The 115,343-nt window shown below is 43.6% G+C and carries 114 protein-coding genes, 1 tRNA gene and 1 pseudogene (2 of these 116 only partly in view); 86 read left to right on the plus strand and 30 right to left on the minus strand.

Annotated features, from left to right (window positions below; all coding sequences use genetic code 11):
* The 6 genes from NYE58_RS14365 to NYE58_RS14390 all read left to right on the plus strand — a co-directional run.
* On the plus strand, positions 1-110 hold the end of the coding sequence (locus NYE58_RS14365) for a phosphotransferase enzyme family protein (RefSeq protein ID WP_341002171.1). 853 nt of this gene lie to the left of the window's left edge; the window shows 110 of its 963 coding nt (coding positions 854-963); the start codon falls outside the window, past its left edge; the stop codon is at positions 108-110.
* Between the two features lie 60 nt (positions 111-170).
* Entirely contained in the window at positions 171-656 is a 486-nt protein-coding gene (locus tag NYE58_RS14370; protein ID WP_341002173.1) for a DUF3888 domain-containing protein, read from the plus strand.
* 856 nt (positions 657-1,512) lie between these two features.
* The gene (locus NYE58_RS14375; RefSeq protein ID WP_341002175.1) at positions 1,513-1,848 is read left to right on the plus strand and encodes a hypothetical protein; all 336 of its coding nucleotides are present in this window, start codon (positions 1,513-1,515) and stop codon (positions 1,846-1,848) included.
* Positions 1,849-2,991, plus strand: coding sequence for a DNA polymerase III subunit beta (dnaN, locus tag NYE58_RS14380; RefSeq protein WP_341002176.1), 1,143 nt, complete (start codon positions 1,849-1,851; stop codon positions 2,989-2,991). It abuts the gene before it with no gap.
* 585 nt (positions 2,992-3,576) lie between these two features.
* Positions 3,577-4,461: an EFR1 family ferrodoxin gene (locus tag NYE58_RS14385; RefSeq protein WP_076278068.1), complete on the plus strand. Its 885-nt coding sequence runs from the start codon at positions 3,577-3,579 to the stop codon at positions 4,459-4,461.
* A 3-nt stretch (positions 4,462-4,464) separates the two neighbouring features.
* The gene (locus NYE58_RS14390) at positions 4,465-5,085 is read left to right on the plus strand and encodes a hypothetical protein (RefSeq protein ID WP_076278067.1); all 621 of its coding nucleotides are present in this window, start codon (positions 4,465-4,467) and stop codon (positions 5,083-5,085) included.
* A 110-nt stretch (positions 5,086-5,195) separates the two neighbouring features.
* Here NYE58_RS14390 and NYE58_RS14395 read toward each other — a convergent pair whose 3' ends face one another.
* Positions 5,196-5,813 (minus strand): nitroreductase family protein, encoded by a 618-nt coding sequence (locus NYE58_RS14395; RefSeq protein ID WP_076278066.1) that lies wholly within the window; start codon positions 5,811-5,813, stop codon positions 5,196-5,198.
* A gap of 221 nt (positions 5,814-6,034) precedes the next feature.
* Between NYE58_RS14395 and NYE58_RS14400 the strand changes: the two genes are divergently transcribed.
* The 18 genes from NYE58_RS14400 (at position 6,035) to NYE58_RS14485 (ending at position 20,683) form a co-directional block, all read left to right on the plus strand.
* Entirely contained in the window at positions 6,035-6,877 is an 843-nt protein-coding gene (locus tag NYE58_RS14400) for a DUF2785 domain-containing protein (RefSeq protein WP_076220389.1), read from the plus strand.
* Between the two features lie 200 nt (positions 6,878-7,077).
* Positions 7,078-7,521, plus strand: coding sequence for a DUF1641 domain-containing protein (locus NYE58_RS14405; protein WP_036685888.1), 444 nt, complete (start codon positions 7,078-7,080; stop codon positions 7,519-7,521).
* A gap of 40 nt (positions 7,522-7,561) precedes the next feature.
* Positions 7,562-8,740, plus strand: coding sequence for an NAD(P)/FAD-dependent oxidoreductase (locus tag NYE58_RS14410; protein WP_036685891.1), 1,179 nt, complete (start codon positions 7,562-7,564; stop codon positions 8,738-8,740).
* A gap of 164 nt (positions 8,741-8,904) precedes the next feature.
* Positions 8,905-9,531, plus strand: coding sequence for an SGNH/GDSL hydrolase family protein (locus NYE58_RS14415; RefSeq protein WP_036685894.1), 627 nt, complete (start codon positions 8,905-8,907; stop codon positions 9,529-9,531).
* Between the two features lie 168 nt (positions 9,532-9,699).
* The gene (locus NYE58_RS14420) at positions 9,700-10,686 is read left to right on the plus strand and encodes a hypothetical protein (protein WP_341002177.1); all 987 of its coding nucleotides are present in this window, start codon (positions 9,700-9,702) and stop codon (positions 10,684-10,686) included.
* A gap of 32 nt (positions 10,687-10,718) precedes the next feature.
* Positions 10,719-11,465, plus strand: a complete 747-nt coding sequence (gene map / locus NYE58_RS14425) for a type I methionyl aminopeptidase (RefSeq protein WP_341002179.1) — start codon at positions 10,719-10,721, stop codon at positions 11,463-11,465.
* A 101-nt stretch (positions 11,466-11,566) separates the two neighbouring features.
* A complete protein-coding gene (locus tag NYE58_RS14430; protein WP_076278063.1) occupies positions 11,567-12,385 on the plus strand; it encodes a hypothetical protein in 819 nt (272 codons plus the stop codon).
* A gap of 469 nt (positions 12,386-12,854) precedes the next feature.
* Complete coding sequence (locus tag NYE58_RS14435; protein WP_076306232.1) at positions 12,855-13,277, plus strand: Rrf2 family transcriptional regulator; 423 nt, start codon at positions 12,855-12,857, stop codon at positions 13,275-13,277.
* Positions 13,278-13,452: 175 nt separating this feature from the next.
* Positions 13,453-13,977 (plus strand): hypothetical protein, encoded by a 525-nt coding sequence (locus tag NYE58_RS14440; protein ID WP_076189801.1) that lies wholly within the window; start codon positions 13,453-13,455, stop codon positions 13,975-13,977.
* Positions 13,978-14,422: 445 nt separating this feature from the next.
* A complete protein-coding gene (locus NYE58_RS14445) occupies positions 14,423-15,157 on the plus strand; it encodes a metallophosphoesterase family protein (RefSeq protein WP_076218947.1) in 735 nt (244 codons plus the stop codon).
* Positions 15,158-15,249: 92 nt separating this feature from the next.
* Positions 15,250-15,852 carry a GNAT family N-acetyltransferase gene (locus tag NYE58_RS14450; RefSeq protein ID WP_051491425.1) on the plus strand — a complete coding sequence of 201 codons (603 nt, stop codon included), beginning with the start codon at positions 15,250-15,252 and terminating at the stop codon, positions 15,850-15,852.
* Positions 15,853-15,857: 5 nt separating this feature from the next.
* Positions 15,858-16,616 (plus strand): Type 1 glutamine amidotransferase-like domain-containing protein, encoded by a 759-nt coding sequence (locus tag NYE58_RS14455; RefSeq protein ID WP_143759908.1) that lies wholly within the window; start codon positions 15,858-15,860, stop codon positions 16,614-16,616.
* Positions 16,613-17,164, plus strand: coding sequence for a GNAT family N-acetyltransferase (locus NYE58_RS14460; RefSeq protein ID WP_076218946.1), 552 nt, complete (start codon positions 16,613-16,615; stop codon positions 17,162-17,164). The genes NYE58_RS14455 and NYE58_RS14460 overlap by 4 nt, the downstream gene beginning before the upstream one ends.
* 36 nt (positions 17,165-17,200) lie before the next feature.
* The gene (locus tag NYE58_RS14465; protein ID WP_076218945.1) at positions 17,201-17,545 is read left to right on the plus strand and encodes a low molecular weight protein tyrosine phosphatase family protein; all 345 of its coding nucleotides are present in this window, start codon (positions 17,201-17,203) and stop codon (positions 17,543-17,545) included.
* A complete protein-coding gene (locus NYE58_RS14470) occupies positions 17,535-18,047 on the plus strand; it encodes a GNAT family N-acetyltransferase (protein WP_076218944.1) in 513 nt (170 codons plus the stop codon). The genes NYE58_RS14465 and NYE58_RS14470 overlap by 11 nt, the downstream gene beginning before the upstream one ends.
* Positions 18,048-18,201: 154 nt before the next feature.
* Positions 18,202-19,068 (plus strand): VOC family protein, encoded by an 867-nt coding sequence (locus NYE58_RS14475; protein WP_076218943.1) that lies wholly within the window; start codon positions 18,202-18,204, stop codon positions 19,066-19,068.
* A 67-nt stretch (positions 19,069-19,135) separates the two neighbouring features.
* Entirely contained in the window at positions 19,136-20,029 is an 894-nt protein-coding gene (locus tag NYE58_RS14480) for a beta-1,6-N-acetylglucosaminyltransferase (protein WP_139329833.1), read from the plus strand.
* Between the two features lie 18 nt (positions 20,030-20,047).
* Complete coding sequence (locus NYE58_RS14485; protein ID WP_076278059.1) at positions 20,048-20,683, plus strand: NAD(P)-dependent oxidoreductase; 636 nt, start codon at positions 20,048-20,050, stop codon at positions 20,681-20,683.
* Positions 20,684-20,760: 77 nt separating this feature from the next.
* Here NYE58_RS14485 and NYE58_RS14490 read toward each other — a convergent pair whose 3' ends face one another.
* Positions 20,761-21,522, minus strand: a complete 762-nt coding sequence (locus NYE58_RS14490) for an MBL fold metallo-hydrolase (protein WP_076278058.1) — start codon at positions 21,520-21,522, stop codon at positions 20,761-20,763.
* A 250-nt stretch (positions 21,523-21,772) separates the two neighbouring features.
* On the opposite strand from NYE58_RS14490, the gene NYE58_RS14495 reads away from it, so the two are divergent.
* The 4 genes from NYE58_RS14495 to NYE58_RS14510 all read left to right on the plus strand — a co-directional run bounded on the left by NYE58_RS14495 (position 21,773) and on the right by NYE58_RS14510 (position 26,195).
* Positions 21,773-23,791, plus strand: coding sequence for a Na+/H+ antiporter (locus NYE58_RS14495; RefSeq protein ID WP_076278057.1), 2,019 nt, complete (start codon positions 21,773-21,775; stop codon positions 23,789-23,791).
* A 2-nt stretch (positions 23,792-23,793) separates the two neighbouring features.
* Complete coding sequence (locus tag NYE58_RS14500) at positions 23,794-24,318, plus strand: GNAT family N-acetyltransferase (RefSeq protein WP_254847619.1); 525 nt, start codon at positions 23,794-23,796, stop codon at positions 24,316-24,318.
* A gap of 2 nt (positions 24,319-24,320) precedes the next feature.
* Positions 24,321-24,782, plus strand: coding sequence for a DIP1984 family protein (locus NYE58_RS14505; RefSeq protein WP_076278056.1), 462 nt, complete (start codon positions 24,321-24,323; stop codon positions 24,780-24,782).
* Between the two features lie 528 nt (positions 24,783-25,310).
* A complete protein-coding gene (locus NYE58_RS14510; protein WP_076129966.1) occupies positions 25,311-26,195 on the plus strand; it encodes a DegV family protein in 885 nt (294 codons plus the stop codon).
* 109 nt (positions 26,196-26,304) lie between these two features.
* Here the strand turns inward: NYE58_RS14510 and NYE58_RS14515 are convergent, their stop codons facing one another.
* From NYE58_RS14515 to NYE58_RS14535, 5 genes are all read right to left on the minus strand, one after another.
* A complete protein-coding gene (locus NYE58_RS14515) occupies positions 26,305-26,733 on the minus strand; it encodes a threonine/serine exporter family protein (protein WP_036685970.1) in 429 nt (142 codons plus the stop codon).
* Between the two features lie 28 nt (positions 26,734-26,761).
* Positions 26,762-27,526 carry a threonine/serine exporter family protein gene (locus NYE58_RS14520; protein WP_076129956.1) on the minus strand — a complete coding sequence of 255 codons (765 nt, stop codon included), beginning with the start codon at positions 27,524-27,526 and terminating at the stop codon, positions 26,762-26,764.
* Positions 27,527-27,683: 157 nt separating this feature from the next.
* On the minus strand, positions 27,684-28,946 hold the full coding sequence (locus NYE58_RS14525) for a DNA polymerase IV (protein WP_076189810.1): 1,263 nt from the start codon (positions 28,944-28,946) through the stop codon (positions 27,684-27,686).
* A gap of 81 nt (positions 28,947-29,027) precedes the next feature.
* Positions 29,028-29,630 (minus strand): YitT family protein, encoded by a 603-nt coding sequence (locus NYE58_RS14530; RefSeq protein ID WP_038570150.1) that lies wholly within the window; start codon positions 29,628-29,630, stop codon positions 29,028-29,030.
* Positions 29,631-31,000: 1,370 nt separating this feature from the next.
* Positions 31,001-31,867 (minus strand): helix-turn-helix transcriptional regulator, encoded by an 867-nt coding sequence (locus NYE58_RS14535; protein ID WP_341002185.1) that lies wholly within the window; start codon positions 31,865-31,867, stop codon positions 31,001-31,003.
* A 162-nt stretch (positions 31,868-32,029) separates the two neighbouring features.
* Between NYE58_RS14535 and NYE58_RS14540 the strand changes: the two genes are divergently transcribed.
* The 4 genes from NYE58_RS14540 to NYE58_RS14555 all read left to right on the plus strand — a co-directional run bounded on the left by NYE58_RS14540 (position 32,030) and on the right by NYE58_RS14555 (position 35,731).
* Positions 32,030-33,997 carry a glycoside hydrolase family 127 protein gene (locus tag NYE58_RS14540; protein WP_445671761.1) on the plus strand — a complete coding sequence of 656 codons (1,968 nt, stop codon included), beginning with the start codon at positions 32,030-32,032 and terminating at the stop codon, positions 33,995-33,997.
* 91 nt (positions 33,998-34,088) lie between these two features.
* The gene (locus tag NYE58_RS14545; RefSeq protein ID WP_341002187.1) at positions 34,089-34,664 is read left to right on the plus strand and encodes an HIT family protein; all 576 of its coding nucleotides are present in this window, start codon (positions 34,089-34,091) and stop codon (positions 34,662-34,664) included.
* A gap of 18 nt (positions 34,665-34,682) precedes the next feature.
* Positions 34,683-35,318, plus strand: a complete 636-nt coding sequence (locus NYE58_RS14550) for a pyridoxamine 5'-phosphate oxidase family protein (protein WP_341002188.1) — start codon at positions 34,683-34,685, stop codon at positions 35,316-35,318.
* A 104-nt stretch (positions 35,319-35,422) separates the two neighbouring features.
* Complete coding sequence (locus NYE58_RS14555; RefSeq protein WP_341002189.1) at positions 35,423-35,731, plus strand: hypothetical protein; 309 nt, start codon at positions 35,423-35,425, stop codon at positions 35,729-35,731.
* Between the two features lie 96 nt (positions 35,732-35,827).
* On the opposite strand, the gene NYE58_RS14560 is transcribed toward NYE58_RS14555, so the two are convergent.
* Positions 35,828-38,263, minus strand: coding sequence for a GH36-type glycosyl hydrolase domain-containing protein (locus tag NYE58_RS14560; RefSeq protein WP_341002190.1), 2,436 nt, complete (start codon positions 38,261-38,263; stop codon positions 35,828-35,830).
* 176 nt (positions 38,264-38,439) lie between these two features.
* Entirely contained in the window at positions 38,440-39,495 is a 1,056-nt protein-coding gene (locus tag NYE58_RS14565; RefSeq protein ID WP_341002193.1) for a LacI family DNA-binding transcriptional regulator, read from the minus strand.
* 288 nt (positions 39,496-39,783) lie between these two features.
* Between NYE58_RS14565 and NYE58_RS14570 the strand changes: the two genes are divergently transcribed.
* Both NYE58_RS14570 and NYE58_RS14575 read left to right on the plus strand, forming a co-directional pair.
* Positions 39,784-40,806 carry an ABC transporter substrate-binding protein gene (locus NYE58_RS14570; protein ID WP_341002195.1) on the plus strand — a complete coding sequence of 341 codons (1,023 nt, stop codon included), beginning with the start codon at positions 39,784-39,786 and terminating at the stop codon, positions 40,804-40,806.
* A gap of 121 nt (positions 40,807-40,927) precedes the next feature.
* On the plus strand, positions 40,928-42,523 hold the full coding sequence (locus NYE58_RS14575; RefSeq protein ID WP_076277986.1) for a helix-turn-helix domain-containing protein: 1,596 nt from the start codon (positions 40,928-40,930) through the stop codon (positions 42,521-42,523).
* 1 nt (position 42,524) lies between these two features.
* Here the strand turns inward: NYE58_RS14575 and NYE58_RS14580 are convergent, their stop codons facing one another.
* Positions 42,525-42,716: a DUF6199 family natural product biosynthesis protein gene (locus NYE58_RS14580; RefSeq protein WP_076130567.1), complete on the minus strand. Its 192-nt coding sequence runs from the start codon at positions 42,714-42,716 to the stop codon at positions 42,525-42,527.
* Between the two features lie 256 nt (positions 42,717-42,972).
* Here NYE58_RS14580 and NYE58_RS14585 point away from each other — a divergent pair, with 256 nt between their 5' ends.
* Together NYE58_RS14585 and NYE58_RS14590 are read left to right on the plus strand one after the other, a co-directional pair.
* Complete coding sequence (locus tag NYE58_RS14585) at positions 42,973-43,869, plus strand: SDR family oxidoreductase (RefSeq protein WP_076277985.1); 897 nt, start codon at positions 42,973-42,975, stop codon at positions 43,867-43,869.
* 259 nt (positions 43,870-44,128) lie between these two features.
* A complete protein-coding gene (locus NYE58_RS14590) occupies positions 44,129-44,446 on the plus strand; it encodes a hypothetical protein (RefSeq protein WP_076277984.1) in 318 nt (105 codons plus the stop codon).
* Here the strand turns inward: NYE58_RS14590 and NYE58_RS14595 are convergent.
* Positions 44,436-45,125, minus strand: coding sequence for a DUF1796 family putative cysteine peptidase (locus NYE58_RS14595; protein ID WP_341002199.1), 690 nt, complete (start codon positions 45,123-45,125; stop codon positions 44,436-44,438). The genes NYE58_RS14590 and NYE58_RS14595 overlap by 11 nt on opposite strands.
* A 197-nt stretch (positions 45,126-45,322) precedes the next feature.
* Here NYE58_RS14595 and NYE58_RS14600 point away from each other — a divergent pair, with 197 nt between their 5' ends.
* The 3 genes from NYE58_RS14600 to NYE58_RS14610 all read left to right on the plus strand — a co-directional run bounded on the left by NYE58_RS14600 (position 45,323) and on the right by NYE58_RS14610 (position 46,693).
* Positions 45,323-45,484 carry a hypothetical protein gene (locus NYE58_RS14600; RefSeq protein ID WP_179088354.1) on the plus strand — a complete coding sequence of 54 codons (162 nt, stop codon included), beginning with the start codon at positions 45,323-45,325 and terminating at the stop codon, positions 45,482-45,484.
* 129 nt (positions 45,485-45,613) lie between these two features.
* Positions 45,614-46,255 (plus strand): uridine kinase family protein, encoded by a 642-nt coding sequence (locus NYE58_RS14605; RefSeq protein ID WP_076279831.1) that lies wholly within the window; start codon positions 45,614-45,616, stop codon positions 46,253-46,255.
* Positions 46,256-46,267: 12 nt separating this feature from the next.
* Positions 46,268-46,693, plus strand: a complete 426-nt coding sequence (locus tag NYE58_RS14610) for a GNAT family N-acetyltransferase (RefSeq protein WP_076219632.1) — start codon at positions 46,268-46,270, stop codon at positions 46,691-46,693.
* A 118-nt stretch (positions 46,694-46,811) separates the two neighbouring features.
* On the opposite strand, the gene NYE58_RS14615 is transcribed toward NYE58_RS14610, so the two are convergent.
* Positions 46,812-49,373 (minus strand): Ig-like domain-containing protein, encoded by a 2,562-nt coding sequence (locus tag NYE58_RS14615; protein WP_341002202.1) that lies wholly within the window; start codon positions 49,371-49,373, stop codon positions 46,812-46,814.
* Positions 49,374-49,639: 266 nt separating this feature from the next.
* On the opposite strand from NYE58_RS14615, the gene NYE58_RS14620 reads away from it, so the two are divergent.
* From NYE58_RS14620 to NYE58_RS14635, 4 genes are all read left to right on the plus strand, one after another.
* On the plus strand, positions 49,640-50,431 hold the full coding sequence (locus NYE58_RS14620) for an AraC family transcriptional regulator (RefSeq protein WP_076141723.1): 792 nt from the start codon (positions 49,640-49,642) through the stop codon (positions 50,429-50,431).
* Positions 50,432-50,436: 5 nt separating this feature from the next.
* Complete coding sequence (locus tag NYE58_RS14625; protein ID WP_341004266.1) at positions 50,437-51,027, plus strand: DJ-1/PfpI family protein; 591 nt, start codon at positions 50,437-50,439, stop codon at positions 51,025-51,027.
* A 79-nt stretch (positions 51,028-51,106) separates the two neighbouring features.
* Entirely contained in the window at positions 51,107-51,382 is a 276-nt protein-coding gene (locus NYE58_RS14630; RefSeq protein WP_076219631.1) for a hypothetical protein, read from the plus strand.
* Positions 51,383-51,435: 53 nt separating this feature from the next.
* Positions 51,436-51,870, plus strand: a complete 435-nt coding sequence (locus NYE58_RS14635; RefSeq protein WP_081387675.1) for a hypothetical protein — start codon at positions 51,436-51,438, stop codon at positions 51,868-51,870.
* 33 nt (positions 51,871-51,903) lie between these two features.
* Here NYE58_RS14635 and NYE58_RS14640 read toward each other — a convergent pair whose 3' ends face one another.
* The gene (locus NYE58_RS14640) at positions 51,904-52,863 is read right to left on the minus strand and encodes a hypothetical protein (RefSeq protein ID WP_081387674.1); all 960 of its coding nucleotides are present in this window, start codon (positions 52,861-52,863) and stop codon (positions 51,904-51,906) included.
* Positions 52,864-52,997: 134 nt separating this feature from the next.
* Between NYE58_RS14640 and NYE58_RS14645 the strand changes: the two genes are divergently transcribed.
* The 4 genes from NYE58_RS14645 (at position 52,998) to NYE58_RS14660 (ending at position 54,492) form a co-directional block, all read left to right on the plus strand.
* Positions 52,998-53,237 (plus strand): hypothetical protein, encoded by a 240-nt coding sequence (locus NYE58_RS14645; RefSeq protein ID WP_076189823.1) that lies wholly within the window; start codon positions 52,998-53,000, stop codon positions 53,235-53,237.
* A gap of 417 nt (positions 53,238-53,654) precedes the next feature.
* On the plus strand, positions 53,655-53,852 hold the full coding sequence (locus tag NYE58_RS14650) for a hypothetical protein (protein WP_305953709.1): 198 nt from the start codon (positions 53,655-53,657) through the stop codon (positions 53,850-53,852).
* A complete protein-coding gene (locus tag NYE58_RS14655) occupies positions 53,815-54,153 on the plus strand; it encodes a hypothetical protein (protein ID WP_341002206.1) in 339 nt (112 codons plus the stop codon). Before NYE58_RS14650 ends, NYE58_RS14655 begins: the two co-directional genes overlap by 38 nt.
* Positions 54,154-54,165: 12 nt before the next feature.
* Complete coding sequence (locus tag NYE58_RS14660; protein WP_076279830.1) at positions 54,166-54,492, plus strand: YolD-like family protein; 327 nt, start codon at positions 54,166-54,168, stop codon at positions 54,490-54,492.
* A 162-nt stretch (positions 54,493-54,654) separates the two neighbouring features.
* Here NYE58_RS14660 and NYE58_RS14665 read toward each other — a convergent pair whose 3' ends face one another.
* The 6 genes from NYE58_RS14665 to NYE58_RS14690 form a co-directional block, all read right to left on the minus strand.
* On the minus strand, positions 54,655-55,482 hold the full coding sequence (locus tag NYE58_RS14665; RefSeq protein WP_076189826.1) for a hypothetical protein: 828 nt from the start codon (positions 55,480-55,482) through the stop codon (positions 54,655-54,657).
* A 1,827-nt stretch (positions 55,483-57,309) separates the two neighbouring features.
* Complete coding sequence (locus NYE58_RS14670) at positions 57,310-57,840, minus strand: GNAT family N-acetyltransferase (RefSeq protein ID WP_076219398.1); 531 nt, start codon at positions 57,838-57,840, stop codon at positions 57,310-57,312.
* 192 nt (positions 57,841-58,032) lie between these two features.
* Positions 58,033-58,284 carry a DUF3951 domain-containing protein gene (locus NYE58_RS14675; protein ID WP_076219399.1) on the minus strand — a complete coding sequence of 84 codons (252 nt, stop codon included), beginning with the start codon at positions 58,282-58,284 and terminating at the stop codon, positions 58,033-58,035.
* A gap of 1,756 nt (positions 58,285-60,040) precedes the next feature.
* Positions 60,041-60,112, minus strand: a tRNA-Val gene (locus NYE58_RS14680).
* A 152-nt stretch (positions 60,113-60,264) separates the two neighbouring features.
* Positions 60,265-60,567 (minus strand): hypothetical protein, encoded by a 303-nt coding sequence (locus NYE58_RS14685; protein WP_036686108.1) that lies wholly within the window; start codon positions 60,565-60,567, stop codon positions 60,265-60,267.
* Between the two features lie 162 nt (positions 60,568-60,729).
* Positions 60,730-61,986 carry a copper amine oxidase N-terminal domain-containing protein gene (locus NYE58_RS14690; protein ID WP_341002207.1) on the minus strand — a complete coding sequence of 419 codons (1,257 nt, stop codon included), beginning with the start codon at positions 61,984-61,986 and terminating at the stop codon, positions 60,730-60,732.
* A 160-nt stretch (positions 61,987-62,146) separates the two neighbouring features.
* On the opposite strand from NYE58_RS14690, the gene NYE58_RS14695 reads away from it, so the two are divergent.
* From NYE58_RS14695 to NYE58_RS14710, 4 genes are all read left to right on the plus strand, one after another.
* Positions 62,147-63,220: a site-2 protease family protein gene (locus tag NYE58_RS14695; protein WP_076277992.1), complete on the plus strand. Its 1,074-nt coding sequence runs from the start codon at positions 62,147-62,149 to the stop codon at positions 63,218-63,220.
* A gap of 99 nt (positions 63,221-63,319) precedes the next feature.
* Entirely contained in the window at positions 63,320-63,532 is a 213-nt protein-coding gene (locus NYE58_RS14700) for a hypothetical protein (RefSeq protein ID WP_076129113.1), read from the plus strand.
* Between the two features lie 107 nt (positions 63,533-63,639).
* A complete protein-coding gene (locus NYE58_RS14705; RefSeq protein ID WP_076136093.1) occupies positions 63,640-64,083 on the plus strand; it encodes a GNAT family N-acetyltransferase in 444 nt (147 codons plus the stop codon).
* Between the two features lie 85 nt (positions 64,084-64,168).
* Positions 64,169-64,408, plus strand: a complete 240-nt coding sequence (locus NYE58_RS14710) for a DUF3892 domain-containing protein (RefSeq protein ID WP_036686113.1) — start codon at positions 64,169-64,171, stop codon at positions 64,406-64,408.
* Between the two features lie 62 nt (positions 64,409-64,470).
* Here NYE58_RS14710 and NYE58_RS14715 read toward each other — a convergent pair whose 3' ends face one another.
* Positions 64,471-65,208: an MBL fold metallo-hydrolase gene (locus NYE58_RS14715; protein WP_341002208.1), complete on the minus strand. Its 738-nt coding sequence runs from the start codon at positions 65,206-65,208 to the stop codon at positions 64,471-64,473.
* Between the two features lie 164 nt (positions 65,209-65,372).
* Here NYE58_RS14715 and NYE58_RS14720 point away from each other — a divergent pair, with 164 nt between their 5' ends.
* Both NYE58_RS14720 and NYE58_RS14725 read left to right on the plus strand, forming a co-directional pair.
* Entirely contained in the window at positions 65,373-65,927 is a 555-nt protein-coding gene (locus tag NYE58_RS14720) for a copper amine oxidase (RefSeq protein ID WP_036686116.1), read from the plus strand.
* A gap of 80 nt (positions 65,928-66,007) precedes the next feature.
* Positions 66,008-66,319, plus strand: coding sequence for a DUF1292 domain-containing protein (locus NYE58_RS14725; protein ID WP_036686118.1), 312 nt, complete (start codon positions 66,008-66,010; stop codon positions 66,317-66,319).
* Between the two features lie 130 nt (positions 66,320-66,449).
* On the opposite strand, the gene NYE58_RS14730 is transcribed toward NYE58_RS14725, so the two are convergent.
* Complete coding sequence (locus NYE58_RS14730) at positions 66,450-67,925, minus strand: aminotransferase class I/II-fold pyridoxal phosphate-dependent enzyme (RefSeq protein ID WP_036686120.1); 1,476 nt, start codon at positions 67,923-67,925, stop codon at positions 66,450-66,452.
* Between the two features lie 97 nt (positions 67,926-68,022).
* On the opposite strand from NYE58_RS14730, the gene NYE58_RS14735 reads away from it, so the two are divergent.
* From NYE58_RS14735 to NYE58_RS14750, 4 genes are all read left to right on the plus strand, one after another.
* On the plus strand, positions 68,023-69,312 hold the full coding sequence (locus tag NYE58_RS14735) for an MFS transporter (protein WP_076183344.1): 1,290 nt from the start codon (positions 68,023-68,025) through the stop codon (positions 69,310-69,312).
* Between the two features lie 380 nt (positions 69,313-69,692).
* Complete coding sequence (locus NYE58_RS14740) at positions 69,693-70,289, plus strand: hypothetical protein (protein WP_036686566.1); 597 nt, start codon at positions 69,693-69,695, stop codon at positions 70,287-70,289.
* Positions 70,290-70,548: 259 nt separating this feature from the next.
* Positions 70,549-71,964 carry an NADP-dependent phosphogluconate dehydrogenase gene (gene gndA, locus NYE58_RS14745; protein WP_038570246.1) on the plus strand — a complete coding sequence of 472 codons (1,416 nt, stop codon included), beginning with the start codon at positions 70,549-70,551 and terminating at the stop codon, positions 71,962-71,964.
* Positions 71,965-72,108: 144 nt separating this feature from the next.
* Positions 72,109-72,657, plus strand: coding sequence for a shikimate kinase (locus NYE58_RS14750; protein WP_235219530.1), 549 nt, complete (start codon positions 72,109-72,111; stop codon positions 72,655-72,657).
* A 4-nt stretch (positions 72,658-72,661) separates the two neighbouring features.
* Here NYE58_RS14750 and NYE58_RS14755 read toward each other — a convergent pair whose 3' ends face one another.
* Positions 72,662-72,967 carry a rhodanese-like domain-containing protein gene (locus NYE58_RS14755; protein ID WP_036686126.1) on the minus strand — a complete coding sequence of 102 codons (306 nt, stop codon included), beginning with the start codon at positions 72,965-72,967 and terminating at the stop codon, positions 72,662-72,664.
* Positions 72,968-73,077: 110 nt separating this feature from the next.
* On the opposite strand from NYE58_RS14755, the gene aroA reads away from it, so the two are divergent.
* The 7 genes from aroA to NYE58_RS14790 all read left to right on the plus strand — a co-directional run bounded on the left by aroA (position 73,078) and on the right by NYE58_RS14790 (position 83,123).
* A complete protein-coding gene (aroA, locus tag NYE58_RS14760) occupies positions 73,078-74,370 on the plus strand; it encodes a 3-phosphoshikimate 1-carboxyvinyltransferase (RefSeq protein WP_076129118.1) in 1,293 nt (430 codons plus the stop codon).
* A gap of 75 nt (positions 74,371-74,445) precedes the next feature.
* The gene (locus NYE58_RS14765) at positions 74,446-74,880 is read left to right on the plus strand and encodes a CoA-binding protein (protein ID WP_076104783.1); all 435 of its coding nucleotides are present in this window, start codon (positions 74,446-74,448) and stop codon (positions 74,878-74,880) included.
* 607 nt (positions 74,881-75,487) lie between these two features.
* Positions 75,488-76,156 carry a hypothetical protein gene (locus NYE58_RS14770; protein ID WP_076277974.1) on the plus strand — a complete coding sequence of 223 codons (669 nt, stop codon included), beginning with the start codon at positions 75,488-75,490 and terminating at the stop codon, positions 76,154-76,156.
* A 1,183-nt stretch (positions 76,157-77,339) separates the two neighbouring features.
* Positions 77,340-79,226: a glucose PTS transporter subunit IIA gene (locus tag NYE58_RS14775; protein WP_036686132.1), complete on the plus strand. Its 1,887-nt coding sequence runs from the start codon at positions 77,340-77,342 to the stop codon at positions 79,224-79,226.
* Positions 79,223-80,992, plus strand: coding sequence for a phosphoenolpyruvate--protein phosphotransferase (gene ptsP, locus NYE58_RS14780; RefSeq protein ID WP_076136100.1), 1,770 nt, complete (start codon positions 79,223-79,225; stop codon positions 80,990-80,992). The genes NYE58_RS14775 and ptsP overlap by 4 nt, the downstream gene beginning before the upstream one ends.
* A 180-nt stretch (positions 80,993-81,172) precedes the next feature.
* Positions 81,173-81,703, plus strand: a complete 531-nt coding sequence (locus NYE58_RS14785) for a sigma-70 family RNA polymerase sigma factor (RefSeq protein ID WP_094902125.1) — start codon at positions 81,173-81,175, stop codon at positions 81,701-81,703.
* Positions 81,696-83,123, plus strand: coding sequence for a DUF4179 domain-containing protein (locus tag NYE58_RS14790; protein WP_076275868.1), 1,428 nt, complete (start codon positions 81,696-81,698; stop codon positions 83,121-83,123). The genes NYE58_RS14785 and NYE58_RS14790 overlap by 8 nt, the downstream gene beginning before the upstream one ends.
* 93 nt (positions 83,124-83,216) lie before the next feature.
* On the opposite strand, the gene NYE58_RS14795 is transcribed toward NYE58_RS14790, so the two are convergent.
* Entirely contained in the window at positions 83,217-83,741 is a 525-nt protein-coding gene (locus NYE58_RS14795; RefSeq protein WP_038570273.1) for a type 1 glutamine amidotransferase domain-containing protein, read from the minus strand.
* A 257-nt stretch (positions 83,742-83,998) separates the two neighbouring features.
* Here NYE58_RS14795 and NYE58_RS14800 point away from each other — a divergent pair, with 257 nt between their 5' ends.
* The 3 genes from NYE58_RS14800 to NYE58_RS14810 all read left to right on the plus strand — a co-directional run bounded on the left by NYE58_RS14800 (position 83,999) and on the right by NYE58_RS14810 (position 86,466).
* A complete protein-coding gene (locus tag NYE58_RS14800) occupies positions 83,999-84,415 on the plus strand; it encodes a hypothetical protein (RefSeq protein ID WP_341002209.1) in 417 nt (138 codons plus the stop codon).
* Between the two features lie 252 nt (positions 84,416-84,667).
* The gene (gene ccpA / locus NYE58_RS14805) at positions 84,668-85,678 is read left to right on the plus strand and encodes a catabolite control protein A (protein WP_036686140.1); all 1,011 of its coding nucleotides are present in this window, start codon (positions 84,668-84,670) and stop codon (positions 85,676-85,678) included.
* A 92-nt stretch (positions 85,679-85,770) separates the two neighbouring features.
* On the plus strand, positions 85,771-86,466 hold the full coding sequence (locus NYE58_RS14810; protein WP_076275866.1) for a 5'-methylthioadenosine/adenosylhomocysteine nucleosidase: 696 nt from the start codon (positions 85,771-85,773) through the stop codon (positions 86,464-86,466).
* Positions 86,467-86,469: 3 nt separating this feature from the next.
* Here NYE58_RS14810 and NYE58_RS14815 read toward each other — a convergent pair whose 3' ends face one another.
* On the minus strand, positions 86,470-87,102 hold the full coding sequence (locus tag NYE58_RS14815; protein WP_076189864.1) for a GNAT family N-acetyltransferase: 633 nt from the start codon (positions 87,100-87,102) through the stop codon (positions 86,470-86,472).
* Between the two features lie 159 nt (positions 87,103-87,261).
* Here NYE58_RS14815 and acsA point away from each other — a divergent pair, with 159 nt between their 5' ends.
* Positions 87,262-88,986 carry an acetate--CoA ligase gene (gene acsA, locus NYE58_RS14820; protein ID WP_076129125.1) on the plus strand — a complete coding sequence of 575 codons (1,725 nt, stop codon included), beginning with the start codon at positions 87,262-87,264 and terminating at the stop codon, positions 88,984-88,986.
* 83 nt (positions 88,987-89,069) lie between these two features.
* Here acsA and NYE58_RS14825 read toward each other — a convergent pair whose 3' ends face one another.
* Positions 89,070-91,985: a transglycosylase domain-containing protein gene (locus NYE58_RS14825; protein WP_076189866.1), complete on the minus strand. Its 2,916-nt coding sequence runs from the start codon at positions 91,983-91,985 to the stop codon at positions 89,070-89,072.
* Positions 91,986-92,229: 244 nt separating this feature from the next.
* A complete protein-coding gene (rpsD, locus tag NYE58_RS14830) occupies positions 92,230-92,829 on the minus strand; it encodes a 30S ribosomal protein S4 (protein WP_036686147.1) in 600 nt (199 codons plus the stop codon).
* A 400-nt stretch (positions 92,830-93,229) separates the two neighbouring features.
* On the opposite strand from rpsD, the gene NYE58_RS14835 reads away from it, so the two are divergent.
* The 6 genes from NYE58_RS14835 to NYE58_RS14860 all read left to right on the plus strand — a co-directional run bounded on the left by NYE58_RS14835 (position 93,230) and on the right by NYE58_RS14860 (position 98,983).
* A complete protein-coding gene (locus NYE58_RS14835) occupies positions 93,230-95,197 on the plus strand; it encodes a sensor domain-containing diguanylate cyclase (protein WP_341002210.1) in 1,968 nt (655 codons plus the stop codon).
* Between the two features lie 639 nt (positions 95,198-95,836).
* Positions 95,837-95,989 carry a hypothetical protein gene (locus NYE58_RS14840; RefSeq protein WP_179086972.1) on the plus strand — a complete coding sequence of 51 codons (153 nt, stop codon included), beginning with the start codon at positions 95,837-95,839 and terminating at the stop codon, positions 95,987-95,989.
* 26 nt (positions 95,990-96,015) lie between these two features.
* The gene (locus NYE58_RS14845) at positions 96,016-96,921 is read left to right on the plus strand and encodes a hypothetical protein (protein ID WP_341002212.1); all 906 of its coding nucleotides are present in this window, start codon (positions 96,016-96,018) and stop codon (positions 96,919-96,921) included.
* Positions 96,922-97,016: 95 nt separating this feature from the next.
* Positions 97,017-98,132, plus strand: coding sequence for an aminopeptidase (locus tag NYE58_RS14850; RefSeq protein WP_036686152.1), 1,116 nt, complete (start codon positions 97,017-97,019; stop codon positions 98,130-98,132).
* A gap of 106 nt (positions 98,133-98,238) precedes the next feature.
* Complete coding sequence (locus NYE58_RS14855) at positions 98,239-98,484, plus strand: HPr family phosphocarrier protein (RefSeq protein WP_036686154.1); 246 nt, start codon at positions 98,239-98,241, stop codon at positions 98,482-98,484.
* Positions 98,485-98,686: 202 nt separating this feature from the next.
* Positions 98,687-98,983 carry a YlaN family protein gene (locus tag NYE58_RS14860; RefSeq protein WP_036686156.1) on the plus strand — a complete coding sequence of 99 codons (297 nt, stop codon included), beginning with the start codon at positions 98,687-98,689 and terminating at the stop codon, positions 98,981-98,983.
* 87 nt (positions 98,984-99,070) lie between these two features.
* Here the strand turns inward: NYE58_RS14860 and cax are convergent, their stop codons facing one another.
* Positions 99,071-100,141, minus strand: a complete 1,071-nt coding sequence (gene cax, locus NYE58_RS14865; protein ID WP_036686157.1) for a calcium/proton exchanger — start codon at positions 100,139-100,141, stop codon at positions 99,071-99,073.
* 153 nt (positions 100,142-100,294) lie between these two features.
* Here cax and NYE58_RS14870 point away from each other — a divergent pair, with 153 nt between their 5' ends.
* Positions 100,295-100,660 carry an Asp23/Gls24 family envelope stress response protein gene (locus tag NYE58_RS14870; protein ID WP_019911482.1) on the plus strand — a complete coding sequence of 122 codons (366 nt, stop codon included), beginning with the start codon at positions 100,295-100,297 and terminating at the stop codon, positions 100,658-100,660.
* 88 nt (positions 100,661-100,748) lie between these two features.
* Here the strand turns inward: NYE58_RS14870 and ftsW are convergent, their stop codons facing one another.
* Together ftsW and NYE58_RS14880 are read right to left on the minus strand one after the other, a co-directional pair.
* The gene (ftsW, locus tag NYE58_RS14875) at positions 100,749-101,990 is read right to left on the minus strand and encodes a putative lipid II flippase FtsW (RefSeq protein ID WP_341002214.1); all 1,242 of its coding nucleotides are present in this window, start codon (positions 101,988-101,990) and stop codon (positions 100,749-100,751) included.
* The gene (locus NYE58_RS14880) at positions 101,987-102,334 is read right to left on the minus strand and encodes a YugN family protein (RefSeq protein ID WP_036686159.1); all 348 of its coding nucleotides are present in this window, start codon (positions 102,332-102,334) and stop codon (positions 101,987-101,989) included. Before NYE58_RS14880 ends, ftsW begins: the two co-directional genes overlap by 4 nt.
* Before the next feature lie 206 nt (positions 102,335-102,540).
* Here NYE58_RS14880 and NYE58_RS14885 point away from each other — a divergent pair, with 206 nt between their 5' ends.
* The 10 genes and pseudogenes from NYE58_RS14885 to NYE58_RS14930 all read left to right on the plus strand — a co-directional run bounded on the left by NYE58_RS14885 (position 102,541) and on the right by NYE58_RS14930 (position 111,864).
* Positions 102,541-103,755: a M20 family metallopeptidase gene (locus NYE58_RS14885; protein ID WP_445671762.1), complete on the plus strand. Its 1,215-nt coding sequence runs from the start codon at positions 102,541-102,543 to the stop codon at positions 103,753-103,755.
* A 63-nt stretch (positions 103,756-103,818) separates the two neighbouring features.
* Positions 103,819-104,250, plus strand: a complete 432-nt coding sequence (locus tag NYE58_RS14890; RefSeq protein WP_076301805.1) for a CBS domain-containing protein — start codon at positions 103,819-103,821, stop codon at positions 104,248-104,250.
* 119 nt (positions 104,251-104,369) lie between these two features.
* Complete coding sequence (locus tag NYE58_RS14895) at positions 104,370-106,082, plus strand: DNA repair helicase XPB (RefSeq protein ID WP_076189871.1); 1,713 nt, start codon at positions 104,370-104,372, stop codon at positions 106,080-106,082.
* Positions 106,079-108,004 (plus strand): helicase-associated domain-containing protein, encoded by a 1,926-nt coding sequence (locus NYE58_RS14900; RefSeq protein ID WP_341002216.1) that lies wholly within the window; start codon positions 106,079-106,081, stop codon positions 108,002-108,004. The genes NYE58_RS14895 and NYE58_RS14900 overlap by 4 nt, the downstream gene beginning before the upstream one ends.
* A gap of 20 nt (positions 108,005-108,024) precedes the next feature.
* Positions 108,025-108,462, plus strand: coding sequence for a YlbF family regulator (locus tag NYE58_RS14905; protein ID WP_076129134.1), 438 nt, complete (start codon positions 108,025-108,027; stop codon positions 108,460-108,462).
* A gap of 40 nt (positions 108,463-108,502) precedes the next feature.
* On the plus strand, positions 108,503-108,766 hold the full coding sequence (locus NYE58_RS14910) for a YlbG family protein (protein ID WP_036686170.1): 264 nt from the start codon (positions 108,503-108,505) through the stop codon (positions 108,764-108,766).
* Between the two features lie 164 nt (positions 108,767-108,930).
* On the plus strand, positions 108,931-109,368 hold the full coding sequence (locus NYE58_RS14915) for a hypothetical protein (RefSeq protein WP_076129159.1): 438 nt from the start codon (positions 108,931-108,933) through the stop codon (positions 109,366-109,368).
* A gap of 160 nt (positions 109,369-109,528) precedes the next feature.
* The gene (locus NYE58_RS14920; protein ID WP_341002217.1) at positions 109,529-110,428 is read left to right on the plus strand and encodes a selenium metabolism-associated LysR family transcriptional regulator; all 900 of its coding nucleotides are present in this window, start codon (positions 109,529-109,531) and stop codon (positions 110,426-110,428) included.
* A 23-nt stretch (positions 110,429-110,451) separates the two neighbouring features.
* Positions 110,452-110,904 (plus strand): annotated as a pseudogene (locus NYE58_RS14925) (GNAT family N-acetyltransferase); the annotation flags it as partial.
* A 72-nt stretch (positions 110,905-110,976) separates the two neighbouring features.
* Positions 110,977-111,864: a PHP domain-containing protein gene (locus NYE58_RS14930; protein WP_076129160.1), complete on the plus strand. Its 888-nt coding sequence runs from the start codon at positions 110,977-110,979 to the stop codon at positions 111,862-111,864.
* Between the two features lie 87 nt (positions 111,865-111,951).
* On the opposite strand, the gene NYE58_RS14935 is transcribed toward NYE58_RS14930, so the two are convergent.
* Positions 111,952-113,841 (minus strand): Rqc2 family fibronectin-binding protein, encoded by a 1,890-nt coding sequence (locus NYE58_RS14935; RefSeq protein ID WP_076275861.1) that lies wholly within the window; start codon positions 113,839-113,841, stop codon positions 111,952-111,954.
* A 291-nt stretch (positions 113,842-114,132) separates the two neighbouring features.
* Between NYE58_RS14935 and NYE58_RS14940 the strand changes: the two genes are divergently transcribed.
* Positions 114,133-115,343, plus strand: partial view of a calcium-translocating P-type ATPase, SERCA-type gene (locus NYE58_RS14940; protein ID WP_076189874.1) — the 5' portion only. Its footprint extends 1,606 nt past the window's final position; the window shows 1,211 of its 2,817 coding nt (coding positions 1-1,211); its start codon is at positions 114,133-114,135; the stop codon falls past the right edge of the window.

Genomic DNA, 115,343 nt, shown 5'->3' on the forward strand with positions numbered 1-115,343 from the left:
CCGATCCGAGGGAAACCGAGGGTCTAAAAGCAGAACAGCCGTATGCGTTAGCGATCTTGAGAAATTATCTTAAGGGAGAACCCTTTCTTTTTAACAGGGTTGAGATTTAACGTATAGAAATAGGGTCTCTTTGGGGAATTTATATAAAGTTCCCTAAGGAGGCTATTGTGATGAAAAAAAGCTGGATTGCTCCCCTTCTTGTCGCAGTGATGCTCGTTCTGACGCCACAACCTTGCTCCGCAAATAGGTTAATTCAACCTCAGTCTGTAACACCTTCCAGGTCTGATTCGGGACTTCAACTGCCAGATCAAGATTCTCTCGAACTTAAGTTTCAAGACATGCTAATGTTATTTCTTTTACCCCATATTGAGAAAAAGATTGCAGATATTTATTCGCCGCTTTTGCGAGAATCGCCAATGGTTTATCCTTACTTTGTGGATGTGACTGAGGTGAAGCGGACCAATGGTTTCCGTGGGTTTGATTTCTTGATTACACTTAACGTATATCCTACAGTTGGTCCACATATTTCAGTTGGAGAAGATACCATGACTTTTAGGATCTCTCCTGGTCCTAAGGTGAAGCTTGAATCGTTCAAGCATCTAAAAGACCCCAAAAAGTCAGACTTCCCACCAAATTATCAGAACATCCTGAGATAGTGTAGTTTCAGTAAGGCGCGTGGGTGGAAGAGTAGATATTAATATGTGCCGAACGTTGAGTTATGAGGCGAGCTATTTTTACATGAGTAGGGAGTTCTGAGGTAATGGTGATGGGAGTTGTAGGGAAAGGAGTCTTTGGGAGAGGGTGTATGAGAGGGGATGAAGGTTGGGTTAGTGGCGTGATGAGGGTGAGTGAGAGGTGAGGAAGGTTGGGCTAGTGGCATGATGAGGTGAGTGAGAGGGTATGAAGGTTGGGTTAGTGGCATGATGAGGGTGAGTGAGAGGGGAGGAAGGTTGGGTTAGTGGCATGATGAGGGAGAGTGAGAGGGGAGGAAGATTTGGCTAGTGGCGGGATGAGGTGAGGGAGAGGGGAGGAAGATTGGGTTAGTGGCATGATGAGGGTGTTTGCGTGTGCGTCTATGCTTGTGTCCGCGAGCGGGCAAACGGGATAGTTGCAGTTTATACACTTATTTGCAGGAGATAAGAAGCTTAGTCACTTTTAGTTGCATTTGGTGCAGTTAAAAGAAGTCTTTTCACACTTATTTGTTAATATCGTTGAATTTAGTTGCAGAGAATACACTTATTTCGCTCGGGCAGCACAATGTATTGTTTATAGTTGTATAAAGTGCAATTAACTCATACATTCCCAAACGATTTTAAGCAAAATAAAAAATCCATGGGTTAACGTTGCAATACCCAACTCATACCCAACTCATGCCCACCGCACCGCACACTCCGATCTTTGGGGTGTTTTTTTGTGTTTAGAATTGTGGTGGATTAATGGCGATTATGGTATTATGAAATTAGTAGATATATTGATTTAAGTTACTAAATTCAAATATGGAGGTGTGAGGGATTGGGTGATCATAAATTCGAGGGCGAACAAAAGGGGAGCAGTATTAGCGGAGTTAAAGATAAAGTCACTAGCGATAGCTCAAGTAACAACGAGGATAAAGTCAAAGTAGGTGTAGCCACTAAAGACGGGCAGTTGGGGTTTCTTTTTACAAGGGGAGGTCTTCGGGAAGGTGCAGGTAGAAAAAGCACTGGTGTAACCAAAAAGGTATCTTTGACATTATCTGAGGACATTTGGCAGGAGATAGAGCAGGCTTGCGCGGATCAGAACGCATCTCGCTCCCAAGTATTTCGGAACATCATTGAGGCGCATTTTGTAAAGGAATCTAAGGAGAGTTAGGTGAAGTCTTTGCTAATCCATGTATCAAAAGATTCATTTACTACCGCATTACAGGCAGCATTAAAAGCCATATCCGCGAATAGTTCCTCACGTGTTCTATCAGGAATACTTATTCAAGCGCAAACTCAGGGTTTGATATTAACAGCCAGCAATATAAGGATGACCATTGAATATAAGCTCCCTGTGAAAATGGATTCGGTGGTTGTGCACAACACAGGTGAGATCGTCGTTCCGGCGCGTTATTTTTATGAGATCATTCGTAAGCTTGATCCTGGACTAATTAGGCTGGAAATCGAAGAGTCATTGATTTTAAATATTCAATCAGGGAGCACTCAATTTCGTTTATGTGGAACGGATGTGGCAGAGTTTCCAAGAATCCAATACATAGACCATCCATACATTCAAAGGATAAGCATGAAGAACACTCTCCTGAAGCAAATATTTAAAAGAGTGGTTTTTGCGGTCTCTTCATCGGAAACCAGACCTGTGCTCACAGGAGTTTTGCTTCAAATAGATAAGCAAAATATTCGTGTAGTCGCCACTGATGGCATCCGCTTCGCCCAGCATGTTGTTGAAAGCGTAGAAGATTACGGAGCAATTCCTTTAGATGTTGTAATCCCGGGCAGCACCCTGGAGGATCTTTTAAAAATATTAAACGATGATGCAGACAGCAGCACCGATTTAGAAATAGGCCCCAAGCAAATCAGATTTATTTCTAATGGATTGAGGGTTCAGTCTGCTCTTTTAGAAGGAACTTATCCCTCTGTCAATAATTTAATCCCAAAAGCGTACCTCTCCGAAGTGATTGTTAAGAAAGACCGTTTGTTACATGTGGTTGAACGTATTTCTATATTGGCTGGCGAGAGTGTTATGCTCAGCGTACTTCCTTCTAACACGTTAAGTTTAGTGTCCAAGACTGCAGAAATTGGGGATGTAAAAGAAGAGATTCCTTTAGAGTATCTGGAAGGTGATCATTTTCGAGTAGCCTTTAACGGAAAATATTTCAGGGACATCCTTCGGGCGATCGATAGTGAGACGCTTAGAATCAGGTTCGCGGGAAAAGAAAGGCCGCTGGTGATCCTGCCTGTGGACGCATCTTCGTCCACACTTTTTTTAATTACTCCTGTGAGGACGCATGATTGAGGATTTGTTAATGTACAGTATTTGAGTAGTTATGGGTGAATAGCTGCCTGAGTCCGAACAGTTGCTGAAAAGAACGCCACCTGCCAAATTTGATCCTAGACGTGCTGCCCATTGCTTAAACTAGCTGTCTTGTGCTCAACCTATCTACTCATTGCGGTATTAGCTATCTATAGCTCAACCTATCTACACCGTGCGGAATTAGCTACCTATGGCTCAACCTATCTACTCCGTGCACGAAATTAGTTACCTATTACTCAACCTAGCCGTCTACGTCCCAAACTTAGCCGCCTACATCTCGAAACCAACTACCTTTTGCTCGATTGAGATCGTAGCGGACCGTATTGCAGCTATTTCAGCATATGGGTTCATTTTGCGAAAGTTTCGGACTGTATAGCTCTTATTGCCCATGATTTGTGCAGAAAAGGAGTGCATCTGAGCGAATAGCTGCAACTGAGTCCGATAGTGTGGCAAAATGAGCGGAATTATGGAAATAAGAGCAACTGAGTCCGAATTAGCCAAAACCCATCTCAACTTCACAGCTTTCCCAGACGGGAATGAGGTATATTTGATCTGGGAGGGGATGGAATGCATAATGCAAAGACGGCCATATTTTATTTCTCAGGTACGGGCAATACGGAGATTATTGCTAAGCAATTTGCTGAAAGGCTGAGAAGTAAAGGGCAAGACGTAGATTTGTTTAGAGTGGAAGATATTTTTAAAGGCACTCGTTCTGTAGAATATGAAGCCTATGATCTTATAGGTATTGGTCATCCGGTTCTAGGCTTTGGCGCCTCCGGCTTTGTTGAACGTTTTGCAGAACAGCTGCCTGATTGTAATGGAACCCCGGCATTTGTATTCAAAACGGCATCCTCTCCACACTATATCAATAACGGTGCTTCGAATACGGTGCTTCGTTCTTTGCGTGGGAAGGGATATAATCCCTTTCACAATTCGATTTTGGCGATGCCATGTAATTTTTATATTAAATATGATGACAGGTTGAATAAGCAGTTGTATCAAGCCGCACAGCGTAAGGTGGAATTGTTTGCAGAGGAAATCGTAAAGCGGACACCGCGAAATCTGCCGATTCACCCTGTGTTGGAGCGGGTTCTGAGAACAGTATATTATTGTGAGGAACACCAAGGGGGAAAATACTTCGCCAAAGGATTGCGTACAACGGACGCTTGCACACTATGCTTAAAATGTGTCAGAAACTGTCCAACATCCAATATTAGTAGCGGCGTAGAAGGAATTGTTTTCAATCAAAATTGTTTATTATGTATGCGTTGTGTTTATTCTTGTCCTCAGAAGGCAATCCAAGCGACACGACTTAAGGCTAGCGTAGTAGATCCCTATACTGGAGGTCCGAAGCTTCATAAACTAATGAAGGATTCTGCGAATGATGGACGGTTTGTTACTCCCAAATCCAAGGGCTACTACAAGCATTTTATTAAGTATTTGGAGGAATGACATATGAATCTGTTTCGGATGGGATCGAAGCCACTGGGGATTGAGCGGATCAGCACATTTTTGGAGGATAATTATGTGAGTATCGGCTATCCCGGAATAGGGGATCTGGAGAATCTAACCACAGAGGAACTTCGTGATCGATTGATTGGCACATACCAATATAGTGAGTTGGAGCTTACGCAACATCTGCAAGCCCTTCAGCTATTTGTACATACGATGCAAGATGGAGATTATGTGCTGGTGGCCGATGGAGATTGGGTACATCTCGGGGACCTCGGAGATTATTTTTACAACGAGTTTACTGATAATGTTGACGAGGGCACATGCCATCGGCGTGGTGTGACGTGGTTGAAAAGTGTGCCGATTTCTGAACTAAACACAGGCGTGCGGGAGTTATTTAACCAAAGTGCACCGGTTGTACAATATAATGGTCCTAAACCAAGTGCTCGCTTGGATCTGTGGATTACAGGTGTTTCTGCTAATGAACAAGAAGTGAATAGTCCGCTGGAATTGGATGAGGAGACACTCTCTAAGGCGCTTAATATTTTGAAAGATGCTTTGATTTGTGATGACTCCGAACGACGGGAAAGAGCAGCTATAGCCATTTTACAATATGCGAAGTAGAGCCCCTCTTGTATATCGGGCACACGGTTCATTATCTTCATGATGAGTTCCAATTAAAAAACGTTCCACCCGCTACTTGCCTCGGATGGAACGTTTTGCTGTATCTATAATCAGATGAATTCAACGAATTCGTTGACTGGCTTACGGTAGCCGCGGGGTCTGATTTTATGTTTTTTGTCTTTGCCGATCGTGATCAGCATAACAGGTACCATATGATCCGGCAGATTCAAGGTGGATTGGATAGCATCAGCATCGAAGCCGATCATCGGGCAGGTATCCCAGCCTTTATCTTTGGCGATCAGCATAAAGTGCATGGCCGAGAGAGAGGCATTACGTATTGCTTCATCTCTTTGAAAAGCATGATTATCAATGTAAGCATTGTTAATCATCTCTATTTGTTCATCATATTCCTCTTGTGACATCGCTCCTAAAGCTTTAAGCCCGCCATAGATTTCTGGAGCCTGCTGATAAGCATGCTTATCTCCCAGCACTACAATAACTGCTGAAGCAGTATGGATTTTATATTGGCCGTAAGCCGCTTCGCGAATTTCTTCTTTTAAACTCTCGTTAGATATCACTTTGTAATTTGTATGCTGTAGATTATAGGCCGATGGTGCCAATCTGGCGTAAGAGAACATTTCCTCTAATTCATTCTGAGGGATGATGACCCCTTCCACAAAATTCATAGCGGATCTGCGTGACTGAATCAAGTCTGTAAAAGCGCTCATAAGTATTCCTCCGTTGTGTATGTATTCGGTTGTAAAATATCAACACCTGATATTTGTAAATGAACTAACTAAATGTTACTAACTCAAAATAACACAGCCTAAAAAATTCGTCAATGATAAAATTTATTGAAGTTAATCTTGAATACCCTGTTGTCAAAAAATAGGACATAAATTAGGATATTAGGATATGTAGAAACACAGTGGATGAAAGGGTGGATAAATTGATTAATAGTAGAGAACAATTGATGATAGATTTGCAAAGAATAGAAGAGAATGACTACGAGCTTAGAAGTGGAGAGGACATAAAGGATTATGTGAAGTTGATGCTTGAGCATATAGGAGATCCCGAGCCTGTACTGCGTGATGAATTGATTTATTCCACATTCTACAAATGGATTAATGAGAAACATTGGTTTAATGACGCGGAGCTTCGTGAACTGCTGTGGATACTTCTTGACGAGCAGCATCTGTTTTATCACATTGGGAATAAAGAAGATCTGACGGTGTATGCAAGAACATTTTCTGTATTGGTTGTTGCTCTTATTCTCCAGCGGCATAGGGAAACGGCTATATTGGATAGCTCTGAATTTATAAAGGTGAAGCAGGGTTTGATTCGTTATTATGAGGAAGAACGGGACTTAAGAGGTTATATGGAAAAAGAAGGCTGGGCACACGCAGCAGCCCATGGCGCAGACGCCTTGGATGAGCTGGTTTTATGCTCGGAGAGTGATGCCGCGGTGCGGGAAGAGGTTCTGGCAGTTATTCAAAAGATGCTTTATAACGATCAATACATATTCAGGGAAGAAGAAGATGAAAGGATTGCTACTATTATAGTTACAATCATCGATCATCATTTACTTCCACAGCAGTCTATAACCGATTGGATTCTCAACTTGGCGCAATGTGGCAGTTGGCCTAGAAGCCACAGCCAGTACGTGACACGAATAAATACAAAGAACTTCCTGCGTTCTCTTTATTTCAGGTTACTTCTAACAGAGAAGAATATGGACATTGTGGAGGTTTTATTGAAAACTGAGAAGAATTTGAATGAATTTGTACATTAATTCACTCAAACGGTTTTAATTAACACTAGTAATTTAAATAATTTATTATAATGTAATAAAAATCACAAATTTTTATGGAAATTCAAAAACTTTGTGACATTTATAACTTGATAAGTGCTATAATAGAAATATGGCGTTAAAAGTTCTTATGTTTTTCATTACTATTAAGCAGCAAAGCTTATTGCAGAGGAGATTTGGATATGTCAGAATCAATCACTCAAACACAACCTGAACAAGAATCACCAAAAGTAGCTGTTAGCAAGGAACAAATGGATGTTCTTGAGCAGCTCTTGAAACCAGAAGTTCAGGAATCATTAACAGTCTTGGTGGAACAGTTGCCAAAATTAACTGAGCTTGTTGGCGTGCTTACAAAGTCCTATGACTTTGTGCAAACTGTCGCAGCGGATGATGTCTTGAAAAGTGATACGGTAAGTGCAATTAAAGAACTTGCTGAACCTGTAGTGCATTCCGCGAAGAATATGGCAGCTACAGTGATCGAAGCAAAAGATCGTGCGAATGAAAGTAACGAAGTTATTGGTCTTTTTGGTCTTATGAAGTTGTTGAAAGATCCGCAAGCGCAAAAGCTTTTCCGTTTCGTAAATGCATACCTTCAAGTTGCTGGAGAACGCAGTAAGCAGAAATAATCATTTTCATATCTTATACGTAAGGGACGGAGGAAACATCATGTCTAAACATATTGTCATTCTAGGAGCAGGTTATGGTGGTCTACTAAGCGCCTTAACCGTACGCAAATATCTCAAAAAAGATGAAGCTAAAATTACTGTAGTTAATCAGTATCCTACCCACCAAATCATTACAGAATTGCATCGTCTTGCAGCAGGTAGTGTTGCAGAGGGTGCTGTAGCTATGCCTCTAACTAAGCTTTTCGCAGGGAAAGATATTGACCTGAAAATCGCGAAGGTCAATTCATTTTCTGTGGAGAACAAACAAATTGTTCTTTCTGATGGTGTGACACTTACTTATGATGCGCTTGTTGTAGGTCTTGGCAGCACTACAGCTTATTTTGGCATTCCAGGGCTTGAACAATACAGTATGGTATTGAAATCAGCTGCAGATGCTAACAAAATTCATCAACATATTGAAGATCGTATTCGTGAATATGCGAAATCGAAAAATGAAGCAGATGCAAACATCCTGATCGGTGGCGGCGGCTTAACAGGTGTTGAGCTTGTTGGTGAAATCGCGGATGTATTGCCTACACTTACTAAAAAATATGGCGTTGATCCTAAAGAAATTAAGCTTATGCTCGTTGAAGCAGGTCCTAAAATCCTTCCAGTATTGCCAGATGCATTAATCGAACGTGCTGTAGCAAGCTTGGAGAAACGTGGTGTTCAATTCCTGACAGGTCTTCCTGTTACGAATGTAGAAGGCAATGCGATTGACTTGAAAGACGGTCAAAAAATTATTGCTAACACATTTGTATGGACTGGTGGCGTACAAGGAAATCCACTCATCGGCGAATCGGGTCTTGAAGTTAACCGAGGTCGTGCAACGGTGAATGAATTCTTGCAATCCACTTCCCACAAAGATGTATTCGTTGCTGGTGACAGCGCGGTGGTCTTTGCAGAAGACGGACGTCCTTACCCTCCAACTGCGCAAATTGCTTGGCAAATGGGTGAATTGATCGGATACAATCTGTATGCCTTCTTGAAAAATAAATCGTTTGAAAGCTTTAGCCCAATCAACTCTGGTACACTTGCTAGCTTAGGCCGTAAAGACGGTGTTGCCATCGTTGGTGCAAGTTCTACTCCGTTAAAAGGATTGCCTGCAACTCTAATGAAGGAAGCAAGTAATATCCGTTACTTGTCCCACATTAAAGGATTGTTCAGCCTAGCTTACTAATATAGTTTAACCCTAAACCCTGCTCAAATCTGAGCGGGGTTTTTGTTATTGTTTTTTTAGTGAAATGTTTGCATTATTGATGTTTCACAGTAGGCTGTATTCATTGTATTTGATATAATAGATTGGGTTATATTAACAGAGGTAGTTAGAGGAGGATTTCATTTATGATATTCCAACAAAACGATGTCATTCTGTTTCAAGGGGACAGCATAACAGACTGGGGGCGTAATCATGAAGACGCTTCATCACTTGGAGTAGGTTATGCAATGATGGTCGCCGCTCGTCTGGGGTATTTATATCCAGAGAAGAATCTTACTTTTATTAACCGTGGTATTGGTGGCAACCGTATTGTTGATTTACAGGGACGGTGGGATAAGGATTGTCTGGATTTGAAGCCGACTTGGGTGTCCATTTATATTGGAATTAATGACACTTGGCGGCGTTTTGATTCTGGTGAAGAAACCACTCCCGAGCAGTTTGAAGCTTCATATCGGGACCTGATCGAACGCACTCGGAAATCTTTGGATGCTAAATTAGTGCTTATAGAGCCTTTTGTTTTGCCTGTACCGGAAGATCGTAGAACTTGGCGTCAGGATCTTGATCCTAAGATTCATATTGTCCGCGAGCTGGCACGTGAATATGGGGCGCCGCTGGTTCCGCTAGATGGACTTTTTGCAGCGGCTTCCGTAAAAGCAGAACCGGCTTACTGGGCATATGATGGAGTACATCCTACTCCTGCAGGTCATGCACTTATTGCGGATGCTTGGCTCAAAACGATGGGAGCAATCTAATCAATTGCCATTTTAAGACTAGAACCACGCTTTAATAAGCAGGTTGTAGTCTTTTTTTAATCGCGTGTTCATAAAGTCGTTTTTATATATTTATAGACACTGTTATAATTGGAATATGCTTATGTATTGGAGGCGATTCGCATTAGGCGGTTAATATGGATAGCACCTTTGTTATTGGTCGTAGTGTTAAGCGGATGTAAAAGTGATTTGGGCTTCATCAATGCCAGATGGATCGAAGGCGTGTCGTTGACACCCGTGGCAACGAGTGATCAGAAACAAGCGGATCGTCCTTTGCACTCAGAGAGCTTAACGCTAAAGGATTCTGTTTTGATCAAGACACTTGCGGAGGCTATGAACAAGAGTAAGAAATTTTCTGATGATCTGGATTGGGGTCCGGAATTTGAAATGAAGCTTGTTTATGGGGACGGCTATTCGGAAGATTATTACATAGCGCTTGGAGATCAACTTGGACATGAAGGGATGTTTACTACAGCAGAGAACAGCAGTCAGGGCTACACAATTCCTGTAAAAAACTCTGACCAGTTAAGAAAGCTCATTTATGGAACAATCGATACGGAGAACATTGAACAGGCAGACCCTGTGGAGACTTCTGTCGAGGTAACAGGTCCAGTAACCCTATCACATAATGAACTGTCTCCGGTCACAGGGAGAGCGGGATTTTTAAATCTGCAACTGCTAGAGGGGACATATAGCGAAGATTGGACTACACCGAGTCCGTTAGCTGGAAGAAACTGGAGTGGCCGATTTAGGCTAGTAGTGACTGACGAGCATGGAAAAACACTGAGTAGCTATCCGTTAAATGATCAATTTGCCCAGACCTTTAATGATTTTTTCCAGCTTCAGTTTGAGGATTATAATGGAGACGGTGATCCCGATTTTACGATCGGACAATATGGAACGAGTAACGGTTATTTCTACAAGCTTTTTACACTCAGAAGAAATAACGTGATAGAAGAACTGCCTATTAAACCTGAAAATCAGCTGTTTATCAGCAGTCCTGAGCGGTATTCTATAAAGCTGGATCAAGTTGATGAGCATAGCTTCAAGAGAAGTTACTACGATAACGCAGCAGGCAAACAAGTGGAAGATACTTTTCAGTGGGTAGGGAGTGCATTTCAGAGGCTGGACAAATGATTAATTCATGAAGTGAGAGGAATGTGTGTTGGATGACAAGTGATACGGTACAAGATTTAGAAGGGTTAAAAGCTATTGGAAAAGTGGTGGGCCACACCATCGCCGAGATGAAAAAGAAAGTAACCCCTGGGATGACGACTGCGGAGTTAGATCTTATTGGAGCTGAGATTCTGGAAAGCTTCGGAGCATCCTCAGCCCCGAAGATAACTTATAATTTCCCGGGCAGCACCTGCATCAGTGTGAACGAAGAGGTTGCTCATGGTATTCCGGGCCCAAGAGTGATTAATGCTGGCGATTTGATCAACATTGATGTCTCTGCTGAGCTGAATGGGTATTATGGGGATGCTGGCATTTCTTTTCAACTGCCGCCCTATAACGATGATATTCTGCGTTTATGCCGGAGTACAGAGGAAACCATGATGAGTGTGATCAATCATCTGCGGGCAGGAATGAAGGTTAATGAGATCGGCAGAATGATGGAACTAGAAGCTCGGAAACGCGGTTATAGAGTGGTGCGTAATCTGTGCAGCCATGGAATTGGCAAATCACTGCATGAGAAGCCTTTTGAAATTCTACCCTTCTATAATCCGAGAGTGACCACGGTGCTGAAGGAAGGACAAGTAATTACAATAGAGCCCTTCCTATCGACTGGAGCGGACTATGTGGAGCAGCAATCGGATGGCTGGACGCTAAGTGTTGTAGATAACGGTCGGGTAGCGCAGTTTGAACATACGATTATCGTGACTAAAGGTGAGCCTATTATTCTGACTAAGGCATAAAGAGTAGTGTGCGAACAGACCTTATTATTTATAGGTTGTGCCCCGCATACGCGATGCAAGGAATCGTTCGAATCTGAAGATAACTATCGGAGGGACCAGAGATGGCTGAGCAAAAGATGATTGAAGTGCCGTTTCAGCAATGGATAAACGATAAGGAGCTGTGGGTACAGCTTAGTGATTTGATGATGCAGGAGAGTAAACTCCCAGGACCACGAGTGAATTTGGAGCTCTCAGACCATTTTGCCAAACAATTCGCTCATCCTAATCTAACAGATACAGGCTGGAAGCTGCTCGTCTCTTGGACTGACATTACTGAAGCTGAAGCTGGGGTGAATGATCCCCGTGAGTTTCTGCCGTTTTGTGCAGTTAGGGCGTTGGGTGCTTATTACAGTTACGCTGGAGAAGAACAGCAAGTAGTGATTCAAAACAGCTTTAAGACAGCTATGAATGATTCGCGATGGAGGGTGCGTGAAGCGTCTGCTATGGCGCTGCAAATTATAGGGGAGGATGATTTCACCCTGCTCAGGCAGCTGATTGACATGTGGGAGAAAGGTGCGAACAGGCTTGAACAGCGGGCTTTTGTAGCAGCATTAGCGCATCCTCCTCTTTTAAAAAAGAAAGAAAATACGCTGTATTGTCTTCAGTTGGCTGCCCGAATCATGGAGAGTATAGATGGTGGGGGAGCGCAACATGAGGACGCTGAGCATTTTCGTGTATTATCTAAGGGACTTGAATACAGCTTGAGTGTATTTGTGGCGAATGAGCCTGAAGAAGGCTTTGTTATGCTGGAGAGATTTGCAAAGAGCCGAGATGCCCGAATCCTTAAGATTGTGAAGAGTAATCTTGGCAAATCGCGTCTGAGTAAAAAATATGCTGCCCAGGTGGCTGAGATCCTAAAGGAATTCGATAAGATAAGATAGGAAAAGACACTTAGGATACGAGTGCCATTTGGCAGTTGTATTTAATCATTTTTTTTGTTTTTACTTATATTAGAATTAACAATTAAAGAAACAAAGAGAATTAATATAATCAAAGAAAACCACTCTATGGATTGTTCGAATATTAAACTGTACATTATATTAATAAATTCAAAGACAGCTATTATTATTATAAATATGTCCCAACGATCTTTTTTCATTAAAATGCACCAACCTATCTATATTTAATCATTTCAAAATTATTACTCTATTTACTGTAAAAGTAAATGTAGTTCTTGAATTCTTGATGTAGGATTCAATGATATGTGTCATATTGAGGAATAATCTATATGGAGGATATTGATAGATTATAAGTTGTTCATATCCTCAAAAGTTTGACAAATGCATGAAATGTAACTATTATAGTTGCATCTGAAGGATGTTTTGCAGCAAGGCAGAAGGAGAGATTTCCATGAATATTAGCACCCGATTTGCGGTAGCCATTCATATATTAACGTTGATTGACAGCAATAAAGAAGGCAAAAGCACGTCGGAGTGGATAGCTGGTAGCGTAAACACAAACCCTGTAGTTATCCGTCGGCTTACGAGTATGCTGCAAAAATCAGGACTAGTAAATGCACGCCCCGGAGTCGCAGGCGCTTCGCTTACACGTAGCGCATCCGAGATTACGCTGCTGCAGATTTATAAGGCAGTTAATGCGGTGGAAGAGGACTCGTTGTTTTCTGTACATGAGCACCCTAATCCAGATTGTCCTGTTGGCAAGAATATAGCCAGTGCAATTGTACCTGTGTTCTCACTCGCCCAAAAAGCAATGGAGAATGTTCTCCAGGAGGTTACATTGGAACAGATTGTGAATGAAATGCCAGAACTATGATTCCTCCATATCACAGCTTAGAAGTAAGGCCAGAACATGTGAAAACGTGATTCTGGTCTTTTTTGGCTTAATTAGGTTTATGGTCAAAGAAGGGAAGTAAGAGAGAATATAGAATCTGTATTTAGAAGCCGGATTAAAGATAATATACATACATACATTGAGGGAGAGCTAAAGAATGTTAAAGAAATTACTGCCTATACTACTAATTATAGTAATGATTACCGGATGTAATGAATCAAAGGATACCACTAAATACGAGGATACTAATTTTGGAATCACCTTTAACTATCCGGATGATTGGGTTGTAACTGAGAAGTATGGAGCGCCATTATGGTTGATAGTCTCTACGACTGATTATAAACCTGCTGAGGGACTTAAAGGTCCGGGAGTAATGCTCTTTGGATTTAAGCCTAAGGACATGGAGCTTGTCAACAAATGGCTCGAGGATGCCCAAACGAATTACAACAACGGGGCGGAGCTGACAAAAAGTAAAGCTAGTTTAGGCGGGTTAGAGTCCGTAAAGTACGAAACTGAAGTATTCGAAGAGGAAGGGAGTAAAGGAAAAGCTATCTATTACGTTATTGAGGCACCGGAAATGTCATTTATGGTGCAGTTCCCTTATAGTGTGGATGAAGTACATAAAGAAGATATGAAGAGGATAGAGGATATTTTACAATCCATAAAGTTTACAAAAGATTAAGTGTGACTAGAACGAGGTAGCTGGAATGGTGGAATGTACGGTATAAATGCCGTTGAAATGTGCTGAAGTGGCTGAAATGATGAAATGTACGGTATAAATACCGTTGGAATGGGCTGAAGTAGCTGGAATGGTGAAATGTACGGTATAAACGCCGTTGAAATGTGCTGAAGTGGCTGGAATGATGAAATGTACGGTATAAATGCCATTGAAATGGGCTGAAGTAGCTGGAATGGTGGAATGTACGGTATAAATGCCCTATAAATGAGCAACAGTCGATGGATGAACTAAAAGAAAGGCAAAAATGCCCTATAAACGAGCAACAGTCGATGGATGAGCGAAAAGAAGGGCAAAAATGCCCTATAAATGAGCAACAGCCGCTGATGCAGTACAATTAGTTTTAGGATAAGTAACTTTTTTAAAGATCAATATATACGGAGGTTCTACAGTGGAGCAAATTGCAATAATCTCAGACATTCATGGAAATATACCGGCCCTTACGGCCGTTTTAGATGACATCCAGCAGCGGGGAATCAGCAGGGTGTTTTGTTTAGGCGATATTGTTGGAAAAGGACCGAACTCAGATCTTGCACTTGATATCATAAAAAAGAATTGTGAAATCAGTGTTATGGGGAACTGGGATGATTTAATGAATCAGGATGTTGATTTTGAGATGGCTCGGTGGTGCCGCGGGTTGATAGGTCAAGAGCGCCTAGCTTATTTAAGCACGTTGCCGTTTTCGATTGAGTTTATGATGAGTGGTAAATTTGTACGGTTATTTCATGCTTCGCCACGAAGCCTGTATGAACGTGTTCAACCTTGGGATGATTATGAAAAGCGATTATCTTTGTTTGGTTATTCTGATCTCTGCCAGGAGAAACGACAAGCGGATATCGTAGGTTACGGGGATATTCATAATGCTTTTATTCAACATTTAGAAGGCAAGACTTTATTTAACGTAGGCAGTGTGGGGAATCCGCTTGATCTAACCCAGGCATCTTATGTGATTATGGAGGGAGAATACATGGGAGTGTCAGCGGCTCCTTTGAATATGCAATTTGTAAGAGTGCCTTATGACATCGAGTTAGCCGTTCAACAGGCCGTTGAGGCAGATATGCCAGCTGCAGAGCCCTATATTCGTGAGCTTAGAACCGCGCAGTACAGGGGAAGTGTCCGGGGGTAATAAAGGAAGGGGTAATACAGGATACAAAAAGTCAAACTGCAATCCTAATCCAACCCTGATCCAAGCCATCAAAAAGTAATGGAGGGAACAAATTGAAGCTTAGTCACGTATTTGAGCAATTCCCTACTTTGGAATCCGAGCAATTATTACTGAAAAAGATTGAAGTCAGCAACCTTAATGAGGTATTTGGGATATATAGCAATGATCAAGTGTTTGAGTACTGTGGAATTATTCCGAAACATAATAAAGATACAGTCAAGAATATGATCGGTCATTTCGAACGTGATTTTACCAAAGGGGTAAGAGTGAAATGGGGGATTTTCCTCAAAAATAACCCTTACATACTGCTAGGTATCATCGAAGTTATGGATTTTAATCAAAAGGTGGATATGGTGACGATCGGTTACTTTTTGGCGGAACCTTATTGGGGAAAAGGGATTGCAGCTCAGGCCATTCAGTTAGTGGTGAAATATTTATTTGAGACTGCAGAAGTCAATCGAATTCAAGCTGAGGTTATGCCCTTTAATGAACGATCGAAGCGGGTGCTTTTGAAAAATGGCTTTACGAAAGAAGGCACGTTAAGGCAGGCGCATGTATGGTCAGGTAAAGGGCTGGTGGATCTGGAGATCTACAGCATTTTGGCAGAGGAATATTTTGCAAGCATCGGTAAGCCAAGAGTGAGCAATAGGATGTAATCCTAGTGAAAGAAGGGGAAATCATGGGCACTATCGTAGTGATTGGCGGGGGAGAGTTAATCGAGCTTGAAACGCTGGAAATTGATCGTAAAGTTGTGCAGCTAACTCAAAAGGCTAAGCCGAAGGCGTTATTTATTCCAACAGCCAGTAGTGATGCGCCGGGATATTGTGATACTTTTAGCAAAGTATATGGCGATATTCTTGGATGTGAAACAAGTCACTTATTGCTTGTGAGCCAAACTTACACTCATGATGAGATTACAGATTTAATTACAGCTGCTGATTTGATTTATGTTGGTGGAGGCAATACCCGAAAGATGCTGGAGATTTGGAAAAATACAGGGGTAGATACGCTTTTGAAAGAAGCTTATTCCTCTGGAACCGTATTGGCCGGGCTTAGCGCAGGTTCCATCTGTTGGTTTGAATATGGGCATAGTGACTCTGAGGCGTTCGACGATCAGGGGGAATGGCAGTATATCAAGCTTGAAGCCATGGGGATTCTGCCGGGCATTCATTGTCCGCATTATAATGAGGATATTCGGGTTGAAGATTTTACACGCATGGTTAAAGGTGGAGGTTTGCCTGGAATCGCGGTGGATAACAATTGTGCAATCATCTATAAAGATAAGGAATATAAAGTGATGTCGACCAGAGAAGAAGCTAAAGCCTACCGTGTGATTGACTCCGAGCAAGGTGTTGTCGTAACGGAAATAGAAGAACATCCAAGCTACAGACCTCTTTATGAACTGTATAGTGCGTTATGATTATTTTTGAAAAGCAAGAGATCAGACTGAGAACACTTGAGCTAAACGATGCCGCATTACTTGTAAAATGGCTCTCAGACCCCGTTGTACTGGAGTTCTATGAAGGTCGTGATCGCCCGCATGATTTGGAGCTGGTGAAGGAGCATTTTTACGACGAGCAAGCCGAAGTTACGCAGTGTATTGTGCAATACAAGGAGCGGGATATAGGTTATCTCCAGTTCTATCTTATAGATGATGAAGAATTAGAGGTGTACGGCTACGTGGGATTCGAAGGTCAAATCTTTGGGATGGACCAGTTTATTGGCGAGCCTGATTTATGGAATCAAGGAATGGGTTCGCGACTCATTAAAGAAACGGTTAATTATCTTATCGAAGCAAAACAGGCGGATAAAATTGTCATGGACCCGCAAGCCTGGAATAAAAGAGCCCTTAGAGTATACGAGAAGATTGGCTTTGTGAAGAAGAAATACCTTGAACAGCACGAACAACATGAAGGAGAGCTAAGAGATTGTTGGTTGATTGAATACACGAAGCAGGCGAGACAATAAATATCTTTTTAACAATCGGATAAGGAAGGTGCACTTATTAAACTACTGTTTGTCTGCAGCCAGAATCGCTGGCGGAGTCTAACTGCGGAGAAGATCTTTCAAGGAATTGATGGTCATGAAGTGAGATCAGCAGGGACTGAAGATCATGCCAGAATTAAAATTTCTGAAGGGCATTTGGGTTGGGCGGATGTGATTTTTGTGATGGAGAAGAAACATGTTCGAAGAATTCAAGATAAATTTAGAGACTGTGTAAGGGGCAAAAAAATAATTTGCCTGAACATAGCTGATGACTATAAGTATATGGATGAAGATTTGATCGGCCTTTTGGAATCCAGTGTATCCGAATATTTACTGGAATGGAGCAACAAAAATGAGAATTAGAGCAGAAACTGTGGCAGACTATAATGAAGTATTTCAAGTGAATGTTAAGGCTTTTGGTGATCGGGAAGATGAAGCGCAGTTGGTCGAAAACATTAGAAGTTCGCAGGGGTTTATCCCGGAGCTCTCGATTGTCGCGGAAAAAGATAATGAGATTGTAGGACATCTACTGTTAAGTAAGGCTGTAGTTCAAGATGGGGAGAAGTTATATGATGTGATTGCGTTAGCCCCATTAGCTGTTCTGCCGAACGTTCAGAAGCAAGGAATCGGCAAGGCGCTGATCCAAGAAGGGTTAGAAAGATGTAGAACGCTCGGATATGAGCTTGTCTTTTTGATCGGGCATCCCGAATATTATCCAAGATTCGGATTTCAACCCGCAGGGCTACATGGGCTGGAGTTGAAACAATTCGCGGTACCGGAGAATGTCTTTATGGTCTGTGAGCTGAAGGAAGGCGTACTGCAGAGGATTAAGGGAGAGTTGAAATACCCGGAAACCTTTTTTTGAATTACTTATTATATGTTCCTGTGAATCATGTTTGGCTGTGAACCAGTCGACATGATTTTTTTATAGGTAATTGACAAACATATAGAAGGTAACTATACTAAAGATAGTTAATTTGTAACTAAAACAGTTACAGCATGATTGGGAGGAATTTATAATGACGACTAAAACAATACTTCAACCAGACACTCAGATCGGTCTGGTGCAGATTAGAGTAAGCAATTTGGAGCGTTCGCTCACCTTTTATCAGAATGTTGTGGGGTTAAGCGTTTTGCGGCAGACTGGCCGCGAAGTTGAAATGACCGCTGACGGTCAGAATGTGTTATTGATTTTGCGGGAGATTGAAAATGCGCGGGTGATCCGCCCTAATTCTGTGGCTGGGTTGTATCATTTCGCTATCCTTGTTCCAGATCGTCCTAGCCTTGGATTGGTTGTGCGCAATTTGATCTCTTCGGGGATTGAAGTGGGGCAGGGGGATCATCTGGTCAGTGAAGCGTTGTATATTCAGGATCCAGATAATAATGGGATTGAAATCTATCGAGATCGTCCTAAGAGTGAATGGAAATATAATGCGGAAGGGCATGTAATGATGTCCACTGATCCAGTGGATGTAGATGGACTATTGGCAGCTTCTGAAGGTTTATCATGGAACGGGCTGCCAGCGGGAACAGTGATTGGGCATGTACACTTTCATGTGGGGAATTTAAATAAGGCGAAAGCCTTCTACGTCGATTTGCTTGGTTTTGAACTAACAGCTAATTATGGAAGTGCTGCTATGTTTATCTCTGCTGGTGGCTATCATCACCATATCGGGCTGAATGTTTGGGCTGGACAGGGCGCACCTGCGGCTCCAGCTGATACTGTGGGGATTGATTATTTTACCTTAATTCTTACGAATGAAGAGGAACGCAACGCTGTGGTGGAGCGAGTACGGCAGGCTGGTTACGCAGTTACAGAAGTGAATGGAGATCCTACATTCCAAGATCCTTGGAACATTGGAATCAGACTTGTTTTAGAGAGATAATTATATATCCATTTTCGTCCATTTATTTTATAATATTGGAAATAGGTGGGCGGAAGGGTGAAGTTTGTTGGAAGCATTCAAAATGGCGTATATCATTCTTTGTCATAAGAATCCGGAGCAGATCAATTTGCTAATTGATAGTTTAACTAACGAGTCCGTAGAGTTTTTCCTGCATGTCGATCAGAAAAGTAATATTGAAGCTGACATTATTCATCGTAACGATATTCATTTTGTGGAAAAGCCTATTGATGTGCAGTGGGGGCATTACAGCCAGATTGAATGCATTTTGAAGTGCTTTTCGCTGATCAAAGAACATGGGGATTTCAATTATATTCACATTCTAAGCGGTCAGGATCTGCCTCTGGCTTCGAATGAAGTGATTCTAGATTTCTTTAAGGGGAATGAAGGTAAGGAATTTGTGAAGTATTTGCAGCTGCCTAATGCTGCGGAAACTTGGGGATGTTACGAGCGGGTCTCAGTTTACTATCCTAGATTCCTCATCTCAAGGACCCGGCGTATGACAGCGATCCGAATGAGGTACATTAAACTAATTATGAGCGTTCCGTTTCTGCAAAGAAGATTAAGCGCTCTGCCGAACGGTTTATATAAAGGCTCAAACTGGATGTCTATTACAGGTGGATGTATGGAATACATCTTGGATTTTACAAAAAGCTCTCCGGAATACGTCAGATTTTTTAGGAACACTTTATGTGGAGATGAAATCTTTTTCCATACGATAATTTTGAATAGTGTTTATAAGATGCATGTGCTGAATGAAATTAAGCGGTATACAGATTGGGAAACAGGACCGGATTATCCTAGAACGCTAACGATTGAAGACTATGATCGGATCACTCAACGGGGCACGGAATGCTTTTGGGGGAGAAAATTTGATCTCGATATCGATAGAACCATCGTTCAGGAGCTCCTTGATATAAATATTAAAGCGAAAACATCGTAAACTCAGGAGGACAATCATATGAAAATCGCAGTTGTTGGAGCAAGTGGAAAAGCTGGAAGCCGAATTACGCAGGAAGCGTTGGATAGAGGTCATGAAGTTACAGCGATTGTGCGGGATGCATCTAAAGTAACAAATAGTAAAGCGAATGTCATTGAAAAGGATGTATTTGCACTTACCGTTGAAGATTTGCAGGGGTTCGATGTGGTTGTGAATGCTTTTGGTGCGCCGTTTGGACAAGAACATCTGCATGTGGATGCCGGGAATGTGCTTATTGAAGCGTTGAAGGCTTCGCCCGATACAAGATTAATTGTAGTTGGGGGTGCAGGAAGTCTTTATGTAGATGAAGCCAAAACGCTTAAAGTAGTGGATACGAATGACTTTCCTGACTTTATTAAGCCAACAGCGACGAATCAAGCCAAGAATCTGGAGATTCTGCAAGGGACAGATGCACTCTCTTGGACCTTTGTTAGCCCATCTGCTAATTTTGCCATCGGCACAAGAACGGGTTCTTATGTAAAAGGTAAGGATAATCTTCTGGTGAACTCCAAAGGCGAGAGTTATGTCAGCTACGAAGATTATGCCGTTGCTATTGTCGATGAAATCGAACAGCCGCAGCATATTCGTGAACGGTTTACGGTGGGTTCAGAGTCTTAAGTGATAATGAAAAATAACGATTATATATGAAAAAAGAAGGCAGAGCCGGATTTTAGGCTCTGTCTTCTTTTGTATCATTACAGCTTTCCTTTTCCTTCTGCTAGTTCAGCAATACGTCTGTTTGCATCTCCGCGGTAGAGTCCGCCATGATAACAAATGACCGTATCGATCTCATACTCAGAGAACTTGTTCAGAGAGGCCAAAGCCAGCTCCATGTCAGGGGTGGCGGAAGGAGTGGGACCCTGTAGCTCGCCATTCTGAACGGTCAAGGCATCGGCGGCAATAAGTGTACGGCTATCATGATGGTAAAGACTGAGATGCCCTGGGCTGTGGCCTGGGGTATGGATCACCGTAATTCCACCGGCAAAAGGTAACTTTTCTCCATCCACAAGCGTTTGATCCACTTTTCCTTTAGGAGGATGGGCTAATACAGAGAGGAAGGTACGCTGCCATTCCTCAGGTACATGAGCTGGGATCATAGCCGCTGCCGCCGCTAAAGCTTCAGGAGTGTGCTTAAGGAGCATTCGCTCTCCTTGAATATAAGGCTGCTCAATTTCATGAGCCAGAACTGTAAGCTCTAGATCTTCATCAGCCAATAGGGCAGGGAGGCAACCGATATGGTCTAAATCCTGATGCGTGATAATAAGGATACGGAGCTTCTCCCAAGGCACATGTGCTTCTTTTAGAGCCTCTTTGAAAGTAGAGAGTAGACCCGGGAATCCGGTATCGACGAGTACGGCGGTATGTTCATCCCAGAGTAGCGTGGGGTAAATCGTGTCTTTTCCACCCATAACCTGCGCTGTAATCTCGAGCATTTCTATTCCTTGAGCAATGTACATTATATCCCTCCGTGATTGATAATAAGAGCGACGCCGTGAGGCTAATGCATATATTACTCAAAACTGAAAATAAAAACAATAGATAAATATTTAATTATAACACAAATAAATATTTATGTCAATATGTATCTGATGGAATTTTTGTGGAATTTGTAGGGGATTTTAATGTTAAGAATCTTTTGCTAGATTTTGCCCTTGCCTAAAGCTTTGCGATATAATAATCAAATATAAAAAAGGGAGTTGATGTGGTTTGGAGACATTTCTGGTTGTACTCGTCCTACTTGGGCTTATCGCAATATCCAACATCATAAACCGATTCATTCCCTTCGTGCCGATACCCTTAATACAAATTGGCTTGGGTGTAGTGGTCGTACTATTGCCTTTGGGAATACATATGTCACTGGAGCCAGAGTTGTTTTTCGTGTTATTTATTGCTCCGCTTTTGTTCAATGACGGAAAGCGAACACCGAGAAATGAGTTATGGAACCTGCGGGCTCCAATCTTAATGCTGGCACTAGGCTTGGTATTTGCTACAGTGCTTATCGCTGGATATTCCATTAACTGGATGATCCCCACCATTCCACTCACAGCTGCTTTTGCGCTGGCAGCGATCTTATCGCCGACAGATGCTGTGGCGGTAAGCGCAATCGCTGGGAGAGTACATCTTCCCAAGAGTATTCATCGTATTCTAGAGGGCGAATCATTGATGAATGATGCCTCTGGTCTTGTTGCGTTTAACTTCGCTATTGCAGCAGCTGTTACAGGCATATTTTCTTTGCCGAAAGCCTCCATTAGCTTTGTGATTATCGCTTTAGGTGGGCTAATTGTCGGAGCAATACTCGCGTTCCTCCTGATTCGGTTCAGTGTATTTATCCGCAGACTGGGGATGGAGGACATCACAGTACATGTGCTGCTGCAAATCCTGACTCCTTTCATTGTGTATCTGATTAGTGAAGAAATAGGGGTATCCGGCATTTTAGCTGTGGTTGCAGCAGGGATAATTCATGCGGTCGAGAAGGATCGTGCAGTTTCGCCACAGTATAAGCTACAGCTGGTATCCGCCAGTACATGGTCTGTGCTGCTCTACATCTTGAATGGCTTGGTCTTCCTTATTCTCGGATTGTCGATTCCAGATGTTATTGAAGTGATCTACCGGGATACAGCGGTGGACAATCTTATGGTGATTGGTTATGTATTAGCGATAACGTTACTGCTTTTTGTGCTGCGTTTTATATGGGTATATGTATTTTCCCTGGCTGGCGCCGGCCTGCAAAAAATGGAAAAATCGTCTATTAAGTCCATGCTAATCCTGACTATTTCAGGAGTGCGAGGCGCGGTTACTTTAGCCGGTGCCTTTTCGATTCCTTTTGTGTTAGGAGATGGCTCACCTTTTCCTGAACGTGATCTAATTATCTTTATCGCTGCGGGTGTGATTCTGATGTCGCTGCTGATCGCTAGTATCTTTTTACCAATTCTCGCAGGTAAAGAAGAGCCGGTTGCCGAACCAGGGGACACTGAGGTTGAACAGGCGGCCAAATCTAAGGTCGTTGCTGCCGGGATAACGCTGCTTCAAAGTATGATGACGGAGGAGAGCAAGGATTCCGCACAGCCAGCTTTGAGTGAATTCAGAGAAAAGGTTTATAGTCTGAACCGCGAGGATCAAGCGAACGATCCGGCATTTGAGGAACTCCGTCGGCTTGGGGTTGAAGCAAGGATAGTGGGCTTGCATGCTGAACGCAAAGAGCTGACCCGATTGCTTACTAACAATGAGATTCCTGCCTCAGTGGCTCAGAAAATGGAAGAATTCTTGGATCATAGTGAAGTTTTCTTAGCCAGAAGTCTCAACTCTCAAATTAGATTATCCCTTACAGAGATTAGAAGGCTATTTGCGGGGATGTTCTCAGGACAAAACGAACGGGAAGCTAGCCAACAAATGCTGCAACAGGCTGAATGTGCAAGAAAAGCTAAGATTTCTATGTCCCGCGCAGCAATAGCTGCTGTTAATGCAAGTATGAATGAGAACAACCGAAAAGCAGTAGAGAAGGTTGCATGCAGTTATGAGCAACTAATCGCACGCTTCGAGCAGGGTCAAGGCTGGACAAAGGATGGTCTTGTTGATGATCAAAAGCTTGAATTGAAACTGAAAGCTATTCAGGAGCAACGGGATAAGGTGCAGCAAATGTATCAGGATGGAACCATTAACCGCAAGCTAGCCGGTAAATTACGCAAGTTCGTCGATCATTTGGAAACATCCATTTGGGAGGATTAGCTGTGTTGAACAAAGTAGTGGGAGAAAGTTTGTTATTCACTGAAATTCGCGAAGAGCATCTGTCGGATGTACTCGATATTTATAACTATTATGTGCTGAACACTACGGTTTCTTTTCATACCGAGCCTTTAAGTTTGGACGAAATGCGGCAATCAGTGATGAATGATGATCCGCGGTTCAAATCATACGTTATATTATCCTGGGATAATGTTATTCAGGGCTATGTTCTGATTGCTAGACATAAGAGTAAGCCGGCTTATGATAGCTCTGGGGAGATCAGTGTGTATTTGAAACCTGCTTGTGTGGGTAAAAGAATAGGACAGCATGCCTTACGCTTTATTGAAAAGAGAGCTGCCGAACTGGATTTCCATGTGTTAGTAGCTACCGTTTGCGCAGAGAATGAACGCAGTCGCCAGCTTTTCTCAAAGAATGGATATGAACAATGTGCCTACTTCAAGGAGATTGGCTGTAAATTTGGTCGAAGACTGGATATCGCCAGCTATCAGAAAATCTTAGGGGGAACTTAAAGATGAAACTTGCGGAAGCATTAGTGAACCGAAGTGATCTTACCCGTAAAATCGCGCAGCTAAAGCAGCGGCTCGATCGGGTCGTTAAGGTGCAGGAGGGGGAAGATCCGGCAGAGCAGCCGGAGGCTCTTTTGCATGAGCTAGAAATAGCTGTTAACGAGCAGACGATTTTGATTCGAGCGATTAATCGAACGAATTCATCTGTTGCCTTCAATGAGAATTGGAGTATTGCCGATGCCCTAGCCGAACGGGATAAAATGCTTCAGCTGCGGAAGCTGTTTAGCGATTTGCTTGAGCAAGCTTCGATCACTCAGGATCGGTACAGCCGCTCTGAGGTTCGCTTCCAGAGAACGGTGGATGTCGCTCAGATTCAGAAGCGGATTGATGAACTGTCTAAGTCTTATCGCGAGTTGGATTTTAAAATTCAGGAGAAAAACTGGACGGTAGCCTTAAGCACACCATAAAAAGCTTTATCACAGCAGAAGGTAACTGATCTTTATAAAGGCGAGCGCAACCCGCCAACAGGGAAAGTTGGACAAATTGACAGATGCCGGGCCATATCTGACCAATCATAACTTAGCCCCGTACTGTAACAACTGTAAAGAGTACCTATTAATGTAACTACCAAGCGCTGATTTATGTAAGAACGGTGAGGGTGGGGACGGGGATATTTTTGCTGTGGTTAGGCTTTTACATAACATGAACTGGCTCTATTAGGATAGGTATATTCGTCATAGATAATGTGAAATAATGTCGAATAAAGTTGAAAAAAGATGAATGAAATTTGCATTATCGGCCTGTTTTGCCTATCTTATCGCTCGTTATCTTGTATAATTTACGAATACGCACGAGGACTTCCTAAACCGCTGGTCTATTCGTAAGTTGATTGTACAGGATGAGAGAGTGATTCATTGGCCGAGAAGGTTTAGTGGCCCTTGTCTCTTCAAACATTCTACTATTCCTTTCATGAAAGAGAGAAGTGACAAGTGACCATGAAATCAATTGCCTGGGTAACCGACAGTACATGTACAATCGATCCTGAATTCGCCAAGAACAACCATGTGTATATTGTTCCTTTACGTCTGATTATTAACAACGAGTGTTATAAAGAAAATATAGATATTACGATCGATGAGTTCTATGAGAAAATGCGTCAGCATGATCAAGTAGGCAGCTCACAGCCGCCAATCGGTGAGTTTATCGAGTTATACGAACGGTTGAAGGAAGAATATGATGAGATTATCGCGGTGCATCTTTCGACAGGGCTTAGCGGAACATACAATGCTTCCATGCAAGGTGCTGAAATAGCGGAAGCTAATGTTATTGGAATTGATTCCAAGGTTGGCGCTTATCCGATTCGGGAAATGATTACGCGAGGTATTCATTGGCACAAGATGGGCTTTACTGGCCTAGAGATTAAAGAAAAGATAGAGAATATCATTCAAAATATGTCCTTCTACTTAATTCCTGCAAGCTTGTCCCAGCTTCACCGTAGTGGGCGTGTTTCTGGTACACAGGTAATTCTTAGTCAATTACTACGGATAAATTTGCTGCTGCGTTTTGACGAGGGCAAGGTCATTGTTGTGGAAAAAATCCGCACGATGAAGAAGACGAAGCAGGCGCTGTTAGATATCTTTAAACAGGATGCTGGACTTGTTAGCGATGTGTGCATCATGCATTCCAATAATTTAGAAATGGCGCTGAAGCTAGAAGAAGACATCAAAGAGATGGCGCCTGATTTACGTACGGAGATTATGACTTACATTCCTGCCGTGGCTGTTCATGCGGGTGAAGGTACCGTGGGACTTTCTTGGATTAAAAATAACCGGATCAATAGTATTTATTCGGAGGTTGAACCTGTAGCAGTACTTGTGTAGATAGGATAGTAAACAAAGAAATCGCTTCTTGGAAGAGGGACGGATGATCCTCATTATACCAAGAGACGATTTCTTTTTTTTGAATCTATGAGATGACGTTGTAAGAAGGTTATGCTTTGCTTGCACGACGGCGGAACATTTGTCCGATAACTTCACTCAGCACCAGTCCAGCCGCAATTGCGCCAGAGAGCATTAATGCCCGAACAGCGATTTCTACAGCCAGATTATAGTTTTCTTCCACAAATCTACGCATAGCATCGTAAGCAAGACCACCCGGAACAAGTGGGATAATACCGCCTACACTAAAAATAATAACCGGCATTTTGAAGGATCGGGCAAACAGCTGGCTGACGATGCCCACCACTACAGTAGCCGCAAACGTAGCAACAACAGGCCCACACTCTACATCAAGGATCACATACACCATCCAGCCTACCATTCCAGCAAAACCACACTGCAGTAGAGCGCGCTTAGGCGCATTAAATAAAATACAGAAGGTTGCCGCGGCGATAAAACTGGTTATAAGTTGCAAAATCATGAAGGGCTAACCTCTTTCACATGGAAAATTAAAATAGTGATAGTACAAGCCCAATGCCTGTACCGATCGCAAAAGCAGTTAGAAAGGCATCTGCTCCTTTGGATATGCCTGAGACCAGATGACCAGCCATCAGATCACGAACGGCATTAGTAATGAGTAGACCGGGTACTAGAGGCATCACGGAGCCGATGATGATTTTGTCCATTTCTTGACCTATGCCCAGCTTTACAGAATAGAAGGCCAGAAGTCCGATCAGGAAGGAAGCAGAGAACTCTGCAAAAAATCTAGTCTGCACAAGACGATGCAGGTAGATAACCGCAGCAAAACCTAACCCGGAAATCGGCAATGCGGGGAGAGCATCCCACAAGCTGCCCTTAAACATAACGGTGAAGCAAGCGCCGGTAAGTGCCGCTGCTATGATTTGCAGCCATACCGGATATGCATGTGCGGCATCATCGACCTCTCCTAATCGTGTCCGAGCTTCCTCGGCTGTAATCTGACGCTCGTTCAGACGCCGCGAGATATCATTAACCTCTGAGACTTTCTGCAGATCTGTTGTCCGTTCGGCGATCCGATATAACTTAACGGGCTCCGTTCTATTGGTGGTGAACATAATAACGGTTGGCGTCACATAACTATGTGCCCCTGGAAAACCGAGAGAAGCAGCCATACGTGTCATGGTATCTTCTACTCTGTAGGTTTCTGCACCGTTTTGCAGCATGATCTTGCCAGCAAGAAGACAGAGATCAACGATTTCATAATAGGTAGTGTTAGTGTTGCTCGTGCTTTCCAACTTCTCCGGTCCTCCCCTGGAATGTTACATATCTATGTGTATATACTTATGATTGTCGCTTCATTGTGTGAAAATAACAACCTCAATATAGCATTATAAACGATATGGGATATATTTTAATATAGTTTCAGAAATAAAATGTATAAAGATGCACTGTTTATTTATAGTGCCCGCCAATCTTTCCGGATCTGTCCTTAAGTTGTCCGGCATCTGTGAACGATGCAGCGCGTCCAATGATCGATTCCCCGTATTTATTCTTCAGCGCATCAGTGGCCCGTTCGAGCTCACGGTAGCGGGGGCGCGACTCAAATAAGGTTAGCTGATATTGGCTTTCGTCAGACAGATTGGACAGGCTTAGATGAATTCGGCGCACAGGCTGACCTTCCCAATGCTGTTTGAAAAGAGCGAGGGCGGCCTCGTATACCAGCTGGGTCGCATTCGTAGGATCGCTCATCGTAGTCTGTCTGGAGAAGCCGCTGGGGTCATCAAAGCTGGCGCCTTGGCAGCCAACAGACACGACTGCACCATGCACCTTCAGTTTGCGGCTGCGCCTGCACACCAGCTCTGAGAGCTCCAAAATGATGGTCTTGATCTCTTGCAGTGTATAGTAATCCCGTGGCAGTGTCATTTGGTGCCCGACGCTCTTGGGTGCAACTTCATAGGTAGCGGGACTTACAGGGCTATCGTCGATGCCATTGGCAATTCGCCAATATAGCTCGGCATCGATATCGCATTTTTTATGGAATTTCTCCCGCATGCGCCATTTCAGCTCGCTTAGCGGCATCTGTGCCAAATGGCCAATCGTTGTGAGACCCATGCTTTGGAAGTGCGCGGACATGCGGCGGCCTACCATAAACAACTCACTAATGGGCAGCGGCCAAAGTACATCTGGAAGCTCTTCCTGAGTGAGGGTAAATAGACCCTCCGGGTTCTTCTTGGCCCACAGGTCGCAAGCCATTTTGGCGGTAACCTTGGAATAACCTATACCGATACGTGCGCGCACACCTGTATTTCTGCGGATTAAGTCCTGAATGGTCGTAGCGATCTGTCTTGGGCTTCCGAATAAGCTGAGGCTGCCGGTGATATCAATAAACTGCTCATCGATGGAATAAGGTTCTACGAGGTCACTGAATTTGCGTAGAATGTCCGTGATTTGGGAGGAAACATCGATATATTGCTGCATATGTGGTCTGACGACGATTACTTCGGGGCATTTCGCGAGTGCTTCCTTCAAGGTCTCGGCGGTAGTAATGCCAAAAGATTTGGCTAACGGACAAGCGGCAAGCACAATCCCGCTTCGTCTAGCCGGATCTCCGGCGACAATAAGCGGTTTGTTGCTATATTGCGGATTAGAGGCCTTCTCCACGGAGGCGTAAAAGCTCTGACAATCGGATAACAAAATAACACGCTCTTTATTCATAGATTCACACTCTCCAGGTGAGGTAGAGATACGGTAGATGATTTTCTTATTATTATAATACGAACATATGATCGTGTATATTCATATTTTTTTCCATTTTTCTTCAGTCTCCAAGGTGCAGAGACCTGTGGCCACACCCCCGGCGATAATCGTGAGGATGGAGTGGAAGAAGGTTTCTTTGGAAATCAGGAGTCCCCCCGCGCCGATAATTATAAAATCTGTCAAAAAAATGATGAGTCCAAGGTTAAGCGGGAGATACCTTTTGATATATTGAGCAAGCAGATCCGTTCCGCCTGTACTGGCTTTGAACCGCAGCATAAGCCCAAGACCCGTTCCCATTAAAAAACCGCCAATAATGGCGCTGGAAATGGAGCCGAACTCAAAATAATACAGAAAGTGGTACTGCAAAGGACCGAGAAGCTCAATCAGAAACGATGAGGTCAATAAACCTAATACACTATTGAAAAAGATATCGCGTTCCTTCAGCCAGGCTAACAGGAAAATCGGAAAGCTGCAGAGAAGGACAGCTATACCGATTTTGGCATCGGATAAATAATTGATGATGAGGGCTATTCCTATTATTCCCCCATCTAGGATTTTATATGGGACTAGAAAAAAATTAGTTGCTGCTGCAATGAGCAAGCTTCCGATCAGGATGATCGCGTATCTCAATAATGACTGCATATTTAACATCTCCACATTAAAGGCATGTCTTATAAATATGCTTGTCACTTCCAAAAAATTGCATTGAAGCAAAAAAACTGATTTCGGGCCTAATCATGCGGACCCAGGAGCCGCTATTAGGTAGATTCAAGGCATTTTTTCGAGCTAACGGACCCAGTTGCAGCTATTCCCACAAATGTGGTCCGATTGCGGGCAAATTATGAGCAATAAGAGCTATACAGTCCGAAATTTCCGAAAAATGGACCGAAAATCGCAAATAGGTGCAATAGGGTCCGATACGATCAACAGACATTTGAGTAACTCACCGCCCAGCCTCCATGCGGACCCAGAAGACCTTATTAGGCAGTAACAAGGCATTTTTTCGAGCTAACGGACTCAGTTGCAGCTATTCCCACAAATGTAGTCCGATTCCGAGCAAATTATGAGCAATAAGAGCTATGCAGTCCGAAACCTTCGCAAAATGAACCCATATGCTGAAATAGCTGCAATACGGTCCGATACGATACGATCAAGATCGAGCAAAAGGTAGCAGATTTCGAGACGTAGGCGGCTAGTTTGAACAACAGGTAACTAATTTCTCGCAGAGTAGATAGGTTGAGCCCCGGACAGCTAGTTTAAACAATGGTTAGCACGTTTAGGATCAAATTCGGCAGGCGGTGTTCTTTTTAGCAACTGTTCGGACTCAGTTGCCCTTATTTCTATGATTTCGCTCGTTTTGTCACACTATCGGACTCAGTTGCAGCTATTCCCACAAATGTAGTCCGATTCCGAGCAAATTATGAGCAATAAGAGCTATGCAGTCCGAAACTGCTGCAAAATGGATCGAAAATCACAAATAGCTGCAATCCGGTCCGCAACGGAGAATGCTATGAATGGATGATTAAGCAGACGCATCTCCGGGGGATACAGAGAGTAGTGTGATGGCTATGCGGTGAGTTACTTGCTGATAAGCTTTGGAGGGTCGAGCCGCATAATCAGCGTTGATCTATGGTAAGTATGAGTGCGCCACGACTAGGAAGGTAAACTGGTAAAATTATTGCAAGAAGCAAGAAGCAAGAAGCAAGAAGCAAGAAGCAAGAAGCAAGAAGCAAGGAGCAAGGTGCAAGGAGCAAGAAGTAAGAGCAGCAGAAGGATTTAGGACGGATCACGGGTACACAAGAAATGTGCCAAGCGGAGTACTGCTCCATCATAATAGTTACCTAAGTTTCTCCGATCTAGAGGAGCATCTCGCATCTCGCGTCCCATTAATCCAAAGCTGATCACGTAAGCCAGCAGCAAGAAAGGCAGCAGCACACAAGAAAGCTACAGCAGCGCATCGCTTAACAACGAAAACAGCACGCCTCCAATTATGAGACATGCTGTTTTTGCCGTTATCGGGAATACCGCTTGCGGAAGCGAAGCGGAGAGATTCCGATCTGCTGAGTAAAGCGACGCGAGAAGTAGGCGGTGCTTTCGAAGCCGATACGTTCTGCGATCGCAGCAATAGGCATCTCTGTCTTAAGCAGCAGCAGCTTGGCTTGTTCCAAACGGTAATCCGTTAAATACTCCATCGGGGTCAGTCCATATACGCGTTTCATGCAGCGGGCGAGGTAGTTATAATGAAAATGCAGCGCATCCGCCAGAGAAGCATTGGAGAGAGGCTCCGCATAATGATTGCGGATATAAGTCTCTGTCCTCTCGGCGATCTCTACCGCATGACTTTCTGAAGTATCATGCTGCGCCAGATCCATCATCCGCAGCATTTCTTCAAAAATCCTTTGCTGCTCCCAAACTGCACTGGAACGTCTTCCAGTGGACAGCTGTAAAAGCTTCTCCGCTTGTCCACTCCGTTTAAAGGGATCAGGAAGGGGACCAAACTGCGGGATGCGAATGGTATATGGATGAGTAAGAAACTGCCGGAAATGTGTCTCTCGGTTGATATACACGGGCTCGCCATCAGAGTTTGACCAATCTGCGAGGGTATGAAAATGAATCCATATAAACGAAGTCAGCTCCTCGCAAGACTTAACGGAATAATGATAGCGGTCAGGCAGCAGAAGCAGCGTATGCCCAGCCGCAACCTCCCATTGATTATGCTCTTCACCAATAAATAGGCAACCTTGCTCTACAATAATCAGATCAAATAAGCCGATATGGCTTCTATTTGGATGCTGCTCTCCGGGTTGATATACAGTGTGATTGCATTCCAGAAAATATGGAAAAGGCGGCGCTGCGAAATGTACATAGGAAGGACTCACTGTGTTCTACCTCTCTTTTTATCGTAGTCCGAGCTCAAATTGTCCTTGGAAATAGGAGTGTGAAATAGTACAAAAAAGGGGTTGCTTCTGATTATATTTTTTATCTATTGTACGCTCTATAATTGTAATTAGCGAGTATAAAATAAGGCTAAGGGGAAGATGATGATGAATAAAACGATCCAGGATCAGCAAGTTGTAAAAGATCAATCCGTTAGCATTAAAGATGATTTCTGGGGAAGTTATATAAAGCTGGTACAAGATGTTGTAATCCCGTATCAATATGAGGCATTGCACGACAAAGCAGCGGGAGCTGAGCCCAGTCATGCCATTGCTAACTTTGAGATTGCTGCGGGCCGGAAGACCGGTGGATTTTACGGCTGGGTATTTCAAGACAGTGATGTAGCCAAGTGGCTGGAGGCCGTAGGTTATTCCTTAAGCATCAAACGTGACCCTGAGCTGGAGCGTCAAGCGGATGAAGTGATTGACCTCGTTGGAGAAGCGCAGCAGGAAGACGGGTACTTAAATACTTATTTTACGATAAAAGAACCCGGCAAACGCTGGACTAATCTGAACGATTGCCACGAGCTGTACTGTGCTGGGCATTTCATTGAGGCAGCCGTTTCTTATTACGAGGCTACAGGCAAAAGAAAACTGCTCGACATCATGTGCCGAATGGTTGATCATATCGATTCTGTGTTTGGTCCGGAAGAAGGCAAAATGCGGGGATATGATGGCCATCAGGAGATTGAGCTTGCGCTCGTGAAGTTGTATCGGCTCACAGGTGAGGAGCGGTATTTGAAGCTCAGCAGCTTTTTTATTAATGAGCGAGGTCAACAGCCGAATTTCCTAAAGCAACAATGGGATAATCTGGGGAGTATCAATTTTTTTACAGGTCAGAAGGAGAATTTAGATTTAAAATATTACCAAAGTCATCTTCCGGTAAGAGAACAGGAAGTGGCTGTAGGACACGCTGTACGTGCGGTTTATATGTATACTGCTATGGCTGATCTAGCTGCACTTACGGGAGATGACACCCTTCGCGAAGCATGCGAGAGACTGTGGAATAACATCACTACTAAGCAAATGTACATTACTGGCGGGATCGGATCTACGCATCGGGGTGAGGCATTCACCTTCGATTATGATCTGCCTAACGATTCGGTGTACGCAGAGACTTGTGCATCTATTGGGTTGATCTTTTTTGCACAGCGAATGCTGAGAATATCGCCGGATGCACGTTATGCCAACGTGATGGAGCGGGCGCTTTATAACAATGTGTTGGGTTCAATGGCACAGGATGGTAAGCACTATTTTTATGTAAATCCACTGGAAGTATGGCCTAAGGCATGCAGCTGCAACCCAGATAAACACCATGTGAAGTCCGAGCGCCAAGGCTGGTTTGGCTGCGCTTGCTGTCCTCCGAATGTGGCGCGTCTGCTGACTTCGCTGAATCAATATATCTATACGATCCATGGTGATACGCTCTATACGAATTTGTATATTGGCAGTGAGCTGACAACAAAGCTGGGTGGAACAGATGTTGCGATTCAGCAAGAGAGTAACTATCCATGGGAAGGTAAAGTCTCGTTGAAGATTAAACCCGCAGCGGAAGCAGAGTTTGGGATTGCCTTACGGATTCCATCTTGGAGCCAAGGAATGGAGATCAGAGTCAACGGTGAAGCAATGAATACTGCTGAGAACATCGAGCAGGGATACCTCGTTATCCGGAGACTGTGGAGAGCAGGAGATGTAATCGAAGTGCATGACCCTATGGAGGCACATCGTATCTACGCACATCCAAGTTTGCGTGCTGATGCTCAAAAAGTAACGATTCAGCGTGGACCTCTTGTGTATTGTCTTGAAAGTATCGATAATGGTGAGCCGTTAAGCTCGATTTCCTTAAAAGAAGGCAGTGAACTTACTGCGGCTTTTGATGAGACATTGCTCGGCGGCGCTGTTGTTGTCGAGGCAGAGGGGCTACGTGTAGATAAAGAGGGCTGGAGTGGTGAGCTTTACAGCAGAGTCAAAGCACCAGTTCAAACCGTAAAGGTTAAGGCGGTTCCGTATTACTTATGGGGAAATCGTGGCAGTGGTGAAATGAAGGTATGGATTCCGGAAGCCAGCGTTTAAGTTATAGGTAGACATAGAGCTCGGGAATGGCTGTAGTTTATCAACATTTACCGATGAGGACAGCTGTAATTTACAGTCTGTCCTTTTCTTTTTGCAAAAAGGAGAACACACGCGAAATGGCGAAATTAGAAGAAACATAGAAATATTCTTAAATCCTATAACAATGGAGGGGGGCTATATTTATAATCATGCTCCAGAGGGTTATACTTGTCCCTTTTGTTTGTTGGTTTCGGGCATTGAAAATGAAGATGAAGATGTGCGTTCTAAGCAAGCGGATATTATTTATAAAGATCATTACATAACGGCTTTTATTGCTTCTCATTGGTATCCGAATAATGAAGGGCATGTTCTAATCATCCCTAATCAGCATATCGAGAATATTTACACGTTGAAGGTTGAGATCTCAAACCGGATACATGAGCTGGAAATTGAAATTGCTAAAGGTCTTAAAGAAGTTTATAAATGTGATGGCGTTTCTTCTAGACAACATAATGAGCCGGATGGCAGCCAAGATGTATGGCATTATCATTTACATGTGTTTCCAAGATATCATGGGGATAATCTGTATGGTACTTTTGGGAAGTTATCGGATGAATCAACAAGAAAAAATTTCGCCCAATTATTAAGCGGATATTTGAGCAAAAATAAGAACATTGGGGCTTATTAAGTTGAGAGAGGGAGAAGTATGAAGTCAAACTTTTTCGAAAAAGTTATAGAGTCAGAAGAAGAGCTAAGGTCTTTATTTGGGTACCCAAGCGAATTGGTTAACAACAAAACCATAACTGTTATAGATCATCATTGCCGTGATTATATCTCAAAATCCCCAATGCTTTTTATGGCTACAAGCGGTTCGTCCGGTGCTTGCGATGTCTCTCCGCGCGGGGACGTAGAAGGTTTTGTTCACGTGTTGGATGATAAACATTTAGTGATCCCTGAACGCCCTGGGAATAGACGGTTTGATTCTTTGCGGAATATACTTGAGAACCCAAAAGTCGGTTTGATATTCATCATCCCCGGACTTGAAGAAACATTAAGAATAAATGGGCACGCGAGTATAGTTAAGGATGAAGATATATTGAAACCTATGGAAGCGCATGGTAAAGTCCCGATCATTGGAATTGGCGTGGAAGTAGAAGAATGTTATATGCATTGTGCAAAAGCCTTTAAGCGGTCACATTTGTGGGATGACGAACATTGGCTTGCGAAAGAAATCTTGCCTAATCCATCAAAAATACTGGCGCAGCATGCCCGTAAACTTGGAGTTACTCCAGAGGATATCTCAAAATCACTAAAAGAAAGCTATGAAAAACGGCTATATTAACATTTTCGACTTAGAAATGGAATGGGATTTGCCCTTCATTGTATGCTATATTTGATCTGGATAAGGCAACTGATCATTTTACAGATAATAATGGAGGCATCACAATGAGTAAACGTTATCGGATGACAAGAGCAATGCAGAATGCTGGAGATTCAGCAACAACCCTATCTTTAGAAGAGTGTAAGCAATATTTCGCATCCAAACCTGATTTCACCTATACATCAGTTTTTACAGTAACAGGTGCCACTACCATGTCCATTGAGGGAGATTTCTTTATGTGGAGCTATGGTGATACAACAATCCCATTTAGACATTATCAGGGCGATATTTATGTTTCTGGCGCCAATGAAGCCGTGATTCCTAGAATGCTTGAGGTTGCGAGTGATTTAAGAGCAAATATTGTGGAAGGGTAAAAAAAAGATGCCCCCTGAATCCTTCAGGGGGCATCTACTGTTAATTTTAGATCCGCTCAACCGTTCGTTTGAACGATTGAGCGGATTTTTTTTGTATTAACCCAGTTCTACAACTACTTGGTGTACAGCGCCGTCTCCAACAGGAGTGATGATGTTACCTTCTACAGCTGCGCCATCCAAGGTAAGACTAGCTACACCTTTGGATACATGGTTCGGGTTCTTGATTTGAATCACATAAGTATCTCCACGGAAGACACGGGTGATTTCAAAGCTGTCCCACTCTGTAGGAATACAAGGATCGATCTTCAGACCATTGAAGTCCGCTTGAATACCAAGGATAGATTGTGTAATCGCTACATAGTTCCAAGCCGCAGTACCAGTTAACCAGGAGTTTTTAGCTTCCCCGTGGCGAACGGCATCTTTACCTGCGATCATTTGCGAGTATACATAAGGTTCAGTACGGTGAATTTCGCTGATGTCCTCCAAGTAGGCAGGAGCAATTTTAGCGTAAATTTCAAACGCTCTGTCACCATGTCCAAGTACAGTTTCAGCGATCATGATCCAAGGGTTATTGTGGCAGAAAATACCAGCATTTTCTTTGTAGCCCGGAGGGTACGTAGAAATTTCACCCAGGTTCAGATAGTACTTGGAATATGGTGGCTGTTGCAATACGATACCGTATTTAGTATCCAAATGCTCTTGCACGGAAGTCAGAGCTTTTTCAGCTTGACCATCTTCCACACCGATACCGGCCATAACACAGATACCTTGTGGTTCGATGAAGATTTTACCTTCTTCGTTTTCTTTGGAACCGATCTTGTCGCCATAGTGGTCATAAGCGCGCAGGAACCAGTCACCATCGAAACCGTGAGTCAGTGTGATTTCACGCATATTGTCAATCTTAGCTTCTGCATCCGTAACTACATCATTAAGTCCGCGCATCCGGCAGATTTCTGCATAGTCCGGTCCAACGAAGACGAACAGACCCGCGATAAATACGGATTCCGCTACGCGGCCTTCGATGTTGGCAGTAGTTTGGAAAGATTCGCCCGGCTCTGTAGAGAAGCAGTTCAGGTTCAAGCAGTCATTCCAGTCTGCACGGCCGATCAGCGGCAAGCCGTGAGGTCCGAGATTGTTAGTTACATGCTCGAAGGAGCGTTTCAAGTGCTCAAACAGAGTAGCTGTGTTATCCGGATTGCTGTCAAAAGGAACCTGCTCATCAAGAATCGATGTGTCGCCTGTTTCTTTGATGTAAGCAGCTGTGCCAAGGATCAACCAAAGCGGGTCATCATTAAAGCCGGTACCGACTTCATTGTTACCTTTTTTGGTGAGCGGCTGGTATTGGTGATAGGCACTGCCGTCTTCAAATTGTGTAGCGGCGATATCGAGAATACGTTCTTTAGCACGTTCAGGAATTTGGTGTACAAATCCGAGCAAGTCTTGGTTTGAATCGCGGAAGCCCATACCACGGCCAATACCGGATTCAAAGTAAGAAGCGGAACGGGACATGTTGAAGGTAACCATACATTGATATGGATTCCAGATGTTAACCATACGGTTCAACTTGTCGTCGCCACTTTGGATTTGATATTTGGACAACAGGTTATCCCAGTGTGCAGCCAGTGCAGCCAAAGCGGCGTCCACTTGAGCGTCTGTAGCAAATTGCTCGATCATAGCCTCTGCTGGTTTTTTGTTGATAACGTTCAGAGATTCCCATTTGTCTTCTTCTGGGTTTTCAATGTAACCAAGGACAAAGATGAAGCTTTGCTCTTCGCCCGGCTCCAGAGTAATGTTCAGGGCGTGCGATCCGATAGGGGACCAGCCGCTGGCAACGGAGTTAGTTGGTTCACCTGCAGCAACAGCTTGCGGGCTTTCCAGACCATTGTACATCCCTACGAAAGCTTCGCGGTCAGTATCGAAACCGGCGATTTCTTTGTTAACAGAGTAGAAAGCGTAGTGGTTTCTGCGCTCACGGTATTCTGTTTTGTGATAGATAACGGAACCCTTCACTTCAACCTCACCAGTGCTGAGATTACGTTGGAAGTTAGTCATATCATCTTGTGCATTCCAAAGACAGAACTCTGCAAAAGAGAACAGCTTAACGGATTTCTTCGCGGAACCCGTGTTTTTCACTACAAGACGATGTACTTCAGCGTTATGACCCATAGGTACAAAAGCAAGCTGGTTTACAGAGATACCGTTGCGTTCACCAGTAATGGAGGTGTAGCCAAGACCGTGACGGCATTCGTAGAAGTCCAGATCACGTTTTACTGGCATCCAGCCTGGAGTCCAGAAATCACCATCATCATAAAGATAGTAGTAACGGCCGCCAGCATCCATTGGGATATTGTTGTAACGGTAACGGGTCAATCTTCTGAGACGAGCGTCTCTATAGAAGGTATAGCCACCAGCAGTATTAGAAATAAGTCCGAAAAATTGTTCATTACCAAGGTAGTTAATCCAAGGGTAAGGTGTTTTTGGTGTGTTAATTACATACTCTTTACGAGTGTCGTCAAAGGTACCGAATTTCATGTGAGAAAGTCTCCTTTCGATTGTGAACGCGCGTTTATAGGTTTCAGGAAAAATTCCCTCGAGGGAAGGGATTCTTTCCGTTGTTTCTAAAAGATAGTATTAGGCAGTGATTTCGAGAACCGATGATAGCAGCTTCACAGAAAAATATGTAATCTTCAGTGAAGGATGAATCTGTGCTACTTCTTCGGCGGTTGACAGGAATCTCTCTCCACTAAACGAGCTGGAAAGCTGATCGTGCTGAAAGTCGGCTGCTGCGAATCACACAGCTCGATTACTTTTTCCACTGCAGCCTTGGACATTTCATAAATCGGCAAGCGTACAGAGGTCAGCTTAGGCTGAATACGGGATGCCAGCTGAATGTCATCGAAACCCGCAATGGAGATATCCTCAGGGACAATGATTCCATGTTCGGAGAACGCTTCCATCGCTGAAATAGCCATGTCATCGTTGGAAGAGAAAAAGGCAGTCGGCAAAGGTACACCAGAAGCAAGCAGCTTCTTGACCTCTTCATAAGCCGTCTCTTTCAGAAAATCACCCTTTAGGATAAACTTCTCATTCATAGGCAGACCATGTTTTTTCAGCGTGTCCTCATAGGCCGTGTAACGTTCTCGACCAGAGTACGTATTCATTTGCCCACAGATAATGCCGATCTCTTGATGGCCTAAGGAGATTAAATGTTCAATCACTTCTGTGGTGCCCTCGTAATCTTTGGAATTCACAATGGCCAAATGATTGCGGTCAAGATGCTCCGACATAATCTCTGAGATATCATAATCAATCAGTACTAGCGGAGAATCGAGTCCCACCATTTCGCGGACGATATTAATATCCTTCTGAGTGCCGACAATTATACCACCGTCAATCCGTTTTTGCAGAAAAGCTTGTTTTACCTTCAGAAAATCGTCTGGAGAGTATACCGTATGAATCAGAACGTAACATCCGCGGGCATTCGACGTGTCGACTACGGCATCGACGAATGGTGCAAAGTAATTGTTCTGATAAATTCGGGTAGTGTTCTCTTTCTCGTTCATACTGATGGCGAACAATCCGATGGTATCGGTTTTCTTACCGGCCAGAGCCCGTGCAAAGCTGTTCGGTTCGTACTGATGTTGCTCAATCACCCGCAGCACTTTGGCCCGGGTTTCTTCAGGAACATTGGAATAGTTGTTGATCACGCGGGATACCGTACTTCGGGAAACCCCGGCCAACTTAGCAATATCTTCGCTGCGCATGTTTCCCCTCTTTTCATAAACGCGCGTTTATGAGTTTATTGTAAGCGAAAGCATCGTATAAATCAATCGTAAAAAAAGAAATTTTGCGATCAAATTAATAAAGGCTGACATATTTTTAATAGAAGAAGAATCCTACCGAATAATGATAGAGCAGAACAACTAGAAATAGTTTGTATAAGTTTTTTGCGGAGAAAGTGCATTGAAAGCTATGAAAGTCATGCTACTATTGTGATAAAGGTTATTGAGAATGATAATCAATGACAATAAAGCATAGGAGTGAAGGGATCAATGGCAAGATGGGGTCAGAAGTTTTTATGGGCAGCGGTACTTATAATGGCAATAACTGCGCTGGCAGCATGCGGAACGAATAACAATACTGCGAAAGAAAACGTTGCTAAGACAGAGAATGCAGAGGAATCTACCTCAGCGAGCACTAGCACACCAACTGAAGGAAATGGAAATGCGGCAGAAGAGGGTGAAACTCGGACGATTGCCGGGGAATTCGGGGATGTTGAAATTCCAGTTAAACCGCAACGGGTAGCCGGAATCTATGTTGAAGATTATTTGAAGGCATTGGGCATTACCCCGGTGGTGCAGTGGTATCATCCAAGCTGGGGTAAACAGGATTATTTAAATCTTGATGTACCAGAATTTGATATTACCGGTAGTATGGAAGTGTTGCTGGAAAAAGACCCTGACTTGATTATTGTAGATGGAGGTGCGGATGCGGCAAAATATGAACAATATTCCAAGATAGCACCAACCTATCGTTTACCTGAGGCGGTGTTGCAAGACTCAAGACAAGTGCTTACGGCTATTGCTGATGCACTCGGTATTCCGGAGAAGGCGGAATCTGTCCTTGCAGAGTATGATCAGAAAGTGGCAGAGGGGAAAGCTAAGCTGCAACAGGCTCTGGGTCAGGAAAAAGTAGCAGTGATCCGGCTTAACGTAGCGGATAAAACCTTTGCTCTATTCGGTGTTAAAAACCGTTTCACCGGTGTGATTTATTCTCAATTTGGCCTGACACCTGTGCCTATGGCGGCAGAAATGACCGAATATCAATCTATTATCTCCGAAGAGCTTATCCCTCAGCTCGAAGCGGATCATATCATTGTGTTCCCTGACAACGGGGGCTGGGATACTGAAGGGAATCAGGAAGCGACTCAAATCCTTGATGGCCCGTTGTGGAAGAGCCTGCCGGCGGTGAAGAACGGGAATGTTTATAGAATGGAAAATTCCCACTGGCAGACTGGTGCCATCACAGCCAATTCGATGAAGTTTGATGACTTGCTGAAAGCTATGGTGAAATAAAACGGCAGCCGTCGTAAGGAATAGCATAAAGAAGGTCTATCAGCATAGTTGATAGACCTTCTTTTTTATTCTAAACTATAGTAAAGTGAATGAAAATGGTTCTCAATTGGAGGGCGCTAGAATGGCAGAAGATTTACAAGACAGCAATAAAAAGAGGCTATTCTATAGCTTGATTAACATAGAAGCCCAATCCTTATCGGTGAACGGACAGACCTTAGTGTTTCAAAATCATACCCTGATCATTGTATCGGAAGGACAGGGATGGTTAGAAGCCGAGGAGAAGCGTTTTCCACTGGAAAAAGGTGTCGGGTTCTTGTTCGAACCGGGGTTAATAAGCAAAATCAATGCCGAGGAGCGAGGACTTAGCTTTTATAGGCTTACTTTTGAAGTCATCGAAACGGGGGGAAGCAGGCAGAGTGGAATGGAAAAGGGGACTAAAGAAGGAATTCTCCGGTCCGGTCCGCTAAGCTGCAGACCATTTTCGCAATGTGCATTACTGCTGGAGGCTATCTATCATAGTCGCAGAAGTACGGAAGAGATTGAATGGTTCGCAGGCCATACCCGCTTTCAAGAGTTACTGCTGCTGATCATGCGGGCAAATTCCTCTGTCATCCAGATGAAAGGAGCCCATGAGGCGGTACAGCGTTCCATCCGCTATATGCAGGAACACTATAATCACGCCATAACCGTCGATCAATTAGCTGAAGTGGCAGGCATTACACGTGCACGCTACACACAGATTTTTAAAGAAGTGACAGGGCGGATTCCCTTAGAGCATTTGAACGGACTTCGTATTGAAAGGGCGCAGCAGCAGTTGCTGCTTACGAATGACCGTATGCATGATATCGCGTTATCCGTAGGGTATAGCAATGAGTATTATTTTAACCGGCGTTTCAAAAGATCGGTGGGCGTTACGCCCGGCCAATACAGAAGCTTCCATCAGGAAGGGCTGCGGGTGTTCGCTCCTTTTCTGGAAGACTATCTGCTGGCTCTGGATATTACACCGGTGGCGCAATATTCTCACGCTCAGTGGGGGAAGCAAGAGTACCTGTCCCTCCTCGATGTGCCTGCGGTTGATATTTCGACTGGCGATTGGCAGGAGCTCTCCCAGTACATGCCCGAACTGATCCTGCTGGATGATGGCTTTCAGCGTTGGCACCTGGATGAGTGCAGCCAAATTGCTCCGTTGTTCAAGCTGCCTTTTCATCAAGAGGATTGGCGGGCCACGTTATTTTCCGCAGCAGCCGTCTTTGGCAGAACGGATCGTGTCCAGGAAGTGATCGGCAATTATGAGCATCGGGCGCAGCAAGCTAGACGAGTGCTAAACCGTTCTGTCCAAGGGCAGACTGTAGCATGCCTAAGAATATCTTCCTACGGAATCAATCTCTATGGATGCGGGCAATTGGGGTATACAGGTAGCGTACTCCATGAGGATTTAGGTTTGCAGCCCCATGAATTGGTTCCGAAGTTGACCCGTGGACAGAAGCGGGTGAGCCTAACAAGAGAAGAGCTTGCGAGCCTCACTGCAGATCATTTGTTCATTACCTTTGATCGACAGGAAGGAGAAGGACGGGAGCTGTTGGATACACCGCTTTGGCGCAATCTGCCCGCTGTTCGTAATCGCTGTGTATATGAGGTGGATTTTATGGCCTGGATGAATTATGGGGTATTGTCACATCAGCGCAAGATTGAAGATGTGTTAAGAGCGTTAGGGTAAGTCAGAAACTAGTCCAGATAAAAAAGAGGATAATAAGTGCCACTATACTGCTGATGCGAGTCATTAATAAATAGGCATCACTGGGTTCTACATCACCTTTCATCATCCAGCCATAGCGCATGTACCATCCCAAATGAGGAAAGAAGATATTAAGCAATGCTAACAGTACAAAGAGGAATATAAAAAAGCCCATGATTTATCACTCCTTTATCTAATGTATACGCCAGACTATACGGAGCGTTCCCTAACTAATAAGTGAGCTTCCATATATTTATTTTTAGGCGGGGGATACCCTAGCCACCTTGACAGGTGGTTGGGGTATTTTTGCGGCACTATTCAAGGCTGTGTTATTGAAGGTGAATGTTTAGAGGCGTGCTTGTTGTGTTTACATAACAAAGAGTTCGGAAAATATAAAAATGTATTTCTAAAAATAAAGGAGGAATTGATCGATGTCTAACCAATATACGATGCAAGATCCTACCACTCAGTACACTAAGGCTGGACCGGAATTTCAGCAGCAACAAGAGGAGCCGGGTCTGCAGAAGAAAATGAATCCAGTACCCGATACAGGAGAAGATACCTATAAAGGAACTGGGCGTCTGACCGGACGTAAAGCGTTAGTTACGGGAGCCGACAGCGGTATAGGCCGTGCTGTTGCTATTGCTTTTGCTCGCGAGGGGGCAGATATTGTTCTATCTTATATGCCCGAGGAAGAGGAAGATGCAAAGCAGGTGGTCAAGCTAGTGCAGGAAGCGGGTCGTACTGCAATCGCCATTCCAGGCGATCTGAAGGATGAGGCATACTGCGAACAACTCGTCGATACTGCGGTTAAAGAGCTAGGTGGAATTGATATTTTAGCCAATATCGCGGGCAAACAGCAATTCGTTCCAGACATCGCTGATCTCACTACGAAGCATTTTGACGACACATTTAAGACGAACGTGTATGCTATGTTCTGGCTGTGCAAAGCTGCGGTGAAGCATATGCAACCGGGCAGCACCATTATTAACACTTCTTCTATTCAAGCTTATAATCCCTCACCGATCCTTTTGGACTACGCGACCACCAAGGCTGCTATTAATACATTCAGTAAGTCTCTCGCTCAGCAAGTAGCTGATAAGGGGATTCGCGTCAATGTAGTAGCACCTGGTCCCGTATGGACACCTCTTCAAGTTGTGGGTGGGCAACCGGAGGAAGTGCTGAAGGAGTTCGGGTCGAGCACACCACTAGGTCGTCCGGGACAGCCTGCGGAGATGGCTCCGGCATATGTATTCCTGGCTAGCCAGGAATCTAGCTATATCAGTGGCGAAACACTGAATGCGAACGGCGGAACTCCAACTCCATAAACCGCTCAGCGGAATGTTGATATTGTAAATACGGCGAAGCATCCAAAAGTACCCTGCTAATTTTAGCTTTGGGTGCTTTTGTTTTTATATATAGAAAGGAGTATTATAGAATTCGAGACTTTTTCTCCCATTATTTTCATGGAATATGATCTATACTGATCAAGATTGTCGAATACATAGTTTTCCTGCGATTACCCAAGAAATAATTTGAACGGCTCTAAGTTATAGGGGAGACCCAGAAAGAATTAGGAGATGTATGATGCGAAAAAAGAAACTAGCGATCCTCACCATTTGCTGTGTCTTATTCATTGCGTGTTTTCAATCGGGATCTGTCCTTGCGGATAAAGGAAACGGAACAGTAGTAGATAGTGGAACCAAGGAAAGGCTGATGGAGAAGTATGATCTTGTAGAGCCTGAACCCGCAAATCCAGCAGCGCATGGGAGTCAATACGATTTTGGAATTAGTAACCCTATTGCTTTATTGGTCAGCATCAGTAGGCTGTATTTGTATCCATATGTTTTTGCAGCAGAGGAAATAATTAATCATATGATCGATCAAAGCGAAATTAGTTATTAGTTACGTGTATGTCTTTCAAAATATAATCCCAGCTATCATAATCGTTCATATCCTCAGGAACTTCTAACACACAAATATCATTAATGTTCCAATTTAATTCTTGTACCGAGGTTGATTCACGAACGGGAATAAGAATAAGAATAATAAATTCGTTCGGTTTTAATAAATCAGACAAAATTGACTGTAGCTCTACAGCCTGTTCATATGAGGCGGACCATCTAATGAATAAAGTTTTTTTACTGTGGATTAACTTGTCCCAAAATCTATTAATTCGTAATTCCAGCTTCGCTTTATACGAAGGATAGGTTATAGACCAGTGTTTACCTTGGTGGATTGGAAAATCATGAACTGAGATAATGTTATATAAAGTATCCTGAATAAAATAGGATTTCACTAGTGCATTTTTATTCCCATTAGGATAGACTGGTAATCCATCCTCCAGAAAAAAATGTGTTTCATCAAGAATTTGCAGATTTATTAATTCCATGAAATTTTGAAATCTATTCTTATAAAGTCTATTTACATCAGCCAATGAATAAGAAACCATCCAGTCGAGCGGCATGGAGAATTTCCTCAAGCTATTTCTTTGCAGATTTATAGCAGGAGCACAAGACATCCCTAAGCTTACTATTAAATCATAGCTTTTTTTCACAGCTTGTAATTTCATGGACTCACCCATTTTCAATCAGATTCAGTTTCTAATAAATTATATACACCATTTTCTAGGATTGATTGGACTTTAAGTGCAATGAGATACACAGGAAAAAGAGAGCAGCAATTTTCACTGCCCCCTAAATCTATTAGTTACGTTGTAACAAAATATATCCACTAATGCTTGAAGTTTTTTTACGAAAGACCACTTTAAAACCAACATCGTTGTCTAATAAGCAAGCCAAAGCGGTGTTAAGCAATCCGTTGGGTCTCAAGCTAGGTCTGCATGGCACGGCATTTCCAATAACACGGGCGGCAATAATCCTACGTGCTGATCCAGCAACCAAAGGATTTCTGCTCCAACTGATCAATACTAAATCTGGCTGACGAGTAGCCATGGAAGATCTACCCCTTTCTATTAAGTTTCTTTATATAAAATGCACCATTGATTTTAATGTGCTAAACCATAGCGGAGTAAGGAACACATAGGATCGAGTCGGGAGAGGGGCTAATAATATGGACAAGGTGTTACATAAGATAGCTAATTTGATTAGCGGTGAGGCTAATAGAATCATCATTGGGATTTCGGGTCATGGTGCATCTGGAAAAACAACGTTTGCTAATAATCTTTTAAAGCTTTTGCAGCAGGATGATGTGAATTATATTAATACAGACCCCTATATTGTTGAATCTAGTCTTAGAAAATACACTTCTATCGACTATGAATATAAGAATGTACATTATCACGATAAAGTGACAGCTTGTCATCCTGCTGCTCATCATATATTTGCTTTAGAGAGAGACATTCATATGTTGAGGGATGGGTTGGATTTTTACACAATTGGCACGGACTATACAAAAAGTATGTTCATATCTTCACAAAAGAAGGTAAATATTGTAGAAGGCATGAGTGTTGCCTTTACTGATCCGAATTTGTATGATCTGAAAATCTACTTATACACGGATGGAGAAACCGAGTTGATGAGAAGGAGTATACGTGATGTTTCTGAAAGAGGAACAGATATTAATTATTTAAGAAAATCCCATGAACAGCGCAGGATGCAATATGAGTTGTTTATGCATTCTTATCATCATAAATTTGATATCGTTTTAAAAAATTCCAATGAAGAGTATGTTCTTGAAAAGGGAACGTTGTAGAGGAGGAAGAGAATGCTTCCAAATGTTAGGCTAGCAACGATATGTGACGCGGATGTTTTGTCTAGATTAAATCATGAGTTCAATGGTGGAGTAAAACGTCCTGTGCCAGAGATCATCAAGTGTTTGAACAGCAATAATGAAGTGGTGGCCGTGGCTACTTTAAGGGATGAAGTAGTTGGTTTTGGCTGTGCTCAAAGTCTGAAATCATTTTGTTATAATGAAGCATATGGTGAAATTACTGAAATGTATGTAAAAGAGTCAGCTCGTAGAAATGGTGTCGCTACTGCTCTAATTTCTTTTCTGGAAAGTCAGCTTTATTCTCGTGGAGTCAAAACAGTTAAGATTTTAACAGGAGAAGATAATCGTGTAGCCATTAAAGCGTATGAATTGAGCGGGTATGTTAAGGATGATGAAGTAATGTTAAAGAAAAAACTTTAAAGCCATAGTGAACAGTGAATCAGGCAATTTATTGTGCTGGTCCAATTGGATAGCAATAAAAGGACGGAAGCCGCTTTACTGGCTTCCGTCTTTTTGGAACTGTGGAGATGAACAGACGCTATTTATTTATCGCTGAGTCACCTATTGGAGTGAATGTATTCTCCACAGTAAGGTTAGAGAACTTAGCATAGTTCAGTTGCTCAATATTATTGGCGACATCATTGCTGTCAACGGCGAATCCGACATATACCGAACCCTCCATAACAATAGTTCGCTCGCCAATTAGCTTCCAGTCTTTTCCGTCCGTTGATCCGTAAGCATAGAAAACATCTCCCTTACGGCCAAGCTTGAGCCAATACCCTTGCTCCACACCATTAATTTTAAATGGAATATCTGAAACAAGTTGAATGCCAGCTTTTTCAGCAGCAGATACGCTGTCTAAAGTTTCAGTTAATTCATCAAATCCTCCGCCCTTAATATTTCTGCCCGTCAGATAAGATGACCAGCTGGTTTCTTTGGACAACTTCACATAGGAGATACCAAGGGCCGCCGCGGCACTGTCTTTATTCAAGTCATCGCGGATCATTAGCCCGGTGAAGGCATGGTTGTCAACGGCCCCGATTTCTTCGAGCTTCGCGGTAAATTCCATATCTCCGTTCATTTCTTTATACACGAAGTGGAAGTCATCTTTGGTTGCATTGTTTGCTTCGGATCGTTCTGTGCCACCTTCACTTTTTCCAAGCTTTCCGTTGCCTTTAACGGTAAGCACATCATTTGTCATACTTCCGGAACCCTTAATGTTCGGATCACCGATATCTGCTGTAGTCCAACCCTTTCCAGCCAGGGAAGAGGTAGCAGCATTGATATGGATGTTAGTGGCTGTGGTCTGTGTCTCATTTCCTTGGGTATCGGTCACTCTTGCAGAAATATAGTAGGAAGCATCCGTTAAATTCTTGAGGGTGTATGTGTATGTGTATGTGTATGTGTATGTGTTGCCTTTTTTGACTGCTTCCCCAAGATATTTGGAACCATTATATACAGCAACTTTTTTTATTTTGTTTCCGGATCTAGGGGAAGCATTGATTTTAACTTCGACCTCTTTCCCGGTAACAAATTGTGCATTGTTTTCTGGCGCTAAAAGCTTAGCATCAGGGTTTTCGGCGACGTGTTTCATATCAACTAGGCCGTTAATATAAAGCTCAAGCCAGGTGTAACCATTTTTAGTAACCGTTTTGTATGCATCCTTGCTGCCCCAGATTTTATTTTTCTTTTCCCACTTGTCGTCTATTCCGTTTTTATTAGTGTCAAATTGCTTATCATATTGTGCCTCAATGACGCCAAAGTCTGAAATGTAACCTCCGACTTCATGTTCAGTGTTGATATATCTTCCCGAGTTCTGCTCGACTTCTGCCACAATTCTTGCATCGATAGCATCGCGACGTGGATAGGTAGCTCCCGCTTGTTGCAGAATGCTTTTTAATAGAGATTCATTCGCTTGCTTTACACCGGACTTAACATAATTATCAAATGCTTTATTGGTAATACCATGGTTAACTCCAGTACTGTCCGCGGAAAGATATGGTGTGGCTGCAAGGGTAGTCTTTTGTTCACCACCCTGTACGCCAGAAAATTTCACATAATCTGAAGAATCATTTAGTAAGCCTGTGAGCTTGCCGTTAATTTTGTTTCCAGCGATGTAGAAACCGCCCAGCTTGGTAGCTTCACCGGCATCAATGACTCGGTTAGTTACATTATCTCTTGTACCTGGGCCGGCAATCTCGATATTATTCATAAAGTTAGTAAAAGTAAAACCTCCGCCATAAGTGCCGTTAAAGCCCCAATTGTAAATTACATTGTTCGAGAACTGAACAACCGCCACATGATCAGCATCTGCAGCACCTGCGTAACCGCCGCCTAGTCTTGGGTTTCGCGAGGTATGGTTCGCATACAGATTGTGATGGAATGTTGTTTTGTCTCCGCCTGAAATACCGCCGTAGCCATGTCTTCCTTTGGAATGCCCGGATAGAGTCAGACTTTCGGAAATAATGGACCACTGGATCGTGCCATTTTCGCCTCTATATAAAGATAGAGTTTCATCTGTGTTCCAACTGAAGGAACAATGGTCAATGAGGAAGTAGTTGTTGTCTCTCCCCCAAAGCGCATCCATTGAATCACTGCCATTATACACATTAGTGGCACCCGGACGGAAAGCGGTGTACCGAATAATGATATTCTCTGAATTGCTGATATTGGTATCCCAACCTGCAATGGTAATTCCGTTGCCTGGAGCGGTTTGCCCAGCGATGGTCAGGTTTTTAATATTATTGAGACTTAACGTGCTCTTCAGTTCAATCGTTCCGGAAACATGAAAAACAATGGTACGACCCTCTTTAGGCGTAGATAAAATCCCGTAGCGAAGGGACCCTGCAATCGGTTTGTCTTTTACAGCGTAATCTTCAAGGGTAGTTACGATGTATACATCGCCCCCTCGACCACCGCTTGTATAGGCGCCGCCACCTTCCGCGCCAGGAAAAGCAAGAATAGAGGCACCCGCAAAACTTTTGTCTCCGTCTGCCTGCCCTGAAGCTGCAAGTGTGTGACCTCCTAAAAATGAAAACGCTACCGAAAAACTCAATAAGACACCTATAACCTTACCTGATTTTTTACTCTTCCATTTCATCTTTTTGACGTATAACATGGATACAGTCTTATCGCTGAATGCTGTTCCTGTTATACTTCCTCCTCTCAGTGAAATGATACTGGTCTGCGACAAGCAGCTTACTGGTAATACTTTAAAACTTTTAGGGCGTATTTACCTGCCAAAAAAATCTTTTTTTGTGCCAACTATTGCTCTTTGGTTCTTGCGTAAACGAACAAATTCATATTATGTTCTTAGTATTACAGTAGCTATAGTGCTTGGCATTCCATGACGATAGGGAGAAAAACATGAATATTAAATATCAGCATCGTGACCAGGCGTTTCACTCCTTTATTTCTACCAATAACACTTATCCTCTTCATCTACACAAAAATGTAGAGATAACAATGGTTTTGTCCGGCAAAATCAATATCAACATCAATGGAAAAGAGTATGATTTGTCTGAAGGAGACATAGCGATTATTTTTTCCAATCAACCTCACAGCTACAAAACTCTAGAGAAAAGCCAGATCCTGCTGTTCTTTTTTGACGCTACTTTTCCGGGGGATTTTGCAGGGGATTTGCTTAATCATGTTCCGGATAACCCTATAGTTTCGAAACAAAAGGTGCTTCAAGATCTGTTGGCAACCTTGTATAAACTATATAAAGAACAATGTGATGTTCGTCTGCTCAAGGCTTATACCTCTGTAGTATTAGGGCACGCGCTGCCGTTACTGCTAATGAAAAAAGTAGACTACAAAAAAGAAATGGATCTCGTCCCCAAAATCCTAGCTTACATCGACATGCATTTTTTAGATCACATAAATCTGAATACGCTTTCAAGAGAGCTTGGCATTAGTAAATTTATCATTTCCCGAATCTTTTCTGAGCAGTTTCACATTTCATTTCGTGATTACATCAATGGCCAACGGGTAGCCTTTGCTCATATGCTGCTGTTATCCACTACCCATCCGGTCACGGATATCGCGTTTGATTCCGGATTCAACAGTTTGCGTTCTTTCTATCGTGTTTTTAAAAATGAATACGGGATCACCCCCAATGAATTTCGCCGAAAAGTATCGAAGGAGTGTGTAGAATGAAAATGATGAGGATGGCTTATATTCTATTTGATGGGATGACCACGTTAGATTTTGTTGGTTTTTACGATGCGGTTACCCGGATGGGAGTTCTAAAGGCGATAGAAAATGTATCGTGGGATTTTTGTTCCAACAAGGAAGAAGTCACGGATGATCGAGGATTGACGATGAAAATAAACCAGGTTTCCCCTGATCTTTCAGCCTATGATTTGATATTTATCCCTGGAGGGTTATCGACTCGACAACTTAGATTCGATACTAATTTTATAACATGGATTCAGACTGCCCGAGAGGTTGAATACAAGGTGTCAGTGTGTACAGGAGCTTTGATTTTGGGAGCTGCCGGTTTCTTAAATCAGAAGAAGGCGACTACCAATCCTTCTGCATATGAACTATTAGCACCTTATTGTTCCGAAGTAGTTAAGGAACGGTTCGTAAGGGATGGAAATGTTTTTACTGGGGGAGGAGTAGCAGCTTCGATTGATCTGGGTTTATATTTCATAGAATCGCTTACTAATGAAAATGTAGTTCAAGAAGTTCAAGAGAAGATGGATTACCCATATTACAAGACAATTAACCCTTCCAAAGGGAAATCATAACTATAATATATGGGAATTAATGATATAATATCCAAAGTGAAATAATTAAGGCGATAAATAGAGGTGTAAGGTAATAGATATGAACTATCGTAAAGTATTCTCACTACTTCCCATGATCATTTTTTTGTTTATTATATGGTACTTTTTGATGGCAGGGACTTCAGCTGTTGTTAATGTAGTGTCAGTAAATAAAAGAGAAATAGTAATACAAAATATGAGCGGTGATCAAAATACAGTCACAATCCCAAAAGGAATATATAAGTTAATAGATGTAAATGAGGAGTACTTTATTTCATATAATAGTAGAATAGGGCAAAAGCCATTCTTAACCTCAATAGAACCAAGTGCGAAATGATGATTTGAAAAATCGGCTGTAAGTATAAAAAGCATAAAGATGGTGGGATTGTTTTGCATGCAGTTAAGCCTATAATGTTATGGTTTATTTCGACGATTTTATTCACCCTGGCAGCCTTTGGATTGGAGCTTTGGGAAGGAACTAAAATAAGTACAACAGAATATTACGGTTTTCAAAACATTGGGTTTGCTTTTATTTTTCTGGTGTTCCTCTTTTCAGTTCTTCTTTACCCGGTTATACTGCTTCCTTTATCATGGGTTATTCGAAAGATAGTTAATCCTTTAGTAAACCGCATAATGATATTCTTATTGAGTGGTATTGCGGGATATGGTTTCTTTTACGAGGTGTACGATGAACGCTTTATACGGGAATACCATTTGAATAGTAGTACAGCTATTATTTTTTTCGGTATTGCTGGTTTCATCTATGCTCTGGTGGATTACTATTTTGAGTCGCAAGCCATTAAAGCCGAACAAAATCCCTGCTAACCGTGGCGGCCGGCAGGGACGTTATTTTTTAATCTAAGTATTAGGTAATTTGTTAACCTCGTCAGTAAAGGCTTCCAAGTACTGGGTGAATAATCCTGTATCTATTTTGGTGGTTGCATCATTTGCAATAGGAGGCGTATCTTGGATTTGTTTGTACATACGATCCATCTCACCCGTGAGCTTAGCCCAGATGCTTTTAATTGAATCATATTTTGCATCAAGGTTGCTGATATAACTATCGTATTCCATTTTTTGAATCATAGCTTTTCCTAATTGCTCGATTGTAAAATCTATATCTATTGTTTCACCCGTAGAGCCAGTTCCTGAACCTGCATACCAGCTGATATCAACAAATCCATCATTCCAAATATCTGAAACGACAAAATTACTGATTTCTTTAAGCATCGCTTCAGGAAACTGTTCAGTTGTACCTGCATTACCTGAATCTGAAGTATTAATTACAGGTTCCTTGAAGAGTTTTCTCACTTCGTTAAATGCATCCTTATCTTTGTCATTAGACGAATACCCCCAACCAACTTTGTCATCTTTAATAAAAATGATAAGTTCGCTATTGGAGGAAGACTTCTCACCTTGGATAAGCACGAGTTTATCTTTTCCGCCATCTTTGTCCGTATAATCAGCTGTTTCAATTACTGTAGGGTTCTTAAGTTTATTATTCTCGGGTGTCTCAGTAGATTCAGCCATTTGGAAAATGGGTTGTACATCTGGAAGTATATTTTCGGATACGAATTTCTTTTTCGCTTCGATATCTGAACCATTGAGGAAAATCTCCACATAGTTGAGAGCCAGTTTCTCGGAAGCTGTAAGTTTCTTTTTTGGCTCAGGAGTGGGCTCTGAAGGGCTGGCTGTTGCTTCGGACGGTATAACTCCTGTAGACGTTGTATTTTTTTTCTCTGAATTTGTTGTGGAACTACCACATCCTGAAAGGATTACAATAGTTGCCACGATACATAAAAAAGCTTTTTTGTTCAATTTTATATCCCCCTAAATCTGCTAATAATTGCTAATTAATTCTACCAGATATAGGAATAGTAATCTATGAATTATAATTTATGGCGGAACCAATATATTAGATTAGCGTGTTTTATTTGTCGGAGGTGAGCATTTTGCTGAAAGTACTAAGAGTGTGCGGTATTTTATTCAGTGCAGCAACAATCATCCTGGGAATCACATTTTTCCGCGGCCAGGATCAAGTGATAGTGTCTTGGACTATGCTGGGGATGTGCGGAGCTTTAATATTTAATGGAGCGGCATTGTATTTGAAAACGAAAGATAAAATGGCTGTGCTATCCTCGATTGTTGGGATTGTATTGTTAATAGTCTCGCTTACTCAGTTTCCTTTTTGAAAATTAAAACAACCTCGTCAACCTTAATGGGTCGGCGGGGTGTTTTTACGTTTTCTACTTTATACTTATTTCTTTTTCTTCTTTGTGGGTCCGATCTGGCGTCTTACCTTATCGTTCTCATCTACCTCAATAATATAAATCTCCTTCACTGTACCGGAGAGTGTAAACCATTCACGCATAGCTTCAGCCTCAGTCATCGGTCCTAATATTCGTTTCCCCCTATAACATATAAAAAACACTCATACTCCTTAGTTTGTTTGCGGAAATGCAATAAATGCTTATAGAACAAATTATAAACTTGGGCGATGACTTTGTATGTAATAATTCATGCCTGGCGGGATATTTTTACATTGATTAACGAACGTACGTTTGGTTATAATACAAACAAACGTTCTTATCCTTGGAAGGTGAGTAATTATGCAAATAAGTATGGGTCAAACCATTGAAATAGTGTACCAAGATAAATCAGGTAAGATATCTCAACGTAAAATTGATGTGAAAGGGATTCGTGGGGGATATATTCGCGCAACTTGCTTATCAACCGGAGCACCGCGCGTATTTCTGGAGGCTAATATTCTTGCTTGGCAGCCTGTGCAAAAGAAGCGCTATGCTTAGTGACACCGCCCGAAAGCTACTAATGATCATGCGCCACTCTGCCGTGCATCATGCTCATATGCCAACTCTACAGGAGTTAGAGATCAAGAGTGGACGGACACCAGATAAGATCATTAGTGTGCTTAGGGAATTAGTTAACGAAAAATATATAGAATGGACCCCACACACTCCACCCGAGAGCGCCCGAATTATTGAAGGCTGGGAAAGGATTGACCCTAGGTTTAAAAAGAGAAAGTCAGAGCCACAAGAGCTCCAGTGGGGGATAGATGGTAGTAAAACGAATTACTGGACGGATTATTAGGAGGGAAGCTTCATGATGAAAAAATTAGAGAACGTATGGGAGTGTAGCAGAATGATATTGCCCGAACATAAAAACCGGATTATAGATGACAATAATGAGCAGGAACGTCGTGAAAAACCCACTCTAGATCTACAGGAGATAGAGCGCTTTGAAATATTGTTATATCGTTCGATGGAAGAGCACAGCCCGATTACACTCACTCTGTTTGATCCCATGGAGAATATATTAAAACGAGGTATTGTGATGAAACTGGATAAACAACAGGGAATTAAACTCCGCTGGTCGGAGGAGGAGTGGGATTGGTTCAAGATGGAGGATGTTATTGCAATAACTACATAATGCACTTCATAAAAAACAGGTTAGGAGCAATCTCCTAACCCGCGCTGTACTTCTGATATTAATGTTCTGCTCCGTGGAATAAGACCACTGGTGAGGTACTTGGCAGTGCTGGCGCAATGCTGACGATAGTGAGGACCAACAATAAAGAGACGGCAAACTTTTTCATAGAGACTCAACCCTTTCTTTGAAATTTATTATTTTCTCTTCAAAATCTTTAATCTGAGTAGCATCAGCACATGAACGTAATGATTCGAAGTATACTACTGCTTGTTTAAAGATTTTATCAGAGTTTGTGACCTCTGCAGAATCTAATAATTTCATGCTATATTTGATAGCTGTATTATAATCTTGAATTTTTGTTTTATATCTGATCATATTAATAAAAAAAGTTTCTTGGTAGGAATTTATTATAATTTCATCAGCAGCGGTATCCTCAAATTTTGAAATACTATTAGAGAAAAGTTCTAAATGAGATTCAATGTTTAAATTGAAATTAGTAGCTGTCTTTAACAAAGTTATCAGTCCCGGTAGAACTTCTTTAGTGTTGGATAAAAGGAAAGAAACATAACGATCTATGAATTGAATATTTCCGGAAAGCACTTCTACTTCTAAGAGATTTGGCTCTGATATGTACTTATAATAGGCTACCTCATTTAATCCTTCAGCATCTAATCCCTTGAACCAACTCAAATCACTGTAAGCTTTAATGTAAGTTCGAGCTTTATCATAATTTTCGATTTCTTTGTGGGCTAGTCCCAACATAAGTAAGCTGTATCCATAATAATAAATTAAAGGTCGTTGGTGTTTTAGCTCCAGTTCATTATTGTGTGTGTAATTATTATAAATTTGAGTTATTCGGTTGAAAAAGGTATCTGCTAGTTTTAGAAGATTGGGCCAGCTTTCAAAAGAATATATCATTTTAAGAACTTTTACGGCTGGATCAAGATCTAGAAGATTTATATCTAAATCTAAATCGATATTTCCATCCAACGGCCTCACCTACCTTTATTTTACATAATATACCTGTATTATACAATGTAATCAATAGATGGTCAATTAAGTGCTCCATATAAAAAATAGATGATTAATAGGGACCAATAAAGTAAATCTATCCATTATTGCGTCATGATGTGTGCCTGGGTAAGCTTTGGCCTGATGGCACTGTATTAGCTGAAAGTCCTTACTTCACGATCTCAGATGAGCTTGATTCGACTGTATTGTAATAATCGCGTTTATCAAATACTACCATTTTAAGGATTGTGTTACATATGTTTTATTTCATAAGAGGAGTCGCAACCAGCATGAGCCAAAAAAGCAAAAACCTTGTACTCGTTGCGGATTCGACGATGAATTTATAACAGATTATCTGGAAGGAGGAACAAGGAACAAGGAAGGTTAATGATATATTTTGTGGAAACTGAACAGCCCCAAGTAATCCAGTGAATTGATGAACAATACGAAGATAAAACGTATTTGAAATATATGTTGAGGAGCTCTTGGACCTTCATGAAATTCGATTTCGTCAACAAAACCTGATTTTTTAGTAAAGGTTCAAAGAAGGTTTGTTTCTCTTGTAGACACAGAGGACAATTTTGTTAATATGGGGAAAACTATTTTTCGCAAAGTCAGGTAATAGCTTAAGCGGCATGATAAAGAAATAAAAATTATTCAAAAGGTGAGCCGCAGAAAAGCGACTCTTTTTGTTTTGCAGTCAGCCATTTGTAACGAAGGTTGTAATTAAACTATTCGAGGTGAACGGCTTCCAAACAGCAAACCTACCAGGAGCCATATAGAAGACGTACTTTACTTGCCCACATTGCAAGCATGAGTACGTGGCTTTTTATACAGATCGGAAGTAAGGGAGTTACAAGCAAAGATCAGACGAGTGCAGACTAAGCTTCAGAACCGAAGAGTTGATCAGGCTACAACGTTGAAGCAAGTCAAAGATATTCAAGCACAGATCAAGGCAGGCATGGATAGGCGAGATTGGAAATAGAGAAATGCATGAATTATTTCACCTATAACTCATCGGATCTAGCGAAGTTCATTTATTCAGGCGAGAAGTTTGAAGAATGAAAAAGACACTGGATTGTGAGGGTTAACCACCCTCTAAGTAGCAGAATAGCGAAACATATAGTTTAGCCCATAGAAATAAAGGATCAATAGAGCTACCGATCCAACAAACATCCAGATAATCACCTTTGTTCTACGATTCATTAAATCACCTCGATGTAATTTCCTGAATTATACCATAGGGGGTCATATCCAGTATGAGACAAAAAAGGGATACGGTGCGAATTCACCTTTTGGTGTCCACCGGAATCAATTAGCCACGTGGGACCCGAGTACCTGAAAGACAGGCTTCCTAATATTAAAATTGATCGTCATATCGCTTTTATCAAAAAAAACACTACGGTCTTGAAGTAGCACGGTGGGGAAGGCTGAGGAAGGGAGCGAAAAGGCATGACACAGACAAACATTTGCCCCCGAGAGGGGGCAGAGGCGGCTAAGCTCGATCCGGAATCGGCTGTGCCGAGATTTTTTGTGAATATCTTTTCGGTAAAGAGGTGTTAATTTACTGGTTTCAAAAAAAGAGGCTAGGAGAGTCTGTCTAGCCTTCTACGTTTGGAAGATGTGATAACAGTTGCTCTACTTAATACACAGTACGAAGATACAGATCATTAAATGAGTAGGAGTAACCCTCCTCTCCCAAAGGCTATGACGAAGTAGACGCAAACTATTCATTTAGTTGAGCAACGTGAAAATATAGTAAATAAAAAGCCTACACCATAAAAATGTAGGCCCACTCATTAAAAGTTACTCTGTTACTAATTTTGAGAAAATGCTTAAATCAATAAACTTTCCTTTGGACTTTTCGCACTTTCTCATTGTTCCTTCGAATGTATAGTTTAACTTTTGCAAAACTCTTATGGAATTATTGTTTTCGGGTTCGACTTTTGCTTCTATCCTGTTGAAATTTAAAGTATTGAACGCATAATCCATCAGAGATTGAATGGCCTCAGGAGCATATCCCTTGCCCCAATAATCTTTACCAATATCATATCCAATCTCTGCTTTAGCATTTGAAGAATCTATAGAATTATAACCGCAGGAACCAATTATGCGATTTGATTCTAACTCAATTACGGAATAACGAATAGCTTTGTTTTCCAAAGACAGGTTATTAAGAATTTTAATCATTTCTACTGCTTGGCTTTCCTCAGTGAAACTATTGATATTCATAAACTTTGTAACCTCTGGATCAGACCAAATGTTAAACAAACTAGCAGAGTCAGATAATTTCATTTTTCGTAATATTAGTCTTTCGGTTTGTATTTCTGTAATCAATATATTACCTCCATTATCTATTTATTTTGGGGTTAAGATATCGATATCTGCGCATAGTTCAGTCCCTTCAATATTTAATTCAACACTATTATAACGTAAGAGTTTTTTTATGTCACAGTACGAAGATACAGATCATTCAAGGAGTAGGAGTGTCCCTCCAAAGGTCATGACGAAGTAGCAGCCTATTGTGCATCAGGGAAGAGAAGGTCGTCGTTTTGATAATGAAATAATGTTTTTGTCCTTATCATCACCATGGTCTGCATTTTCTTCTATCTCTTTTTTCTCATCGTGAAACTCAACAGGAGATTGGGCCGTGATGTAGTCAAATGGAGTGTAATTATTATTTGGTAATTTTCTTGTAAGGATTACCTTTACAATGATGATTCCTAATGAAAGATAGAAAATCGCGCCTATTCCAGCCAACATGAACAGTACTAATCTCATTGTTAACACCGCCTTTGTTTGATTTTATAATCAAATGTTAATATTTACAAGATTCAGGCCGCTGCGTACTATTCATTCGACTGAGATTTGATGCACAGTAGGAATATACAGTGACAAAGAGGGTTAATAGCTCTCCTCTCTTATAGAATCTGATGATCGGGAGTTTGCCCTAAAAGAACCGACAAGTACGATCGGTGGGAATATAGTAGCTACAGCATGGTGAGCGGCGATAAGTGTCCTTGCTGCGGGGGAAGAGTGATTCATCGCATTTGGAACGAAGAATTGGATTGTGTAAAAACAGATGATAGATGTCTCTCCTCCGAATATCAACGTAACTGGTCATATGGGCACACCTTCACTTCTAGTTGGCAGATGGGACGGAGGATACCCGTATAGCACATCTAATTCAGAGGTCGAGGAGATAGAATAGGAATTCTCTCGGCAGGTCAGGTTAGTACGAACCCGCCGTAAGGATCAGAGACACGCAAGTATTTCCGCAGATTAGCATGGAGAGAACGCGCCAATAATCGGACATAGCCAATAAGGAGAGATAAACGAAATGGAAAAATAACCAAAGTTCAAGAAATCAGGACTGAAACCGGAAGACAAATTAATCATGCATACATGATACGAAGCTTGGAAGGAAGTAAACAAGGATAAGGTATGGACGGTGAAATCGGAACCGTGGGACTTGCATCAGAGGTAGTGTTGCTGGAAGGTTTTTAATGGCGGGTTTGCGACTGAATATCTGAAGAAGGTAGAGGGTTAACCACCCTCTCCTATATAAAGGAGAGGACAAATAACCAGTATGTATAGAAAGAACAATTACGCAAACAAGTTGCTCAGCGTCAGGGGTTGTACAAATGCAGATATTATAATCGGGGGATGCCGGGTGACCTCAAACGATTGATGACGAGATAAATTAAACCCAACCAAGGGAGGAAAATTGTCAGTATGACAGCAATAACAATCTTCCATATTTCGGATTTCTTTTTCCACATAACTCTAGCAACAAAAATTGGAACAAGTATACGTAGTGCATATATTCCAATACCAATGAGTATATATTCCATTTCAAATTCTCCTTATGTATTATTTATTCTCTTTTTACTATCGGTTGGAAAATAAATCATTATTAACATTGCTTCAATTTATTTGAAAATACAATGAAGAAATGAGGCAAAACCATGAAATCGATAACCATCATGCAACCGTGGGCAACACTTATAGCATTAGGGGAAAAGATATATGGAACGTGTAGCTAGTCCACAAAGCACCGCTATATATGTTGCTTCAATTATCGCACTAGCTGCAGTCGTTATTTTTTTATAAAATCCAAATTTGAGAGGAGCAATTATGAATAAAAATTCAAATAGCAGCACACTTCAATAAGCAAACTAAGGAATCTAAAAAGGAACTTGTATAGTTCCACGTTAAAGGCGATGACGAGATCAGTGGAAGTTAAGGTGGTTGAATAAACACATAAGACTACTTCTAATTATCCCTCTGTACTCACAGCGAAGGAAATCCAACAAATACTTGGTAAGGTGAACTTCAAACCTATGAACTATTAAACTCGGGTCAATTTCATATCGTGCGGGTCGGAAAGACGATAAAAGTATCCAAGGATGTATTTCTAAAACGGTTACAGGGGGTAAAAAAAGTGGTGCCGATAATGGCACCACTTTGCTTTTTCTTACAACCTATAGATCTCTGAACAAAAGAAAAAGCCTTATATAATAAGGCTTTTTCAGTATAGGACGGATGGGGTTCGAACCCATGACCCCTACCCTGTCAAGATAGTGCTCTCCCGCTGAGCTACCGTCCTGCGACGAAATTTATAATACCATACGATAGAGTAGGATGGCAATTCTTTTTTATAATCAATATAGATGTAGAGTTGTATTTACTTCTTAATTTTCTCCGATTAAGTAGTTAAATAGCTAGAAAGGGGATGACCGTTCATCCCCCTGCACCGAGTCAGATAAAAAACGGGAGTAGAAATAGACTGCTTATTCCGAAAAAAGGGATACGGCGTGGATAGAAGCGGCGTCTTGGGTAAAAGCCGGGCTGGAACCCGAATTGTCTATAGTTCGACTGCTCGGCAGGCATTCCGTTCATACGATCGACCATTTCATTGCTGGGAACCGCAAGGGTGATATAGTTCTGATCCACGTGAGCGATGAAGCCGTCAAAGGATTGACCATCAGTCGTTACTATACCTACATATTTATTCATGCAATTCCAAGCGACCTGTTGATGAAAATTTGTATTTGATTCCATGGATATCCTCCTCGAATGTTTCAATCCTGATAACAGTCTATGGTCCTTAGCCTACAACGTTCACGGCGTTTGCCTATATGTAGGAAGGTTAATTTTCAGGGATAATCACTGAGGAGGATTCGATTAGTTCTTTAATCAATACACATACTTGTGCTGTACTTTCTAATCAACATTATTCTTGGAGTTATTGGAATGAGCTTCAATGGAGTAGATAACTTCTTTTTTGCCAGTAAGCGGAGAGTCATTTATAAAATACAATTTGTCACCGCTCCGTTTTACGAATTTCAAAGTATCTCCTTTAAAAGGAACATCGTTATTTTCCGCATATTCCTGATCCTTTGCTGTGAGTAGCTCCTTATACAAAAGGGTTCGCTCGCCTGTTTGGCGGTCGATTAAGGTTAGCAATCCATTCTGATTTCCACGAAGCAGTATGATTTCTTTATCAATGCTTTCTACATAGTAAGCATCTTCCTCGCCACCCAGCTTTACAAGATCAAGAGTATCTATTACATTGCCTGTGCCGTCTTGGATGAAACGTAAGGTATTACCATCATGCAAGATGAGGTTGCCATCATAAGGTTTGAAATCCGCATCTCCTCTGAACTGGTAAGCGAATGTGGCCTTGCGTAGTAATGCACCATTTTTGAATATGAGTGTGATTTCGCGTGTATTAATATGAGGCTCTCCATAGGAATCAATAATCTTAATGACTAGCAGACCCCCCGCCGTTTTCTCGATCTTCATTCCTGCCCAGTCAAAGTTTGTTTGGAGTGAAGTGAGTTTTATCACCGTATCCTTGCCTTGTGAGACATATAAATCACCATTAGCTTTGACCAGCATATAGGTACGCCCTCCAAAGGATTCTGTGAAAACATTGTAGGTCTTCAGATCATCTGCTAAAAGTGTGTTCGTTGTGGAGTCCAGACGGAGATGGCTGCCTTCGAAAGCCTTAACGATAAAACGGGCCGGCACATATATCCCATCTTCTTTGGATTTAAAAGGTATTCCTCCTAGATCTACCGCTTTCCCGTCAAGCACGCCAGTTTGACTCCCGATTCGAACAGCAAAACTTTTAGTCCAGCCTTTGAACAGAGCACGTTTGCCGGATTTATCCCATTCCATTTTTAAGCCAGCTTGTTCAGCGATCCCCCGAACATCTACGTAGATTACACCATTTTTGAGCAGCGCAGGTCCGCCTATGTTTCCACCAGGAATGCCAAATTGGTAGTATACTTGCGAAGTATTAGCAGAGGAAGCTTGGGCGAGCGCAGAGGACTCCGATACAGTTAATGAAGAGCTTGCTGACATGGTGGCAGGGAGTAAAAGTGTTGAGAGCATTAAGACGGATAACCAAGCTTTGGAGTGAAAAGAGAGCATATTAGCCAACCCTTTCTTTATCTGGCAGTAAAATTTATCCATGATAGTTGGTTTGACGCTGAAACGTTTCTAAAAGTTGCGTCGTATACTTTCCGAAGGGCTCACTGTAGAAATATCCTTAATGCTTCTATGATAAGATAGATGGAACTGTACAGTAGTTTCTTAAAATTGAAAGATAAAGGAGCTTGTGATCTTGCCGCAAATGCAAAATGAGCAGAAAAAGAATACTTCTACTCCGCTGAAATGGTTGGGGGGCGGAGCCGCCATGCTCCTGTTAAAAGGAAAGGCGATTTTGTCTCTGCTGAAAATAGGTAAAATTGCCGGGCCGTTAATTTCCATGATGGTTTCGATAGGGGCATATGCTTTGATTTATCCGTGGGGGTTTGCTATAGGTATTGTCCTGCTTTTGCTTGTTCATGAATTGGGACATGTTATAGCCGCTAAGCGGATCGGGTTACCCGTCAGCGCTCCGTTATTTATTCCTTTTTTAGGCGCGTTAATTACTATGAAAAAACATCCGCTGGATGCGAAGACAGAAGCGTATGTTGCTTTTGGCGGACCGATTCTGGGTACTATTGGGGCTACTGCTGTGTTTGGAGCGGCATATTATATGGATAGTCCACTTCTTTATTCCCTGGCTTATATAGGCTTATTGCTTAATTTGATTAACCTGCTGCCAATCCATCCGCTAGACGGTGGACGTATTGCTACCGCAGTTACGCGCTGGCTGTGGCTTGTGGGTCTGGTGGGTGGCTTAGCTATAATCGTTTACTTGCGTTCGATTTTGTTCTTTATCATCTGGGCAATGTTTGCTTACGATCTGTATAATAAATATGTGAAAAAACGTAACAACAACCGGCCGCAGTCTGTGACTAAGGGGTTCTTAATTCCCGTGGAGCCCTTGCGAGAGGCGGGTTACATGATTCCAGGAGCTGAGCATCGCCGGGATTTACCTTTTACTACCTACAGTGATCTAGAGAGACAGCAGTATGTTGTGGTCAGATGGGACCAGCTGAATTATTATGGCAAAGCTACACTGCCACAGCAATGTATTATTGAAAAGGTAAGAATTTCGCAGCTGGAGCAAGTAACGTTAGAGAATGGTCTTCATTTAAAAATGCAATGTGACATCAGCTGTACCGTGTACGAAAATGATAAGTATTACGATGTGCCAGCCAGTACACGCTGGAAATATGGAACAGCTTATTTTGTTTTAGCAGGCTTTTTGGTTGGGATGATGTATTTAGTCCATTTGGTTGGAAACGTCAATCTCTAAGAGGGAAACTGGAATGAGCAGCTCCTATTGTTTATAAAGCTCCTGAATCGTCAAAGCTGTAGTGAGTATAAATGCAGCTGCGATGAAAGGAGCTTTTTTATGTCTAAAATTGTGAAATGGGAAGTCGGCGTTTGCCTATTGTTACTGCTGGGTGTAGTGGGGTGTTCTACGGCGAAACCCGCAAAAGTTATCGAAATCAATGAGATGACCAATCTGGATGGCAAATCTAAAAGTCAGTATCCTCCGTTGTCACCTGTGATGCAAGACGTATATAACCGTTCAATCCCTGAAGAAGTATATTCTGTGGATTAGTCTACTGAGAGGTTACGGATTCCATGTGTAGGCTTTTCTTTCTAGTCATTATTTTATATAATAGACAACTATCGTTGGCTACATAGAGAGAGGAGTTTGCAACTAACATGGCGGCAGAAATCTTACGGGTAACTACAGAGGAACAGCTTCAGATGGGGCTGGATATCCGTACTAAAGTATTTGTTGAGGAACAAAAGGTACCGGCCGAGGAAGAAATTGACGAATATGATGCCATCAGTCCGAATGCGCACCATATTCTGATTATAGATGAAGGGATACCTGTAGCAACGGGTAGATTGATCTATTACAAAGCAGGTACTGCTAAAATGCAGCGCATCGCCGTATTGAAAGACTATCGGGTCAAAGGATACGGACGTGTCTTGTTACTGGCGATGGAAGAGCTTGCTCGGGAGCTTGGACTGGAAGCTTCAATTCTAGATGCTCAGTGTCAGGCAGAGAATTTCTATAAGAAACTCGGCTATGAAGTTATTTCTACAGAACCATTTTATGATGCAGGTATATTACATGTACGGATGCAAAAAATGCTTTAAAGATGGCGCACATAATTATTGGACGCTCTACGCAAGCTAGGATGTGCCGAATGATGGCAAATCCAAGTGCAAGGGGCGAGCTAAAGTGCCAAATAACGAACGTGAATCTTTCGTAGCTGTTCAAAAAAATGGGGATGGCGATTTAACAAGCTTCCAGACCTCTACAGGACGTGTGCTGGCGTATGACCAAGCCCTGCAAGAAGTACAGGCCGGAAATATTGCCGGAGTGAACGCTTTTAAAGGTAAGGATGGAGAAACTTATATTCGCGGAGATGCGGATGGAGATCCAACTAACAATCTGGATAATTTGCCGACATTTTCATAGTTCTACACGAAAAGCCGTACATACGTCTACAGACGTTTATGTACGGCTTTTTTTTGTAAAGATCAGAGTTTATAGTTCACATGCTGCTCTAAAAATTCCATCTCTCCTGTAAGTCCGACGAAATCTGGTTGTTCATCGCTATAATGCATGAGCTTGATCCGCTCGCGAACATCTTTAGGCAGAGACATCAGCTCTTCCAGCGTGGTGTGAACAACGCCTGTTCCACTTAGTTGGCAGTCATGCAGGATGATCCGGATCCCGCGCTCCCGCACAAGGCTAATCAGTAGATCCGGCTGAAAGGTCATGTCCGCACTATAAAAAATCTCGTTGTTTATTAGAAGGGAATAACTGTTTTTCCCGGGAATATGCGGTGTTTGTATGATCTCTAATGAAAGAGTAGGAGAGAGCTTGTAGATATTTTCAGGCTGCATGGGCTTAACATCGAAGATATCAGATAAGGAAGACACAGCATCTTCTTGGTATAGACCTCCCTTTAACGTATTGTTCCATAAGGGCTCTATAAGTGTCTCGGGAAGAAGTAAGGTCATTTTTTTACCGTGCACATGCTTTAAGGTTAGTGCAAGCTCTTCCAGCCCTCCAACATGATCCGCATGAATATGTGTAATGAGCGTAGCATTTACGTCACTGAAGGATTTTTCAAGTCTATGCATGGCAAGCGGGGCTGTTATCCCGCAATCAATCAGCAGGGTGTAATTTTCATCTAGCAGCAAGCCATTGTTGTTAAAATATTTTTTCGCAAAAGCATTGCCTGTTCCTAGCATTTGTAGGCTTAGACTCATAAGAAAGAACCCTCCTGAAATCGGTTATAGCTAATGTTTCTACTTCGAATAAGACCATAATATCATTTTTCGCAAGATCAATGAAATATTTACCTGAAATCAGCGCAACTTGCTGAAACAAAGTAAGTATATATTAACAGCATGAATTATCTGGAGGGTCTCAAATGAATAGATGGAAAAAAATCACTTTGTGCGTGTTTGCTTTTTCCTTAATGGGTGGCTCATTATTATTCGCCGATTCCGTTAATCAGAAAATTAGAGTATGGAGCAACGGAAAAGAAATTGTAGACGGCGGTTATCTAATTGATGGAAAAACGTACATTCCTGCTAGAGAAACAGGCGGGGTTGTTACTTGGGACGGTTCTGGGAAAGTTACGATCCTTAAACCTAATGTCCATATTGTACTTTTTAAAGGGGATACGGTTTTTGGCAATGTCAATGTAGGCAAGCTGAAAATAAAGATATTAACTCAGGTAGATAGTCTGACCGAAGAGATTTCAGCAGTGAAAGTGGCCATGACAGATCCGTCTGGAAACGTTAAGGATATTCAGTCACAGGTGCTTGAAGGCTCGCAGAAGGATAATTTCTGGTTTCCAACCTCGGAGTTTACTTATGATTTTAAAGAAGCGGGCAAATACCGGGTAGGCTTCTATATTAAGCCCTCCAAAAATGCCGATTACGTACTTGTGTCGGAGAAGGTAATAACAGCGTTAAATTAGGTGTTCTAAATTGACCTGAACTAATCTAACGTGGTACGATACCAGATGTAGGATAATACAATTCAAAGTGAGGTATTACAATGAGCGATCACAAACATGAGCATGGTGAAGCATGCGGTTGCGGGCATGATCACGACCATGAGCACGAGGAGTTTGTGCTGACCTTGACGAACGAGCAGGGCGAAGATGTGGAAATGGTGCTTGTAGAAACGTTCGACATAGGCGAGAAATTATATGCTCTGTTGTTAGAGCGCGAGAATCCAGAAGCAGACGGCATTATTCTGCGTATGGAAGAAGAAGACGAAGAAATGGTATTGTATAATATCGAAGATGAAGAAGAATGGAAAGCTGTTGAAGAAGCTTACAACAATCTGCTTGCTCAGCAAGAATAGATTCTAGCGACTAAACTTAAGCTGTTCTATGTGAATGGAACAGTTGATGCTTATATACAGAAACCCGATACTCATTATGGTATCGGGTTTTTGTATAAATGATTTAAGTTTTTAAGGAAAAAGATAGATCTTAGGATATAGGATCGGCTTCAACAATCACCTTAACATTAGTGATGCTGCGGTCCTCAGGCCCTTTAACCGGCAGGCCGATTTCGACGTGGTCGATAATGTAGTCGATATTATCCTGAGTAATGACTTCGCCAGGGAGGAGAATCGGTATCCCCGGTGGATATACATAGATAAACTCTGCAATGATGTACCCAGCAGATTCGCGGAACGGAACTAACTGAGTGTCAGCATAAAAAGCATCTCTTGGAATTAAAGCAAGCTGCGGGATTTCTGGAACCTGAACCTTCAGTTCATAGATTTCACCCTTGCTATAATGGATAGCGGATAGCACCCGTAAAGCAGCTAATAATTTATCTACTGATTCTTGAGTATCACCTGGGGTAATAAGGCAAAGAATATTATACATGTCACTCAGTTCAACTTCGATGTTGTATTTCTCACGCAGCCAGTTTTCGGTTTCGTAACCAGTGATCCCTAAATGGCGAACGTGAATGTTAAGTTTGGTTGGATCTAGATCGAAAGTTGCTTCTGTTCCAAGTATTTCTTTACCAAAGCTGTACAAGCCTTCGATAGTGTTAATGGTCTCGCGTGCGTAGTTGGACAATTGGATGGTTCTTTCCGCCATTTCATGTCCGTTCAGCGCGAGATTGCGTCTAGATGTATCGAGAGACGCTAATAAAATATATGAGGTTGATGTTGTAGTCAGCATGCTCATAATGGTCTGCACCCGTTGTGGGTTAATCAGCCCAGTCTTCGCATTTAGATTCAGTACCGAGCTTTGCGTCATGGAACCACCAAGCTTATGCACACTAGTGGCAGCTATGTCCGCACCGGCCTGCATGGCCGATACCGGCAGATCCTCATGAAAATGAATCAGTACTCCATGTGCCTCGTCCACCAGAACGGGTACCCCGTAACGGTGAGCCAGGTCGACAATCGAACGCAGGTCGGCACATACGCCGAAGTACGTTGGATTGATAACTAGAACTCCTTTAGCGTCTGGATGACGCTTTAACGCTCGTTCCAGCGCACTGGTGGTTATGCCGTGATCTATCCCGAGATTCTCATCCTGTACAGGCGAGACGAACACAGGCTTGGCTCCGGAGAAGATAATGGCCGACATTACGGATTTATGAATGTTACGCGGCACAATTATTTTTTCACCCGGTGAGCAGACAGAGAGGATCATCGTCATGATGGCATTGCTCGTGCCCTGTACGCTAAAATACGTATAGTCGGCGCCGAAAGCCTTCGCAGCCAGCTTTTGAGCCTCCTGGATTACGCCAGTTGGCTGATGTAGATCATCAAGCGGTGCGATGTTGATTAGATCTATGGATAGAGCGTTATCGCCGATAAACTCACGGAATTCGGCATCGGTTCCTAGCCCCTTCTTATGCCCGGGAATATGAAATTGAACTGGATTGCCGGCGGCATGCTTTTTTAGAGCTGTGAAGAGGGGAGTACGGTGTTGATTCATTTAATGCTGTCACAACCTTTCGCGAATAGTTAATTTTTAAGGCAAGCATCAGTATAACAAAACAATCTTCAGAATACTAGGATTTGGATGTGATAGAATGTCCACGAAAGCTGAACAACGGATGAATATTAGTTTAGCATCACCATTTATTGTTGAGATGTGGGTAATTATTTTTTTAGTTGAATTTGTTAAAGGTTCGCTGCTTGTTGCCTTATTGCCAGTGTATATGGAGAATATACTGGGGCTGTCGGTGACAGTAGTGGGATTCGCTTTTGCCCTACAGTATTTGGGGGACAACGTCTTCCGCAGCCCTTCAGGCTGGGTTATGGAGCGCATAGGGTTCCGCTGGACGATGACAAGTGCATTGCTGCTGATTCTAGTAGCCATTGGTTTGATCATCTATGCCAAAACGGCCGTTGCGTTATCCATCGCCTGTCTCATTCTTGGGATCGGGACCTCACCGCTTTGGCCATGTGTGATGACCGGGATTACCGAGCTGGCCGGATCAACCAAAAGCGGCAGCAGTGGTGCGGCCATGGGCGCTGTTGAGATGGCTTCTCTCGCAGGAACAGGAATCGGTCCAATTGTTGTGAATTTTTTAATGGATCAGGGTGGACAAAGCTATCACGTAGCTTTTCTAGTCTTGTTAGGTTGTGCTGCCGCTGTAGTTGTAGTAGCCCTTTTCTTACCTAAACGAATCTCTTCTAGCGGGTCTCATGCTGTCGTGAGGGACATGCATGGACTTGGTGGAGCAATGGAGCGTAAAAAGCTTAGTCCGTTAGAAAGTATAAAAAGAACGCTGCATCAGGTGAGAACTACGCTGAAAGTCAGCAGATGGCTGTACCCGGCGTTGTTCCTACAGGCCTTCGCCATTGGCTTGATGACACCTGTAGTTACCTTGTTCGCACGTACAGAGCTGCATGTTAGTCCCAATCAATTCAGTTTGCTCCTCATTGCAGGGGGAGGGATTACAGTTCTTGCACTTATTCCCGCAGGTAAGCTGGTGGACCGTATAGGGACAACGGTGTTTCTGAATATAGGTTTTTTGTTAGCTGCCTTTTCGCTGGCCTTTTTCTCTCAGGTTCGCTGGCTGCCACTTGCCTTTATCGCGGTGGCACTGGTCGGTATAAGCTACGCGCTTATCCTCCCGGCATGGAATGCCTTTCTGGCTAAGCAAGTACCTAAGGGAGAACGAGGGACGGTCTGGGGGCTGTTCCTGACACTCCAAGGCTCAGGAATGGTAGCGGGGCCAGTATTATCAGGTAGATTATGGGATCATGTAGGACATGGTGTCCCATTCCTGGCAAGTGCTATTGTAATGCTGCTGCTCTTCGGGCTGCATCTGCTTATTGTGCATAGAACGAAACAGAAATTTAAGACTAGCTGAGGAAAATAAAAAGCCGCTGATAACCGGAGAATGATCCGGTAAATCAGCGGCTTTTTAGAAAATTAGAAGGACATACGATATAACGGAAGTAAGTTTCGAAGGTCTTCTGTATGACACTGTGCAGCTGAAGGACTAGAACGTTTATGCTTCAAAAGGACTAAAAGGCATTAAAATTCTCGATCAGCGTTTGGAGAAAGGCTGTTGCGGGTAAAAATAGTCAATAAACCAAGTTACCGCTACATAAACTGAAGTATAAAATAAGATTAAGACGAACGCAAAAAGGAAGTTAACTCAAGAAGAGGTCCGGCAGCCATGATTACTCTGGAATTGAACTAATGAAGGTTGGCTTTACAGATGTGAAGCTGTTAGGGGGGAGTGCCGTGAACAAAAACGACGAGGTGGAATATTGTAACCTGGAACTGCGGTTCGACAGACAGCATATCCAGGACCTGATCAAGGATTTGATTCAAGAAGGTTATTCCCTATATTGGAGCGAGAATGAACAGGTCTTTGTGATTTCGGTCCGTACGGGTCGTAAGTTAGTGAAATTGCGGTTTCAAAGGATTAAAGACGGCTATAAGCTTGTGGGCGATTATATGATCCGTGATGCTCGCTTGTCAGAGTGGATGGAGAAATTAATTGGGGATATGCGCGGGCATGCAATCGTTAAACGTTTCCGGGATCGGCAGATTATTATTGAAAATATTTTGTTTGGCGAAGTGATTCGCCTAGTTGAAATTTCTGGTTATCAGCAGCGCGTGTTATATCAGAAGGGACCTATGCTCACAGATGAGGAGCTGACAAGACTCTTTTATTCTATTGAAGGGGAAGAACGGGTTCGCCAGCGGAGAATTGAAGTAGATGAACAGTTGGATCGGTTAAATGATGCCCTAAAGGCTGGAGATACGGTTCGCGCGGACAAATGTCGAGCTGAGCTTGCCTTTTTGACCAAGGAATTGTTTATGTTAGAATGGTAAGCAAGTGCCGCAAATGTTCTTTCAAGGCACCCCGTTCATCGGGGTGTCTTATATTTGTATTGGAACTTGCATACAGGGGTTCACTTCTGACGTTAAAAACGTTAAAATAGTCATTGTGATCATTTCTTAGACTGAATTTGTCAATGAAATTGATCTCTATTCGCAGGGCAGGCTTTGCTGTCTCTGATAAAGGGTGGTATTCTTATACTGCGAGAAATGGATTTCACAAAAATATAGGGTGCAAAGGGTGGAGGACCAGATGGCAAAACAACAAATCGGCGTTATTGGCTTGGCGGTAATGGGCAAGAATTTGGCTCTAAATATCGAAAGCAAAGGTTTTTCCGTATCCGTATTCAACCGCTCCCCGGAGAAGACACATGATCTTCTTGCTGAAGCGGAAGGTAAAAACCTCGTAGGCACATTTTCCGTTGAGGAATTTGTAGCTTCGCTGGAAACACCGCGCAAAATTCTGATCATGGTTCAAGCTGGTAAAGCTACTGATGCTACCATCGAGCAACTGCTGCCGCATCTTGATCAAGGCGACATCATTATCGACGGAGGGAATGCTTACTTCCCTGATACAGTTCGTCGTAGTAAAGAGCTGGAAGAAAAGGGTTTCCGCTTTATCGGTACTGGAGTTTCCGGTGGTGAAGAAGGTGCTCTTAAAGGTCCTTCGATTATGCCAGGTGGTCAAGAAAGTGCGTATAAACTTGTAGAGCCTATCCTAACGGCAATCTCAGCCAAAGTTGACGGAGAGCCTTGCTGTACATATATCGGACCTGACGGTGCAGGACACTATGTTAAAATGGTGCACAACGGTATCGAATATGGTGATATGCAATTGATCTGTGAAGCTTATCAGTTGTTGAAAGATGTTCTAGGTCTGGATGCAAAAGAACTTCACAATATTTTCAAAGAGTGGAACAGCGGCGAGCTCGACAGCTACCTGATCGAGATCACTACTGATATCTTTGCTCAATACGACGAAGAAACCGGCAAACCTATGGTTGACGTTATCCTTGATTCCGCTGGCCAAAAGGGTACTGGTAAATGGACAAGCCAAAGCTCACTTGATCTTGGTGTACCTCTGTCCATGATTACCGAATCCGTATTCTCCCGCTTCCTGTCTGCTATGAAGGATGAGCGCGTAGAAGCAAGCAAAGTGCTTAACGGACCAGAAGCAACAACATTTGAAGGTGACAAAGCCGAATTCATCGAGAACGTGCGTAAAGCATTGTTCGCGAGCAAAATCGTATCCTACGCGCAAGGTTTCGCTCAACTTCGCGTAGCTTCCGACGAATATGGTTGGGATCTGAAATATGGCGAGCTGGCTAAAATCTGGCGCGGCGGCTGCATTATCCGTTCCCGTTTCCTGCAAAATATCACAGATGCTTATGAGAACAATGCAGAGCTTAAGAACCTGCTTCTTGATCCTTTCTTCAAGAATGTTATGGACAATTACCAATCTGCATGGCGTAAAGTCATTGCTTCTGCGGTAACTTTGGGTGTTCCAGTCCCTGGATTCTCCAGCGCATTGGCTTACTATGACAGCTACCGTACAGAACGTTTGCCTGCTAACTTGCTTCAGGCTCAACGTGATTACTTTGGCGCTCACACCTTCAAACGTGTGGACAAAGAAGGCGTCTTCCACCACAACTGGATGGCAGCGGAATAATCTAATTGACGGTATGACAAGCGGCCCGGACGGCTTCACCAGAAATGGGGAGCCTTTCGGGTCTTTTTTTACTGGAAGAAGCGGATTGTCTAATGTTTTGACCCTGTGTTATGATATGACAAATATCGCGGTTGGAGGATAGTCATGGCTGGGGATACAGAAGAACTAAAAACGATGAGTCAGGAAGATAAGAACAAAAACATTATTTTAGTAGGGATGATGGCGACTGGTAAGTCAACCGTTGGTGCTATTTTGGCTGAGGAGCTGGGCTATGAGCTGGTTGATTTGGATCATGTCATTATTGAGACTGAAGGCAGAAGCATTGCAGAAATCTTCGCAGAAGATGGTGAGGAATACTTTCGAAGCGTAGAAACTGCGGTTCTAAAGCAAATGCTAGAGTCTGAGAATAAATTAATATCCACGGGTGGAGGCGCGGTATTGGCGCCGGGAAATACAGCCTTAATGCTGAGTAAAGGGCATGTAGTTGCGCTAACGGCAACTGAGGAAGAGATTATTGCACGTGTTAGCGGGGATGAGAATCGTCCGCTGCTCGCCGGCAATGCAGAAGAACGGGTCAGACGAATCATGGAAGATCGCCAGGATGCATACCTATTCGCGCATTACACGGTCGATACAACGGGACTGACTGCGGCAGAAGTGTCGCAACATATTTTAATGCATTACCGCGGTTGAGCTTTTAAGAGAGTGTCTCATTCCATTCAATCATACCGCCGCTAAGGTTCGCAGCGTTATAACCAAATTGCTGTAGATATTCGCAGACACGTTGGCTGCGGGCACCGGAACGGCAAATGAAGATCACTTTGGCATCGCTTGGAATATCTTCAGTACGGTGCGGAATTTCTCCCATAGGGATATGTTGTGCACCGGGAATCATCCCAAAGGCCACCTCTTCGTCTTCGCGAACATCGATGAGTACAAGGTCTTCACCTGTCTCTATACACTGCCGTAATTCTTGCGGTGTGATTTGTGGTACATTATGCATGGGTTTGACCTCTTTTCATCAGAAGAATGGTTTAATGATAACACAAGAACAGAATACCCTGTCAAACGAGCATTACATACCCACTACATCTACTAAGGAGAGTTTATATTATGGACGTTATTGTTAGGCCAACGCCATCTCTGCAAGGAGAATTTGGAGCCCTCTCTTCCAAAAACTATACGACACGTTATCTGCTGGTTGCGGCATTGTCTGAAGGAGTAAGTACGATTTATCATCCTGCACATAGTGAGGATAGCGACGCGATCCGCCGCTGCATAGCAGATTTGGGTGCTGTGCTTACAGAAGATGAGGAAAAGATTGTGATTCAAGGCTTCGGACGTCACCCAAAAGACGTTAAAGAACTTAATGTAGGAAATGCCGGAGCAGTACTGCGTTTTCTTATGGCTGTGGCCGCGTTAAGTCCTGAGGTTACTTTTGTAAATACGTATCCAGACTCATTGGGCAAACGTCCGCATGACGACTTGATTGTGTCGTTGGAACAGCTAGGTGTTCAGGTGGAGCATAATGAAGGGAAACTGCCGATCACGATCCGTGGGGGTAAACCGGTTGGAGGCAGAATTACTGTCTCTGGTGCAGTAAGCTCCCAGTTCTTAAGTGCTCTACTGTTTCTGACACCATTGCTTGAAGAAGATAGTGAAATTATTGTCCTCGATGATTTGAAATCGAAGGTTGTCGTGGGCCAGACCTTGGAAGTGTTGGAGCAGGCAGGTATTGTGGTGCACGCCGCGGATGATTACATGTCCTTTAAAGTTCCAGGTCGTCAAGCTTATGCAGCTAAATCATATACTGTTCAAGGTGACTACCCAGGCTCTGCGGCAATCCTTGCGGCGGCTGCCGTTACAAAGTCGGATGTGAAAATTCACCGTCTTGCAGAACAAAGTAAACAAGGTGAAAGAGCCATTGTTGATGTACTGCGGATGATGGAAGTTCCTCTTACACATGAAGAGGGTACAGTACATGTCCAAGGGAACGGTATCCTAAAAGCTGTTGAATTCGATGGAGATGCTGCAACAGATGCGGTACTGGCCATGGTGGCTGCTGCAGTATTTGCAGAAGGTACCTCCCGATTCTACAATGTTGAGAATTTGCGCTATAAGGAATGTGATCGCATTACCGATTACTTGGCAGAGTTAACCCGTGCCGGAGCCAAGGTAGAAGAACGCCGCGATGAGATTATTGTTCACGGCATGCCCGAAGGTGTCGAAGGCGGAGTCACCATTAATGCGCATTATGATCACCGCGTAATTATGGCACTATCCGTAGTAGGCTTGCGTGCGCGTCAACCTCTTTTGATTAAGGATGCACATCATGTGGCAAAATCTTATCCGCAATATTTTGATCACTTGCGTGCGCTTGGTGCGAATGTGGAGTGGGTACAATAGGAATAAGGGAGCTAGCGTATCTAGCTACAGTTAAACAAGGATCATTAAGTGTAACTATGGAAAGGGGCACTACTTATGAGCTTTGAGAATCCAAGTCGGGAGCAGATCGGAGATATTCTTGCTTCCGCAGGTAACATTGCTGTTGTTGGCTTATCAGACAAAACAGATCGTACCTCTTATATGGTCGCGGGCGCCATGCAAAGCCGGGGATATCGGATCATTCCCGTTAACCCAACGGTGGACGGAGAAATCCTGGGAGAAAAGTGTTATCACACTTTAGCAGAAATTCCAGAGCCAGTGGACATCGTCAATGTATTCCGTCGAAGCGAACACTGCGCAAAGGTCGCGCAGGAGGCAGCTGACATTGGCGCACGTGTGCTGTGGCTCCAGCAGGGTATAGTTAGCGCGGAAGCCGCTGAAATCGCCGCTGAGCACGGTATGATCGCCATTATGGACCGCTGCATCAAGGTCGAAGAAGCGATCACAATGCATGGTCGTAGCCGGCAGTAGGTTCGGTTATATAACTGTTAAACTAAACACTGAGTTAAATGTGTAGTGATTATAGTTAGCGTTGACCAACGGACGTAACAAGGAACTGACGAAGAACGAACTAGCTGGCGAAGAACGAACTAACTGGTGAAGAACGAACTAGCTGGTGAAGAATGAACAAACTGGTGAAGAACGAACTAGCTGGTGAAGAACGAACGGGCTGGCGAAGAACGGACTAACTGGTGAAGAACGGACTAGCTGGTGAAGAACGGATAACTGGTGAAGAATGAGCAAGCTGGTGAAGAACGAACGGGCTGGCGAAGAACGAACTAGCTGGTGAAGAACGAACGGGCTGGCGAAGAACGAACTAGCTGGTGAAGAACGAACTAGCTGGTGAAGAACGAGCAAAAGTGGAATAAACTAACTAGGTTTAAATTTATGATGCTGTGGCTAATGAAAACTTAGATGATGAAGTTTAGCCGAAATAAGTGGTATTGTGTAACGTAAGGTGCGATTTCTAATGTAAAACGCCTGTTGAGCTAGTTATAATGAAATTAGACGAAGAACGTCCTTTAACCGCTTTTGCGGTGAAGGGCGTTTTTTTATTTTGTAGGGGAGGCTATAGGTTATGGAGTTTGAAGAAGCACATGGTTTGTTCATCGACCAGCATATGAAATCAAGAACAGGTGAAAGAAGGGGCAGGCTGGTTAGGGGACATAATTTTGCGGAAAAGCTGTTTTTGCAGAATATATGGTGGCCTATGTTTGAGTCCCTAGACGATTTGCATCCAGAATACGAAGTATATGACTGGAATCGCAAATCACAATTTCTGGACTTTGCTTATCTTCCACAGACGGGCAGCAGCTTTGGGATCGAGTGTGATGGATATCAAAGCCATGTGAAAGATATGGACCGTGAGAAATTCAACTATTCAGTAAATAGGGACACTTTTTTGACTGGGATGGGCTGGAGGATGATTCATTTTTCTTTTGATGATATCCAGCAACGTCCCGAGGTCTGCCGGATGTTGTTGCAACTGGTGCTGGCGCCTTACTTGGCGCGTAAATCTGCTAGCGTAGCTATTTTGTCTGAGGAAAAAGAGGTTCTGCGTTTCGCTTGGCGTCTCGGTAGACCGGTTCGTCCAAAGGATGTGGCCACGCATTTCTGCATTAATTTCCGTACGGCGCGTCGATTGCTGCAATCATTAAGTGAGAAGGGGTTGCTGAAGCCGGTTAATCAGGGAGAAAGAATTCGGTATTATGAGGTGAAGGCTCTCAGACCAGATCAAATGTGGTAAGAGGATCTTTAGAGGCTGCGCAAGGGAATAATTGCACTTTAAACAACTAAATTGCCGAAATAGTTATCTAAATGCGAAATAGTTGCACTTTGTACACTTAAAACGCCTCAAAGATTAGATGAAGTGGAAAATCACTAAAAATAGTTGTATAAAGTGCAGTTAAAAAGGTGCTCAGAGTAACGTCGATATGAATAGTTGCACAAAGTGCACTTAAACTCAGGTGGAATTCCTAACTGTGAGTTTAGGGTGTTAGAGCTAGTTAATGGGGGAGAAAAGTTCGATGTTATGAAGCGAATGCTCTGAGATCAGATCAGTTCAGACCAGACCAGACCAGACCAAATCAAATCAGATTAAATCAGACCAAATCATACCTGATCTGATCGGACCAGATATGCTAGGGAATCTATACGATAGCTGCGCAAGGGAATAATTGCACTTTATACAACTAAATCGCCGAAATAGCCATCTAAATGCGAAATAGTTGCACTTTGTACACTTAGAACGCATCAAAGATTAGGTTAAGTGGGAAATCACTAAAAATAGTTGCATGAAGTGCAGTTAAAAAGGTGCTCAGAGTGACGTCGATAGGAGTAGTTGCACAAAGTACACTTAAACTCAGGTGGAATTCCTAACTGTGAGTTTAGGGTGTTGGAGATAGTTTAATGGGGGGAGAAAAGTTCGCTGTTATGAATCGAATGCTCTGAGATCAGTTCAGACCAAATCAAATCAAATCATATCAGACCAAATCATACCTGATCTGATCAGGTATGCTAGGGAATCTATACGGTAGCTGCGCAAGGGAATAATTGCACTTTATACAACTAAATTGCCGAAATAGCTATCTAAATGCGAAATAGTTGCACTTTGTACACTTAAAACGCCTCAAAGATTAGATGAAGTGGAAAATCATTAAAAATAGTTGTATGAAGTGCAGTTAAAAAGGTGCTCAGAGTAACGTCGATATAAATAGTTGCACAAAGTACACTTAAACTCGATTCTGACTCTGTAGTATTCATCAGCCTCACGTAAATACCAGCCGTTCTATGGATACTAATGAATAAATGTTTAGTGGAATGTGAGAATATTTGTTTTAAAAATGTAACGTGATGATCTCATGAGTTTCTTTTGACAAAAATCCCCGCAGCGCTTACCATTCAATATAGAAAGAAAGGAGAGGGTAGCCTTGAATTGGCTCGGATCATTGCAGCAATTGGGCAGAGCCATAATGCTTCCTACCATGGTACTGCCGGCGGCAGCCATTTTGCTTAGTTTGGGCAGCTTACCTTGGTCTGCATGGGGACTTTCTTCGGTGTCTGAAGTGGCTACTTACGCGGGGCAGGCAATATTTTATTATATGCCTTATTTGTTCGCTGTAGGTGTAGCATGGGGGTTATCCAATCAAGCCGGAACAGCGGGTCTGGCAGCGCTGGCTGGGATGTTCACTTACGACCGAATTGTCACCCAAATGGGAGACGGGCTTGTACAACCTGCAACACTAATCGGAATTTTGCTGGGGATCGTTGCCGGTGTCGCGCAAAACCGGTTTAAAAATATTAAGCTTCCAGAGGCGATCCAGTTTTTTGGAGGGTCGCGTTTTGTTTTGCTGTTCATGGGCTTATTTTCTGCCGGGTTCGCATGGGTAATGTTAGGAATATCTCCGCTGCTGCAGATAGGGCTTGATAATCTTTTTCAGGGAATATTGCAGACGGGCGGGTTTGGCGTTTTTATCTATGGGGTCCTATATAGGGTTCTGACCGCTTTTGGACTACATCATATTCTTAATAATGTGTTTTGGTTTCAATTTGGGAATTTTACGACTCCTGATGGCAGTGCTGTGGTTCAGGGGGATTTGCCGCGTTTTTTTGCAGGTGATCCTACGGCGGGGATTTTTATGGCGGGGTTGTTTCCGATTATGATGTTTGCGCTGCCTGCCATTGCTTTTGCAATTATTCAGGAAGCGCGCGAGGATTTGAAGCCCAAGATTAAAAAGACTTTTGTGCGGGCGGCGTTGGTTTGTTTTCTGACCGGGGTTTCGGAGCAGATCGAATTTGCATTTTTATTTGCTTCTCCGTATTTGTTCGCGGTACATACTGTAATGTCCGGTCTCGCTATGGTGCTGACCTACATGCTGGGAATCCATCACGGGTTCTCCTATTCGGCTGGAGCCATCGATTTCTTCTTGAACATGCATTTGTCACAGAGGGCTTGGCTGCTGATTCCGATTGGTATCGGCTACGGGATTGTATACTATAATTTATTTCGCTGGGCGATTCGCCGTTTTCAGATCCCGACACCGGGGCGTGAAGAAGGTTCAGAGCTTGGGGATTGGGCCGGCAATATCCCTTATCAGGCACCGCTGATCTTAGAGGCGCTTGGAGGCAAGGAGAATATTGTACAAGTGCAGTCCTGTATCACCCGTCTGCGGCTTACCGTTCATAATGACCGATATATAGATACTGGAGCGCTTAAAGGTTTAGGTTCTGCTGGGATTATCAAGCTAGGCGGCGGAAATGTCCAGGTAGTATTTGGCACGTATTCAGAACTGATCCGCGAGGAGATTAATAAGCTTATGCTTCGTGATTTACCGCAGGTGCTGTTCAGTTCGCCAATGCAGGGTAGAATGATGCCCATTGAGGAAGTGCCTGATCACATTTTTGCAGCTAAGCTAGTGGGGGATGGGGTTGCATTTTTGCCGGAAAAAGGGGAACTTACTTCACCCGTATTCGGGAAAGTTATGCACGTCTATCCTACAATGCATGCCGTGGGTATTTCGACGCCGGAAGGGTTGGAGGTACTCATGCATATAGGGATCGACACTTCACAGCTCAAGGGACCCTTTGAGGCGGTTGTAAAAGAAGGCGACAGCGTGGAGCCAGGTCAATTGCTTGTTAAATTCGACCTCGCTTATTTGCGTGAACATGCGGCCTCATTGGCTACACCGATGGTGATCACGAATCCTGATCGAGTCAAATCATGGAGCTATGCTCCATTTAAAAATGTTAAAAAGGGGCAATCATCAGTAATGTCCGTAGTCTTACACGAAAGTAACGTTGGAGGGATTGAAGGATGATACAAGGCATAGGCGCAGCAGCAGGTGTAGCTATCGGGAAGGCCTTTGTCTTGCCGAACTGGGAATGGAGCTTACCGGATACACAAGTGAACCCAGTGGATCTAGCTAAGGAGTTTGAGCGTTTATACGAAGGTATCCGTACCTCTAAGGACGAGATTGAATTCATCAAAAAAGAGTTCAGAGAAGTGGTAGGTCCGGAGGAATCGAGTATTTTTGATGCTCATCTGGCGATCTTAGATGATCCTGTGTTCATGAGTGAAATCCGCGGGATCATTGAGCGCCAGTACAAGGCGGCAGAAGTAGCTGTGAAAGAAGCGATTGATCATTTTGTAGCGATGTTTGATCTGCTAGACGATGAGTACATGAAGGAGCGGGCGGTGGATATCAAGGATGTCGGAAACCGTCTTTTAAAACATCTTTTAGGCGCTCCAGAGGTTACGTTACCATCGGATACACAGCCATATATTCTTGTTGCGAAGGAGTTGTCTCCTTCCCAGCTAGCTCACTTGAATCCAACTTATGTTCTAGGTATTGTCACCATGATGGGCGGTAAAACCTCACATTCCTCCATTATGGCTCGTGCGCTAGGCATTCCTCTTGTAGCAGGCTTGGAGAATAATCTGTCTAATCCTATTCAGACCGGGGACATGCTTGTGATCGACGGTGATACCGGATCTGTACAAATCCATCCAGATGAACTTACGATAAATGAATACGTAGCGATTCGGGATAAACAGCATAAAAAGAAAGAGCAACTGGAACTGCTCGCCACCGTGGAGGCTGTTACCAAGGATGGTGTGAACCTGCGACTTGCCGGCAATATCAGTTCAGTTAAAGAACTCAACATAGCGCTTAAGTATGGAGCTGAAGGCGTAGGCCTGTTCCGCACGGAGTTTCTTTATATGGACCGCAGATCTTTTCCAACTGAGGATGAACAATTTGAAGTGTATAAACAGGTTGTCGAGAAGGTGGGCAATAACACTGTAGTGATTCGTACGCTGGATATTGGCGGGGACAAGCAGTTGGATTATATCCAGCTGCCTGAAGAGCAGAATCCTTTCCTTGGTTACCGGGCGATTCGCATCAGCTTGGACCGATTAGATATGTTCAAAACTCAGCTAAGTGCCATTCTGCGGGCAAGTGCATACGGGAATGTAAAGTTGATGTTTCCAATGATTTCTTCCGTAGAGGAAGTGCAGGCGGCAAAAGTTGTTTTAGAAGAAGTGAAAGCTGAGCTGGAGCAACGAGATATCCCTTTTAACCGGAATCTTCCTGTGGGTATTATGATTGAAGTTCCAGCGGCGGTTATGATTGCTGATTTACTGGCTGAGGAAGTTGACTTTTTCAGTATCGGCACTAATGATTTGGTTCAATATGTGTTAGCGGTAGACCGTATGAATGAACAAATTGCTCATATGTATCATCCGTACCATCCAGCGGTTCTGCGAATGATCCGTATGACGGTAGAAGCGGCACGTAATGCCAAGATTGATATCAGTGTATGTGGTGAAATGGCGGCGGATGAGCGTTCTTTGCCTCTTTGGCTGGAGCTTGGAATTAGAGAACTCAGCATGTCGCCGCAGGCGCTGCTGAAGGTTAAACACCGCACACTGAACACACTGGCCAAGGATGCCAAAAGAATCGCCAAAGCGTGTTTCCACCATCGTACAAGCTCAGAGACGGAAGAAATGTTAACTGCGTTTGCCCAAAAAAGTGGTCTTACACTTGGATCAAGCGGGGAACTACAGGAGAAAGCCTCATCCTAAAGTTACTGTAACTTTTATTCATTTCATATCAAGGTTCGGCATTCTTGCCGAGCCTTTTTCTTTATTTAAGCCATACTTTTTAAAAAAACAAAACCGTTTGCCCTGCGGCGCAGTCAATACATAGAGAGAGTTACACAGAACCGATTTAAGAATAAAGGCAAGGGGGGAGGCAGGCCGAAAATGGATCACATTATAAATGACGAAATGGAAATGGCTGCTACGGATGAAGAGCTGTTTTATGAGCAAGTGGCTGGACAGAAAAGAAAACTTTATAGCATTGCCTACAGCTATTTGCGAAATGAAGCGGATTCGCTGGAGGTTTTGCAGGAGGCAACCTGCCGCGCATGGATTAAACGAAAAAGCTTAAAAGATGCGGAGCGTTTCGCTCCTTGGTTAACACGAATTTTGATTAATTGCTGTAATGATGAGCTGAAACGCCGAAAGAGGAATACAGTCGCAGAAGCTGCTCGAAGTGATGAGGGGATCATGGAGATGAAAAGTGACCGCAGACTGGACATGGAACAAGCGCTGGATGGAGTGAAACCCAAATATCGCCAAGTGCTGGTGCTCAAATATTACAAGGATATGACCCTTGCCGAGATTGCAGAGGTGCTGGATAAACCCGAGGGCACAGTGAAGACATGGCTGAATAAAGGATTAAAACAACTGCGTGACAAAATGAAGCGGAAGGGGGAGCTATTTTATGGCTGAGTCTGAAGAGAAGCTGCTTAAAGATTATTTTCAGAAAATCGATGCGGAGGCAGAAGAAATTCTGGATGTAAAACTGGACACCGCGATCCGCAAGGGGATGCAGCAAGGGAACCGTTCACGTTTGCCTTTTAGAAAAAAGTACGCTGTTGTTGTATTGGTAGTCTTGGCATTCGCCTTACTTATAATTTTGCCTTGGGCAAATCAGATGATAAATCCCGTACGTGCGCAATTACCTCCAAAAAGCTGGGGTCAGCTTGAAGTGTTTAGACCCGTTATTGCTAATAATCTGACGATTAAATCAGCACTTGATGCGGGGATGATGAAGGAGGTAAATATCTCTTCTCCTGAGGTGGACGGGATAACATGGACTGTTAATGGAATCATTGCAGACCGAAGAGGCATTGTGGTGCTTTATACAATCCAGAACAATACGGATCAGAAGATGCAATTCATGGGGTTGTCTTTGAAAAAAGCGCCAGAGGATAAATTTTCAATGAGTGGCTATAGTGGCGTTAGTAACTCCGTGAGTGAGGAGGATGGTTCTCCTGGTACGACTTATATGTTTCAACAAATTGTGTGGGATAAATACCAAGATGAGTTGCTGGAGAAGTTGAATGTTACATTATCGGTTTTTCCAGCAACAATTGAACATATTATCATGAACAGTGATATCAAAAAATTAAGCGTCACCATTCCTATGGATACTGATAAAGATTATTTTGAAGGAGAGTTCGTTGATCTGAAGGATAGTTTGGCTGTTTCTGGACAGAAGATCAAAGTGAATAATGTTTATATGGGGCCTACTGGGATTTATACGCAAGAATCTTATGACGGCGATAATAAAATGAAGATTTTTAGAACACTTTCGCCTAAGTTAATTATGGGAAAAGGGAAGGATCAAGAGACCTTAAATGGGTTGGGTAGTGTTTCATTAACAAATGGCGGCCCACAGACAAATATCTACCATAACGATAATATGAGACCCGATGATCCAATCAAGCTTGAAATTGAGGGGATTTCAGCACTGGATAAATCTAAGGTGGAGTTAGTGATTAACACGGAAACACAGCAGATTTTAAAGGCACCGGATAGCTACCTCACAATTTCTAAACGGACCGCGGACGAAGAGCAGGGAATTATAGTATTGGACTTATTGATTCCCAAAAAAGTTGAGGAGTTGCATGAAGCAACCGGTTTTGGGATAGACGATAATTTTGTGGATAGCGCTGGAAGCGGACATTGGCTTGTACATGATTCTGAGGGTTATTCTAGATATAGAGAATACCGTGAGGACGCTAAGGGAACTACAATAACTTATTTTCTCAACGTAGGCAAAGAAAAGCTGCCTCAACCTTTGACTTTTAGGTTTACAAATTATCCAAATATGATCATGGAGACGGATTCTGTGCGGATTAGATAACCATCTGGATTTTAAAGCCTCAAATCAAAAGCCCTGTTCCTCAAATTGTGAGAAACAGGGCTTTTTTGATTTTAAACTATATACCTACTGTTTTTATTCCCCAGCGAGTGCATCGCAAAAGGCTTTCCCGTATGGCGGAAGATCTGGCGGGCGGCGAGCGGAGATGATATGTCCATCCGTAACTACAGCCTCATCCTTCCAGATGGCTCCGGCATTCTCCATGTCATCACGGATGCCTGGCGTGGAGGTGACGGTTACACCTTCCAGAATTTTAGCAGAAATTAATACCCAGCCTGCATGGCAGATCTGCCCAATCGGTTTTTTAGCCGCATTAAAATCCTGTACAAGCTTTAGAACGGCACTGTATCTACGGATTTTATCAGGAGCCCAGCCGCCTGGAACCAAAATCCCATCATAATCTGCGGCATTAAGCTCGTCCCAGGAGTATTCTGCTTTAGCTGGTACGCCATATTTACCGATGTACGTCTTATTTTTTTCCAGACCTGCCAAATGAACCTCGGCACCTTCTTCTCTCACCCGATACACGGGATACCAGAGCTCCAAATCTTCAAATTCATCGTCTACGAGTGCTATGACCTTTTTACCGGCTAGTCTCATTTAGTTAAGCTCCTTTCGATTCCCATGATTCTTTCATTATTCTATCAAATTTAAAATATGAAGTCATCTTTAGGGATGTAAATTATAGACAAATTGCCAATTTAATCATTATATGCAATAAAGGAGGGTTTTAATCGAGTAGAGTCGAATATAGAAGTTGAAAAAGTCAAACTTTGTGCTTTATTAATTTTGTGCAAGAGGTGTAGAAGATGTATAAAGATAATTTGATGGAGAAGTTGTGCAGTTGTGGTGGCCTCATGAACTTACATATGCATTCTTTGATTTTTAATACGAAGATGAAGATTACCCATGTTCCTGTCTATACCTGCCCGGAATGCGCTAGTTATGAACCTTTGCAGTTTATTAAAGCAGATCTAGGCAAATTAGTAAAAGAACTCAGTGGAGATGATCCGGGAAAAGATTTTTTGTTTACGGAGAGAAATGAATTGGCCAGTGTATTAAAAGAATCCTTGTCAGAAACTATAATAGGGGGAATATCAGAACTAGAGACGATAATCCGAGAGAGGATTCAGAGCCGAGTCGATATGCTTCTCGATATTTATCGTTTAGCTGAGAAGCTGTCAGACCAGTATTGGATGGAAGAAACTAGTCGAAGATTGTCTCAATTAACCTTCCAAATGGCTGAAAATGAAGATTATAAAAAAATTGTGTGAAAATAATGAAAATTTTTCACGGAATGTTGGATTTTTCACTCACTTTTTGTTACGATAGATAGAAGTTACATTATTGATGCTCTTGGACAGGTTAACCAGCACTGGTCACAATTTTAATCCAGGGTGACGTTTTCAGCCTTGAAAGAAATTTTGAAAGGAAAATGAAGCGTTATCATTGCACAAATGTACAAAGTGTCGTATCATATTTTTAATTAGTCGAACGATAAAATTTATCGCAATGGAGAGAGTAATTTGACGGTAACCATTTACGATGTAGCTCGAGAAGCAGGCGTATCTATGGCTACGGTATCACGGGTTGTGAATAATAACCCTAACGTGAAACCGCAGACCCGGAAGAAAGTTTTTGAAGCGATTGAACGTTTGGGATATCGTCCCAATGCCGTGGCAAGAGGTCTTGCCAGTAAGAAAACGACAACCGTTGGGGTTGTCATCCCTGATATTTCAAACTCGATTTTTGCAGAAATTGCACGCGGGATTGAAGATATCGCGAACATGTATCATTACAATATCATATTGTGTAACGCGGATAAGCGTAAAGAGAAAGAAATTCGTGTCATTAATACCCTTTTGGAGAAACAGGTCGATGGTCTGCTCTTCATGGGGGGTACAGTAACTGACGAACATATTCAAGCTTTCCAGACTTCTGCAGTTCCGATTGTTCTATGTGCTACACGGGATGAGAAGGGAACTTATCCTTCCGTTGACATCGATCATGAAACCGCTGCTTTTGATGCTGTGAACACATTGATTCGTCACGGTCATCGTGAGATCGCTATGATCAGTGGCACACTGCAGGATCCTGCAAATGGATATGCACGTTTCCATGGTTACAAGAAAGCATTGGAACAGGCAGGAATCGAGTACCAAGAGGATTTGGTACGCATCGGTAACTACCGCTATGAATCTGGTGTAGAAGCAATGAAGTATTTCCTTGGACTCAAGAAGAAACCAACCGCTATTTTTGCGGCAACGGATGAAATGGCTATTGGTGCCATTCACAGTATTCAAGATGAAGGTCTGAAGGTACCGGATGATTTCTCCATCATTAGTGTGGATAATATTCGTATGGCTTCGATGGTTCGTCCTTTGCTGACAACCGTAGCTCAGCCTATGTACGATTTGGGCGCAGTTGCGATGAGACTTTTGACCAAGCTTATGAAGAAAGAAACCGTTGAGAATCCGCGGGTTATCCTGCCTCATGAAACGATTCTCCGCTTGTCGGTTAATCATCTGAATAAGTAATTTAAGAACTGAACAGTTATTCCGTAAAAAGCTCCTTATGGAGCTTTTTATGTTTTTATTTGCTAAATAAATCTTCAAAGGAGGTATTTATTGTGAGTGAAATCATCGGATTAATCGGAGCGATGGATGAAGAAATCAAGCTGCTTCTAGAGGGTATGGAGGACAAGCGGACAAAAGTTAAAGCAGGTATACAATATTACATAGGAAACATATTAGGAAAATCCGTAGTGCTCTGTAAATCTGGCGTGGGTAAAGTAAATGCAGCAGTTACGACTCAGATTCTAATTGATAATTTTGGCGTATCCCGTGTGCTGTTTACTGGGGTTGCTGGAGCAGTACATGCTGAATTGAATATTGGAGATATTGTTATATCGTCTACATGTGTACAACATGACATGGATGCTACGGGGCTTGGGTTCGCAAGAGGCGAAATTCCTTATCAGGAGACTTCCGTCTTCCAGGCAGACCCTGCGCTAGTGCAGCTTGCTGAGAAGGCATGCAATGAGCTAGGTCAAAAGTACTTGATAGGCAAGGTGTTATCTGGTGATCAATTCATTTCTAATGCGGAGATTGTAGCTGAATTAAGAGAGCAAATGGATGGAGCTTGTGTGGAAATGGAAGGGGCGGCGGTTGCCCAAGTCTGTCATATGAACGCCACGCCCTTTGTCATCATTCGCTCCATGTCAGATAAGTCTGATGGATCAGCTGAGGTGAATTTCAGGGAATTTACAGTACAATCTTCACAACGCTCGCATTCCATATTAGAATTTATGCTGCAGCATATTTAATGATCAATACATAAAGCGTTGTCTAAAACGTACTCTGTCAAAGGTCTCCTGGGAGGACATGGGCACCTCTTGTCCAATGCGAACCATTAGGCAGTTAGCGGGATGTGAGCAAATTTCTGGATCATCCGTAGCATACCAAACCATATTTACGGTCTTCATCAGCCGTTCCATCATCTGGCGATAGGCCCATACGTCCAGCCCACTGCCTTTTAAATCCCAGTGCCAGTAATACTCTGTTGTAAAAACAATACAATTCTCCAATTGCTCCCGCTCAAAAGCAGTAGAAACCAGCAGCCGGCCTAGTCCGGCCCCTCTATAATCATTACTCACCTCTATCGCTCCAAGTTCAATAAGATCCTCCATACCACCCTGTGACCATAACTCCATTTCATCTGGATAATGGAAGGTCACATAGCCTACTATAACGTCATTCTCTACTGCGGTAATTACACGGCCCTCTGGCAAGCTGGCGATCTCTACGAGCGCCTCTTGCTGCTCTAAGGGCCTGCGGAAAGCATCAAGGTCCTGATGCATATGCAGGACTTCAAGGTCCTCGGGAGATCGGGGTCCGCTCACAGTTATCGTTCTACCCATATAGGAGAGAGTATGGGAAATAGGGATTTTGCGATGCTCCATGAAAGTGCTCCTTTCAGATCAAAAAAATGGTATGTAAACGCTTGCTATGGTATACTAATTCAGACATAAAAAATTCACATTCATTGCATTGACATCATTATTTAAAACATGAGTCTTACCCTTAAAGCTTAAATCAAACGAGTGAGGGAGGCAAGAGTGATGGGTCAAGTCCATAGCGAAATTTTGCCGGGTCGTGTGCAGAGCTCCAATATGTCTGATTATGCGGAGGCAGTAGCCAATTTTGAGTGGGAGGATGTTGAACGTAATTTCTCATGGTATGAAACCGGCAAGGTTAATATGGCCTATGAAGCCGTTGATCGCCATGTGGATGAAGGGCGGGGAGCGGCAACGGCCCTACTCTACAGTGACACTGTACGGGAAGAATCCTATACATTTGCCGATCTGCAGGAGCGGTCGAACCGGTTCGGAAATGTATTGCGTAAATATGGCATCGGTAAAGGAGATAGGGTATTTATTTTTATGCCTCGCCAACCGGAACTGTATTTCAGTCTGCTAGGTATTCTCAAAATCGGAGCCATAGCAGGGCCCTTATTCGAAGCCTTTATGGAAACAGCGGTTAAGGATCGTTTGGAGGATAGTGGGGCTGTTGCGCTGGTAACTACGCCAGAATTGCTGCATCGGGTCAAGCGAGAAGAGCTTCCTGAGCTGCGTCATATTTTTCTAGTAGGTGGAGCAACTGATATTGAGCAAGGAAACTTAGGATTCGCAGAAGAGATGGCTAACGTTTCTGCTGATCTTAATTTAGAATGGCTTGATTTGGACGATGGCCTTATTATGCATTATACTTCTGGTTCTACAGGTAAGCCCAAAGGCGTTTATCATGTGCATAGAGCAATGATTCAACATTATTATACAGGTAGAGTAGTGCTAGATCTACGTCAAGACGATATATACTGGTGTACGGCAGATCCTGGCTGGGTGACCGGAACTTCATACGGCATATTTGCCCCTTGGTTAAACGGGGTGACCAATGTAGTCAGAGGCGGCCGCTTTAGTCCTCAGGATTGGTATAAGACAATCGAACGGAATAAGGTATCTGTATGGTACAGCGCACCTACAGCTTTTCGTATGTTAATGGGTGCAGGGGAGCACTCTTTACAGGGGATTGATTTAAGCAGTTTGCGTCATGTTCTATCGGTTGGTGAACCGTTAAATCCGGAAGTAGTACGTTGGGGAGATAAATTTTACAATCAGCGTATTCATGATACTTGGTGGATGACTGAAACAGGGGCACAATTGATTTGTAATTATCCGTCAATGGATATCAAACCAGGCTCGATGGGCCGTCCGTTACCGGGGATTGAAGCAGCGATTCTGGATGACCGGGGTAATGTTCTCCCGCCTTTTTCTATGGGGAATCTTGCGATAAAAACTCCATGGCCATCCATGATGAAAACGATCTGGAACAATCAGACGAAGTATGAGGAATATTTCCGGATTCCTGGCTGGTACATTTCTGGCGATTCAGCTTATATGGATGACGAAGGATACTTCTGGTTTCAGGGACGAATTGATGATGTCATCAACTCTTCTGGTGAGCGTATTGGTCCATTTGAAGTGGAGAGCAAATTAGTGGAGCATCCGGCAGTGGCAGAAGCGGGTGTAATCGGCAAACCGGATCTTGTGCGGGGGGAGATTATTAAGGCTTTTATCTCGCTTAGAGAAGGTTATACTCCAACTGCTGCCTTGAAAGAGGAGATCGCCGCTTTTGTCAAAGCGGGTCTGTCTGCACATGCTGCCCCGCGGGAAATCGAGTTTAAGGATAAACTTCCGAAGACACGATCAGGTAAAATCATGCGGCGTGTACTGAAGGCATGGGAGCTGCATCTACCGACAGGAGATCTATCCACGATTGAGGATTAGAATGAATTGTAAAAAAACACCGTTCCCGGATGAATTCATGGGAACGGTGTTTTGCTGTGTAAAATTATTTAATGATCTTTGGGTTAACGTGTCCCTGCATTATTACCTGCTGTGGTATTATTACTGCCTCCAGTACTGTTACCTCCGCCGGCTGGTGTTTCCGTCGGTAGTAGCGGGAGAATGTTACCTGGATCCTCAATAACGTCTCCTGGTGTCGTCTCAGGCTCTGTAGGCGCCTCTGTACCAGGTTGTTGATCAGGTGTAGGAGTTGCTTCGGGTGTTGGTGTAATCCCTCCAGCAACGCTGCCAGAAGCCGTCTCATTACCTGCAACATCCACGGCTGTTACATAAAAGGTTGCATTAGCACTTGCAGGTGTACCCGGTGTGAATACCTTGTTCTCATCTGCCATGAGTATAGATTGCTTCTGGAAAGAACCTCCGTTTAATGAACGATATAAGCGGTATCCCACAACATCTGCCGAGCTGCTAGCGGAGAAGCTGATGACCGCTTTACCAGTGCTATAAGAGACGTTAACATTTCCGGGAGCAGCAGGGGAAGCCCCATCGTCCACACGTGGATCAACTTCTGTTGGGAAATCCGTCTTGGCATCGGCTGGCATATAATACTCCAGTGATTTATGATCCTTCATCTTAGGGAAGGCAGCCAGGAGTTCTTTGACTAGTTCCTGTATCGGCTTCTCGCGTTTAACGACGATTTTTTCCTTTAGGAACTCCTCTGGAGTGCCTTCCAACGGGATATAATTGACGCCTTTGTAAGTAATATACTTGGCTTTGGAAATCCCGTCGTCGCTCTCTTTTGGCACATATTTTGTATTAAATATATCCGTTGTGAATTTATCAGTCAGGGATGTTGGCAGTTTGCCGCTATATGCGGAAACTGTCTTTTTGATAATTCCCTCAGGTTGTGCAAATTTGTCTGTGACGAATAGTTCCGGTTGCTTATCAATGACAGCATTCAACACTTTTGCCCATAATGTTTGGGCTTGACGTTTTTGTGTATCTCCCGTAAGGGTGTTGATTTGCTCTTTGTAGCCGACCCACATTCCAAGTGTGACATCAGGAGTGTAGCCCATAAACCATACGTCTCCATAATTCTGGGTAGATCCAGTCTTACCGACAATCGGAATTTCTTTAGAGTGTTTGTATTCTCTTTTTACGGTGCTGGCTGTACCCTCTGTAATTACAGTTCGCAGCATATCTGTCATTAGGTAAGCTGTTTGCTTAGAGAATACTTGCTCAGGATTAACCTTGTGCTGATAGATAATTTTGCCCTCTGAATTGACAATTTTCTCAATCATGTAGGCATCATTAAAAGCTCCTTGGTTACCGATAGCGGAATAGGCATTGGTTAACTCTTCTACGGATACTCCGTATTTCAGACCGCCTATAACCCCGGTCTGCGCGCTGTAATCATCATCTGTGAGGGTGGTGATCCCCAGCTTTTTAGTAAAGGCCCAAGATTTCTCTATTCCGACCTTTTCATTAAACAGCTTAAGCGCAGGCAAGTTGAGCGATTTGTTAAGTGCGTAACGGGCAGTGACCAGACCTTGATAGCGATTGTTGGCATTCTTAGGAATGTGGAATCCTTTTCCGCCATCTTTTAGAATAATTGGCGCGTCATCCACAATCCCGGCAGGCTGAATCAGCCCTGCATCTAAGGCTGGTAAATAAGCTGAAATTGGCTTCATAGTCGATCCGGGCTGACGGATCATTTGGGTAGCATAATTCATCTGCTCAATATTGAAGTCGCGACCCTCAATCATGCCGAGAATGGCTCCGCTTTTGTTGTCGATTAACATGCCAGCCGTTTGTTCCATACCTTTGGTTTTGCTGTCTTTAGTAAAATTATTGCTGTCTTCTGAGACACTATGCATTGCATTGTAAACTTTTTTATCAATGGTTGTGTAGACTCGATAACCGCCGGTCATGAGCTGCTGCCTTGCTTCCTCAAGTAACACGGCATTGTCAGTAGTGCTATTGGCATCCGTTGTGCCATTTTTCTCTTCATTCAATGATAGAAGGATCTCGGATGCTTTACGCTCAGTCTCCATCATCAGATATGGATAGGTAGCATAGGCTTTTTTGGTGTGCGGCGCCAGAGAACTCTTGATATCAAATTGAAGGGCTTCATCATATTGAGAGGTAGTAATCTTATTCTCTTCAAGCATACGACGAAGTACAAGATGTTGACGGTCCATAGCTCTGTTGAAAGCTTTTTCGTTGAATTCACCTATGCCATTAAATGCAGAATAAGTGGAAGGGAGCTGCGGAAGACCAGCCAAATAAGCTGCTTGAGCCACGTTCAATTTGTCCAGATCGTCTAGACCGAATATTCCCTTGGCTGCTGCTTTAATTCCGAATACATTGTAGCCATTCGAGCCATTGCCGAAAGGAACCTTATTCAGATAAGCCGTTAATATTTCTTGCTTGGTCAAGAAGCGTTCCAATCTAAGAGAAAGTAGAATTTCTTTTACTTTGCGATCTTCTGTCCGATCCAGATTCAGGAATACACGTCTTGCGAGCTGCTGGGTGAGTGTACTGCCTCCGGTCTGAACGGATTCATTGAGAAGCTTTTGTTTGACGGCACGTAAGGTGCCTTTGAAATCCACGCCATTATGCTCATTAAAATTATTGTCCTCTATAGCGAGAACTGCATCGATAATAAGCTGGGGGATATCGTTGAATTCAATGAGCCTTCGGTCTTCTTCTGTCCGAAGCTGGCCGATCGGTGCGCCGTCTCGGAAATAAGCGAATCCGGTGATCGCATTTTGACTGACCTGCTGCTGAATCATTTCTTCGGAGCGAACAGGTTCATCCTTCACAATGGAAGCGACATAGCCTGCTACAGCACCACCGGCAAATAGAACGCCTATTATTCCAAGAATAAACATCCACTTAACTACAGAACCGAACCTGCTTAGGGCGGATCTGCGGGGTGAAGGCTTCTTAGCGTTTTTTTTCTTGTTCTCTTGAGCCATCGACGATAATTCCTCCTTTTAACGGAATTATTATAGCATAAATTGGCGTTTTTGAATGCGCTTCTACCTGATTCTCATGGTCTTAAGATTCGACTTTTGTGCAAAAATTATAAATAAAGTAATTTAGGGTATGATTTGCGGAAGCATAACCTTTTACAAACGGCATGGAATTTAGGATATTGACATAACAAAAAGCCCCCGGATTAATCCGGAGGCTTTGGTCATACCCGCTAAAAGCGAGATATTAACGGTTGTAGAACTCGACGATTTGTTTCTCATCGATATCCTGGGAAAGCTCGGAACGTTCTGGCAAACGAATATATTTACCTTCGAAAGATCCTTCAGCATATTCCAGGTAAGCTGGAAGGTGGTTACGGTTAGCAAGAGCTTCTTTAATGGAAGCCATGCCTTGGCTCTTCTCGCGAAGACCGATAACGTCGCCCAAGCTTACACGGTAAGAAGCGATGTCGACTTTTTTGCCGTTTACAGTTACGTGTCCGTGGGATACCAACTGACGTGCTCCAGCACGGGAGTTAGCAAATCCAAGACGGTAAACTAGGTTGTCCAAGCGGCTTTCAAGCAAGAACATGAAGTTTTCGCCCGCAAGACCTGGAAGTTTTTGTGCTTTAGCGAAGAGAGTACGGAATTGTTTCTCTCCCAAGCCGTACATGTGACGCAGTTTTTGTTTTTCCAAAAGCTGCATTCCGTAGTTACTTACTTTTCTGCGTTGGTTAGCGCCGTGTTGTCCTGGTGGGAAAGGGCGTTTCAGGTCTTTGCCTGTACCGCTAAGGGAAATGCCCAGACGGCGGCTGAGTTTGAATTTAGGTCCGGTGTAACGTGCCATGTTATAGTAGACTCCTTTATATTTGAAATTTCAGGTTAGGGCTCTATTTGCGCCGCATTTCGTATCCGTGATTAGCATTAATGGCTTCCACACTACCAGGGAAGTTCAGCCGCTGCCCTGGCAGTAACGAAATGCGTGAGGGTGACACAACGTTACGCCCAAGTAAGACTTGTTACAGTCTTGTTCAACAATAAATATTATATGAAAGTAGCATATAAAGTCAAGCGCATATTAAAAGAGTTTTTGTCATTCTTTGTCGTTAGTTCTTTGGTCCTAAAAAAAATCCCGGAAATAAGGAAAATATAATGCAATACACAAAGAAAGGGAGTAAAATATAGTTAATTAGATGTTAATTGGGAAGGTTTTTTTTCTTAAATGAGAAGCAAAGGGGATCTTCGTTATGTCAGAACAGAAAGCATACGCTTCTCAAGACAGTCGTATGCTGATACAGGACAAATTGCACACTAGTAGAGATTCCGAAGATCCCACCGCCTGGCTTAGGGAAACGGAAATAGTGTCCCATGACTTCCCATATTTGGCCAATCTGATTGCAGACAGCTTCGAGGAATGGATCGATGGGCTAGAGGCTCTACCATTCGCTAAATCATGGGATTGGTGTGTGCTGAATTTTGAAGGCAGATATTTTGCTAATATTGCCGATCAGCAAGAACGATGGAGGCACCAATGGGAGCAAGCGGCTGCAGCTAGTTTACTTTCTGGCGCAACCTCATCTGTTCAACTTACGGTGCAGGGTCAGGATATGAGCTTTTTTACTATACCGCTCATCACTCGCGTTGACAAAGAAATTTTTGCCTTCCTGGGCTGTGCTATGCCGACACAACAATATTTAATGGGTGGACGAGATACTGCTGAGGCTATATCTTTGCAGTACCGGACCATATTCTATCATAAGTTTGAACATATTTTTGTAACTGATCTTGCGAGTGTTCATCAACATGCTGAACGTGAGAGCAATCGCCGCTCCTTGTTATTTCAGATCGTTCAGCGGATGCATGACAATATTGATGTGAACGCTGTGCTTACGGAGGTTATAGATAGCATTTCTGCAATGTACCCTGGTGCTAGGCTTGAGCTGTTTATGTCGCAAGATCACCGCAGCACTCATCCGCAGGTCAAACCTTTACCGTTTCAGATGTCCAGTGATGATGTCTGCGCTAGAGCATTTAAAGACGGCCGTGTTGCTCTGAACACCAACACTGAAGATCAACACATTGTAGAGATTGGTCTTCCGCTAGGCGGGAAGCAAGGGGTTTATGGCGTATTCGACATGGTGATGGATAACTCGATCTTTATGGATGTAGATTTACGGTTTCTCTCGATGGTGGCGGATACCGCAGGTACTGCTTTTGAGAATGCCAAGCTGTATGAACGCTCCAATCAGCTCATTCGTGAGCTGCGTATGAGTAACGAACTTACACAACGGCTGAATCAGAGCTTGCGTTTAGGGGATATTTTTCAATTTGCGTTTGAAGAGCTGTTGGAGATGTTTGGTGCAGACTACTGCTGTATTTTACATATGAACGAAGAAAAGGGCGGGCTAGAGGTTATTGCTTGCAATCATTCCTCCTTGCAAAATGAAATTTTAGAAGTAGGACAAGGTTTAGGCGGGAAGGTCTATACTACTGGGGAATCATTAATCATGTCTAACTACATAGATAATCCTAATACTACTTCTCGTTTAATGAATGCTACCGGGTCGCAGTCGCTGATTGCCACACCTTTAAGTGTAGGTGGTGAAGTGCGTGGTGCCATCATGTTGGCGCATCGCGATGCCCATTATTTCTCTTATGACAATTACAGATTGCTTCAGGCGATGGCGGGGCATATTGGACTAGCTGTAGGGAATGCAAGGCTGCATGCCGAAGTTAGACGTCTAGCGAACAGAGATAGCCTAACTGGACTTTATGCTCGTCATTATCTGGACGAAGAAATAAAGGAACGGCAGTCTACAGATTTTTGCGGTTGCTTAATTGTTGTGGATATCGATCAGTTCAAGATGGTGAATGATACCTATGGTCATCAAAAGGGCGACAAGATCTTAAAAGAGGTCAGTGAAATTGTGAAGTCCTCCATCCGTCAAGGGGATATTGCTGCGAGGTGGGGTGGAGAAGAACTGTCGGTCTATTTACCATTAATGGGAGTAGAACAGGCAGTAAATGTGGCTGAACGTATTCGTAAGCGAGTGATGAATGAAACCGAACCTAATGTAACAGTGTCCTGCGGTATAGCAGAATGGAGCTGGATGGACGAACGTGTAAGTGTCGAATCCCTGTTCTATCGAGCGGATATGGCACTGTATAAAGCTAAGAACAATGGGCGTAACCAGGTGATCGTTGACACTAAATAGAATGGCAGCGGTGTGAAGGGATTGCCTCATAAGTAAAAAAAGATAGCAGAGCAGCGGTTCTCCCGTATTTGGAGAGTCGCTGCTTTTTGTTTTGGCAGATCGCTGGCTGCTTCGACTGTGTATCCATCATGCTGCGAGGCTTGCGGACTCAGAAGACGCTATTGGCGTGTATTTTGCCTTTGGGGCATGTTTTCGGACACCAGAGACGCTATAGCTTGGAAAAAGACTCATTTTGTGTGTTTTTAAGGTCAATAGCTGTGCTGGAGTCCGTTGGTATGGGAAATATCGGGAAATGCTGCGTTAAGGGTCAGCTGTGTCCGTTAGAGACAACGGTGCGGCGACTGTAACGGCAATATTCGCGCATCGGCACGTGACTAGCAGTTCTCCCGTAATAAGGAGTTGCTGGTCATTGTTTTGATAGTTGGCTCGCTGCTTCGACTGTGTATCATACATGCCGCTGCGATGCATTCGGACCCAGATGACGTTATTAGCATGATTTTAGCTTTTTAAGTGAGGTTTCGGACACCAGAGACGCTATTGCTTAGTATGAGGGGCATATCGGGCGCATTTCGGGTCAATAGCTGCAATGGAGTCCGTTGGCATACGAAATACCGCAAAATACTGTAATTAAGGTCAGCTGTGTCCGAAAGCTTCAACGGCGCTGCGACTGGCAGCGGTAACTTCGTGAGTCTGAAGGTGGTATGTACTGACATTCAGAAGCAAGCGACGAACGCGCATAAGTTAGAGCAATGTATGGAAACCGATTACAGCAACGTATTTGCATCTGTATAAGGCGCGCAGGAAGGGAGAACCCTATAGTGGGCTGTAAAGTAAAATACTCCAAGAAAGGCCTGATGACCGTGAGAAAGTCATTATTACTGAAGGGGTTAGTTCTTATGATTTTTACCTTGTCCTGCGTGTTCAACAGCGGTTGCAGCGTTATTAGAGATAAACCAGCCAAGGAAGATCTGAGTTTGGTGTTAGCGGGTATAACGGGCAGCGATGGGGTTACTTTTAAAGGGTCAACCATGCTTACAAAAGGTGGAAAGACCGTTCCGGAATCCATGATATTTTACGAAGGCACAGTACAGGACCATAAGAAGGTCAATCTGTATACACTGCTTCCTGATAAATCCTCAGCCACAAAAAAATCAGCAAATAGCGCTAAAGATTTAAAAAGCAGCATCACTTCTATGAAAGCTTTCCATAGTCAGCTAGAGAAAAAAGAGGGGGAATGGGTAGCGTTGACCACTGAAGGTTCCTCTGAGGACGGAAATCCGCTTGCTTTGCTTAATCCGTTGAAACAGCTGGAGGAGCTGCAATCCATGGAGGCTAATGTGACTGAAGATGCGGGTGCAGGCAGAGGGACAAATGTGCTGCGGATCGAGCTGACGCCTGCTGAGGCCAGAAAGCAGCTGACTGCTGAATTGGAAAAAGAGATGCAAGACCTTCGACCTGAAACACCAGATTCTGCTGGAAAAATAACAAAGAACGACCAGGCGGTTACGCAAGCTTTGGTGGAGCTATGGGAGAAGAAAAATAATGAATTACAGCAAAAGCTGAAACAAGCTAATGTTGAGACTGTCTACCATTTAACCGTTGATACAAAACATAATCTGCCGAGAAAGCTCACCTTAAATCGTAAGGTTACCTATTCGGAGGCGGGAAATGAATCTGATAATGAAACTTATGTATCACAGGTGAATTTTTCAGGCTTTCGTTGATTTTCACATTATCCCACAGGTCTTGCGCTCCATACAGGGCGTGCTACAATAGAAAAGCTTGCTTATTTTTTAGACAGAGGAAGGAAGAATACACAATGAAAGATCCCAGAATTCAAAAGCTGGCAGCTAACCTAGTCGGTTATTCTGTAAATGTCCAGCCAGGCGAGAACGTGCTCGTCGAAATGATTGGCAATGAAAGAGATTTAATCAAAGCTGTTGTAGAGGAAATCGGCAAGGCCGGTGGTCATGCTTTTGTACAATTAACAGATCGTACAGTCCTGCGCAGCATGCTTAAATACGCAACTCGTGAGAGTCTTCAGACATGGGCTGAAATTGACTTGAACCGGATGAAGCAAATGGATTGTTATATCGGGATTCGTGCAGGTGAGAATGTGAACGATCTGTCCGATGTTCCTGAAGAAAATATGAAATTGTATAACTCGTTGTACTCTCATCCAGTGCATAGCGAACAACGTGTGAAGCATACGAAGTGGGTAGTACTGCGTTATCCGAATGCGAGCATGGCTCAGCTTGCGAATATTAGCACTGAAGCGTTTGAGGACTTTTATTTCGAAGTGTGTAATTTGGATTACGCCAAGATGGACAAGGCTCAGGATGCTTTAGCTGATCTCATGCGCAGAACGGATAAGGTACATATTTTGAGTGCTGGAACAGATCTTAAGTTCTCGATTAAAGGAATCGGTGCAGAGAAATGCTCCGGGCAAAAAAATATTCCGGATGGCGAGGTTTACAGCGCCCCAGTTCGCGATTCTGTAAATGGAACGATCAGCTATAATGCACCGTCAGTATATAATGGAGTGACCTTTGAAAATATCAAATTCAAATTCGAGAACGGAAAAATTGTTGAAGCCACCAGCAATGACTCCGCTCGTTTGAACGAAATTTTGAATTCAGATGACGGCGCGCGTCATATTGGCGAATTCGCTATTGGTTTTAACCCTTACATTCTTCACCCGATGAATGATATTCTTTTTGACGAAAAAATCGCAGGCAGCCTGCACTTTACGCCAGGACAAGCATATGATGTTACAGATAACGGTAACCGCTCCTCCATTCACTGGGATCTTGTGTTGATCCAACGTCCCGATTATGGCGGCGGTGAAATTTATTTTGACGATGTATTGATCCGTAAGGATGGAATTTTTGTGTTGCCGGAACTCGAAGGTCTGAATCCTGAAAACTTGAAATAAAATGTAATAACAAGAAAACTCCTTGCACAAGTAAGCGGATTCAATGTATCATAAGAAATGATAACAAAAGACTAAAGTTTTATAATCAAGTTGCGGAGGGATTTCTATGTCCAGTAACAATGCGGCAATTGTCGATATTGCCCAAACGGCAGGCCAGTTCAACTCTTCAATCGTTCTTCAAGCGGACAACAAGTACATTGATGTTAAAAGTATCCTTGGTTTGTTCACTACTTTGGTATCCAGCCAAAGCTATGAGCTTCATGTTCATGGGGCAGATGCTGAAGAAGCTAAGAAGGCAATGACTGAAGTGTTTGCAAAACACGGTTTGAAATTCACAGTTGTTGCTGAGTAATAGTCGTGCTAAAAACGTCCTACCGGTTTTCGGTGGGGCGTTTTTTCTAGAAGTAGATACGAAACTTGATAGGATAACGCAGCAGGTTCTTTTAAATATATGGTTAGTATAAACTGAATTGTTGTATTGATACCGGATTTCGTCTAATATTAAGTAAAATAGTAAAAGCAGCTTAACTTTTGGACATGGGGGGGATAGAGGCATGACTTCATCGGAATTACAGGAACAGTATAATCTTAAAGCAATCAATCTTCTACAAGAAGATGCCGATAAAATTCAGCAACTTATAGAAGTGCAGATGGAGAATCTGGCAACACGCTACTGCCCTCTCTATGAGGAAGTGCTGGATACCCAGATGTACGGTTTCTCCAGAGAAGTGGATTTTGCGGTTAGAGCAGGTTTGGTCCCAGAGATTACTGGTAAGATGGTACTAAGTAAGCTGGAGCGTAACTTAGCAGTACTCTACGAGGCTTTGAACAACAAAGCGAAGGAAGAATAAATATCGGTTTCTTAAGTATTTATAGAAGCGCACATGAGGACGAATCGCTCATGTGCGCTTTTTGTTGTGTACAATGGTTAATAATGATTATACAAGATAGAAGGAAACTCCTAAAATCAGGTAGACCGTTAATAACAAGAGACCCTCATACCAGTTAGTCGAGCCGTCCTGAGTAATTGATTTGGCAATAAAGACAGCTACACCGATGGCGACAATTTCGATGGTCGTAAAAACTATGTCCATTGTATCACCCATGAAATAACTGGCGAAGATTAGGACAGGTGCTACGAACAGGGCGATTTGCAGACTGCTTCCAACCGCAATTTCTACTGCCGCACCGATTTTGTTCTTCATGGCCAGCATAATGGCTGCACTATGCTCTGCGGCATTACCGATGATAGCTACGAGGAACGCACCTACAAACAGCTCGCTGAATCCGAAACGTTCTGTCAAAGTCTCTAACGTTCCTACCAGCCACTCACTCACGAAGGCTACCATTACAGTGGCAAGCACGAGATAAAGGATGGATTTGTTTTTGGACCAAGCAGGGGCATGTTCATGAGCTAATTCTTCTTTACCCTCTTCAGTAACGTCCTCTAGATGTTTCTTATGCGTGATCATGGAGAAGATTAGCCAAGCTATGTACGAAGCGATGAGCAGCCCGGCAACGATTAAACTGAGCACATCGGTATCCTTCTCCGTAATAGAGTGGGTGGTAAAGAACATAGCGGGAACAAATAAGGCAATGACGGCAACGATCATCAGGGAGCCATTCATTCCGGCAAGGGTTACGTTGAAGTTCTGAACTTTGAACTTCATCCCGCCGGCGAAAATACTCAATCCTAGAACAAGCAACAGGTTGCCGATAATAGAACCGGTAAGACTGGCTTTGACCATGTCGAACAATCCTTCCTTAACCAGGAAGAAGGCAATGATTAGCTCAGCAGCATTGCCGAAGGTGGCGTTTAGGAAGCCGCCCAGTCGTTGTCCGGCATAATGAGCTACACTTTCAGTGGCCCGGCCGAGAAAACCAGCCACAAACACCACAGCGATTGCTGATAGAATGAACTGCAGGGTATGATCCCAATCGGCATAATGGCCGATCGCACTAAGGATAAAGGCGATACCCATCAGTGATGGTGAAATCCATTTTTTCAATGTGAAGGCACTCCTATCTATGTATTTAGATTGAATTCATAATCAATATACCCAAATTGTTCCTAGGTGTAAACGAGAAAGCGATAAAGTGATTTGCTTTTTAGCCTGTTTTGGAATTACAATAATTGATAATGAGTGTAGGGGGGATATGGCATGGCAGAACAACTTCAACTGGAAATGGGAAATATACGAATTTCAAATGACGTCGTCTCAAAAATTGCCGGTTTGGCTGCCTTGGAGACTCCGGGAATTGCAGCCATGTCTGGTGGCCTGTCAGAAGGCTGGGCGAAACGTCTAAGCGGTAAGAACGTTCAGAAGGGCGTTACCGTTGAAGTAGGACAACTGGAAGCAGCAGTAGATCTACGAATTATCGTTCTCTATGAAACACCGATCCACGAAGTGTGCCGGATGCTTCAGCAGAACGTACGTGAAGCTGTGGAGAGCATGACTGGACTTCATATTGTTGAGGTAAATGTCAAAGTTGAAGGCGTAGCTTTCAAGAATGATGAAATCTCTTAAAAAACTTGTACACAAAAAAGCAGTCCAAGGTTAATTCCCTGGGCTGCTTTTTTATGTGTAAATTCCCTAACCTCCGGCTTTATAAAGCTTACCGGGAACGAACCTGTCTAACCGTTGTTACAGATTTCGTTACTTCCTCTTTGGCAGGAAGGTTGGTTTCTCTTGAGATGCTTAGCATAATTCCCATGCACAGCATGCTGACAAGGAGTGAAGAGCCCCCGTAGCTGATAAACGGCAAGGTAACGCCGGTAAGAGGGATTGTATTGGTTACACCGCCGATATTGACAAAGGCCTGAATGGCTATGAGGCCCATAATCCCAATTCCGACGAGCGTACCAAAGGGATCCTTACACCTTAAAGCGATTAGAATACCTCGCCAGATAAAATACAGATATAACATCAAAAATATGGAGGTCCCAAGAAAGCCGAACTCTTCACCAATTACGGGGAAGATAAAGTCCGTATAAGGGTATTTTAGATAGTCCAGCTTTTGAATGCTTTTGCCGAAGCCGGAACCACTTACTCCACCTTGGCCAAGAGCGGTTAAGGATTGAATAATGTTATAACCATCACCCTCAGCAACCTGATAAGGATCTAAAAAGGCAACGATACGACCTTTTCTATAATCCTGAGTGTCAGTGGCTTTATCGGATGGAGATAAGGAATCAATCGTTGCTTTGGCGCCTATAACTAGTCCTACACCCAGCACTAGCAGTGCTATAGAGCCCAGAATATGCTTCATGCTGGCACCACCGGCATAAATAACAAGTCCGCTGGTAGCTACGAGAATAAGGCAAGAACCTAAATCCGGCTGCATCATTATAAGTCCGGCAACAATACCCACGATGACCATTACAGGGATATATCCTGTACGGAAATCTCTAAACCGTTCACCTTTTTTGGTGATAAGTGCTGAGATATACAGGATAATCGATATTTTGGCTAATTCGGTGGGTTGAATTCCAAGTGTTCCGATACTAAGCCAGCTCTTGGCACCATTAATTTTTTCAGAGAAGGCTACCACGAGCAGAAGTATAACGGTGATGATAAAAATAGGTACATACCACTTCTTAAACTTACTGTAGTGAATGTTCATAGCTATAAACATAACAATGGTTCCGAGTACGATCCAGATCACTTGGCGTTTAATGAAAAATAGAGGGTCATTACCGAACTTCGAGCTTGCTAAGGTTAAGCTTGAGCTAGCACTGAAGACCATGACTAGACCGAAACCCACAAGTAGTAGTGTTAAGATAAGTAGTTGGAAATCGGGTGTTCCTCTTTTGGGCAGGCTGACATTTTGTTTCGTCGTTCCCTTTCTGTTACTCAAGCCTCTAACAGCTGCTTTAATTCAAGAATCCGCTTAGCAGCAGTGTCCAATACTGGTTTTGGCACCGGAGATTCATATTCCAGGCCATGAGGGAAGGTTGCTTTTCCTAAGTATACGGCTTCAATTGCAAGTACGGCATCAGACTTCTCTAGTTTTCCCTCGACAGCGCGAGTGTTAATGCGTAGGAAGTATTCGCCACCATCCTGTGGGTCTTCAATTTTGCAGTCGTAAGTGGCACGATAGTATTCCCATTGCCAGCGGATGAAGCCAGCTTTTGTGGCACTCTCGTCCAGATAGAGAAGATCACTCTTCAATCCTACGAGGCCCGTGTTCTCAAAAATCATAGCACGCATATCCCCCTTATGAAGTATAATGATGAATTTCTGATCCGATTGCTGATGTTCTACCTCATGATAGTATGTTTCTAAAGGTTGTGCAAGAGTAGGCAGTGCCTAACAATACCCAGTTTTTTGCGTTTCTGCTACAATAAAAGAATTATAGTCGTTCGCGGCTGGAACAAAGTGAACAGGACTGCTATCGCTTGCTATGGATGCGGGTTTATCGAGAAGGGGATGGAGAACTTATGAAGAGCTTAGCGGTTGATTCGCTCATGCCGGAGATCGTGGAATGGAGACGCCATTTGCATCGTCATCCGGAGTTGTCTTTTCATGAAAAGGAAACGTCAGCATTTATAGCAGATAAGTTAGCCGAATTTGGAATTGAAGTCAGAAAAAGCGGGAAAGGGTATGGTGTGCTTGGCATACTACGGGGAAAGCGGCCGGGGAAAACTGTGGTTCTTCGTGCGGACATGGATGCCCTACCTATTAAAGAGGAGAACAAGAAGGATTACGTTTCGCAAAATGAAGGGGTAATGCATGCCTGTGGACATGATGGCCACACTTCCATACTGCTCGGTGTAGCCTCTTACTACAGCAGCCGGCTTGAAAAGCTGGAAGGGGAGCTGCGTTTTCTTTTTCAGCCCGCAGAGGAAGTATGCCCAGGAGGGGCGCAGGGGATGATTGCCGAAGGCATGTTAGAAGGAGCGGATGCGGTGTATGGTCTGCATCTGTGGACTCCATTGCCTATGGGAACTGTTGGGAGTGCTCCGGGACCGTTGATGGCATCTGCGGACGAGTTTTTTATAGATATCATTGGCAAAGGCGGACACGGCGGCATGCCTAACCGTACCATTGATAGCATCGTGGCGGGAGCGGCGCTGGTGACCCAGCTCCAGAGCATTGTAAGCCGCTCTGTGAACCCGCTGGAGCCCGCTGTACTCAGTGTAGGGACCATCCAAGGAGGATTCGCCCAAAATGTCATTGCCGAGCAATGCCGGATCACAGGGACAGTACGGGCATTCGACGAGGAGACACGGCATTTGATACGCCAGCGAATCGAAGAAATGACCGTTTCTATTGCCAGCGCTTACGGGGCAGAAGCTAAGATAGATTACGTTATGGGATATCCTCCCCTCGTAAATCACGATGGTGAAGTGCAGCGGTTTTTCGAGGTGGCCCCAGCGGCTTTAGGAGAATCTGTTGAAGTGATTCGGATGGAAAAGCTGATGCCAGCTGAGGATTTTGCCTATTATGTTAAGGAGATTCCAGGCTGCTTTATGTTTGTGGGTGCCGGAAATCCGGATAAAGAGGCTGACTATCCACATCATCATAGCAAATTTGATTTTGACGAAGATGCCATGCTGCACGGAATGAAGCTGCTCATTGCTATGGCGAATTCCTGTATGCGTGAGAACACAATCGTATAATTTCGTTTCATAGAGGAGAACCTATTCCCATAACATGGAGACCATGATTAGGAGGGTTCATTCTTGAAGACAGTGAAAGAGGTTATGACGAAGGAGCCTGCAACGGTTACGCTGCAAGATAATGTGTATGAAGTTGCCGTGAAAATGCGAGATTATGACACTGGATTTATACCTGTTGTTGATAATGAAGAACATAAGACACTGCTCGGCGTAATTACTGACCGCGATCTCGTGATTAGAGGTTATGCAGCTAAACATCCTGGTTCAACCTCAGTGGAAACTGTAATGAGTAAAGAGATTCAGACCGTCTCGGAGAATACTTCAGTAGATGAGGCTGCAGAGGTAATGGCTGGCTGGCAAATTCGCAGGCTGGCGGTGACACGTGACCAGAAGCTGGTGGGCGTTGTGTCGATTGGAGATCTGGCTGTGAGCGACATTTTTGCGGATGAAGCTGGTGAAGCCCTCCATGATATTTCGCAGCAGCACTTACATTAAATAGTCAGATAGGGAAGCTCATGACCGTTATGCGGGGATGGGCTTTTTCCTGTTATATGAAAATAAACAAAATTACATAGCGCAAGCTTAAATCACTTGAACACTAGGGAGGAAAAGCTATGAATGGATCAGGAGCTTGCATCGTACGCAGGGACCGGACAATTTTACTGGAATGTGCTCATCCGGATTTTGAGGTGGCAAGGAAAAAGCTAGGGACCTTCGCGGAGCTGATAAAAAGTCCTCCTGCTTACCATACCTACCGAATTACCCCTTTATCTCTTTGGAATGCAGCTGCGCTTAATTATACTGCTGAGGAGATTATCACTAGCCTGCATCACCTTGCACGCTGGGGTGTTCCCACAGGATTGGAGGAGGAAATTGAAACTCTTTTGTCCAGATATGGAAAGCTGACTCTTCATGGCCAAGAGACTCAGAATGAGGTCGTTATGTTAAGAACGGATGCTCCTGAGCTTTTGAATGAGTTGAGTGATGTACAAGGTCTAAAAGCGTTGGGTCTACTGAGAATAAATCCTCTGGAATGCTCGTGCCCTGCGGAGAATAGAGGGCTTTTGAAACAAGAGCTGATGAGATTGGGGTATCCAGTTCTCGACTACGCCGGATATCATGAAGGGCAAGCGCTTAGCTTGACCTGGAAGGAGAATCTCGATACCTGCAAGGCTGATTCGGCAAACGATTCATTTGGCTTACGTGAATATCAGCAGGAGGCCGTTCAGCTGTTTCAAGGGACAGAAGGACAAGGGGGAAGCGGTGTGGTGGTGCTGCCTTGTGGCGCAGGGAAGACAATTGTAGGAGTAGCAGTACTTGAAAGTCTCCAATGTGAAACCCTGATTTTAACTTCAAATACAACGTCCGTAAGGCAATGGATGGATGAATTGCTGGAGCGAACAGATTTGGCTGGAGAGGCAGTAGGTGAATATTCGGGTGAAAAAAGAGAAGTGCGGCCAGTTACCATTGCCACCTATCAAATATTAACGCATCGTTCGTCCAAAGACGGTCCGTTTCTCCATATGAAGCTGTTTAACGAACGCAATTGGGGCTTGATTATATATGATGAGGTTCACCTGCTTCCAGCGCCTGTATTTCGGGCTACAGCAGACATTCAGGCTACACGTCGACTGGGGCTTACAGCCACTTTGGTTAGAGAAGACGGGAAGGAAGGGGATGTGTTCTCTTTAATCGGACCGAAACGCTACGATTTGCCTTGGAAGGAGCTGGAGCAGCAGGGCTGGATCGCTGAAGTGGAATGTGTAGAGATCATTGTGCCGATGAATCCGGAGCTTAAACAAGAATATATGTACGCGGCGGCAAAAGAAAAATTTCGTATGGCTTCCTGCAATCCTGCCAAAGCTGAAATTGTAGCCAAGCTTCTAAAGGTCCATACAGGTTCTTCGGTGCTGGTTATTGGACAATATCTCGACCAGTTAAGTGAACTGGCTGACAGGATCGGGGCGCCTTTAATTACCGGCAAAACGAAGCAGCGTGAAAGAGACGAGCTATATGCGGCTTTTAACGAGGGAGATATACAGGTACTGGTGGTGTCAAAAGTAGCGAATTTCGCGGTGAATTTACCTGACGCGTCAATTGCTATTGAAGTCTCGGGAGCTTATGGATCACGGCAGGAGGAAGCCCAGCGACTAGGTCGAATCCTCCGCCCCAAAGCGGGGGAGAATAAAGCCTATTTCTATACACTGGTATCTGAAGATAGCCGGGAACAGGATTTCGCTTTGCGCCGCCGGATGTTTTTGACTGAGCAGGGCTATGAATATGTCGTTAAAAAGATGCCGAGTGGAGAGGAGCGAACCATCCATTGAACCAGCTGTCAACAGAAGCATTAGAGGTCTTAAAGCGATTATGTGCAGCTTATGCTGCCCAGCCGTTTGAGGAAGGGAAGGAAGAACGATTGCGCCCTGTGGCGCTTTGTCGTGCTGAGCAAAAGCTTGCAATGAATGAATTGCGCCGCGAGGGGCTGTTAACTGCAAGGCATAAAATATTAGGCGAAAAGCTGTACCAGATTCCTGTTGATCAGCTGCCGGCAATTGAACAAGAATTTTTCCCGTATCAGCCGCAATTCATTGCCGGGCATTTAGTGAGTCTTACCATGGAAGCAGGAGCCGGACTGGCGATAGATTTGTTTCGGGCTTTGCTGTTCACCGCTTGGGAAGGGTTGCCGCTGACAGCCAAGGGGATTATTCATAAAAAGCATCTAAACCGCTTAGCGGCGCAGCTTTCTTTTGGGGAGGAGCATTTGCAAGGGCTCTCCGTAGGTTCTCTTTTAGAGGAACAGAAAACTCTTTCTGTCATAGCGACGGTGGATATCCTGCTGTGTCTTGGACTTATTCGCAGGCAGAGTGCCGGATACACGCTTGATCTGGAGCTGTTGGATCGTTGGCTGCAGCTTCCTGAAGCGACGATGAGTGACATTCTTTATGGGATTGTAATTAATCGCTCTGGAAGCGTGGGCCCAGCCGATCAACATTTTCGTTATATAATTTCTAATGCAGATTTTATCCCCGGGAAATGGATAATGCTGCCCGCACTATTAGACTGGATGATGGCTTCTAATCTCACAGGTAACATTGCCCGTAATGAGCTTGAGAAGTCAAGCTTGAACTGGTTACGTTGTTTAACAGGCTTTGGCTGGTGTGAACTGGGAGAAACCGCTGAGGGCATGTTGTGTTTTCGCTGGACCGCTGCTAAGCCAATGCTATCTGCTGAGAGGGGATCATTCGCTGCTGTTGGGTCTGGAGATACACAGGAACAGTTTATTGTGCAGCCGGATTTCGAGGTGCTGGTTCCACCGGAAGTCCCCTATTCTGTACGATGGACACTGGCTGGCTGCGCTGAGCTCCTGCAAAGTGATACGATATGGAGCTTCCGGCTGACGAAAGAGAGGTTGGAACTTGCAGCTGAGCATGGAATGTCACCGAACGACATCATCTCCTGGATAAGCGAGCATGCTCTGGGCGGGCTTCCTTCGGTGGTTCAAATGTCCCTTGAGCAATGGGCAAAAAGCATTGGCCGTACTTCACTATCGCAAGTAATTCTCTTGACCTGTCAGACGGAAGCCGATGGAGCTGCTATCGCAGCTCACCCGCGTTTACAGGAGAATCTTGAACGTATCGGTCCTTTACATTTCATAGTGGACCCGGAATATATGGAACAGATACGAAAAGAACTGTACTCCGCGGGGCTAGCGCCTTCCAGAATCATTGGAGGACAGGGGGAGGATCCAAACGTAGGGTGGAGTTGGTTTCCTCATGAAACAGGAAACCCCGAGGCAACGTATGTTCTTCCAGAGCTGAATGTAGAACTAGGATTGCTGTCCAAAGGGAATCCTTTTCTTAACCTGCCGGTTATTGCTCCTGAACAAGAGGAAGAGATTCTCTTCGGTGGAGAAAATGTACCGCAGATCTGGAGCAAAGAATGGCGGCATTATCATAGCTCGACTGCACAAAAGGTGATGGAGCAAGGGTTAAGATGGGGAGTCAAGGTGCGTTTTGCACTAAATGATCAGATGTTAGATTTTATCCCTTCCCGCATAAGCGGAAATCCATGGAGAGTTTCCGGACAGCTGCTCTATCACGATGGTGAAACGGTTGAAGATATAGAGCTCACTCCGGAAGACTGGAAGGAAATGAAGTTAGTTATTCCCAAAGGACGAAGAAATTCCTCTTCTGCTCAAGCGAGTGATTATGGTATGATAGAAAAGTCTACTGAATCGGTAGATCATTAACGAAGAAAAGAGCTGAGTTCATGAGCGTAGCTGAAATAAATACGGTCGATATGGCTGAAGTGCTGACATACGCCTATGAATTAGGCGATATGATTAATCAATCCGCCGAGGTGTCGGATTACTTATACTGGAAAGGACGGGTTGATACGAACCCCGAAATTCAGGCCATGGTCAAACGACTTCAGACTAAGAAGGAGTTGTTTGAAGAAACACAGCGATTCGGACATTTCCACCCGAATTATCATTCAGCAAAGGATGAGGTTTCGGCAGTAGAAGCGGAACTGGAGCGGTTCGAAGAAGTTGTTCGTTTCAAGCTGGCAGAGAAGACCCTTGACGACATTCTGCATTCCATGTCGGAAGCGATTGCTTTTTCAGTATCCGATAGCATTAAAGTACCAAGTAATGATCCTTCCCCTAAAGGTGGATGCGGCAGCGGGGGAAAATGCTCCTGCGGATAAGCTTCCCTTAGGATTTAGAGAGAGAAAGGCGGTTTAGCTTATGTTTGCGGAACGGACAGGATACATCATTTGGGTAAGTGACGTTAAAGCGGCACGTAACCTTGAGAAATACGGAACATTACATTATGTTTCTCGGAAAATGCATTATGCAGTTATGTATGTAAATGCAGAACGGGCCGAGGAAGTTATGAAGAATGTCCGCAGACTCTCCTATGTGCGAAAGATTGAAAGATCTTATCGTAACGAAATTAAGACAGAGTATACTAGTAATGGACCGGACAAGTCCCGTAATTACAGTATGTGATTCCAGGAGATAAACAGGCGCTTAAACAGCGTCTGTTTTTTTTATGCTTATTTACAAAAAAACGCCATTACTCTCGACGGTAGAAACTTGTACAACTTTCGGCAATGAGGTAAGATGACAACATTAAGTGCATACTAAGACCCTTATGGTGGAGTGTGATGATGATGCGCAACAAGGGGACGGATTGGCCCAGCACTTATGAGCCCTTCCACATCATGCTGAACGATTACAGGGTCGCCGATATCGTTATAACCAATCATGCGAAGAGCCGTTATATGGACCGCATCAGCAATGGTGCAAGCAATGCCGAAGAGGTCGCTGCATGGATGTGGCAGTGCCTAATGCAGAATCGGATCAAGCCCTTTTCAAGCAGTGATTATAACGCATATTTAATTGACGATGACTCTGTAGTAATCGCTGAGTTTACGGAATTGACAGGTGAGAGAGATCTCTCAGGCCAGCCATTATATTCTATGATCATCGTTTCGTTTCTTGGGAGAATCTCGGAGATGCCACAGTTGAGAGATTTAAAGACCTATTTTTCACTGCTGCGTAATTCTCACCGCACAAAGCTGTCGAAGAAGAAACGAAGACGCAAATAGTCTATAAAGAAACGGGCAAGAGGCATGCGGCGAGTCTGCATGTCCTTTTTAAAAATATAAGTATTTATATACAGCACGATTATAATATTCTTAAGCTTTTACGAGAAACGATTGTCGTCTTTAAAGGACGTTCTTTTTGTAATATAAGGAGTTGCGAAGCATGAACTTTCATCAGCTGCATATTTTTTATACGGTCTCCGAGCGGGGAAGCTTCTCGGCGGCGGCGCAGACTTTACATATGACTCAACCAGCTGTGACCATGCAGGTACAGGCACTGGAGGATTATTTTGGCACCAAATTGTTTAACCGTTCCACCAAAAAAATCGTACTCTCCGAAGCAGGGCACACCCTGATGCCATACGCGCTGCGCAGTATTCAGCTGATGCGTGAGACGGATCAAGCGATGTCAGCATTCACACATATGCTGGAGGGACGGCTGCAGCTTGGGGCGAGTCTTACGATAGGAGAATATGTGCTGCCACGGCTGTTAGGCCCTTTCGGAAAGCAATATCCTAACATTTCAATTATGATGAAAGTGATGAATACCTCGCAAATTATGGAGGAAATCCTCAAGCATCAACTGAATTTTGGCTTAATTGAAGCCCCGGTCACACATCCGGACATGGAGATCGAGCCCGTGATGGGGGATGAGCTGAAGTTGATCGTGCCACATGATCATCCACTTACGGAGCAGCAAGAGGTTACCTTGGAGCAAGTGCTTCAGCATCCTTTTGTATTGCGTGAGCAGGGCTCAGGAACGCGGCGTGTGATGGAGGAGCAGCTGTTCTCCAAGGGACTTGATCCGGGAACTATGAAGAGCGTGATGGAGCTTGGAAGTACGGGAGCTGTGAAATCAGCGGTGGAAGCAGGTCTTGGCATAACGATCATATCGACCTCTTCGGTTAAGCATGAAGTTGCGCTGGGACTGTTGAAAATTGTGAATATCTCCGATGCCTCTTTTAAAAGACAATTCTACGCCATTCATCTAAAATCAACACTGCTGCCAATTTCTGCAGTAACCTTCCTGACTTATTTGCGTGAGCATTCGAATCAAATCTGATAGTTAAAGCGGGGGATATTACAATGTCAATTGTTCTACGTGGAGAAAAGCTAGTATTGCGCGATATTACAGAGGCTGATTTTCAGAAGCTTTATTATCACTATCATGAAGCTGAAGACCGTGAACACTTGAAATGGGATGGTCCCTATAAATCTTTGACACATCAAAGATTCGAAAAGTTTACCGAGGACTACATAGGTCATTTGGCGTTAGTTGAGACGGAAACCCCGCGTAACCTGTTGATCATAGAAATAGACGGCAAGGTAAAGGGGAAAGTAGGGCGCTACTGGATATCGCAAGAAACCAACTGGATGGAGATTGGTATAGTAATCTTTGATTCTAGTTATTGGTCAGGTGGTTACGGTACGGAAGCGTTTAAGATGTGGATAGATTATTTATTTAATTCTCTTGATACAGTCCGTCTTGGAATAGGCACCTGGTCAGGGAATAAAAGAATGATCGGGTTGGCAGCGAAATGTGGCATGGTGGAGGAAGCTCGCGTCCGTAAAGCACGAATCGTGCGAGGAGAATACTATGATGCCATAAAAATGGGGATTCTGCGGGAAGAGTGGGAGAATGCAGGTAACCTATCCGCTAAGGATGTATGCGACCTCCATACCCATACTCAAGCCTCTGACGGCATGCAGCCGCCAGCGGAGAATGTACGGCTTGCTAAGGAGAAGGGGCTAAGCGCTGTTGCCATTACGGATCATGATACAGTAGCTGGCGTGAAGGAAGCCTGTGAAGCAGGAGAGAAGTACGGAATAACCGTTGTGCCTGGTGTTGAGATCAGTACGCGTGCTGGTGGCAAAGACATTCATGTGCTGGGCTATTATGTTGATCCTGAGAATGAACAATTTCTCTCACGTTTGGAAGGGCTAAGAGATACCCGGGCACTTAGGAATGAAGCGATAATTACCAAGCTGCAAGACCTTGGGATTGCGATTACCTTGGAACAGGTTATAGCGGGGATCGGGCGGGAATTGAAGCCTGACGAAAGCATCGGCCGGCCACATATTGCCGACGAGCTGGTTCGGCTTGGGGCAGCTACCGATATGAGAGATGCCTTCAACAAGTATTTGGCCGAGGGTGCAGCAGCCTATGTGTCACCTCCCAGAATCACACCGGAGGAAGCTTGCGAGTGGATCATTGAGGCAGGAGGGTCTCCAGTATTAGCCCACCCGGGCTTGTACGGGGATGACCTTCTGGTGCGAGATATTCTGGAGCAAGGCGCTTTTAAAGGGATTGAGGTCTATCACTCTGATCATGGACCTGCGGAAGAAGAACGTTATCAAGTTATGGCTGAGGATTATAATCTGTTAATAACCGGAGGTTCTGACTTTCATGGTGCCCGTCAAGGCGTAATTTTTCACGGGGATATCGGCAGTGTTACGGTTTCTACAGAAGTACTGAAGTTTTTAAACAAGAAGGCATGAAATTAGTCGATTTGCGGAGCAAATTATAAAAACCTCCAGCCTTAGATGTTCAACATCTGCAGCTGGAGGTTTCTTTATATCTAGTAGTTAGCTTCTCAAAGTATTTGGAAGACTCTTAATTCTTTCCTCATTAGGTGTGACGAACAGTGTCTTTTGATGATCATAGATTACAAATCCCGGCTTGGAACCGCTTGGCTTACGTACATAGCGGATCAATGTACAGTCCACAGGCACACTGCTGGACTGTTTGGCTTGGCTGAAATAAGCGGCAAGCTGAGCGGCTTCTTCTAGCGTTGCATCTCCAAATTGCTCACTTCTGATGACCACGTGTGATCCGGGGATGTCCTTGGTATGCAGCCAAGTATCATTCGGAGAAGCCAGCCGATTGGTGACGTATTCGTTCTGCAAATTATTTTTGCCGACATAAATATCGATTCCTTCTGAAGAGGTGAAGACCTGTAATGTGGGTCTGGTGGCCTTTTTCTTCTTTTTACCCTTTTTGCTCCGGTCACGCAGATAACCTTGGCTTACAAGCTCGTCGCGGATCTCCTCAATGTCGTTGAGGGAAGCGTGGGCAAGTTGCTGCAGCAGACTCTCCATATACAAAATTTCCTCATGCGTCTTCAAAAGCTGTTCATTAATAACAAGCAGGCTGTTTTTATATTTGTTGTATTTTTTGAAATAACGTTGTGCATTGTCCGAAGGATTTAATAACGGATCGAGCGGAACCACCATTTCCGCCTGATTTTCATCATAATAATTGACCAAGGAGGCTTCTTTATCCCCTTTAGATACCGCGTGTAATGAAGCGAAAAGCAACTCACCCCAAATGCGGTAACGATCAGCATCCTGAGCTTCGTCGAGATCCTTCTGCAAATTAGCGAGTTTTTTAACGTTTTTGCTCCGTTCATTGCTGAGGAAACGGATCAAATCACTCACCCGTTGCTTTACAGTATCGCGCTCGGCTTTATCTCCGTAATAATCCTCCATACATTCACTGATGGAGTTGTAATGTTTCGCACTCTCACCCAGAAGTGTTAAGGGGATTGCAGAAAAAATCATTTTACCTTTTGCGTTTGCACCTGCAACAGGAGAAAACTCGTTATCGCATACGGGTCCCATTACGGAATGGAAGGCAACCCATAATTTTGTTGGAAACGCTGCTTCGGTTTCTGTAACTTCGCCTTTATCCAAGGTGTTTCTCAGACGAAGAGCAATTTCACCAGCAATCAGCGGGCTCATTCCGCTGAAAGCGTGTACCATCCAGCCCACCGGGTCAGCTGAGGGAGATGGACCGCCAGAGCCGTCAGGTTTTTGCTCTACTGCTTCTTTTGTGATCAGATTAGCAAGCTCTCCCTCAATGATTTCTTCTGGCTCAGCTTCCTCCTCAACATTCTCTATCAGCGCAGCTTCTTCAGCAGCGGAGATTAAATTGAGAAATTGCTCCTGGCCGATTTCCAAAGGGTTCAGCTTATGCTGCTGAGGCGGCTCTGTGTAGGCGATGCCGGGCATCACAATCCGATAGCTGCTAATCGATGGAGTTACATGATGAATGCCGTCTATGATCGTTCCAGAGCTGAGATCAGTAAGAATGATGTTACTGTGCCGACCCATGAGCTCTATGATGATCTTTTTGGCAAATACGTCACCAAGCTCATCTCTAGTCTTGACGTTTATGTGAATAATTCGTTCCATGCCTACCTGCGTAATGCTTTCAATGGTCCCTCCCTCACAATGCTTCCGCATAAGCATGCAGAACATGGGGGCTTCCGAAGGATTAATGCTGTTTCTTTCGGTAAAATGCACCCGAGGATACGTAGGATTAGCAGAGAGCAGCAGCTTGCCGCCGCCACCTGCGCCGCGCAGGTTAAAAATTAAATCGTGATTGTTCGGTTGATATATTTTTCCTATACGTGCACCTATGAATGATTGCAATTCGTGCACGATAGCTTTGGTAACAATGCCGTCTAATGCCATGATAAAGCTCTCCTGTCGCCGTGAAATGAATTTCTTAAATATAAGAAAGTAAAAGTTTCACACAATACTTTATGTCTTATATTTCTCGCTCAAACGCCTACCTGTCCTTATAAGGACGCCAAAGACGTTTATGCTTACCTCTCTATGATGCCATACTTTAGGACATTCGCGCAAAAGGGGAATTGGATAGGGGTGATATTATTGGACGACCTTGAATACATTTGTCATGAACAGGTGGAAAAGCTGTGCGCCGCCGGAAGTAAAGAAACGACCGGGAGGGAAAGAAAAGTCATGGAACAAAACAGTTGGCACCGTCTCGGTGCAGAAGAGCTGCAGAAAATGTTCAATGTCCAGCCAAGGACGGGCCTCAGTGATGAGGAAGCCGCGGAGAGACGAAAGGAGAACGGGTACAACGAGCTGTCGGAAGGAAAGACAGTATCTCCGTTTACCCTGCTGTTGAACCAGTTCAAGGATTTCATGGTGCTTGTGCTCATGGGTGCAACGCTTGTATCCGGGTTGCTAGGCGAATACTTGGATGCCATCACGATCATCGCGATTATCCTACTGAATGGAGCGCTTGGATTTGTTCAGGAGTTTCGCGCCGAACGTTCGCTCAGAGCTTTAAAGCAGCTCTCCGCACCTTCTGCGAAAGTGCTACGTGGAGGGAATAGCGAGATTATCCCAGCCAAGCTGTTGGTGCCAGGCGATATTGTCTTGCTGGAGAGTGGTGATCGGATTCCTGCTGATGTACGTTGGTTGGAATGCAGTGCTCTATATGTGGAAGAATCCGCACTTACTGGGGAATCATTGCCTGTCTCGAAGCATTCGGAAGCGATCCGTGCAGAAGAGATTCCGCTTGGTGATCAGAAGAATTTAGGCTTCATGGGCACTATGGTAACCAGAGGAACAGGGAGAGCTGTTGTAATCCGTACCGGTATGAATACGGAAATGGGTAAGATAGCAGATCTAATCCAGAATACGGATTCTCAGGAAACACCTTTGCAGCACCGGCTTGAGCAACTAGGGAAGATTCTGATCTACGTATCTCTGGGATTGACAATTGTAGTTGTGGCAGCAGGTATTCTGCATGGACAGCCTGCCACCTCCATGTTCTTGGCTGGTGTGAGCTTGGCAGTTGCCGCGATTCCGGAAGGGCTCCCCGCTATTGTAACTATTGCGCTTGCGCTAGGTGTGCAGCGGATGATCAAACGCAAAGCTATCGTTCGTAAATTGCCGTCAGTGGAAACGCTGGGCTGTGCCTCGGTAATCTGTTCAGACAAGACAGGAACTTTAACGCAGAATAAAATGACGGTGACCCGATTATGGACGGGTGGACGTGGTCTTGAGGTAACAGGCGAAGGGTATGCTCCAAATGGACAGGTTCTGGAGAAAGGTAAAGCAGTGGATCTAAAACATGATCAAAGCTTACGGCGGATGTTGCAGGTAGGCGCATTATGCAGCAACGCGGAAATCATCGAGACCTTCCAGTCTGAAGTGCGAGG

Origin of the sequence: Paenibacillus sp. FSL L8-0708 (assembly GCF_038009325.1) — a bacterium.
Classification (GTDB): domain Bacteria; phylum Bacillota; class Bacilli; order Paenibacillales; family Paenibacillaceae; genus Paenibacillus_AQ; species Paenibacillus_AQ odorifer.

Bases quoted from the DNA above. Each gene is read 5' to 3' on its own strand.
- NYE58_RS14370 (WP_341002173.1), top strand. From the start codon at position 171: ATGAAAAAAAGCTGGATTGCTCCCCTTCTTGTCGCAGTGATGCTCGTT.
- NYE58_RS14385 (WP_076278068.1), top strand. From the start codon at position 3,577: ATGCATAATGCAAAGACGGCCATATTTTATTTCTCAGGTACGGGCAAT.
- NYE58_RS14390 (WP_076278067.1), top strand. From the start codon at position 4,465: ATGAATCTGTTTCGGATGGGATCGAAGCCACTGGGGATTGAGCGGATC.
- NYE58_RS14395 (WP_076278066.1), bottom strand. From the start codon at position 5,813: ATGAGCGCTTTTACAGACTTGATTCAGTCACGCAGATCCGCTATGAAT.
- NYE58_RS14405 (WP_036685888.1), top strand. From the start codon at position 7,078: ATGTCAGAATCAATCACTCAAACACAACCTGAACAAGAATCACCAAAA.
- NYE58_RS14410 (WP_036685891.1), top strand. From the start codon at position 7,562: ATGTCTAAACATATTGTCATTCTAGGAGCAGGTTATGGTGGTCTACTA.
- NYE58_RS14415 (WP_036685894.1), top strand. From the start codon at position 8,905: ATGATATTCCAACAAAACGATGTCATTCTGTTTCAAGGGGACAGCATA.
- map (WP_341002179.1), top strand. From the start codon at position 10,719: ATGACAAGTGATACGGTACAAGATTTAGAAGGGTTAAAAGCTATTGGA.
- NYE58_RS14430 (WP_076278063.1), top strand. From the start codon at position 11,567: ATGGCTGAGCAAAAGATGATTGAAGTGCCGTTTCAGCAATGGATAAAC.
- NYE58_RS14435 (WP_076306232.1), top strand. From the start codon at position 12,855: ATGAATATTAGCACCCGATTTGCGGTAGCCATTCATATATTAACGTTG.
- NYE58_RS14440 (WP_076189801.1), top strand. From the start codon at position 13,453: ATGTTAAAGAAATTACTGCCTATACTACTAATTATAGTAATGATTACC.
- NYE58_RS14460 (WP_076218946.1), top strand. From the start codon at position 16,613: ATGATTATTTTTGAAAAGCAAGAGATCAGACTGAGAACACTTGAGCTA.
- NYE58_RS14470 (WP_076218944.1), top strand. From the start codon at position 17,535: ATGAGAATTAGAGCAGAAACTGTGGCAGACTATAATGAAGTATTTCAA.
- NYE58_RS14475 (WP_076218943.1), top strand. From the start codon at position 18,202: ATGACGACTAAAACAATACTTCAACCAGACACTCAGATCGGTCTGGTG.
- NYE58_RS14485 (WP_076278059.1), top strand. From the start codon at position 20,048: ATGAAAATCGCAGTTGTTGGAGCAAGTGGAAAAGCTGGAAGCCGAATT.
- NYE58_RS14490 (WP_076278058.1), bottom strand. From the start codon at position 21,522: ATGTACATTGCTCAAGGAATAGAAATGCTCGAGATTACAGCGCAGGTT.
- NYE58_RS14505 (WP_076278056.1), top strand. From the start codon at position 24,321: ATGAAACTTGCGGAAGCATTAGTGAACCGAAGTGATCTTACCCGTAAA.
- NYE58_RS14510 (WP_076129966.1), top strand. From the start codon at position 25,311: ATGAAATCAATTGCCTGGGTAACCGACAGTACATGTACAATCGATCCT.
- NYE58_RS14515 (WP_036685970.1), bottom strand. From the start codon at position 26,733: ATGATTTTGCAACTTATAACCAGTTTTATCGCCGCGGCAACCTTCTGT.
- NYE58_RS14525 (WP_076189810.1), bottom strand. From the start codon at position 28,946: ATGAATAAAGAGCGTGTTATTTTGTTATCCGATTGTCAGAGCTTTTAC.
- NYE58_RS14530 (WP_038570150.1), bottom strand. From the start codon at position 29,630: ATGCAGTCATTATTGAGATACGCGATCATCCTGATCGGAAGCTTGCTC.
- NYE58_RS14540 (WP_445671761.1), top strand. From the start codon at position 32,030: ATGATGAATAAAACGATCCAGGATCAGCAAGTTGTAAAAGATCAATCC.
- NYE58_RS14550 (WP_341002188.1), top strand. From the start codon at position 34,683: ATGAAGTCAAACTTTTTCGAAAAAGTTATAGAGTCAGAAGAAGAGCTA.
- NYE58_RS14555 (WP_341002189.1), top strand. From the start codon at position 35,423: ATGAGTAAACGTTATCGGATGACAAGAGCAATGCAGAATGCTGGAGAT.
- NYE58_RS14560 (WP_341002190.1), bottom strand. From the start codon at position 38,263: ATGAAATTCGGTACCTTTGACGACACTCGTAAAGAGTATGTAATTAAC.
- NYE58_RS14565 (WP_341002193.1), bottom strand. From the start codon at position 39,495: ATGCGCAGCGAAGATATTGCTAAGTTGGCCGGGGTTTCCCGAAGTACG.
- NYE58_RS14570 (WP_341002195.1), top strand. From the start codon at position 39,784: ATGGCAAGATGGGGTCAGAAGTTTTTATGGGCAGCGGTACTTATAATG.
- NYE58_RS14575 (WP_076277986.1), top strand. From the start codon at position 40,928: ATGGCAGAAGATTTACAAGACAGCAATAAAAAGAGGCTATTCTATAGC.
- NYE58_RS14580 (WP_076130567.1), bottom strand. From the start codon at position 42,716: ATGGGCTTTTTTATATTCCTCTTTGTACTGTTAGCATTGCTTAATATC.
- NYE58_RS14585 (WP_076277985.1), top strand. From the start codon at position 42,973: ATGTCTAACCAATATACGATGCAAGATCCTACCACTCAGTACACTAAG.
- NYE58_RS14590 (WP_076277984.1), top strand. From the start codon at position 44,129: ATGCGAAAAAAGAAACTAGCGATCCTCACCATTTGCTGTGTCTTATTC.
- NYE58_RS14595 (WP_341002199.1), bottom strand. From the start codon at position 45,125: ATGGGTGAGTCCATGAAATTACAAGCTGTGAAAAAAAGCTATGATTTA.
- NYE58_RS14605 (WP_076279831.1), top strand. From the start codon at position 45,614: ATGGACAAGGTGTTACATAAGATAGCTAATTTGATTAGCGGTGAGGCT.
- NYE58_RS14610 (WP_076219632.1), top strand. From the start codon at position 46,268: ATGCTTCCAAATGTTAGGCTAGCAACGATATGTGACGCGGATGTTTTG.
- NYE58_RS14615 (WP_341002202.1), bottom strand. From the start codon at position 49,373: ATGAAATGGAAGAGTAAAAAATCAGGTAAGGTTATAGGTGTCTTATTG.
- NYE58_RS14620 (WP_076141723.1), top strand. From the start codon at position 49,640: ATGAATATTAAATATCAGCATCGTGACCAGGCGTTTCACTCCTTTATT.
- NYE58_RS14625 (WP_341004266.1), top strand. From the start codon at position 50,437: ATGAGGATGGCTTATATTCTATTTGATGGGATGACCACGTTAGATTTT.
- NYE58_RS14630 (WP_076219631.1), top strand. From the start codon at position 51,107: ATGAACTATCGTAAAGTATTCTCACTACTTCCCATGATCATTTTTTTG.
- NYE58_RS14650 (WP_305953709.1), top strand. From the start codon at position 53,655: ATGCAAATAAGTATGGGTCAAACCATTGAAATAGTGTACCAAGATAAA.
- NYE58_RS14660 (WP_076279830.1), top strand. From the start codon at position 54,166: ATGATGAAAAAATTAGAGAACGTATGGGAGTGTAGCAGAATGATATTG.
- NYE58_RS14675 (WP_076219399.1), bottom strand. From the start codon at position 58,284: ATGAGATTAGTACTGTTCATGTTGGCTGGAATAGGCGCGATTTTCTAT.
- NYE58_RS14685 (WP_036686108.1), bottom strand. From the start codon at position 60,567: ATGGAATCAAATACAAATTTTCATCAACAGGTCGCTTGGAATTGCATG.
- NYE58_RS14690 (WP_341002207.1), bottom strand. From the start codon at position 61,986: ATGGATAAATTTTACTGCCAGATAAAGAAAGGGTTGGCTAATATGCTC.
- NYE58_RS14695 (WP_076277992.1), top strand. From the start codon at position 62,147: ATGCAAAATGAGCAGAAAAAGAATACTTCTACTCCGCTGAAATGGTTG.
- NYE58_RS14700 (WP_076129113.1), top strand. From the start codon at position 63,320: ATGTCTAAAATTGTGAAATGGGAAGTCGGCGTTTGCCTATTGTTACTG.
- NYE58_RS14705 (WP_076136093.1), top strand. From the start codon at position 63,640: ATGGCGGCAGAAATCTTACGGGTAACTACAGAGGAACAGCTTCAGATG.
- NYE58_RS14715 (WP_341002208.1), bottom strand. From the start codon at position 65,208: ATGAGTCTAAGCCTACAAATGCTAGGAACAGGCAATGCTTTTGCGAAA.
- NYE58_RS14720 (WP_036686116.1), top strand. From the start codon at position 65,373: ATGAATAGATGGAAAAAAATCACTTTGTGCGTGTTTGCTTTTTCCTTA.
- NYE58_RS14725 (WP_036686118.1), top strand. From the start codon at position 66,008: ATGAGCGATCACAAACATGAGCATGGTGAAGCATGCGGTTGCGGGCAT.
- NYE58_RS14730 (WP_036686120.1), bottom strand. From the start codon at position 67,925: ATGAATCAACACCGTACTCCCCTCTTCACAGCTCTAAAAAAGCATGCC.
- NYE58_RS14735 (WP_076183344.1), top strand. From the start codon at position 68,023: ATGTCCACGAAAGCTGAACAACGGATGAATATTAGTTTAGCATCACCA.
- gndA (WP_038570246.1), top strand. From the start codon at position 70,549: ATGGCAAAACAACAAATCGGCGTTATTGGCTTGGCGGTAATGGGCAAG.
- NYE58_RS14750 (WP_235219530.1), top strand. From the start codon at position 72,109: ATGGCTGGGGATACAGAAGAACTAAAAACGATGAGTCAGGAAGATAAG.
- NYE58_RS14755 (WP_036686126.1), bottom strand. From the start codon at position 72,967: ATGCATAATGTACCACAAATCACACCGCAAGAATTACGGCAGTGTATA.
- aroA (WP_076129118.1), top strand. From the start codon at position 73,078: ATGGACGTTATTGTTAGGCCAACGCCATCTCTGCAAGGAGAATTTGGA.
- NYE58_RS14765 (WP_076104783.1), top strand. From the start codon at position 74,446: ATGAGCTTTGAGAATCCAAGTCGGGAGCAGATCGGAGATATTCTTGCT.
- NYE58_RS14770 (WP_076277974.1), top strand. From the start codon at position 75,488: ATGGAGTTTGAAGAAGCACATGGTTTGTTCATCGACCAGCATATGAAA.
- ptsP (WP_076136100.1), top strand. From the start codon at position 79,223: ATGATACAAGGCATAGGCGCAGCAGCAGGTGTAGCTATCGGGAAGGCC.
- NYE58_RS14785 (WP_094902125.1), top strand. From the start codon at position 81,173: ATGGATCACATTATAAATGACGAAATGGAAATGGCTGCTACGGATGAA.
- NYE58_RS14790 (WP_076275868.1), top strand. From the start codon at position 81,696: ATGGCTGAGTCTGAAGAGAAGCTGCTTAAAGATTATTTTCAGAAAATC.
- NYE58_RS14795 (WP_038570273.1), bottom strand. From the start codon at position 83,741: ATGAGACTAGCCGGTAAAAAGGTCATAGCACTCGTAGACGATGAATTT.
- NYE58_RS14800 (WP_341002209.1), top strand. From the start codon at position 83,999: ATGAACTTACATATGCATTCTTTGATTTTTAATACGAAGATGAAGATT.
- NYE58_RS14815 (WP_076189864.1), bottom strand. From the start codon at position 87,102: ATGGAGCATCGCAAAATCCCTATTTCCCATACTCTCTCCTATATGGGT.
- acsA (WP_076129125.1), top strand. From the start codon at position 87,262: ATGGGTCAAGTCCATAGCGAAATTTTGCCGGGTCGTGTGCAGAGCTCC.
- NYE58_RS14825 (WP_076189866.1), bottom strand. From the start codon at position 91,985: ATGGCTCAAGAGAACAAGAAAAAAAACGCTAAGAAGCCTTCACCCCGC.
- rpsD (WP_036686147.1), bottom strand. From the start codon at position 92,829: ATGGCACGTTACACCGGACCTAAATTCAAACTCAGCCGCCGTCTGGGC.
- NYE58_RS14835 (WP_341002210.1), top strand. From the start codon at position 93,230: ATGTCAGAACAGAAAGCATACGCTTCTCAAGACAGTCGTATGCTGATA.
- NYE58_RS14850 (WP_036686152.1), top strand. From the start codon at position 97,017: ATGAAAGATCCCAGAATTCAAAAGCTGGCAGCTAACCTAGTCGGTTAT.
- NYE58_RS14855 (WP_036686154.1), top strand. From the start codon at position 98,239: ATGTCCAGTAACAATGCGGCAATTGTCGATATTGCCCAAACGGCAGGC.
- NYE58_RS14860 (WP_036686156.1), top strand. From the start codon at position 98,687: ATGACTTCATCGGAATTACAGGAACAGTATAATCTTAAAGCAATCAAT.
- NYE58_RS14870 (WP_019911482.1), top strand. From the start codon at position 100,295: ATGGCAGAACAACTTCAACTGGAAATGGGAAATATACGAATTTCAAAT.
- NYE58_RS14880 (WP_036686159.1), bottom strand. From the start codon at position 102,334: ATGATTTTTGAGAACACGGGCCTCGTAGGATTGAAGAGTGATCTTCTC.
- NYE58_RS14885 (WP_445671762.1), top strand. From the start codon at position 102,541: ATGCGGGTTTATCGAGAAGGGGATGGAGAACTTATGAAGAGCTTAGCG.
- NYE58_RS14895 (WP_076189871.1), top strand. From the start codon at position 104,370: ATGAATGGATCAGGAGCTTGCATCGTACGCAGGGACCGGACAATTTTA.
- NYE58_RS14905 (WP_076129134.1), top strand. From the start codon at position 108,025: ATGAGCGTAGCTGAAATAAATACGGTCGATATGGCTGAAGTGCTGACA.
- NYE58_RS14910 (WP_036686170.1), top strand. From the start codon at position 108,503: ATGTTTGCGGAACGGACAGGATACATCATTTGGGTAAGTGACGTTAAA.
- NYE58_RS14915 (WP_076129159.1), top strand. From the start codon at position 108,931: ATGCGCAACAAGGGGACGGATTGGCCCAGCACTTATGAGCCCTTCCAC.
- NYE58_RS14920 (WP_341002217.1), top strand. From the start codon at position 109,529: ATGAACTTTCATCAGCTGCATATTTTTTATACGGTCTCCGAGCGGGGA.
- NYE58_RS14930 (WP_076129160.1), top strand. From the start codon at position 110,977: ATGGGGATTCTGCGGGAAGAGTGGGAGAATGCAGGTAACCTATCCGCT.
- NYE58_RS14935 (WP_076275861.1), bottom strand. From the start codon at position 113,841: ATGGCATTAGACGGCATTGTTACCAAAGCTATCGTGCACGAATTGCAA.